This is a genomic window from Streptomyces sp. NPDC101237 (genome assembly GCF_044767465.1).
GTDB classification, from domain to species: domain Bacteria; phylum Actinomycetota; class Actinomycetes; order Streptomycetales; family Streptomycetaceae; genus Streptomyces; species Streptomyces gramineus.
In genome coordinates this window covers 57,672-171,035 of record NZ_JBIWNY010000016.1, presented here as the reverse complement: position 1 = coordinate 171,035, position 113,364 = coordinate 57,672, and the positions used below count along the sequence as shown (strand labels likewise).

Genomic DNA, 113,364 nt, shown 5'->3' with positions numbered 1-113,364 from the left:
GATTACCGCGCGGGGAGCTGGGCACAACGGATGCATACCGGCTGCGTGGGGGGTGCGGAGCAGGCGGACCGGGCGGCGTGCCCCGTTGCCGCGGGACCCAGGTCGATTTATCGTCCCAGCACGATTTGCGTGCGAAATCACCATATGTGAAGGGGGCGCGGCCATGGTGGCGAAGAAGACCGCCGTACAGCAGTCGGCGTCCGGCCGGTCCAGGCCCGCGGCCACCTCCGGCGGTGAGGCCCAGGAGAACGGCGGACAGCGGGGCACGCGCGCGGGAGAGACCACCATGGTGGACAGAACTGCAGGTGAGAAGGTTTCCGCCGGGAAAGGTGAGAAAGTTTCCGCCGGGAAATCGTCCGCACCGGTGACACCGGTGCGGAAGGCCGACGGCAAGAAGGCGGCCGACGGCAAGAAGGCGGCCGACGGCGGGAAGCCGGCCGACGGCAAGAAGCTCGACGGCAAGAAGCTCGACGGGAAGAGAGCCACCGCGTCGAGGGCGGCGGGGAAGAAGAAGACGGCCGCGGCTGCCGAGGGCCCCGCGGGGAAGTCGGAGAAGAGCGCGTCCGGGGCCGCGGCGACGAAGACCGCGGCGGCCCAGGGCACGGCCAGGAAGAGCACGGCCAAGAAGGCGGGCGCGGCGCGGGCCGCCAAGCAGACGGGAGCCACGACGGTGGTTGCGAAGAAGACCCCTGGCACGGCCGCCGAGGCGGCGGACACCGCCGTCCCCAAGGCGCGGGCGGCCGCGGTGGCTCCCGGCGAACTCGCGGTGCGCCCCGGCGAGGACCCGTGGACACCGGAGGAGGTCGAGGCTGCGCGCACCGAGCTGATGACCGAGGCCCTGCGGCTGCGCGCCGAGCTGGACGCCTCCGACAGCGCCCTGGCCGGTCTGATGCGGGACTCCGGGGACGGCGCCGGCGACGACGAGGCCGACACCGGCACCAAGAACATCACCCGCGAGCACGAGCTGGCGCTCGCCGCCAACGCGCGCGAGATGCTGGAGCAGACCGAGCGGGCCCTGGAGAAGCTCGACGCGGGCACCTACGGGCTCTGCGAGAACTGCGGAAACCCCATCGGCAAGGCCAGGATGCAGGCCTTCCCGCGGGCCACCCTGTGCGTCGAGTGCAAGCAGAAGCAGGAACGCCGCTCCTGAGCACCGGGGCCGCGTGGGCCGTGCCGTACTCTCGTCCCGAGGCAGGCACCTAGGTTGAGGGACTCACGTGGCAGAGGCGGAGCGCATCATCGGTACGCCGGACACTCCGGGCGACGGCGGTGAGGAAGCGGCGCAGGCGGCACCCGGCGCGTCCGGCGCGGAGCAGCGGCGGGCCGGACGCGGGCGCCGGATCGCGGTGCTGTTCGCGGTGGCCGCCTTCGCGTACGCCCTCGACCTGGTCAGCAAGATGATCGTGGTCGCCAAGCTGGAGCACCACGCCCCGATCGAGGTCGTCGGCGACTGGCTGGAGTTCCACGCGATCCGCAACCCGGGCGCGGCCTTCGGGTTCGGCGGCGCCTTCACGATCATCTTCACGGTGATCGCGGCAGCCGTGATCGTCGTGATCTTCCGGCTGGCCCGCAAGCTCTACAGCTTTCCCTGGGCGGTCGCCCTCGGCCTGCTCCTCGGTGGCGCGCTCGGCAACCTGACCGACCGGATCTTCCGCGCCCCCGGCATCTTCGAGGGCCAGGTCGTCGACTTCATCGCGCCCAAGGGGTTCGCGGTCTTCAACCTGGCCGACTCCGCGATCGTCTGCGGCGGCATCCTGATCGTCCTGCTCTCCTTCCGCGGCCTGGACCCCGACGGCACCGTCCACAAGGACTGACCGGGCCGCGGGGCGCGGGCCCGGCGGGCGCGCGTACGGCGGCGCCCGCGCGGTCCGGCATACTCGACGGGTGAGCACGATTCCCGAGATCCGAACCCTGCCCGTGCCCGACGGCCTGGAGGGCGAGCGCGTCGACGCCGCCATCTCCCGCATGTTCGGCTTCTCCCGCACCAAGGCGGCCGAGCTGGCCGCGGCGGGCAAGGTCCAGGTCGACGGCGCGGTGGTCGGCAAGTCCGAGCGGGTGAGCGGGGGGTCCTGGCTGGAGGTCGAGATGCCGGGGGCGCCCGCGCCCGTGCGGATCGTGGCCGAGCCCGTCGAGGGCATGGAGATCGTGCACGACGACGATGACGTGGTCGTCGTCGTCAAGCCGGTCGGTGTGGCCGCCCACCCGAGCCCCGGCTGGACCGGCACGACCGTCATCGGCGGTCTGGCGGCCGCCGGCTACCGGGTCTCCACCTCCGGCGCCGCCGAACGCCAGGGCATCGTGCACCGCCTCGACGTCGGCACCTCCGGCCTGATGGTGGTGGCCAAGTCCGAGCGCGCGTACACCTCGCTCAAGCGCCAGTTCAAGGAGCGCACGGTCGACAAGCGCTACCACACGCTCGTGCAGGGTCACCCGGACCCGACCAGCGGCACCATCGACGCCCCCATCGGCCGCCACCCCCAGCACGACTACAAGTGGGCCGTCACGGCCGACGGCAAGCCGTCCGTGACCCACTACGACCTCATCGAGGCGTTCCGCGCGGCCTCCCTGCTGGACGTGAAGCTGGAGACCGGCCGCACCCACCAGATCCGGGTCCACATGGCCGCCCACCGCCACCCCTGCGTCGGCGACCTCACCTACGGCGCCGACCCGACCCTGGCCAAGCGGCTGCACCTGACCCGGCAGTGGCTGCACGCGGTCCGCCTCGGTTTCGAGCACCCCGGCAGCGGCGACTGGGTCGAGTTCGAGAGCGAGTACCCCGAGGACCTGAGCCGGGCGCTGGACCAGGTCCGTGAGGAGACGTACGGGTGAGCACGCGCGCGTACGAGGTCCGGGTCGCGGAGGACCCCGCCGACCTGGAGGCGTGCTTCGCCGTCCGCAAGCAGGTCTTCGTCGTCGAACAGGGCGTCCCCGAGGACATCGAGTACGACGCCTACGACCCGGTCGCCCTGCACGTGCTGGCCGTCCGCGAGGACGGCGTGCCGCTCGGCACCGGCCGCCTGCTGTACGGCGAGAAGGCCGCGGAGAAGACCGGCGGCGACCCGTCCCTCGGCTCGCTCGGCCGGCTCGCGGTCTCCGAGGAGGCCCGCGGCCTCGGCATCGGAGTGGCCCTGGTCCGGGCCATCGAGGACGCGGCACGCGCGCGTGGCCTGAGCACGGTCGACCTGCACGCGCAGACGCACGCGCTGGGCTTCTACGAGCGCCTGGGCTACGAGCCCTACGGTCCGGAGTACGAGGAGGCGCGCATCCCGCACCGGGGGATGCGGCGCGCCCTGTAGCGCGGCCCCGGCCGGTGGACGGCATGGCAGGCTTGAGTCCCGCCGTGTGATCATCGACTCCCGGAGTGCTGGCCGTGGATCAGTTGGCCCTGTTGTTCGTGCTGCTGCTCGGGGCCCTGGTGAGCGTCCCGTTGGGCGACCGGCTGGGGCTGCCGGCTCCGATCCTGGTGACCCTGTTCGGGATCGTCCTGGCGATCACCGACTTCGTGCCGGACGTGAACATCCCGCCCGAGCTGATCCTGCCCGCCCTGCTGCCGCCGCTGCTCTACGCGGCCGTGCGGCGGACCTCCTGGCGGCAGTTCGCGGCCAACGTCCGGCCGATCTTCCTGCTGGCGGTGGCCCTGGTGTTCGTCACCACGCTGTGCGTGGCGGTCGTCGCCAACGCGATCGTGCCCGGGCTGCCGATCGCCGCCGCCGTGGCGCTGGGCGCGCTGGTCGCGCCGCCCGACCCGGTCGCCGCGACCGCCGTCGCCGGGCAGCTCGGGCTGCCGCGCCGGCTGGTGTCGATCCTGGAGGGCGAGGGCCTCTTCAACGACGTCACGGCCATCGTGCTCTACCACGTGGCGATCGCCGCCGTGGTCAGCGGCACCTTCTCGCCCTGGCGGGCCGGACTGGACTTCCTGCTCTCCGCCGTGGTCGCGGTCGCCGTCGGGCTGGTGCTCGGCTGGGGTGCGAACAAGCTGATGGACGTGCTCGGCGACGCGACCCTGCAGATCGGCCTGACCCTGCTCGTGCCGTACGCCTCCTACGTCCTCGCCGAGGAACTGCACGGCTCCGGGGTCCTCGCGGTGCTGACCACCGCGCTGTTCATCTCCGAGTACGCCACCGACGCCGACGACGTGATGACCCGGCTCGCCGGCTACACCTTCTGGGACATCGTCGACACGCTCGTCACCGGAGTCGCGTTCGGGCTGATCGGCCTGGAGCTGCACAACGCGATCCGTACGGCCTCCGGCCGCTGGGGCGAGCTGCTCGGCTGGGCGGCCGCGATCGTGGGTGTCGTGGTCGTGGTCCGGCTGGCCTGGCTGCTCCCCGCCACCTGGCTGACCAAGCGGCTGCACGCCCGCCGGGACTACGACGAGGAGATCCCGACCAGCTGGCGGGAGACCGTCGTGATGTGGTGGTCCGGGATGCGCGGAGTGGCGTCGGTGGCGCTGGCCCTGGCCGTTCCGCTGCGGACCGACGACGGGTCGCCGTTCCCGGACCGCGACGAGATCGTCTTCATCGCGTTCGGCGTGATCATGGCGACGCTGGTGCTCCAGGGACTGACCCTGCCGTGGCTGGTGAAGCGGCTGGGGGTGCGGGCCGACACCGAGCAGGAGAAGGAGTTCGAGAAGGAGCTGGCGGTACGGGCGGCCAAGGCGGCACGGCGCCGGCTCAAGGAGATCGAGCAGGTCGAGGACCTGCCGGAGGACCTGACGGAGCAGATGCTGCGGCGGGCCTTCGAGATCGGGTTCCGGATCAGCCCCGAGGTGGCCGAGGACGAGCGGCGCGAGGGCCACGACAAGCGGGCGAAGCGGCTGAAGCGGCTGCGGCGGATCCAGCAGGAGATGCTGAGCGCGGCACGCCACGAGGTGCTGGCGGCGCGCAGCGAGCCCGGTGCCGATCCGGAGATCGTGGACCGGGTGCTGCGCCACCTGGACGTGCGGAGCCTGCGCTGACCGCTCGCACGCCCGGCGCGGTCATACGAGATGACGGCAGTTGTGGATATCCGAAGGCGGGGGCGGCGGGGCGCTCGTAGTCTCGGATCATGGCTCGGAACATTGTGATCAGTGGTGGAGGAACAGGGATCGGACTCGCCGCGGCGCGGGTGTTCGCCGCGGACGGTGACCGCGTGCTGCTGCTCGGCCGGCGCGCAGAGGTGCTGGAGCGGGCCGGGGTGCCGGGGGCGGTGTGGCAGGCGGCCGACCTGACCGAGCCCGCCGACGTCCGGCGGGTGGCGCGCCGGGTCGCCGACGAGATCGGCACCGTGGACGTGCTCGTCCACAGCGCGGGGGGCAACGCGGCGCTGGCGCCGGACGCCGAGGCCGGGGACCCGCTGGACGCGGTCGCCCGTGCCTGGACCGGCAACTTCCGGCAGAACACGCTCAGCGCCGTCCTGCTCACGGAGGCGCTGAAGGACCGGCTCGCCGACCCCGGCGGACGGGTGCTGTTCCTCAGCTCCATCGCCGCCCAGCGGGGCTCGGGGACCGGCTCCTACGCCGCCGCCAAGGCGGCCCTGCATCCCTACGCGCACGATCTGGCCCGGCAGCTCGGCCCGCGCGGCGTCACCGTGAACGTGGTGGCGCCGGGTTACGTCGAGGACACCGAGTTCTTCGGCGGGCCGGTCGAGGAGGAGCGGCGGGCCCGGCTCGTCGCCGAGACGGCGACCGGGCGGGCCGGCACACCGGGTGACGTCGCCGCCACCCTGCACTGGCTGGCCTCGCCGGCCGCCGGACACATCACCTCTCAGCTCATCCAGGTCAACGGCGGCGCCGAACGCGGCCACTGACCGGGAGCGGGCCGGGAGCGGGCCCGGTCAGGCGCCGCGGCCGGTGCGCGGCGGCTCGTGCAGGCGCCGGGCGGCCACGCCGTCCTGGGAGGGGAGTGTCCCGCTCGGCGGCAGGACCGCGTCGGCCGTGTTCACCCGGGGCAGCGCGTAGGCGTGCTCGGCGGTCAGCCAGGTGATCATCTGCTCGCGCACGGTGACCCGCACCTTCCAGACGTCGTCCGAGTCCTTGGCGGTCATCAGCGCCCGCACCTGGATGGTGTTCGGCGTGGCGTCCGTGACTACCAGGCTGTAGTCCCGCCCGTCCCAGGCGGGGCACTCGCGCAGGATGTCCCGGAGCCGCTCGCGCATCGACTCGATCGGCGCGCAGTGGTCCAGGTGCCAGTAGACGACCCCGGTCATCTGCGGGGTGCCCCGCGACCAGTTCTCGAAGGGTTTGGAGGTGAAGTACGACACCGGCATGGTGATCCGGCGTTCGTCCCAGGTCCGTACCGTCAGAAAGGTCAGGGTGATCTCCTCGACCGTGCCCCATTCGCCGTCCACCACCACCGTGTCGCCGAGGCGCACCATGTCGCCGAAGGCGATCTGCAGGCCCGCGAACATGTTCGCCAGCGTGGACTGGGCGGCCACACCGGCGACGATGCCGAGGATTCCGGCGGAGGCCAGCAGGGAGGCGCCGGCCGCGCGCATCGCGGGGAAGGTCAGCAGCATCGCCGCCACGGCCACCACACCGACTATGGCCGTCACCACCCGCATGATCAGCGACACCTGGGTGCGCACCCGGCGTACCCGGGCCGCGTCGGTGTGGCCGCGGGCGTAGCGGTTGTACGAGGTGTCGACGATCGCCGCAGCTATCCGCACGACCAGCCAGGCGGCCGACCCGATCAGCACCAGGATCAGCATCTGGCCGACGGCGACCCGGTGGCCCGGCAGCAGCTCGGCCTTGTCGTAGGAGCCTCTGAGCAGGGCCGCGCACAGGACCAGCTGGTAGGGGATGCGGGCGCGGCGCAGCAGACCCCACAGCGGTGTCTCGGTGTGGCGTTCGTCGGCCTTGCGCAGCAGCAGGTCGGTCGCCCAGCCGATCAGCAGGGTGAGGACGACGGCGCCGCCGACGACGATCAGCGGGCGGAGTACGTTCTCCATGTCCATGGGTCGGAACGTAACCCGATCCGGGCCGTCCTGAACATGCGGACCCGTGCAGAGGGTGTCACAGGTGCCGCGGAGGCGGCTGGCACCATGGGCCCATGAACATCATGCTCTTTCACTCGACCTACGGTCTCAGGCCCGCGGTGCGCGAGGCCGCGGACCGGCTGCGTGCCGCCGGGCACGAGGTGTGGACGCCCGACCTCTTCGAGGGGCGCACGTTCGACACGGTCGAGGAGGGCATGGAGTTCAACGAGTCGATCGGCAAGGACGAGCTGCTGAAGCGGGCCGTGCTGGCCGCGGCGCCGTACTCGGAGCGGGGGCTGGTGTACGCGGGCTTCTCGCTGGGCGCCTCGATCGCGCAGACCCTGGCGCTGGGAGACGAGCGGGCGCGCGGGCTGCTGCTCCTGCACGGCACCTCGGACATCGCGCCGAACGCCGCGGTGGACGAGCTGCCCGTCCAGCTGCACGTGGCCGAGCCGGACGCCTTCGAGACGGACGACTGGCTGAGCGCCTGGTATCTGCAGATGGGCCGGGCCGGCGCCGACGTGGAGGTCTACCGGTACCCGGGCGCCGGGCATCTCTACACCGACCCCGGGCTTCCCGACTACGACGAGGAGGCCGCCGAGGCCACCTGGCGGGTGGCGCTCGGCTTCCTCGACACGCTGTAGGCGGCGGCTACACCGGGTCGTAGGTGCGCTCGACCTTCTGGGTGCCGCTGCGGGTGCGGTAGGAACGCGCCCAGGACGAGGTCGCGTCGGCCTTCGTCTTGTCGGAGAGGACGTAGTAGTCCATCTGCGCACGGGCGGCGGTGATGTCCAGGATGCCGTAGCCGTGCCGGTCGGTGTCGACCCAGTGCACATGGCGGTTGGCGAGCTGGATGACCGGCGCGGCCACGGTGGAGACGACCCCCGGGGAGACCTTGAGGATGTCGTCCAGGTTGTCGGAGGTCACCGAGGTGACCACGAACTCGGTGGCCGCGGAGGCGGAGAGCGGGTAGGTGCCGGCGTCCACCGGCACGTCGTTGGCCCATGCCATGTGGATGTCGCCGGTCAGGAACACCGTGTTGCCGATGGCGTTGGACCGCAGGTGGGCCAGCAGCTCGCGGCGGTCGTCGGTGTAGCCGTCCCACTGGTCGGTGTTCAGGGCGAGGCCGTCCTGCGGCAGGCCGAGCAGCTTGGCGAGCGGCTTGAGCAGGTCGGCGGAGAGCGCGCCGATGGCGAACGGCGAGATCATCACCGAGTTTCCGACCAGCCGCCAGGTGGTGTCGGAGGCCTTCAGACCGGCCTTCAGCCAGTCGAGCTGGGCGCGGCCGGTGATGGTGCGGTCCGGGTCGTCGACCGAACCGCTGCCCGTGGAGACCTGCTGGGAGCGGAAGGAGCGCAGGTCGAGCAGGGAGAGGTCGGCGAGCTTGCCGAAGCGCAGCCGGCGGTAGGTGGTGCCGGCGATGGCCGGGCGGACCGGCATCCACTCGAAGTAGGCCTGCTTGGCGGCGGCCTGACGGGCCGTCCAGGTGCCTTCCGCGCCCTCGGTGTGGTTCTCGGCGCCGCCGGACCAGGAGTCGTTGGCGAACTCGTGGTCGTCCCAGATCGCGATGACCGGCGCCTTGGCGTGCAGCGCCTGGAGGTCGGTGTCGGTCTTGTACTTGCCGTGCCGTATGCGGTAGTCGGCGAGCGTGATGATCTCGTGGGTGGGCGCGTGCCGGCGGACCACGGTGTCCCGGGTCCCGTACTCGCCGGTGCCGTACTCGTAGATGTAGTCGCCGAGGTGCAGCCACGCGTCCAGGTCGCCGCGCGCCGCCAGGTGCCGGTAGGAGGCGAAGTAGCCGGCCTCCCAGTTGGCGCAGGAGACGACTCCGAAGCGCAGGCCGGAGACGGCGGCGTCGGCGGCCGGTGCGGTGCGGGTGCGCGCGACGGCGGTGTCGGTGCCGCCTGCCGAGAAGCGGAACCAGTAGTCGGTGGCGGGGGCGAGGCCGCGGATGTCGGCCTTGACGGTGTGGTCGGAGGCGGCGGTCGCCGTGACGGAGCCACGGGAGACGACGTTCGTGAGCGCCTTGTCGGTGGCGACGATCCAGCTGACCTCGGTGTCGGCGCCGGCGCCGGAGCCCGGGGTGGCGTCGGCGCTCGGCGTCACCCGGGTCCACAGCAGGACGCCGTCGGGCAGCGGGTCGCCGGAGGCGATGCCGTGCAGGAAGGCGGGGGCGTCGGAGGCGGCCCGGGCCGGCAGCGCGGCGGCGAGCGGGGCGGCCAGGACGGCCGTCGCCGCCGCGGCCTTGACGACCGTACGGCGGCGGGGGGAGAGGGCGCCGGCGCCCTCGGAAGCCTGAGTTGATCTGTATCGACTGGTCACGGGCGATCAGGTTACTGACCAGTATGAACAAGAGCAGGCGAACCGGGGAAAGTTCGCCTGCTCTTCACCTGGAACCGGCGCCGTGCCTGCGCACAGCGCCCGGCTCACGCCTTGAGGGCCGCGTCCACCACGGAGTTGAAGGCCTCGACCGTCATCGGCGGGTTGCCGTTGGAGTCGGCCGTGAGCACCTTGCCGTTCATGACGAAGCTCGGAGTGCCCGTCACGCCGTCCTTGTTGGTGTCGAAGGTCTTGGACATGGCCAGCGCCCAGGCGTCGTACTTGCCGGACTTCACCGCGTCCTGGAAGGCCTTGTTGCCCTTCAGCGCCGGGACGGTGTCGGCGACCTGGATCAGGTAGCTGTCGTTCTTGAACTTGTCGGACGTCTCCTCGGGGTGCCACTTCGCCGAGTAGAGGGCGGTCTTGTACTCCAGGAACGCCTCGGTGCTGACGTTCAGCGCGGCGCCCATGGCGCTCATCGCGTTCTTGGAGCCCTCGCCGCGCGAGCCGATCTGGCCCTTGCCGAGCTGGTCCCCGTCGATGAACGTGCCGCCGATGTACTGGATCTTGAACTTGCCGTCGTCGATGTCCTTCTTCACCGTCGGGCCGACGGTCTGCTCGAACTGGGCGCAGATCGGGCAGCGCGGGTCCTCGTAGACCTTGAGGGTCTTCGCGGCGGTGGACTTGCCGATCACGACCGTGGTGCCGTTCGTGCCCGTGGTGTTGGCCGGGGCGACCACCGTGGCGGACTTCTCGTCCTCCCAGTAGCCCGGCTTGTTGGCCTGGACGACGGCGTAGCCTATGCCGCCCGCCGCGGCCAGCACGGCCACGACCGAGCAGGCCACGATGACCTGCCGCTTGACCTTGGCGCGCTTGGCCTGCTTCTCGCGCTCGATGCGCAGTCGCTCCCGGGCCGCGTTCTTGGCAGCCGCGCTGTTCCGCTTGCTCATGTCGGTGATCTCCATGTGGGACGCGCACGTGTCGTACGCGGATACGTGTGGGGGACTCGTCGTGCTCGAACGAGGGGTGTGCTCGCGCCGGAGGGCGCTCAGCCGAAGGACGGCGCGAGCGCCCGGGAGCACGGCGGTCCACGCCGTCCCAGGGAGTGCACGAGGACCAGCTCACGGGCGGCGGCGGTACGCGGCGCCGGGCGCGGCAGCCGTCGTACCGGGGCCAGCAGGACCGTGCCCGCGGCGGCGGCGACCAGCAGCAGCGGGCGGAAGGTGGTGGCGGAGACGGCGCGCAGCAGCTGGGTCAGGGCGCGCTCGCCGCGCCGCAGCCAGGCGGCGGCCAGCAGGCCGACGCCGACGTGCGCGGCGAGCAGCAGCCAGGCCGCCGTCGGGTCGCCGTGGGCGAGCGCCGCGGCGGCCCGGGAGCCGTCGGTCATCCGGGCCAGCGGGGTGCCGACGGCGCCGCCGTGGCACAGCACGTCGAAGCCGACCGCGCGCAGCGGGCCCGCGATGGGGCCGCCCGCCCGGCCGTAGCAGGCGTGCTGGCCGGTGGTGAAGACCGTGTCGGCGGCCAGCTCCAGCGGGATCAGCAGGGCCGCGATCCGGCCGAAGCCGCGCTCGCGGCCCGCCAGCGCGTACGCCGTGGCGAACACGCCGGCGGCGACCGCGGCCACCGTGGAGAGCGGCAGCGGGGCCCGGGACAGCAGCACGTGCGACGCGGTGCTGAGCGTCACGACGAAGGCCGTGAACAGCGCCGCGCGCACGGCTCTGAGCTGGGTCCCGGATATGTCCATAGCGGTGGAGAGTCTGTCACGTACTCATGTAGGGGACCCCTAAAAGGTCCCTGTGAATCCGCGAAGGTTACAGGCCTGGAATCCGGCCGTTGCGGAACAGGTCGACGAAGATCTGGTGGTCGGCCCGCGCGCGGGCGCCGTAGCTGTGCGCGAAGTCGGCCAGCAGGGGCGCGAAGCCCTCCTCGTCCGCCGCGATCGCCGCGTCGATGGCCCGCTCGGTGGAGAACGGCACCAGCGACTCGCCGGAGGTGTCGTCGGCCGCCGAGTGCATCGACGCCGTGGACCGGCCGAGGTCCGCGACCACCGCCGCGATCTCCTCCGGGTCGTCGATGTCGCTCCAGTCCAGGTCCACCGCGTACGGCGACACCTCGGCGACCAGCTGCCCGGAGCCGTCCAGCTCGGTCCAGCCCAGCCACGGGTCGGCGTGCGCCTGCAGGGCGCGCTGCGAGATCACCGTGCGGTGGCCCTCGTGCAGGAAGTAGTCCCGGATCGCCGGGTCCGTGATGTGCCGGGAGACGGCCGGGGTCTGGGCCTGCTTGATGTAGATCACGACGTCGTTCTCCAGGGCGTCCGTGGCGCCCTCCAGGAGGATGTTGTACGACGGCAGGCCGGCCGAGCCGATGCCGATGCCGCGGCGGCCGACGACGTCCTTGACGCGGTAGGAGTCCGGGCGGGACAGGGACGCCTCCGGAAGCGTCTCCAGGTAGCCGTCGAAGGCCGCGAGAACCTTGTAGCGGGTGGCGGCGTCCAGCTCGATGGAGCCGCCGCCGGAGGCGAAGCGGCGCTCCCAGTCACGGATCTCCGTCATCGAGTCCAGCAGCTCGAAACGGGTCAGCGAGCGGGCCGCGCGCAGCGCGCCGAGCAGCGGGCCCTCCGCGCTGTCCAGCGTGAACGGCGGCACCTCGTCGCTCTTGGCGCCGGTGGCCAGCGCGTGGATCCGCTCCCGGTACGCGCCCGCGTACACCTCGACCAGCTCGGTGATCTGCTCGTCGCTGAGCGCCTTGGCGTACCCGATCAGTGCGACGGAGGCGGCGAAGCGCTTCAGGTCCCAGGTGAAGGGGCCGACGTAGGCCTCGTCGAAGTCGTTGACGTTGAAGACCAGGCGGCCGTTGGAGTCCATGTACGTGCCGAAGTTCTCCGCGTGCAGGTCGCCGTGGATCCACACGCGCGAGGTGCGCTCGTCCAGGAACGGGCCGCCGCGCTTCTCGGCGTCCACGTCGTGGTAGAACAGCGCGGCCGTGCCCCGGTAGAAGGCGAAGGCGGAGGCCGCCATCTTCCGGAACTTCACGCGGAACGCGGCCGGGTCGGCGGCCAGGAGCTCGCCGAAGGCGGTGTCGAAGACGGCGAGGATCTCCTCGCCGCGCTGCTCGTCGTTGAGCTGGGGGACCGACATCGCTGGGTGCCTCCTGGTACGGGTGACGCGTGACATGTGGGACGGATCTCTCCTGTGGACCAACGCGCGAGGGCACGGGGGAGTGCCCGCTCTCCTCGCCCGAAGGTACGCGGGGCGGTGGGTGGATTGTCAGTGCCGAGGCATAGGATTTCGCCGTCCCACCAGACTGTCCGCAGTCGGTCGGGAGATCGTCGACGCCTGATTTCCTCTGGAGGCCGAAACCGTGTCGAAGCCGCCTTTCACGCACCTGCACGTCCACACCCAGTACTCGCTGCTGGACGGTGCCGCGCGGCTGAAGGACATGTTCGACGCCTGCAATGAGATGGGCATGACGCACATCGCCATGTCCGACCACGGCAACCTGCACGGGGCGTACGACTTCTTCCACACCGCCAAGAAGGCCGGAGTCACCCCGATCATCGGGATCGAGGCGTACGTCGCCCCCGAGTCCCGGCGCAACAAGCGCAAGATCCAGTGGGGCCAGCCGCACCAGAAGCGGGACGACGTCTCCGGTTCCGGCGGCTACACCCACAAGACGATGTGGGCGGTGAACAAGACCGGCCTGCACAACCTCTTCCGGCTCTCCTCCGACGCCTACGCCGAGGGCTGGCTGCAGAAGTGGCCCCGGATGGACAAGGAGACCATCTCCCAGTGGTCCGAGGGGATCGTCGCCTCCACCGGCTGCCCCTCCGGCGAGCTCCAGACCCGGCTCCGCCTCGGGCAGTACGACGAGGCCCTGAAGGCGGCCGCCGACTACCAGGACATCTTCGGCAAGGACCGCTACTTCCTGGAGCTGATGGACCACGGCATCGAGATCGAGCACCGGGTCCGCGACGGCCTCCTGGAGATCGGCAAGAAGCTCGGCATCCCGCCGCTGGTCACCAACGACTCGCACTACACGTACGCGCACGAGGCGACCGCCCACGACGCCCTGCTGTGCATCCAGACCGGCAAGAACCTCTCCGACCCGGACCGCTTCAAGTTCGACGGCACCGGCTACTACCTGAAGTCCACGGAGGAGATGTACGCCGTGGACTCCTCGGACGCCTGGCAGCAGGGCTGCGCCAACACCCTCCTGGTCGCCGAGATGGTCGACACGACCGGCATGTTCGAGGCCAAGAACCTCATGCCGAAGTTCGACATCCCCGACGGCTACACCGAGGTCACCTGGTTCAAGGAGGAGGTCCGCCGGGGCATGGAGCGCCGCTTCCCCGGCGGCATCCCGGACGACCGCCAGAAGCAGGTCGAGTACGAACTGGACGTCATCATCCAGATGGGGTTCCCCGGCTACTTCCTCGTGGTCGCCGACTTCATCATGTGGGCCAAGAACAACGGCATCGCGGTCGGCCCCGGCCGAGGCTCCGCGGCCGGTTCGATCGTCGCGTACGCCCTGGGCATCACCGACCTCGACCCGATCCCGCACGGTCTGATCTTCGAGCGGTTCCTCAACCCCGAGCGCGTCTCCATGCCCGATGTCGACATCGACTTCGACGAGCGCCGGCGCGTCGAGGTGATCAGGTACGTGACCGAGAAGTACGGCGCCGACAAGGTCGCCATGATCGGCACCTACGGCAAGATCAAGGCCAAGAACGCCATCAAGGACTCCGCGCGCGTGCTGGGCTACCCGTACGCGATGGGCGACCGCCTCACCAAGGCGATGCCCGCCGACGTCCTCGGCAAGGGCATCGACCTGGACGGCATCACCAACCCCTCGCACCCCCGGTACAACGAGGCGGGCGAGATCCGCGCGATGTACGAGAACGAACCGGACGTCAAGAAGGTCATCGACACCGCCAAGGGCGTCGAGGGCCTGGTCCGGCAGATGGGTGTGCACGCGGCCGGCGTGATCATGTCCAGCGAGCCGATCGTCGACCACGCCCCGATCTGGGTGCGGCACACCGACGGCGTGACCATCACGCAGTGGGACTACCCGCAGTGCGAGTCGCTCGGCCTGCTGAAGATGGACTTCCTCGGCCTGCGCAACCTGACGATCATGGACGACGCCGTCAAGATGGTGAAGTCCAACAAGGGCATCGACCTCGACCTGCTGGCCCTGCCGCTGGACGACCCGAAGACCTTCGAGCTCCTCCAGCGCGGCGACACCCTCGGCGTCTTCCAGTTCGACGGCGGCCCCATGCGCTCGCTGCTGCGCCTGATGAAGCCCGACAACTTCGAGGACATCTCCGCCGTCTCCGCGCTCTACCGTCCCGGCCCCATGGGCATGGACTCGCACACCAACTACGCGCTGCGCAAGAACAAGCTCCAGGAGATCACCCCGATCCACAAGGAGCTGGAGGAGCCCCTCGAAGAGGTCCTGGCCGTCACCTACGGCCTGATCGTCTACCAGGAGCAGGTGCAGAAGGCCGCGCAGATCATCGCCGGCTACTCGCTCGGCGAGGCCGACATCCTGCGCCGCGTGATGGGCAAGAAGAAGCCCGACGAACTGGCGAAGAACTTCGTCCTCTTCCAGAAGGGCGCCCGCGACAAGGGCTTCAGCGACGAGGCCATCCAGGCCCTGTGGGACGTGCTGGTCCCCTTCGCCGGATACGCGTTCAACAAGGCGCACTCCGCCGCGTACGGCCTGGTCTCGTACTGGACCGCCTACCTCAAGGCGAACCACCCCGCCGAGTACATGGCCGGACTGCTCACCTCGGTGAAGGACGACAAGGACAAGTCGGCCGTCTACCTCAACGAGTGCCGCCGCATGGGCATCAAGGTGCTCCCGCCGAGCGTCAACGAGTCGGTGCACAACTTCGCCGCCCAGGGCGACGACGTGATCCTCTTCGGCCTGGAGGCCGTGCGCAACGTCGGCACCGGTGTCGTCGAGTCGATCATCAAGGCCCGCAAGGCGAAGGGGAAGTTCGCCTCCTTCCCCGACTACCTGGACAAGGTCGACGCCACCGCCTGCAACAAGCGCACCACGGAATCCCTCATCAAGGCGGGCGCCTTCGACTCCCTCGGGCACACCCGCAAGGGCCTCACCGCCCAGTACGAGCCGATGATCGACAACGTGGTGCAGGTCAAGCGCAAGGAGGCCGAAGGACAGTTCGACCTCTTCGGCGGGATGGGCGAGGAGGACAGCAGCGAGCCCGGGTTCGGCCTCGACGTGGAGTTCACCACCGACGAGTGGGACAAGACCTATCTGCTCGCCCAGGAGCGGGAGATGCTCGGTCTCTACGTCTCCGACCACCCGCTCTTCGGCCTGGAGCACGTGCTCTCCGACAAGGCCGACGCCGGCATCGCGCAGCTGACCGGCGGTGAGCACGCCGACGGCGCGGTCGTCACCATCGGCGGCATCATCTCCGGCCTCCAGCGCAAGATGACCAAGCAGGGCAACGCCTGGGCGATCGCCACCGTCGAGGACCTCGCGGGCTCCATCGAGTGCATGTTCTTCCCGGCGACCTACCAGCTCATCTCGACCCAACTCGTCGAGGACGCCGTCGTGTTCGTCAAGGGCCGCCTCGACAAGCGCGAGGACGTGCCGCGTCTGGTGGCGATGGAGATGGCGATCCCGGACCTGTCCGCCGCGGGCGCCAACGCGCCTGTGGTGCTCACCATCCCCGCCACCCGGATCACCCCGCCGATGGTCAGCCGCCTCGGCGAGATCCTCAGCCACCACAAGGGCGACAGCGAGGTCCGGATCAAGCTCCAGGGGCCGACGAAGACGACCGTGCTGCGCCTGGACCGGCACCGGGTGAAGCCCGATCCGGCGCTCTTCGGCGACCTGAAGGTCCTGCTCGGACCCTCCTGCCTGGCCGGATAGGTCCGGCTTCGGGCCCAAGCGGCCCCGGGCACGAAGGAGGGGCGCACCCGCATCGGGTGCGCCCCTCCTTCGTACGGGGCTTCAACCGCCCTGACGGACCCGGGAGTCCGGTCAGTTGTGGCCGAAGCTCTTCTGCTTCTTGCGAGCAACATCCGCGGGGCTGCCCTGGATGTGCGACACCGGCGAGTCGTGGGACTCCGTCGGCGTACGCTGCGCGTGCTCGTGACCCTGCTCGGTCTGCGCCGCGCGGTTCTGGGAGCCACCCTGCTTGCGGTTCTTGTTCTTGGCCATGGTGATCTGCCTCCTGGGGGGGATCTAGGGGCCGAATTCAGATTCACATAGGCTGACAACGGACGCATTTCGGATAATTACCGTGTGTGACAGGGTTTGTCGGGGAGTGGAGCGCCGAAACGCCACGCCGAAGATCGAGTTCGGGCCGTTAACCCCCGTGCCGTCGGGCAGACTCGAAGGAAGCCCCGAAGGCAAACCTCCCGGAAAGAGGGTGAGTCGCGTGGACCGATGCATCGTCCTGGTGGACGCCGGGTATCTGCTGGGTGCCGCCGCCAGCCTCCTCGCCGGTGAGCCCTCCCGGTCCCGGATCACCGTCGACCACGCCGCGCTCATCCAGGCGCTGCGCGACCGCGCGGAATCCGACACCGAGCGTCCGCTGCTGCGCATCTACTGGTTCGACGGCGCCCCCGACCGCGTCCCGCAGCCCGAGCACCGGCGGCTGCGCGTGATGCCCCGGGTGACCGTCCGGCTCGGTGCGCTGACCCGCAGCGACGGCCGCTGGGCGCAGAAGGGCGTGGACGCCGCCATGCATGCCGAGCTGACCGAACTGGCCCGCAACCGCGCCTGCTCGGACGTGGTGCTGGTGACCGGCGACGGCGATCTGCTGCCCGGCATGATGGCCGCGAAGGAGCACGGGGTCGCCGTCCACCTGTGGGCCGTGCAGGCCGCCGACGGGGACTACAACCAGTCCGAGGACCTGGTCGCCGAGGCCGACGAGCGGCGGGTCCTGGACCGCGCGTGGATCACCCAGGCGGTCCGGGCGAAGGAGCTGACCGGGGTCTGCGCGCCGCCGCCCGCGCCCCGGCCCGAGATCGCCGCGATCCTCTCCGCGCCGCTGCCCGAGTCGGGACTGGCCGCCGCGGCCGAGCCGGGGACGGAGGAGGCCGAGCGGGAGCCGGTGGCGGGCGCGGCGGAGAACGGCTCGGTCGAGCGGCTGCCCGCGCCCAAGGGCGTGCCCACGCCGAAGGACCTCGCCGCGCTGCGGGCGCCCGGCGCCCAGCCGGCGCACCTTCCGGCCACCGCGACCCTGCGCTGGTCCTCCGACAAGGGCTGGGTGGACCGGCCGGGTGCCGTCCCGGAACCGGCCGAGGCCGCCTCCATGCCGACGCTGGCGCAGCTGACGACCGCGGAGCAGCGGTGGGCCGACCGGGAGGAGGACATCACGACCGTCGGCGGGGACCCCTTCGAGGTCGGACAGGTGTTCGCCCGGCGGTGGATCGCCCGGCTGGGCGACCGGCACCACGTGCAGAAGCTGTCCGGCATGTACCCGCGGATCCCGCACCGGATCGACGGCGAGCTGCTGCGGTACGCGGCCAGATTCGGGCTGCTCGCGCACAAGGACGACCAGATCGACGAGCACGACCGGTACGCCATCCGGGCGGGCTTCTGGCGGGAGATCGACGTGCCGGCGGGCGCGGCGGAGCACGCGCCGGCCGAATGAGCGGGCCCCGCTGCGGTGCGGCCGGCGGCCCCAAAGGCGAGTAAACGGGGCCGACCCCGTAGTCTCGTCCCTTGTGAGTACGGGCGTGGGTCGGGCACTTCGGCAGCAGAGCGACGTGGTGTGTGCCGTGCGTGGGCTGACCAAGACCTACGCCGCGGTCAAAGCGCGGCGCGGCACCCCGGCGGTGCCCGAGGTCCAAGCCACCGACCGGGTGGACCTGGACGTCCGGCGCGGGGAGATCTTCGGGCTGCTCGGGCCGAACGGCGCCGGCAAGTCCACCCTGGTGCGCCAGCTCACCGGACTGCTGCGGCCCGACGAGGGCACCGTCGAGATCCTCGGGCACGACATCGTGCGCCATCCGGAGCGGGCCGCGCGGATCCTCGCCTATCTCGGCCAGCAGTCCAGCGCCCTGGACGAGCTGACCGTCTCCCTGGCCGCCGAGACCACCGGGCGCCTGCGCGGCCTGGACGTACGGCAGGCCCGCGCCGAGCGGGACGCGGTCCTGGAGGAGCTGGGGCTCGGACCGCTGGCCGGGCGGGCGATCAAGAAGCTCTCGGGCGGGCAGCGGCGGCTGGCCTGCTTCGCCGCGGCGCTGGTGGGACGGCGGCCGCTGCTGGTGCTGGACGAGCCCACGACCGGGATGGACCCGGTGGCCCGCAGGGCCGTGTGGGCCGCCGTCGACCGGCGGCGGGCCGAGCACGGCGCGACCGTCGTCCTGGTCACCCACAACGTGATCGAGGCCGAGACGGTGCTCGACCGGGTCGCCGTCCTCGACCAAGGGCGGGTCATCGCCTGTGACACCCCGGCCGGGCTCAAGGAACGGGTCGCCGGCGAGGTGCGGGTGGAACTGGTGTGGCGGGAGCGGGCCCCGCTGGACGTGCCCGAGGTGGCCGTCCTGCGGGAGCGCGCCGTCGAGTCGGGCCGCCGCTGGACGCTGCGGCTCGCGCCCGAGGAGGCGCGCGCCGTCGTGGCCACGGTGACCGGCGGGGCCGCGTTCGCCGCCCTGGACGACTTCACCCTCGCCACGCCCAGCCTGGAGGACGTCTATCTGGCGCTGGGCGGCGCCGCACGGCAGGGGCTGGTCAAGGCGTGAGCGTGAACGCCGGGACGACCGGACCCGTACGGGAAGGCGCGGCGGCCGTACGTGCCGCGGATGCCGTTGGGAAGAGGAGCTGCGCGACGTGAGGGTCGTACCCGCGGAGGTTCTGCCGGGCGGTGCCCTGGCCCTGGAGGAGTCGGCGCCGCGGGCGCCGGCCGAGCTGGGCCCGCGTGCGCGCCTGTGGCCCTCGCTCGCGGCCGTCTACCGGGCGCAGCTCTCCCGTGCCCGGGTGGCGCGGATCCCGCTGCTGTTCGTCGCGACCTTCCAGTCCGTCGGCATCATGATCATGATGCGCGGGGTGGTGGACAGCCGCGGCGAGGCCCAGTCCGTCGTGGCGGGCTCGTCGGTCGTGGTGGTCGCCTTCGTGGCCCTGAACCTGCTCGCGCAGTACTTCGGGCAGCTGCGGGCGAGCGGCGGCCTCGACCACTACGCCACGCTGCCGGTGCCGCCGGCCTCCGTGGTGCTCGGCGCGGCCGCCGCCTACGCCTCCTTCACCGTGCCGGGGACGCTGGTGACGGCCGTCTTCGGCTGTGTGCTGTTCGGGCTGCCGCTGGGCAACCTGTGGATCCTGCTGGCCGTGATCCCGCTGGCCGGGGCCGCCCTGGCCGGGCTCGGCGCCGCCTGCGGACTGCTCGCGCCGCGACCCGAACTGGCGACGCTGCTCGGGCAGTTGGGCATGTCGGCGGCGCTGCTGCTGGGCGTGCTGCCGCCCGACCGGATGCCGGGGATCATTCGGTTCGCGCGCGATCTGCTGCCCTCCACGTACGGCGTGGAGGCCTACGCCCGGACCTTCGGCGCGCGGCCCGACTGGGCCGTCGTCCTCGCTGACCTGGGCGTGTGCGCCGGGGTGGGGGTCGTCTCGCTGGCCGTCGCCACCCGCGCGTACCGCCGGGCCGCCGTCCGGTGACGCGGCGCACAGGGCGACCTGGCACGATGGCAGGGTGACCGCACCGTTGACGCCGCCTCCGCAGCCGCACGACCAGTCCTCGCACCAGGCCTGGCAGGCGCCGCCGCCCGCCGGGACGTCCGCGGCGGAGTACGGACAGGACGGCCCCGGGATGAAGACCGAACTGCTTCGGGCCGCGGTGATCGTGCTCGCCCTGGTGGTGGGCGGCGTGCTGCTCGGGCTGCTGTGGCTGTGGCTGACACCGCACGTCCCGCTGGTCGGGGACCACTCCGACAAGGGCTGGGTGGTCTATCTCCAGGACACCGAGGGCGAGCAGGCGGTGGGCGTGGACGGAACGTTCACGCTGCTGGCGCTGGCGTTCGGTGCGGTGAGCGCGGTGGCGGCCTTCCTGTGGCAGCGGCGCGGCGGTGTGCCCCTGGTGGTGGCGCTGGGCGTAGGCGGTCTGCTCGGCTCGCTGCTGGCGTGGCGGCTGGGCATGTCGATGGGGCCGGAGTCGGACGTGATCGCGCACGCGAGGGCCGTGGGCCAGGGGGTCACCTTCCCGGCACCGCTGAAGCTGGGGGCGAAGGGCGCGCTGCTCGCATGGCCGCTGGCGGCCCTGCTGGTGCACCTGGGCCTCACGGCCCTGTTCGGGCCGCGGGACCCGGAGCCGCCGTACCAGGACGGCCCCTACGCCGGTCCGCCGGCCTAGGGCCGCCCTCGTCCCGTCGGGCCCGATCCCGCGCCCGGTGACGCCGGGCGCCGGACGTCAGGCGGTCACGCGCGGCCGATGGGGGCGAGGGTCGCGTTCGTCAGGCCGGCCAGGGAGGCGGGGGACAGCTCGACCTCCAGGCCGCGGCGGCCCGCCGAGACGCAGATCGTGGTGTGCGCCGACGCGGACGCGTCCAGGACCGTGGGGAGCCTCTTGCGCTGGCCCAGCGGGGAGATGCCGCCGCGGACGTAGCCCGTCGTGCGCTCGGCCAGCGCGGGGTCCGCCATCGCCGCGCGCTTGCCGCCCACCGCCGTCGCCAGGGCCTTGAGGTCCAGGGTGCCGGCCACCGGCACCACCGCGACGGTGAGCGCGCCGTCCACGTCCGCGACCAGGGTCTTGAAGACCCGGTCGGGGGAGACGCCCATGGCCTCGGCCGCCTCCTCGCCGTAGGACGGGTGGGAGGGGTCGTGGTCGTAGGAGTGGACGGTGAAGTCCACGCCCGCCGCGGTCAGGGCGACCGTCGCCGGCGTTCCTCCGGAGGGCTGCTTCTTGTTCGGCTTCTTCGGCATGGCGGGGATCCCGGCTCAGTTCAGGCTCGTGGGCGACCGGGTCAGCTCGGCCGCGGGCAGTGACGGCAGGTTGCGGATGATCGCCGTCTCGGAGCGCAGCAGTTTCAGCTCGTCGCGCAGCCGGGACGCGGTGTCCGGCGCCTGGAGCAGCCGCTGCTTGGTGGGGATGTCGTGCATCATCGCGGCGGCGACCAGGTACGACACCACGGACGGTTCGTCGGGCAGCTCGACCCCCGTCGACAGCGAACGCTCCCGGGCTCCCGCCAGCCGTTTCTGGTACTGCCGGAAGGCCCGCAGCACCCCCTCCGCCAGCGCGCCCGCCTCGTCGCCCTGCTCCTCCGGAAGCTCCTCCAGCTCCGCGGTCAGGAACGGTCCCGACGTGTCGACGGACAGCAGCCGCACCCGGGTGGTCCCGGTCGCCAGCACCTCGAACGTGCCGTTCTCCCGCTCCCGGATCGTCGCCGCGTCCGCCACGCAGCCCACCCGGTGGAAGGACTTGAGCGGGTCGGGCCCGAAGCCGGCGGCCGGGCCCAGGTCGGGCCGCGAGGTGGGATCCGGCATGCCCGGCGCGCTCGGTGCCACCTCGTGGCCGTCGCGGATCGCCACGACGGCGAACCGGCGGGATTCCTCCTCGGCGGTCTTCAGGAGGTCACGCATCATGGCGCGATAGCGCTCCTCGAACACGTTCAGCGGCAGCACGAGCCCCGGGAACAGCACCGAGTTCAGTGGGAAGAGGGGAAGACGGACGGTGGTCACGGCGCCACAGCCTAATGGTCGGCGGCGGGAACGTGTCCGCCGTGCTCGGCCCGTGGGCGTCCCGCGCTCCTCGGGGAGGGCAGCGGGACGCTCTCCGGAGGCGGTTCCGTACCGGCCAGCAGGTGCGCGCGCACCCCAGCGAAATGGCCCAGCGGGTCGTCGGACAGGCGGTCCCAGGGGAACGAGGTGACGCCCGGGCCGATCAGGTCCAGCTGGGCGCGGGCGGCCTCCCGGCGTTCCAGCCGGACCAGGAGGTACATCAGGTTGTTGCGGATCTCGGCGGGCCAGGGGTCGGCCGCCGGGAACCGGGCGGAGAGCGCGATTGCCCGGTCGGCCGCCGCGTCAAGGCGGGCACGCGGCACCTCCGGGCCGCAGCCGTCGGCGAGGTAGGCGAAGGCGGCCCGGGCCGGGAGCGCCTGGACCAGCGAGTCGGCCGGGGCGTCCTGGGCGGCCAGGTCGGCGAAGTCGAAGCACTCGCCGTGCGAGCCGTGCCAGTACGTGCCGAGGTAGCGCAGGGCCGCCACGTGGCAGCCGTAGTGGTGCGGGGCCCGGCGGACCGCCGCCTCCCACAGCTCCTCGAAGTACTTGTGGCCGGCGTCCGAGCCGCGGGCGTGGTCCAGCGCCACCCGCCACGGCACCGGATCGCGGGCGTCGCCGCGTGCGGCGGCGGTGATCAGGGGACTCACCGCGCGTAGCAGTTCGGATCTGGCCGGGGAGGGCCAGGCCCGGTCCACCGCGAGCTGGGCGCGGACCAGGAGCAGGTCGGGATCGTCGGGGGCGGCCTGCGCCCAGTCGCCGAGCCACTCGGCCCGGGAGCGCGCGAAGAGGGCGAGCCGGTGCACGTAGCGGTCCCGGGCCTCCCACTCGGCGGCGGCCCGGGTGCCGGCCAGCAGCCGTGCGGCGGGCCCGTACTCGCCCCGGCCGGCCGCGACCAGCGTGGGGGCCAGCCGTTCGTCGGGCGCGTCGAGGAACACCTCGTCGTCGGCGGGGAGCGAGCCGGGGACGGGGAGCGGGGAGGTTCTCGCCGTCCGTGCGGAGCGGAACAGCGCACGCAGTGAAGCCATGGTTCCGCCATTGAAAGTCGACAGGCCGAGTGCGCGCCAGACCACCAGGCCAACTCCGTGAAAGTTGTAGCGCTTCAGGTCAAGGACAGGTAAAAGGTGAGGCGCGCTCACCTGTCAGGCATCTGTCAGGCACCTGTCAGTGATATGGCCCGATCCCGCCGTGCCCGCCCTGACGACCGTGCCTACACGCGCCTCAGCAGCCGCGTGGCCCCTGCCGCCACCGTCGTCGCCAGGATCCAGCCCAGCAGGATCATCACGGCGGCCGCCCACTGCCAGCCGCCGCTCAGCCGCCACTGGCCGACCTGGCCCAGATCGATCACCGGCAGCAGCAGGTCGAGGACGAACAGGGCCGGATCCCAGACCGGATGCCCGCCCGCGTCCACCGGCGGGTGCGGCGCGTGCGCGAAGGCGAGCGTGCCCGCGGCCCACAGCACCGCCATCCACACCGCCGCCCGGCCCGGCCGGTAGCCGTACGCCACGGTCAGGTCCTGCGCGTAGCCCCAGAACTTCGCGGCGACCGGCAGCGTCTCGCGCCGCCTGCGCTGCTTGGCCAGCTGCACCTCGCGCGCGTCCTCGTCCTCGCCGGCGGCCCGCAGCACGGTCGCGAGCCGTTCGTACGGCTCCGGGTTGTACTCGGCGGTCGCCGCCGCCACCCAGTCCAGCCGCCGGGTCAGCGGGAACGGGCCCTGCGGCACCAGGTTCTCGTAGGCGAAGCCGCCCATGTGCAGCCGCCCGGGACCCGGCCAGCTGGTCGCCCGGTCGACCAGGTTCACCGTCCGGGCGCCCGACAGCACCACCCGCCCGCGCTCCGGCTCCTCCCCGAGGAAGCGCAGCTCGGGCGCCTGCACCCGGCGCAGCGACAGCTCGTGGTCGTCCCGGAAGGTCAGGCGCGCCCGCTCCAGGTCGACGGCGTCCCCGAACCGCCCGTCGTCCAGCCGCACCCCGCCCTGGCACTCGAACCGCTGGATCCGGGTCCCGCGCGCCGGAGTGGTGCCGCTCAGCCACGGGCCGCCCACCCCGGCAGGCGTCAGGTACAGCGTGCGGCCGACGGTCAGCTGCGGAGCGTTCAGCGCGAACCGCCCGTTGGGATTGCGCAGCCGGGCCCCGCGCAGGCTCAGCGAGACGCCCACCTTGGCGCTGCGCAGGCTCAGCTCCCCGTAGGACTCCAGGAGTTCCGCCTGCAGGTCCTGGCCGACGCTCAAGCCGTCCGCCGCGATCGACCGGCCGCTGCGGTCGCGGTAGACCACCGCCTGGTTCAGCAGCAGGTCGGTGCCGATGTGCGCGTCGGTCAGCCGGACCCCGGTGAGGAAGCGGCAGCGCGGCAGGTGCAGGTCGCCCTCCGTGCTCACCCGTGCCGCCTCCAGGCGCGGCACCGCGCAGTCGACCAGGCGCACGGTCGTGAAGTGCGCCTCCGGCAGCAGGACCTCGTCGTCGAACCGGCAGCCGCGCAGCTCCACGTACGGGGTGACCGTGCCGCCCGCCAGGTCCAGGGCGCCGGTGATCCGCAGGCCGGCCAGCTTCAGCGCGGACACCCGGCCCGCGAGCGCCGGCGGCCCGTCGAGCAGCAGCCAGCAGACGATCCGCGCCCGCACGGTCCGCTCGGGCCCCCAGGGGTGGCCGCCGTGCGGATCGTCGACCTGCGCGTCGCCGCTGCTCAGGTCGTACACGCTGCCGTTGCGGAAGGCCTGCCACATGCCGGCCTCGGCCGCGGTCAGATCGTCCGGCAGCTCCCCGTCCCGGACCCCCTCGGTCACGGTGTTTCCTTCTTCCTCGGCTACTCGTCGGTCAGGTCCTCGCCCAGCGGTGATGCCCGGTCCGTCACCCGTCGAACACAACACGTGAAGGTGATCTTCCGGGTTCCGGCCAGGCTAGGCAGCGGCCCACCGGTCCACGTTCTGTATCAGCCATTGATACGCGCGGACGGGCCCGGAGTGCCGTCTGAGAGAATTGAGCATGTGATCTCCCGAATCGACCTGCGCGGCGACGCCCTCCCCGAGGGCCCCGCCCTGCGCGACCTGCTGCCCCGAGCCGACTTCGACGTCTCGGCCGCCCTGGAGAAGGTGCGTCCGATCTGCGAGGCCGTGCATCATCGGGGCGACGCGGCGCTGATCGACTTCGCCGAGAAGTTCGACGGGGTCGCCCTGAAGCAGGTGCGGGTCCCGGCCGAGGCCCTGGCCAAGGCGCTGGAGGAGCTGGACCCGGCCGTGCGCGCGGCCCTGGAGGAGTCGATCCGCCGCGCCCGCCTCGTCCACCGCGAGCAGCGCCGGACCGCCAGCACCACGCAGGTCGTGCCCGGCGGCTCGGTCACCGAGAAGTGGGTGCCGGTGGACCGGGTCGGGCTCTACGCGCCCGGCGGCCGGTCGGTCTACCCGTCCTCCGTGATCATGAACGCGGTGCCCGCCCAGGAGGCCGGCGTCCCGTCCGTCGCGCTCGCCTCCCCGGCCCAGGCCGAGTTCGGCGGCCTGCCGCACCCGACGATCCTCGCCGCCTGCGCCCTGCTCGGCGTCGACGAGGTCTACGCGGCCGGCGGCGCCACCGCCGTCGCCATGTTCGCGTACGGCACCGAGTCCTGCCCGGCCGCCACCATGGTCACCGGCCCCGGCAACATCTGGGTCGCCGCCGCCAAGCGCTACTTCACCGGCCGGATCGGCATCGACGCCGAGGCCGGCCCCACCGAGATCGCGGTCCTCGCGGACGCGACGGCCGACCCGGTGCACGTCGCCGCCGACCTGATCAGCCAGGCCGAGCACGACCCGCTGGCCGCGGCCGTCCTGGTCACCGACTCCGCAGAGCTCGCGGACGCGGTGGCCAGGGAGCTGGAACCGCAGGTCGCGGCCACCAAGCACATCGAGGACCGCATCGTTCCCGCGCTGAAGGGACGGCAGTCCGCGATCGTCCTGGTCGACGGCGTCGAGGAGGGCCTGCGCGTCGTCGACGCGTACGGCGCCGAGCACCTGGAGATCCAGACCGCGGACGCCGCCGCGGTGGCCGACCGGGTCCGCAACGCCGGCGCGATCTTCGTGGGTCCCTGGGCGCCGGTCTCCCTCGGCGACTACGCGGCCGGGTCCAACCACGTGCTGCCCACCGGCGGCTGCGCCTGCCACTCCTCCGGGCTGTCCGTGCAGTCCTTCTTGCGCGGCATCCACATCGTGGACTACACCGAGGACGCGCTGGCCGACGTCGCGCACCACGTGGTCACGCTGGCGGAGGCGGAGGACCTGCCGGCGCACGGCGCGGCGGTCAAGGCGAGGTTCGGCTGGAAGGTACCCGAGGGCAAGTGACAGGCATCGACGATCTCCCCGTCCGGGACGAGCTGCGCGGCAAGTCCCCCTACGGCGCGCCCCAGCTGGACGTCGCCGTCCGGCTGAACACCAACGAGAACCCCTACCCGCTGCCCGAGCCGCTGGTCGAGCGGATCGCCGAGCGGGTGCGCGAGGCCGCCCGTGACCTGAACCGCTATCCCGACCGGGACGCGGTCCGGCTCCGCACCGAACTGGCCCGCTACCTGACCAGGACCGGGCACCACCCGCTCGGCGTCGAGAACGTCTGGGCGGCCAACGGCTCCAACGAGGTCATCCAGCAGCTGCTGCAGACCTTCGGCGGCCCCGGCCGCAGCGCGATCGGCTTCGAGCCGTCGTACTCGATGCACTCGCTGATCGCGCGCGGTACCGGCACCGGCTGGATCGCCGGTCCGCGCCGGGCCGACTTCACCCTCGACGCCGAGGCCGCGGGCCGCGCGATCGCCGAGCACCGGCCCGAGGTCGTGTTCATCACGACCCCCAACAACCCCACCGGCAACGCGGTGCCCGCCGAGACGGTCCTCGCGCTGTACGACGCGGCCCAGGCGGCCCGGCCGTCCATGGTCGTCGTGGACGAGGCCTACGTCGAGTTCAGCCACGGCGCCTCGCTGCTGCCGCTGCTCGAAGGTCGGCCGAATCTCGTCGTCTCCCGGACCATGTCGAAGGCCTTCGGCGCGGCCGGTCTGCGCCTCGGCTACCTGGCCGCCCACCCCGCGGTGGTCGACGCCGTACAGCTCGTACGGCTGCCGTACCACCTCTCGTCGGTCACCCAGGCCACCGCGCTGGCCGCCCTGGAGCACACCGACACGCTGCTCGGGTACGTCGAGCAGCTGAAGACCGAACGGGACCGGCTGGTCGCCGAGATGCGGGCGCTGGGCCTGGAGGTCACCGAGTCGGACGCCAACTTCGTGCAGTTCGGGCGGTTCGAGGACCCGCACGGAGTGTGGCGCAGGATCCTCGACCGGGGAGTCCTGGTCCGGGACAACGGCGTGCCCGGCTTCCTGCGGGTGTCCGCCGGAACCCCCGAGGAGAACGACGCGTTTCTCGACGCGGTACGTGAAGTCAAGAAGGAGCTGGACGCATGACCCGCGTAGGGCGCGTGGAGCGCACCACCAAGGAGACCTCGGTCCTGGTCGAGATCGACCTCGACGGCACCGGGAAGACCGACATCGCCACCGGCGTCGGCTTCTACGACCACATGCTCGACCAGCTCGGCCGGCACGGTCTGTTCGACCTCACCGTGAAGACCGACGGCGATCTGCACATCGACTCGCACCACACCATCGAGGACACCGCCCTCGCCCTCGGCGCCGCCTTCAAGCAGGCGCTCGGCGACAAGGTCGGCATCTACCGCTTCGGCAACTGCACGGTCCCGCTGGACGAGTCCCTCGCCCAGGTCACGGTGGACCTGTCCGGCCGCCCGTACCTCGTGCACACGGAGCCGGAGCGCATGGCGCCGATGATCGGCGAGTACGACACCACCATGACCCGGCACATCCTGGAGTCCTTCGTGGCCCAGGCCCAGGTCGCACTCCACGTGCACGTCCCCTACGGACGCAACGCGCACCACATCGTGGAATGCCAGTTCAAGGCGCTCGCCAGGGCGCTGCGTTACGCCTCCGAGCGCGACCCGCGCGCGGCCGGCATCCTCCCCTCCACGAAGGGCGCGCTGTAAAGCCATGACCGGCCTGTCCACCGTACTGATCGTCGTCGGCCTCTTCCTGGTCGGCGGAATCATCTCCTTCGTCAAGCAGAAGATGCCCACCAGCCTGATCGTGCTGCTCTCGATCGGCGCCGCGATGTGCCTGGTGGCGGGCGTCGTGAGGCTGGAGGTGTGGAATTGAGCGGATCCGCCAGGAAGGTCGTCGTCTTCGACTACGGCTTCGGCAACGTCCGGTCCGCCGAACGCGCCCTCGCCCGTGCCGGCGCCGACGTCGAGATCACCCGTGACTTCGACCGGGCGATGAACGCCGACGGGCTGCTGGTGCCCGGCGTCGGCGCCTTCGCCGCCTGCATGCGGGGCCTGCGCGACGCCCGCGGCGACTGGATCATCGACCGCCGGCTGTCCGGCGGACGCCCGGTCATGGGCATCTGCGTCGGCATGCAGATCCTGTTCGCGCGCGGCATCGAGCACGGCGTGGAGACCGAGGGCCTGGACGAGTGGCCCGGCTCGGTCGAGCCGCTGAAGGCCGAGGTCGTGCCCCACATGGGCTGGAACACCGTGGACGCGCCGGCCGGCTCCGAGCTGTTCGCGGGCCTGGACGCCGACGCCCGCTTCTACTTCGTGCACTCCTACGCCGTCCAGGACTGGTCGCTGGAGACGCACAACCCCTCGCTGCGGGCCCCGCTCGTGACCTGGTCGACGCACGGCGAGCCGTTCGTGGCCGCCGTGGAGAACGGCGCCCTGTGGGCCACCCAGTTCCACCCCGAGAAGTCCGGCGACGCCGGCGCCCAGCTCCTCACCAACTGGATCGGAACACTGTGAGCACGCTCGAACTCCTCCCCGCCGTCGACGTCCGCGACGGCCAGGCCGTCCGCCTCGTGCACGGCGAGTCGGGAACCGAGACCTCCTACGGCTCCCCGCTGGAGGCCGCCCTCGCCTGGCAGCGGTCGGGCGCCGCATGGCTGCACCTGGTCGACCTGGACGCCGCCTTCGGCACCGGCGACAACCGCGAGCTGATCGCCGAGGTCGCCCGTGCGATGGACATCAAGGTCGAGCTGTCCGGCGGGATCCGGGACGACGCCTCGCTGGCGGCCGCCCTGGCCACCGGCTGCCGCCGGGTGAACCTCGGCACGGCCGCCCTGGAGACCCCGGAGTGGGTCGCCAAGGTCATCGCCGAGCACGGCGACCGGATCGCGGTGGGTCTGGACGTCAAGGGCACGACGCTGCGCGGCCGCGGCTGGACCCGCGACGGCGGCGACCTCTACGAGACGCTGGCCCGCCTGGACCGGGAGGGCTGCGCGCGCTACGTCGTCACCGACATCGCCAAGGACGGCACCCTGCAGGGCCCGAACCTGGAACTCCTGAGGAACGTCTGCGCGGCGACCGACCGGCCGGTGGTGGCCTCCGGCGGCGTGTCGTCCCTGGACGACCTCAGGGAACTGGCCGCACTGGTCCCCCTCGGCGTCGAGGGCGCCATCGTCGGCAAGGCCCTGTACGCCGAGGCGTTCACCCTGGAAGAAGCACTGGAGGCTGTGGCCCCGTGAGTGAGCTGCGACGAGTCGTGACAGGCGCGCCCTGGGAGGAGGCCTTCGGGTACTCCCGCGCCGTGGAGCTGCCCAACGGCCTGGTGCTGGTCTCCGGCTGCACCTCGACAGTGGACGGCGAGATCGCCGGCGGCGGTCCCTACGAGCAGACGGTCAACGCCTTCAACGTCGCCTTCGAGGCGCTGGCCCGGCTGGGCCTCGGCCGTGACGACGTGGTGCGGACCCGGATGTACGTCACCCACGCACGGGACGTCGAGGACGTCGGGCGCGCCCACAAGGAGCTGTTCGACGCCGTCCGGCCCGCCGCGTCCATGATCATCGTGTCCGGCTTCGTCGACCCCAGCCTGGTCGTCGAGGTCGAGGTGGAGGCCTACCGGCGGGAGGCGACGCCGTGACCCTGGCGGTCCGAGTCATCCCCTGCCTGGACGTGGACGGCGGCCGGGTCGTCAAGGGCGTCAACTTCCGGAACCTGCGCGACGCGGGCGACCCCGTCGAGATGGCCAAGGTGTACGACGCCGAGGGCGCCGACGAGCTGACCTTCCTGGACATCACCGCGTCCTCCGGCGACCGGGAGACCACCTACGACGTGGTCCGCCGCACCGCCGAGCAGGTCTTCATCCCGCTGACCGTCGGCGGCGGCGTGCGCACCGCCGAGGACGTCGACAAGCTGCTGCGGGCGGGCGCCGACAAGGTCGGCGTCAACACGGCGGCCATCGCCCGCCCGGAGCTGATCCGGGAGATCGCCGAGCGCTTCGGCCGGCAGGTCCTGGTGCTGTCCGTGGACGCCCGCCGCACGCCCGGCGGCACCTTCGAGGTCACCACCCACGGCGGCCGTCGCGGCACCGGCATCGACGCGGTCGAGTGGGCGCACCGGGCCGCCGAACTGGGCGCCGGCGAGATCCTGCTGAACTCGATGGACGCCGACGGCACCAAGGACGGCTACGACCTGGAGATGATCACCGCGGTGCGCGCGCACGTCACCGTCCCGGTCATCGCCTCCGGCGGCGCCGGCCGGCTGGACGACTTCGCCCCGGCCGTGGGAGCGGGCGCGGACGCCGTCCTCGCCGCCTCCGTCTTCCACTTCGGCGACCTGCGCATCGGCGAGGTGAAGCAGGCCCTGCGCGGTGCCGGACACCCCGTCCGCTGACCCGCGCGGGGCGGTCCGGCCGGGGGAGCCGTCAGTCCTTCGGCTGGGCCAGCTGGATCAGGTTGCCGACCGTGTCGTCGAGGACCGCCGCGATCACCGGGCCCTGCTCCTGCGGCTCGTGCGCGAACCGGACGCCGAGGGCGCGCAGCCGGTCGTACTCCGCCAGGACGTCCTCGACCGAGAAGACGATGGCCGGCAGGCCCGCCTCGTACACGGCCTTGCGGTACGGCTCCGCGATGGGGCCCTGGCCGGGCTCCAGCAGCAGCTGCAGGTCCGGCTGGGCGCCGCCGGGCGCGCCGACCGTGATGAACAGGACGCCTCCGCCGAGGTCCAGCCGGGTGCGGGTCTCGAAACCGAGGACGTCGGTGTAGAAGGCGTGCGCCTTGACGACGTCCTCGACGTAGACGCTGGTCATCGCGACCTTGATCACCGCAGGCTCCTCAGATGCCCAGCTGCTTGGAGTCGTGGAGGGTGGCGATCGCGGTCTCGTCGCCGTCCACCGCCACCTTCGCCGCGTTCTGCCGGCCGAAGGCGAACATCAGCAGCTCGGAGGGGTCTCCGGTCACCGTCACCACCGGGGTGCCGCGGTGCGCGACGGCCGTCTGCCCGTCCGGACGGCGCAGCACCAGGCCCGTCGGCACGCCCCTGCCCAGCAGCCGGGCGGTGCGCTCCAGCCGGGACCACAGGGCGTCCTGGAAGACCGGGTCCAGCTCGCGCGGCGCCCAGTCCGGCTGGGCCCGGCGCACGTCCTCGGTGTGGACGTAGAACTCCACCGTGTTAGCCGCCTCGTCCACCTGCTTGAGCTGGAAGGGGGAGAACCGCGGCGGGCCGGTACGGATCAGCTGGATCAGCTCCTCGTACGGCTTCGCGGCGAACTCGGCCGTCACCCTCTCCAGGCGGGGCGCGAGCTGCTTGAGCAGCGCGCCGCCGGCCGCGTCGGGCCGGCGCTCGCGCACCACCACGTGCGCGGCCAGATCGCGGGTCGCCCAGCCCTCGCACAGGGTCGGGGCCTCGGGACCGGCGGTCTCCAAGAGGTCGGCGAGCAGGAGCCGTTCACGCTTGGCGAAGGTCGACATGACGCCAGCCTAAGGCCCCGCGCACGGTCCGGACAGTGGACACGGGCCCTGGCGGCCGGTGCCGCGCGGCACAATGGCACCCATGACCAGTACGACCGGTACGCCCCCGTCCAGCAACCTCGCGCCGGAGATCGCCGCCCGCCTCAAGCGCAGCGTCGACGGCCTCCTGCCCGCCATCGCCCAGCAGTACGACACGGGCGAGGTACTGATGCTCGGCTGGATGGACGACGAGGCTTTGCACCGCACCCTGACCACCGGCCGCTGCACCTACTGGTCGCGCAGCCGCCAGGAGTACTGGGTCAAGGGCGACACCTCCGGCCACGTCCAGCGGGTCAGGTCCGTCGCCCTGGACTGCGACGCCGACACCCTGCTGGTCAAGGTCGACCAGGCGGGCGCCGCCTGCCACACCGGCGACCGCACCTGCTTCGACGCCGACGTGCTCCTCGCCGACGGCGTCGATTCCGGCGTCCCGGCGTCCGGTCGGTAAGGTCTGCCGCCATGGAACTGGAGACCTTCCGCAAGCTGGCGACCGACCGGCGCGTCATCCCGGTCACCCGCAAGCTCCTCGCCGACGGTGACACCCCGGTCGCGCTCTACCGCAAGCTCGCCGCCGAGCGCCCCGGCACCTTCCTGCTGGAGTCGGCCGAGAACGGCCGCACGGCGTACCAGTGGTCTCGCTACTCCTTCGTGGGCGTCCGCTCCGCGGCCACCCTCACCGCCCGCGACGGGCAGGCCCACTGGCTCGGCACCCCGCCGGTCGGCGTGCCCGTCGACGGCGACCCGCTGGCCGCCCTGCGCGCCACCATCGAGGCCCTGCACACCCCGCACACCGAGGACCTGCCGCCGTTCACCGGCGGGATGGTCGGCTACCTGGGCTACGACATCGTGCGCCGCCTGGAGAAGATCGGCCCCGGGGAGCGGGACGACCTCGGGCTGCCCGAGCTGACCATGCTGCTCACCAGCGACCTCGCGGTGATGGACCACTGGGAGGGCTCGGTCCTGCTGATCGCCAACGCGATCAACCACAACGACCTCGACACCGGCGTCGACGAGGCCTACCACGACGCGATCGCCCGCCTGGACGCCATGGAGGCCGACCTCTCCCGCCCGGTCGCCCAGCCCCCGGCCGCGCTGCCGCCCTCCGAGCTCCCCGAGTACACCGCCCTGTGGGGCGGCCCCGACTTCCAGGCCGCCGTCGAGGACGTCAAGGAGCGCATCCGCGCCGGCGAGGCCTTCCAGGTGGTCCCCTCGCAGCGCTTCGAGACGCCGTGCACCGCCGCCGCGCTGGACGTCTACCGGGTCCTGCGGGCCACCAACCCCTCGCCGTACATGTACCTGTTCCGCTTCGAGGGCTTCGACGTCGTCGGGTCCAGCCCGGAGGCCCTGGTCAAGGTCGAGGACGGCCAGGCCATGGTCCACCCCATCGCCGGCACCCGGCCGCGCGGGGCCACCCCGCGCGAGGACCAGGACCTCGCCGACGAACTGCTGGCCGACCCCAAGGAGCGCGCCGAGCACCTGATGCTGGTCGACCTCGGCCGCAACGACCTGGGCCGGGTCTGCGAACCGGGCTCCGTCGAGGTCGTCGACTTCATGTCCGTCGAGCGGTACTCGCACGTCATGCACATCGTCTCGACGGTCACCGGCAAGGTCGCCGAGGGCCGCACCGCCTTCGACGTCCTCACCGCCTGTTTCCCGGCCGGCACCCTCTCCGGCGCCCCCAAGCCCCGGGCGATGCAGATCATCGACGAACTGGAGCCCTCCAGAAGGGGGTTGTACGGCGGCTGCGTCGGCTACCTCGACTTCGCGGGCGACTCCGACACCGCCATCGCCATCCGTACCGCGCTGCTGCGGGACGGCACCGCCTACGTCCAGGCGGGCGCCGGCATCGTCGCGGACTCCGACCCGGTCGCGGAGGACCAGGAGTGCCGCAACAAGGCCGCGGCGGTGCTGCGCGCGGTGCACACGGCCAACAGACTGGGCGACTAGGGCGCTTATCACCCAACCCCGGTTGACCGTTCGCCCTCGGTTCAAGCCATAGTGGAGTACGTGACTGCTGTTCCTCACCCCCGTTCCGAGGCCGCCGCGCACAGCGGGTCCGGCCGCCGCAGCCTCGCCGTGGCGCTGTTGTTCGGCGCGCTCGGCGCGGCCGTGGCCCTGTTGTCCAGCCGGCAGCGCTGGGCGGAGGGCACCGCGACGGTGGCCGGCGGCGCCTTCCCGCTGACCGCCAAGGGCAGCGACGTCACGGGCGTTCCCGCGGCCCTCGCCATAGTGGGCCTCGCCGCGCTCGTCGCCGTCTTCGCCGTCCGCAGGGCCGGCCGCTTCCTGGTCTCCGGGCTCCTCGCCCTGTCCGGCGCCGGCATCGTGGTCGCCGCCCTCGCGGGCGCCTCCGACGGCTCCGCCCTGGACGAGCGGGCCGCCGAGGCCAGCGGCGACACCTCCGCCACCGTCGCCGCCCTCAGCCACACCGGCTGGCCGTACGTCGCCGCGGCCGGCGGCGCGCTGATCCTGGTCGCCGGACTGCTGGCGCTGCGCTACGGCCGCCTGTGGCCCGCCATGTCCGGCCGCTACGAGCGCGGCACGGGCGCACAGCGGCCCCGCCGCGCGCCCAAGCCGGTGGACCCGGACCGTCCCGAGGACATCTGGAAGGCGCTCGACCGCGGCGAGGACCCGACCGGAGCCTGAGCCCGCGGGAGCCGCGGCCGATGTGGCGCATCAGACGCCACCCCCGCTCCCGGCACGCGTGCGCGTACGGGACAATGGAGCAAGAGAGTCCGCAACGGACCCGTACGAGCGCGGCCACGGACGGCACGTACGACACGCACCAGCTAACGAGGAGCAAGTCATGGCGGGCAGCAGCCACGGTCACACCCCGGCCGCGTGGACGGGCGTCACCATCGCCTTCATCGGTTTCTGCGTCTCGGGCGCCTTCATGGTGATGGCCCAGCCGGTGGGCTTCTGGGCCGGCATGGTGATCGTGGTCCTCGGCGGCGTGGTCGGCATGATCATGCGCGCCATGGGCCTCGGCATGCCGAAGCAGACCGCCCTCGTGACGCGCAGCGCCCCGACCGTCACCCGCGAGCCGGTCGCCGCCGAGAGCTGACCGGCGGAGTCTTCCTCCGAGGGGCGTCCCGATCCGTCGGGGCGCCCCTCGCGCGCGTGCGCCGACGGTAGGGGGCACAATGCGAGGCGTGAACGCCGACACCTCCAGCGCGGCCGCCCCGGCGCCGACCTCCCTGCGGGGACGCCTGGCCGTGCCCGCGGGGGTGATGGCCGCCGTCCTCGGGGCCTTCGCCTACGTCGGCACGGTCGACCCCAACCAGCCCGGCCACTACCCGGTCTGCCCCCTGTACCGGCTCACCGGTCTGTACTGCCCCGGCTGCGGCGGCCTGCGCGGCGCGCACGCGTTCGTCCACGGTGACCTCCTCGCCGCGCTGCGGGACAACGCCGCGGGCGTGGCCGCCTATCTGGCCTTCGCCGTGGTGTGGACCGTCTGGGTGGTGCGCGCGGCACGCGGCCGCTCCGTGCGGATCGAACTCCGGCCGGTGCCGATGTGGACGCTGGGCGCGCTGCTGCTGGTCTTCACCGTTGTCCGGAACCTGCCGTTCGCCGACTGGTTGCGTCCTTGATCGACCGGCGAACGTCCAGGTAGAGGGGGCCGCCGACGGCCGGATGCGAGGTCGGCGCCGTCCTGCGGATACCATCGGTATGACCATGGGTTTTGACCCGCAGGGGTTGCGACCCGCTCGGAAGAACCGCCCGGAACCGGAAGGGGACCGCTCGCGTGAGTGTGCTCGACGAGATCATCGACGGAGTCCGTGCCGACCTCGCGGAGCGGCAGGCGCGCGTCAGCCTCGACGAGCTCAAGGAACGCGCGGCGAAGGCGCCCGCCGCCAAGGACGGCGTGGCCGCGCTGCGCGGCGACGGCGTCAAGGTGATCTGCGAGGTCAAGCGCTCCAGCCCGTCCAAGGGCGCGCTGGCCGCGATCGCCGACCCGGCCGGGCTCGCCGCGGACTACGAGGCGGGCGGCGCGGCCGTCATCTCGGTCCTCACCGAGCAGCGCCGCTTCGGCGGCTCGCTGGCCGACCTGGAGGCGGTCCGGGCCCGCGTGGACATCCCGGTCCTGCGCAAGGACTTCATCGTCACGTCGTACCAGCTGTGGGAGGCCCGCGCGTACGGCGCCGACCTCGCGCTGCTGATCGTCGCGGCGCTCGACCAGCCGGCCCTGGAGTCGCTGATCGAGCGGGCGGTCTCCATCGGTCTCACCCCGATCGTCGAGGTGCACGACGAGGACGAGGTCGAGCGCGCGGTGGACGCGGGCGCCAAGGTGATCGGTGTCAACGCGCGCAACCTGAAGACCCTGGAGGTCGACCGCGGCACCTTCGAGCGGGTCGCCCCGGAGATCCCCGACACCGTCGTCAAGGTCGCCGAGTCCGGCGTCCGCGGCCCGCACGACCTGATCGCCTACGCCAACGCGGGCGCCGACGCGGTCCTGGTCGGCGAGTCCCTGGTGACCGGCCGCGACCCCAAGGCCGCGGTGGCCGACCTGGTGGCGGCGGGCGAGCACCCCGCGCTGCGCCACGGCAGGTCCTGACCACCCGCTAGGCTGACACCGATGACTCTCACCGTGACGACCGTGGACCGGTACGCCCGCCTCGCGCGCGGCTGCCGCCCCAGGGGCTGCCGAGCCCCGGCGAGGCGTGTCCACGGCCGCCGCGTGCGGTACGTCATCGGTGACGAACCGGGCCAGGTGAACGGCCGCCGATGGCAGCGCGCCCTTTAGGGGCGCGGGGCTGTACCCGATCCGCGGCTCGCGCCGCGCGTGCGCGATCAGCCGCCGACGGCCGTCCGTCGGCGGATCACCCCCCGCCCCACGGCGAACCGTGTCCTTCCACACACTCACCGTGAGGTCTCCGCATGCCCAGCGACTACTTCTTCCCTGACGCGGAAGGCCAGGTGCCCTCCCCGGAGGGCTACTTCGGCGCCTTCGGCGGCAAGTTCATCCCGGAGGCCCTCGTGGCCGCCGTGGACGAGGTCGCCGTCGAGTACGACAAGGCCAAGAGCGACCCCGAGTTCGCCCGTGAACTCGACGACCTGCTCGTCCACTACACCGGCCGCCCCAGCTCCCTGACCGAGGTCCCCCGCTTCGCGGAACACGCCGGCGGCGCCCGGATCTTCCTCAAGCGCGAGGACCTCAACCACACCGGCTCGCACAAGATCAACAACGTGCTCGGGCAGGCCCTGCTCACCCGGCGGATGGGCAAGACCCGGGTGATCGCCGAGACCGGCGCCGGCCAGCACGGCGTGGCGACGGCCACGGCCTGCGCCCTCTTCGGCCTCGACTGCACCATCTACATGGGCGAGGTCGACACCCGGCGCCAGGCCCTGAACGTGGCCCGCATGCGCATGCTCGGCGCCGAGGTCGTCGCCGTGCAGTCCGGCAGCCGCACCCTGAAGGACGCCATCAACGAGGCGTTCCGGGACTGGGTGGCCAACGTCGACCACACCCACTACCTGTTCGGCACGGTCGCCGGCCCGCACCCGTTCCCGGCCATGGTCCGCGACTTCCACCGGGTCATCGGCGTCGAGGCCCGCCGCCAGATCCTGGAGCGCGCCGGCCGCCTCCCCGACGCGGCGATCGCCTGCGTCGGCGGCGGCTCCAACGCCATCGGCCTCTTCCACGCGTTCATCCCCGACGCCGGTGTCCGCCTCGTCGGCTGCGAGCCCGCCGGCCACGGCATCGAGACCGGCGAGCACGCCGCCACCCTCACCGCGGGCGAGCCCGGCATCCTGCACGGCTCCCGGTCCTACGTCCTCCAGGACGACGAGGGCCAGATCACCGAGCCGTACTCGATCTCCGCGGGCCTGGACTACCCGGGCATCGGACCGGAGCACTCCTACCTCAAGGACTCCGGGCGCGGCGAGTACCGCGCGGTCACCGACGACGCGGCCATGCAGGCCCTGCGCCTGCTGTCCCGCACCGAGGGCATCATCCCGGCCATCGAGAGCGCCCACGCCCTGGCCGGCGCCCTGGAGGTCGGCAGGGAACTCGGCCCGGACGGGCTGATCGTCGTCAACCTGTCCGGCCGCGGCGACAAGGACATGGACACCGCCGCACGCTACTTCGGGCTGTACGACACGGACGCCGAGGTCGCGGCCGACGCCGCCGACACCGCCGAGATCGAGGGGGACGCCAAGTGAGCGGGAACATTCAGCTGCTGTCGGACACCCTCGCGGGCGCCAGGGCCGAGGGCCGGGCCGCGCTCATCGCCTACCTCCCGGCCGGGTTCCCGACCGTGGCCGGCGGCATCGAGGCGATCAAGGCCGTGCTCGACGGCGGCGCCGACGTCGTCGAGGTCGGGCTGCCGCACAGCGACCCGGTGCTGGACGGCCCGGTCATCCAGACCGCCGACGACGTCGCCCTGCGCGGCGGCGTCCGGATCGCGGACGTCATGCGCACGGTGCGAGAGGTCTCCGCGGCCACCGGCAAGCCGGTCCTCGTCATGACGTACTGGAATCCCGTCGACCGCTACGGCGTCGAACGGTTCACCGCCGAGCTGGCCGAGGCGGGCGGCGCGGGCTGCATCCTGCCCGACCTGCCCGTCCAGGAGTCCGCCCTGTGGCGGGAGCACGCCGAGAAGCACGGCCTGGCGACGGTCTTCGTCGTGGCGCCGAGCAGCAAGGACGAGCGGCTCGCGCAGATCACCGAGGCCGGCAGCGGCTTCGTCTACGCCGCGTCCCTGATGGGCGTCACCGGCACCCGCGCGTCGGTCGGCGCGCAGGCCCAGAACCTGGTGGAACGCACCCGCGCCACCGGCACCGGCCTGCCCGTCTGCGTCGGCCTCGGCGTCTCCGACGCGGCCCAGGCCGCCGAGGTCGCCGGCTTCGCCGACGGTGTGATCGTCGGCTCGGCCTTCGTGAAGCGGATGCTGGACGCGCCGGACGAGGCGGCCGGCATCTCGGCCGTGCGGGAACTCGCCGGTGACCTCGCGAAGGGCGTGCGCGGACAGGCGTAAACGCACACCACGCGCCATGCGGTCACCCGTACGGGTGGACCTGGGACCGGGGAGGCGCGGTGCGCCTCCCCGGTTCGTTCTGGTGGTGTGAGCGAGAAGAATCGAGACGGAAAGCGGACGGCCCGCGAGCGGCTGGCCGCCGACCGCGAGAAGCAGAAGGCCGCGGAGAAGCGGCGGCGCGCGCTGATCGTCGGCGCCAGCGTGGTCTGCGTGCTGGGCCTGGCCGCGGTGATCGGCGTGGTCGCGGCGAACGCGGGCAAGGACAAGGGCGGCGAGAGCTCGGGCCCGGTCGTGGCGCCCTCGGGCGCGCAGGGCAAGGACAGCCTCGCGGTCCCGGTCGGCAAGGACGGCGCCAAGGCCACGCTCACCGTCTGGGAGGACTTCCGCTGCCCCGCCTGCCAGGCCTTCGAGGCGGCGTACCGGCCGACGCTCCACGAGCTGACCGACGCCGGCAAGCTCCGGATCGAGTACCACCTGGTCACCCTCATCGACGGCAACCTCGGCGGCACCGGCTCCCGCAACGCCGCCAACGCCGCGGCCTGCGCCCAGGACGCGGGGAAGTTCCGCGACTTCCACGACGTGCTGTACGGGAACCAGCCGAAGGAGACCGACGACGCCTTCTCCAGCAACGACAAACTGATCGAGCTGGCCGGCAAGGTCGACGGGCTGGACACCCCGGCGTTCCGGAAATGCGTCAAGGACGGTACGCACAACGCCTGGGTCGTGAAGTCCAACGAGGCCTTCCAGGCGGCCAAGTTCGGCGGCACCCCGACCGTGCTGCTCGACGGCAGGAACATCTACCAGGACCAGACGATGACCCCGGCCAAGCTCACGCAGCTCGTGGAGGACGCCAACAAGGGGTGAGGGGCATTCTCACCTCCCTGTTATGGAGCCGTAGCCGGGCTGATTGCCGTCGGCCCGGTCCGGCACGGTAGCGTCGACCCTGCCATGGAATATCTTGCCTACATTCCCAGCCCTTCGCGCGGAGTGATCCACCTCGGTCCCATTCCGCTGCGCGGCTACGCCTTCTGCATCATCATCGGTGTCTTCGTAGCCGTCTGGCTCGGAAACAGGCGCTGGATCGCCCGGGGCGGGCGGGCCGGCACCGTGGCCGACATCGCGGTCTGGGCCGTCCCGTTCGGCCTGGTCGGCGGGCGTCTCTACCACGTGATCACGGACTACGAGCTGTACTTCAGCGAGGGCCGTGACTGGGTCGACGCCTTCAAGGTGTGGCAGGGCGGCCTCGGCATCTGGGGCGCGATCGCGCTCGGCGCGGTGGGCGCCTGGATCGGCTGCCGGCGCCGGGGCATCCCGCTGCCGGCCTACGCCGACGCCATCGCCCCCGGCATCGCCCTCGCGCAGGCGATCGGCCGCTGGGGCAACTGGTTCAACCAGGAGCTGTACGGCCGCGAGACCCATGTGCCGTGGGCCCTGCACATCACCTCGTCCGAGGGCGGCCGGGTGCCGGGCTACTACCACCCGACCTTCCTCTACGAGTCGCTGTGGTGCATCGGGGTCGCGTTCCTGGTCATCTGGGCCGACCGCCGCTTCAAGCTGGGGCACGGCCGGGCGTTCGCGCTGTACGTCGCCGCGTACTGCGTCGGCCGCGGCTGGATCGAGTACATGCGCGTCGACGACGCCCACCACTTCCTCGGTCTGCGGCTCAACGACTGGACCGCGATGCTGGTGTTCCTGCTCGCGGTGGTCTACTTCGTGGTGTCCACGAAGAAGCGGCCGGGCCGGGAAGCGGTGGTCGAGCCGGGCGCCGCCGAGGGGGCGGTCGAGGCGGACGCCGCCGCCGGCGAGTCCGGTGCGGGCGAGCCCGCCGAGGCCGGTGAGTCCGGTGAGTCCGATGACACCGCCGAGGCCGGGAAGGCCGAGAGGGCCGGGACGTCCGACCAGGCTGCGCAGGCCGAGTCCGCCGCGGCCGAGGGCGGGAAGCAGCCCGGAGCCGAGACCGAGGCCGAGGAAGACGCCGAGGAAGACGCCAAGGACGGGGCCGGGTCGGCGGCCAAGAAGAGCTGACCTGCCGCGACACGACGAAGAGGGCGCCCGGACCAACCGGGCGCCCTCTTCGCGTGCGAGCGGGCCGGGGTCAGCGGCGGTTCAGCAGGGACAGGGTCCTGCGCGCCGTCGCCACCACCGCGGCGTCGATGAAACTGCCGTCCGGGAGGGCCTGGGCGCCCGGCTCCGTGGTGGCCGCCTTGATGATCTTCTCGGCCTGTTCCAGTTCGGCATGGGTGGGGAGGTAGGCGCGTTCGATGATCGGGAGCTGACGGGGATGGATGGCGGCGCGTCCCAGGAACCCCATGGCGCGGCCACGGGCGCAGGAGGCGGCGAGGCCCTTGAGGTCGCGGGTGTCCGGGTGGACCGACTGGGGCGGCGGGGCGAGGCCCGCGGCCCGGGCGGCGACCACGATCCGCGACCGTGACCAGTCGAGGCCGGTGTCGTCGTACACCCCCAGGTCGGCCTGGAGATCGGCCTCCCCGAGCGAGACGCCCCGCAGGGCCGGGTGGGCGGTGGCGATGGCGTAGGCGTGCTCGATGCCGAGGGCCGACTCCAGGAGCGCGTAGAGCGGGAGCGCGGCGGTCCGGGCCGCGACCTGGTGGATGTCACCGGGTCCTGACACCTTGGGCAGGCGCAGACCGGCGAGGCCGGGCAGGCCCAGCAGGGACTGGAGGTCGGCCGCGGCCCAGGGGGTGTCCAGGCCGTTGATCCGGACGTGCACGGGGACCGGCTGGGGGTGGCCGAGGAGCTCCGCGGTGGCGGCGCGGCCCCAGTCCTTGCGGTCCGGGGCGACGGCGTCCTCCAGGTCGATCACCACCACGTCCGCCCCGCTGACCAGCGCCTTGGCGACCACGTGCGGCCGGTCGCCGGGAACGTACAGCCAGGTCAGCGGGAAGGCCGCGGGGGTCATACGGCGCCCTCGTCGCGCAGTGCGCGCAACTGGGCCGGGGTCAGTCCCAGCTCGGTCAGGACCTCGTCGGTGTCGGCACCGTGCGGACGGCCCGTCCAGCGGATCGCGCCGGGGGTCGCGGAGAGCCGGAAGAGGACGTTCTGCATGCGCAGCGGCCCCAGTTCGGGGTCGGGGACGGTGGTGACGGTGTCCAGCGCCAGGTACTGCGGGTCCTCCATCACGTCCCTGACGTCCTGGATGGGCGCCACCGCCGCCTCCGCCTTCTCGAACTCGGCCAGCACCTCGGCGCGCGAGCGGACGGCGATCCAGTCGCCGACGGCCGCGTCGAGGACGTCGGAGTGGGCCGCCCGGTCGGCGCCGGTCGCGAACCACGGCTGGTCGATCAGGTCCGGGCGTCCGACCAGCCGCATCACGCGTTCCGCGATCGACTGGGCCGAGGTGGAGACGGCGACCCAGGTGCCGTCCGCCGTGCGGTAGGTGTTGCGCGGGGCGTTGTTGGCCGAGCGGTTGCCGGTGCGCTCCTGGACGTAGCCGAGCTGGTCGTACCAGGTGGGCTGCGGCCCGAGGACGGTGAGGATCGGTTCGATGATCGCCATGTCGACGACCTGGCCCTCGCCGGTGCGGTCGCGGGCGGCCAGCGCGGTCAGCACCGCGTACGCGGTGGCCAGCGCCGCGATGGAGTCGGCCAGGCCGAACGGCGGGAGGGTGGGCGGGGCGTCCGGATCGCCGGTGATCGCCGCGAAGCCGCTCATCGCCTCGGCGAGGGTGCCGAATCCGGGGCGGTGGGCGTAGGGGCCGAACTGGCCGAAGGCGGTGACCCGGGTCAGGATCAGCCGGGGGTTCGCGGCGGAGAGCTCCTCCCAGCCGAGGTCCCATTTCTCCAGGGTGCCGGGCCGGAAGTTCTCCACGATCACGTCGGCGCCGGCGGCGAGCCGGAGCAGGGTGGCGCGGCCGCCCGGCTTGGACAGGTCCAGGGTGATGGTCCGCTTGTTGCGGCCGAGCAGCTTCCACCACAGGCCGACGCCCTGCTTGGCGGGGCCGTGCCCGCGCGAGGGGTCGGGTTTGGCGGGGTGCTCGACCTTGACGACCTCGGCGCCGAAGTCACCGAGCAGGGTCGCGGCGAGGGGACCGGCGAAGAGGGTGGCGAGGTCCAGGACGCGCAGGCCGGCGAGCGGCTGGGGCTGTGGTGTCGTAGTCATGCGGTGTACTGGGCCTCGATCTCCGGACGGTACGGCATGGATGTGGACGCCCCTTCCCGTTGCACGGCGAGCGCGGCCGCGGCCGCCGCCCAGGACAGGGCCTCCCGGATCGGTTTCTCCTCGGCCAGGGCGACCGCGAGGGCGCCGACGAAGGTGTCGCCCGCGCCCGTGGAGTCGACGGCGGTCACCCGGGGCGCCGGGATGACCAGGGGCGCGGCGTCACGGGTGAGGTAGAGGCTGCCGGCGGCGCCCAGGGTGACGACGACCCGGGGCACCAGGCCGAGCAGGGCCGCGGCCGCGTCGCGCGGGTCGGCACGGTCGGCGAGGGCCGAGGCCTCCCGTTCGTTGGCCACCAGCAGGTCGATGTTGTCGAGGAGTTCGGCGGGCAGCGTGCGGGTGGGGGAGGGGGTGAGGATGGTCCGGACGCCGTGTCTGCGGGCGGCCTCGGCACCGGCGACGACCGCGGGCAGCGGGATCTCCAGCTGGAGCAGGAGCGTGTCGGCGGAGGCGATCACCCCCTCGTCGCCGGGGGCGAGATGGTCGACGGTGCCGTTCGCGCCGGGGATCACCACGATCGCGTTGCCGCCCTCGTCGTCCACGACGATGTGCGCGGTGCCGGAGGGGCACTCGATCGTGCGCAGCGAGTCGGTGTCCACACCGGAGTGTTCGAGGGTCTCCCGCATCCGCACGCCGTAGGCGTCGTGGCCGACGGCGCCGATCATCGAGACGGTGGCGCCGGCCCGCGCGGCGGCGATCGCCTGGTTGGCGCCCTTGCCGCCGGGGACGGTGCGGAACTCCCGTCCGGTCACGGTCTCGCCGAGCTGCGGGGCCCTCTCGACGTACGCGACGAGGTCCATGTTCGTGCTGCCGAGTACGGCGATCTGGGTCATGGGCGGGTCGCCTCCAGGTGGGTGAGGTGGGCGAGGGTGTCGAAGTCGGTGCCGTCGAAGCCGCCGACGGAGGTGGCGAGCCGGTTCTTGAGCGGGGCCGTCCAGCGGTCGGGGAGGGCGCCGGGGTCGCCGGCGAGCAGTGCGGCGACGGAGCCGGCCGTCGCGCCGTTCGAGTCGGTGTCCCAGCCGCCGCTCACCGCACGGCAGACGGATCCGGTGAAGTCGCCGTCCGCGTGGGTGAGGGCGGCGGCGATCAGCGCGGTGTTGGGGACGGCGTGCACCCAGTGGTGGGTGGGGGAGTGGGTGCGGTGGAGTTCGTCCACGACCGTCTCGAAGTCCTCGTGGGTCCGGGCCAGCCGGATCGCCCGGTCGATCGCCCCGGCCAGGCGGGACCGGGGCGGGATCACCGCGCGGCCCGCGCGCAGGCAGGCGTGGACGTCGCGGGTGCCGCCGGCGGCGGCGATGACGGCCGCCGTGAACATCGCCGCGTAGACGCCGTTGGCCGTGTGGGTGAGGGCCGCGTCGCGATGGGCCTGTTCGGCCGCGGCGGCCGGGTCGCCGGGGTTGGTCCAGCCGTGCACGTCGGCCCGGATCAGGGCGCCGATCCACTCGCGGAAGGGGTTGCGGTGGCGGGCGGTGTGCGGGGGCTCGACGCCGGAGAGGAGGTTGCGGTAGGCGATGCGCTCGGCGGTGAAGGTGCGTCCTGCGGGGAGTTCGTCCAGCCACAGGGCGGCCACGTCGGAGGTGGTGAAGTCCCGGCCGTGGCGCCGGAGCAGGAGGAGGCCGAGGAGGGGGTAGTTGAGATCGTCGTCCTCGGGCATGCCGTCGATGTTCTCGGCGAGGGACGTGGCCGCCGAGCGGCGGTTCCAGGGATGCGCGGCGAGCAGGGCGGCGGGGACCCCGCGGGCGGTGAAGTAGTGGTTCAGGGGCCAGTTGCCGGTGGCGCGGGCGAGTTCGCGGATCGCGTGCAGCGGAAGCTTCTCGACGGGTTTGCCGAGCAGACACCCGACGGCCCGGCCGAGCCAGGCCGCCTGGTACGCGCGGGGGGTGGGGGCGCCTGCCCGCGCTCCGTCAGGGGCGCGGGGAACCGCGCGATCGGCCCCCGCCGGGGCACGGCCGTTCGACGGCCACTCCGGGCACAGCGCCCGGATCGCTTCGAGATCCGTCGGCTCGTCCAACCTGCTCGGCAGGTCCGCGAGTTCGTCGAGGAGGTCCTCCGCGAGGCGGCGAAGATAGCGGGACGCCCGGTCCGGCGAGGCTCCGGCCCGGTCCGGCGCGTCCGCCCCGCCCGCCGCCTTCCAGCGCGCCTCGACGGCGCCGGGCTCCCGGCCGTCCTGCCGGGCCTGGCGGATCTCGTGGCCCAGCAGGTCCTCCGGCTGGACCCAGGTCAGGCGGAGCAACTCGGGCCTCCGAGGCGGGCGAAGGACTCCTCGTGGGCGCGCCGGTGCGCCGTGTCGCGGGCGAAGATCTCCGCGGTCACGGCGGCGAGCGTGCGCGGCGGCCCCCACAGGTCCAGGCGGCTCGCCTCGGCGACCGGCTTCGACCACTCCTCGGGCACGGCGGAGCCCAGTGCTCCGGCGATCGCGCCCGCCATCGTCGCGATCGAGTCGCAGTCGCGGCCGTAGTTGACGGAACCGAGCACGGCGTGCCGGAAGTCGCCGCCGGCCACCAGCAACATGCCGAGGGCGACGGGGAGTTCCTCGATCGCGTGGAGGCGGGAGGGACGGCGGGCGCCGAGCGACGGGGAACGGTAGTCGGGGCCGACCGTGTCGTAGGGGGCGACCGCCTGCCGGAGGGGGGTGAGAGCGGACTCGAAGTCGCTGTGGCGCGCGGCCGCTTCGCAGACCGCCTCGATCGCCGCCCGCGTGCCGTCCTTCGCCAGCGACAGGCACGCGGTGACGACGGAGTCCGGTGTCGCCCCGGGCGTGGCGGCGGCCGCCACCGCCGCCGCGAAGACACCGGCCGCCTCCCTGCCGTACGAGGACTGGTGGGCGCCCGCGACGTCCAGCGCCTCGGCGTACGCGGCCCGCGGGTTCGCCGCGTTGACCAGGCCGACCGGGGCCATGTACATCGCCGCGCCGCAGTTGACGATGTTGCCGGTGCCGGCCTCGCGGGGATCGACGTGGCCGTAGTGCAGCCGGGCCGCCAGCCACTTCTCGGCGAGGAATACCCGGTGCAGCAGGATGGTCTCCGCCTCCAGCTCCGGGATCCAGCGGGGGCCGGTCATCAGGTCGGGGACCAGGTGGTCGGCGATCGCGTAGGCGTCTAGGTGGTCGCGGACGCGGTCGTACACCCGGACCAGGGCGTGGGTCATCAAGGTGTCGTCGGTGACGTGCCCGTCGCCCTTGTGGTACGGGGCGATGGGGCGGGCGGTGCGCCAGGCGTCGCCGTTCCAGGGGCCGACGATGCCGTGGACGCGGCCGCCGTGGCGCTCCAGGATCTGGTCCGGGGAGTAGCCCTCGACGGGACCGCCGAGGGCGTCGCCGACGGCCGCCCCGACGAGGGCTCCGGTGATCCGTTCGTCCAGCGAAGCTCCGGTGCTTTGTTGTGTTTTGGGCGTCATGTACCGAATCATCCCCCTGGATGGGCCGGTTGCGTGGCTTCCAGGAGTCCGGCGAGTTCCACGAGGTCGGTGCCGGTGAGGCGGGGGAGGGCGCAGCCGGAGAGGGTGCGGCAGGCGTCCCGCCAGGGCGCCGGGATCGAGTCGCCGCCGCCGAGGGCGCCGGTGAGCGCGCCGGCCAGGGCGGGGGCCGAGTCGGCGACCCGGGAGAGACAGGCGGCGGCGGGGACGGCCTCGGCGATCCGGCCGCGCGCGGCGGTGGCGAGGGCGAGGGCGACCGGGACGGTCTCGGCGGCGGCGATGCCGTAGCTGTAGACGTGGTCGACGATCTGGTGTTCGAGGAGGGGGACGAGCGCGAACGCGCTGTCGGCGGTGGCGGTGAGCGTCAGCGCGTGCCGGGCGTTGCGGCCGATCTCGGTGGCCTCGGGGAGTTCGCCGAGCGCGGCCGCCACACAGGTCTCCACCTCGGCGCCGGCGAGGGCGAGCGCGACGGCCGCCGCCATCGCGCGTGCGCCGTGCACGCCGTCGCCGTCCTGGGTGTAGCGGGCGTCGAACTCGGCGAGGTCGGCGGCGCGCCGGGGATCGCCGGGGTGGGCGACGGCGAGCGCGCAGGCCCGGACGCAGGCGGCGTCGTCGAAGTAGTGCGGGTTGTCGTGGCCGGTGGCGGGCGGGCGCAGACCGGTGGCGAGGTTGCCGAGGCCGGCGCGGACGGAGATCCGGGCCCGCAGCGGGAGCACCGCCGACTCGATCTCGGGGGCGCGTTCGGCCGCGGCGGCGACCTCCGAGGCGACCGCGGTCCAGGTGAGGTCGATGGCGGCGCGGGTGCGCAGTTCCCGGCTGAGGTCGCCGAGGGCGGTGTCGTCACCGGCGCGCAGGACGGCCTCCGCGGCGAAGGCCGCCCACTCCGCGTCGTCGGAGGGGCCGAGCCGGAGCGGCTCGGGCGGCTGGTTCAGGGCGATGGGGACGGGCAGGGTGGTGGTCGCGTTCTGTTCGGCGAAGGTGTCGAGTTCCCTGGTGAGGCGGCGGGTCCACTCCGGCATGCGGGCGGCGCGGTGCCGGGCGGCGGGCCAGCCGGCGGCGTCTCCCGCGGCGAGCCCCAGCAGCAGCCCCTCGATGCGGCGCCGCCTCACCGCTGTCCCTCGCGGCAGTCGCCCTCCAGGGGGCTCGGGCCCGTCACACCCCAGTCCTTCGCCCACCCGCCGGGCGACTCGCCGGCCGGACCGGTGGCCACGGCGGTCGCGGCGGGCCGGGGTTCGGCGAACGGGTCGGCCGGGGGCGGGGCGGTGCCGGGCGGTGACGCCGCCGCCGCGGGCGCCGTGGGGCGGGGCTCGGGTGCCAGGGCGACCGCTGCGGCGGGGCGCGGCTCGGCGCAGGGGCCGGCCGGCGGCGGGGCGGCGTCGGCGGGTGTCGCCGGGGCCGCGGGGCGGGGCTCGGCCGTGGGGAGCTGCGGTGTCGCGGGGCGGGTCCGCGCCGCGCCGGTCAGCAGGTCCGCGACCTCCAGGACGTGCTGTCCCGCCATCGACGGGAGGCAGCTGCCGCGGACCGGGCCGATGGCCGCCGCCCAGTCCCCGGGGATCGCCGCCGCTCCCTGGGTCGCCCCCGCCAGCGCGCCGGCCACCGCCGCGGTGGTGTCCGCGTCGCGGCCCATGTTGACGGCGGTCAGCACCGCGTCCCGGAAGTCGCCGTCCGCCGCCGCGTAGGCGCCGAAGGCCAGGGCCACCGCCTCCGGGGCCAGATCCGTCCACGGGTAGCCGCCGATGACGACCGCCGAGCGGACCGCCCGTTCACCCCGGTGGGCGACCGAGACCGCCCGGCGCAGGGAGCGGGCCGTCCACGAGTCGTCCGGCACCACCGCCAGCGCGGCCGCCACCACCGCGGTCGGCGGTGCGCCCGCCATGGCCGCCGCCACGCCCGCGGCCACCGCCTGGCCGCCGTAGATGCCCTCGCCCTCGTGGCTCACCGAACCGTCGATCGCGACCAGCCGGGCCGCCTCGACGGGCCGGCCCGCCGCGAAGACGCCGAACGGCGCCGCCCGCATGGCCAGGCCGTCGCTCCAGGCGTGCCGGTGCTGGGCGGAGATCGGGGCGGCCAGGCCGCGGCGGAGGTTCTCCAGGGTGCCGCGCTCGCTGAAGCCGGCGCCCTTGAAGGGACCCTCGGCGCGGTCGGCGATCCATTCGTGCCAGGCCGCCTCGACGTGCGCGGTGGTGAGGGCCGAGCCGTGGCGGGCGAGCAGCAGACCGGAGAAGATCGCGTACTCGGTGTCGTCGGTGCCGGCCGGGGTGTCGGTGACGTATCCCGTGATGCGGCCCCAGCGGGCGCGGATCTCGGAGGGCTTCATGTTCTCCGCCGGGGCCCCGAGCGCGTCGCCCACGGCCAGGCCCAGCAGGGCGCCCCGTCCCCGGTCGTGCAGGGGCGAGGGGCGCTCTTCGGGGGCGGGGACCGACGGGGTGCAGACGATCGATGACATGGGCGGACCTCTCCGAAAGGGGTTCCGTGCCGGGGCGCGGGACCGTTTGCGGATGTGTCCCACCAACGGCGGTTGACCGCAGCCTCGACCGCCTCACATCACCCGGTCGACATATGTGCGGCCTATCGCGCAAGTGAGCACGGAAAGGCGAAGCCGCAGGTTAGCCGAGCCTTTCCTTGCTGGCGGCGGGGAATGCCGAGGCGTACTGTCTATGTTGTCAAAAGATGGAATCAGTCCAGACTTAGCTTTGCCTCAGCTTATTCGAGGCCGTTCGAGACCAGTTCTCAGACCATTGGGGGAGCCGCATGGCCGTCATCGAGACCCAGGCGACGCTGCACGAGGCGCACCGCGACAACCACACGCACCGGGACGTGAACGGAGGCTGGCTGCGGCCCGCCGTCTTCGGCGCCATGGACGGACTGGTCTCCAACCTCGCCCTGATCACCGGTGTCGCCGGCGGAGCCGTCGGTCACCAGACCATCGTCATCACCGGGCTCGCGGGACTGGCCGCCGGGGCCTTCTCCATGGCCGCCGGCGAGTACACCTCCGTCGCCTCCCAGCGCGAGCTGGTCGAGGCCGAGCTGGAGGTGGAGCGCCGGGAGCTGCGCCGGCACCCGCAGGACGAGGAGGCCGAGCTGGCCGCGCTCTACGAGGCGAGGGGGGTCGAGGCGTCGCTCGCCCGGGAGGTCGCCCGGCAGCTGTCCGCCGACCCGGAGCAGGCGCTGGAGATACACGCCCGGGAGGAACTCGGCATCGACCCCGGCGACCTGCCCTCGCCCCTGGTGGCCGCGGTGTCCTCGTTCGGCTCGTTCGCGCTCGGCGCGCTGCTGCCGGTGCTTCCGTTCCTGCTCGGCGCCACAGTCCTGTGGCCCGCCCTGCTGCTCGCGTTCGCGGGGCTGTTCGGCTGCGGTGCCGTGGTGGCCAGGGTGACCGCGCGGACCTGGTGGTTCAGCGGCCTGCGGCAGCTGGCGCTCGGCGGCGCCGCGGCCGGTGTGACCTATGCCCTGGGCAGCCTGTTCGGGACCGCCGTAGGATAGATGGACCGCTACTTATGCGGTGGCTTGCATAAGTAGCCGTTACTCGCTGGTTTCGAACGCTTAACCACTGGGCATGAGCCGTACGCACCGCAGGCAAGGGAGCCTGACGTGTACCTGTGGGGTGTCGGCGACGCTCACCCCCGCCCCTGCGGACCTATGGACACGGATCTGTCCGGATCGGTCCCCCGCCACCCTCACCGCGTGAGCGGCACCTCGCCGTAAACCCCCACGGCGTCCGCATGTTGGAACGGTGTATCCAGTTCCCGAGAATCGCTCCATCATGTAACCTGCGTGAAATTTCGCTACAAAAACGCAGAGGGCCAGCGTCGTCCCTCGGCACCTGCTATATGCCACTGACGACGACGGGAGAGCCGATGCGTACGCCGCGCCAGCCGTCCCAGCACTCCACGAATGGCCTGAACTGGTCGTTCATGGATGCTCGCCCTGCTGCGCAGGGTATGTACGACCCCCGTAACGAGCACGACGCCTGCGGCGTCGGCTTCGTGGCCACCCTCACCGGCGAGGCGAGCCATGCGCTGGTCGAGCAGGCGCTCACGGTTCTGCGCAACCTGGAGCACCGCGGCGCGACCGGCTCGGAGCCGGACTCCGGTGACGGCGCCGGCCTGCTCTCCCAGGTGCCCGACGCCTTCTTCCGCGAGGTGGCCGGATTTGAACTGCCCGCGGCCGGTTCCTACGCCGTCGGCATCGCCTTCCTGCCCGAGGACGACACCGAGGACGCCGTCTCACGGATCGAGACGATCGCGGCCGAAGAGGGCCTGACCGTCCTCGGCTGGCGCGAGGTCCCGGTCGCCCCGGGCCTGCTCGGCGCCACCGCCCGCTCCACCATGCCGGTCTTCCGGCAGGTCTTCGTCACCGACCACGCCAGCGAGGGCATCGCGCTGGACCGCAGGTCGTTCGTGCTGCGCAAGCGCGCCGAGCGCGAGGCGGGCGTCTACTTCCCGTCGCTGTCCGCCCGGACGATCGTCTACAAGGGCATGCTGACCACCGGCCAGCTGGAGCCCTTCTTCCCGGACCTGTCCGACCGCCGCTTCGCATCCGCGATCGCGCTCGTGCACTCCCGGTTCTCCACGAACACCTTCCCGTCGTGGCCGCTCGCCCACCCCTACCGGTTCGTCGCCCACAACGGTGAGATCAACACCGTCAAGGGCAACCGCAACTGGATGCGGGCCCGCGAGTCGCAGCTCGTCTCCGACCTGTTCGGCCCGCAGGAGAAGCTGGACCGGGTCTTCCCGATCTGCACGCCCGACGCCTCCGACTCGGCCTCCTTCGACGAGGTGCTGGAACTCCTGCACCTCGGCGGGCGCTCGCTGCCGCACTCCGTGCTGATGATGATCCCGGAGGCGTGGGAGAACCACGTCTCCATGGACCCGGCCCGGCGCGCCTTCTACGGCTACCACGCCACGATGATGGAGCCGTGGGACGGCCCCGCCTGCGTCACCTTCACCGACGGCTCCCAGGTCGGCGCCGTTCTCGACCGCAACGGTCTGCGGCCCGGACGCTACTGGGTCACCGACGAGGGCCTGGTCGTCCTCGGCTCCGAGGTCGGCGTCCTCGACATCGACCCCGCCAAGGTGGTCCGCAAGGGCCGGCTGCAGCCCGGCCGGATGTTCCTCGTCGACACCGTCGAGCACCGCATCATCGAGGACGACGAGATCAAGGCCGGCCTCGCCGCCGCGCAGCCCTACGAGGAGTGGCTGGAAGCCGGCGAGATCGAGCTCGGCGACCTGCCCGAGCGCGAGCACATCGTGCACACCCACGCCTCGGTCGCCCGCCGCCAGCAGACCTTCGGCTACACCGAGGAGGAGCTGCGCGTCCTGCTGGCGCCCATGGCCAAGTCCGGCGCCGAGCCGATCGGCTCCATGGGCACCGACTCGCCCATCGCCGCGCTGAGCGAGCGCCCGCGCCTGCTCTTCGACTACTTCACCCAGCTGTTCGCGCAGGTCACCAACCCGCCGCTGGACGCGATCCGTGAAGAGCTGGTCACCTCGCTGCGCTCCTCCCTCGGCCCGGCCGGCAACCTGCTCGACCCGAACGCCGCCTCCTGCCGCTCGGTCGTGCTGCCCTTCCCGGTGATCGACAACGACGAGCTGGCCAAGCTCATCCACATCAACGCCGACGGCGACATGCCCGGCTTCAAGGCCGCGACCCTGTCCGGCCTGTACCGGGTCTCCGGCGGCGGCGACGCGCTCGCCGCGCGGATCGAGGAGATCTGCGCCGAGGCCGACGCGGCCATCGGCAACGGCGCCCGCCTGATCGTCCTGTCGGACCGGCACTCGGACGCCGAGCACGCCCCGATCCCCTCGCTGCTGCTCACCTCGGCCGTCCACCACCACCTCATCCGCACCAAGCAGCGCACCCGCGTGGGCCTGCTCGTCGAGGCCGGTGACGTCCGCGAGGTCCACCACGTGGCCCTGCTGATCGGGTTCGGCGCCGCCGCCGTCAACCCGTACCTGGCCATGGAGTCCGTCGAGGACCTGACCCGCGCCGGCACCTTCCTGCCGGGCATGGACCCCGAGCAGGCCATCCGCAACCTGATCTACGCCCTCGGCAAGGGCGTCCTGAAGGTCATGTCCAAGATGGGCATCTCCACGGTCGCCTCCTACCGGGGTGCCCAGGTCTTCGAGGCCGTCGGTCTCGACACCGCCTTCGTCGAGAAGTACTTCAACGGCACCGCCACCAAGATCGGCGGCGTCGGCATCGACGTCGTCGCCAAGGAGGTGGCCGCCCGCCACGCCAAGGCCTACCCGGCCTCCGGCATCGCGCCGGCCCACCGCACCCTGGACATAGGCGGCGAGTACCAGTGGCGCCGCGAGGGCGAGCCGCACCTGTTCGACCCGGAGACGGTCTTCCGCCTCCAGCACTCGACCCGCGCGAACCGCTACGACATCTTCAAGAAGTACACGGACCGCGTGAACGAGCAGTCCGAGCGGCTGATGACGCTCCGCGGCCTCTTCGGCTTCAAGAGCGACCGCCCGTCGATCCCCGTCGACGAGGTCGAGCCGGTCTCCGAGATCGTCAAGCGGTTCTCCACCGGCGCCATGTCCTACGGCTCCATCTCGCGCGAGGCCCACGAGACCCTCGCCATCGCCATGAACCAGCTGGGCGGCAAGTCCAACACCGGTGAGGGCGGCGAGGACCCGGAGCGCCTGTACGACCCGGCCCGGCGCAGCGCCATCAAGCAGGTCGCCTCCGGCCGCTTCGGCGTCACCTCCGAGTACCTGGTCAACGCCGACGACATCCAGATCAAGATGGCCCAGGGCGCCAAGCCCGGCGAGGGCGGCCAGCTGCCCGGCCACAAGGTCTACCCGTGGGTCGCCAAGACCCGGCACTCCACCCCGGGCGTCGGCCTCATCTCGCCGCCGCCGCACCACGACATCTACTCCATCGAGGACCTGGCCCAGCTGATCCACGACCTCAAGAACGCGAATCCGCAGGCGCGGATCCACGTCAAGCTGGTCTCGGAGGTCGGCGTCGGCACGGTCGCCGCGGGTGTCTCCAAGGCGCACGCGGACGTCGTGCTCATCTCCGGCCACGACGGCGGCACCGGCGCCTCGCCGCTGACGTCGCTGAAGCACGCCGGCGGTCCCTGGGAGCTGGGCCTCGCCGAGACCCAGCAGACCCTGCTCCTCAACGGCCTGCGGGACCGGATCGTGGTGCAGACCGACGGCCAGCTCAAGACCGGCCGTGACGTCGTGATCGCCGCGCTGCTCGGCGCCGAGGAGTTCGGTTTCGCCACCGCGCCGCTCGTCGTCTCCGGCTGCATCATGATGCGCGTCTGTCACCTCGACACCTGTCCGGTCGGCGTCGCCACCCAGAACCCGGTGCTGCGCGACCGCTTCTCCGGCAAGGCCGAGTACATCGTGAACTTCTTCCGGTTCATCGCCGAGGAGGTCCGCGAGATCCTCGCCGAGCTGGGTTTCCGTTCCATCGAGGAGGCCGTCGGCCACGCCGGGACCCTCGACGTCACCCGCGCCGTGAACCACTGGAAGGCGCAGGGCCTGGACCTGGCCCCGCTCTTCCACGTGCCCGAGCTGCCCGAGGGCGCCGCCCTGCACCGGACCGTCGCCCAGGACCACGGCCTGGAGAAGGCCCTGGACAACGAGCTGATCAAGCTCGCCTCGGACGCCCTGGCCGCCTCCACCGCCACCGACGCCCAGCCGGTGCGCGCCCAGATCAAGGTCCGCAACATCAACCGGACGGTCGGCACCATGCTCGGCCACGAGGTGACGAAGAAGTTCGGCGGCGCCGGTCTGCCCGACGACACCATCGACATCACCTTCACCGGCTCGGCCGGCCAGTCCTTCGGCGCGTTCCTGCCGCGCGGTGTCACCCTCCGCCTGGAGGGCGACGCCAACGACTACGTCGGCAAGGGCCTCTCCGGCGGCCGGATCATCGTGCGCCCCGACCGCGAGGCCGACCATCTCGCCGAGTACTCCACGATCGCCGGCAACACCATCGCCTACGGCGCGACCGGCGGCGAGCTGTTCCTGCGCGGCCGGACCGGCGAGCGGTGCTGCGTCCGCAACTCCGGTGCGCTGGTGGTCTCCGAGGGCGTCGGCGACCACGGCTGCGAGTACATGACCGGCGGCCACGCGGTGGTCCTCGGCGAGACGGGCCGCAACTTCGCGGCCGGCATGTCCGGTGGCATCGCCTACGTCATCGACCTCGACCGCGACAACGTCAACGTCGGCAACGTGGACGCCGTCGAGGCCCTGGACGACGCGGACCGGCAGTGGCTGCACGACGTGGTGCGCCGGCACGCCGAGGAGACCGGCTCCACCGTCGCCGAGAAGCTGCTCGCCGACTGGGACACGGCCGCCCGCCGGTTCAGCAAGATCATCCCCAGCACGTACAAGGCAGTGCTCGCCGCCAAGGACGCCGCCGAGCGAGCGGGTCTCTCCGAGACCGAGATCACCGAGAAGATGATGGAGGCGGCGACCAATGGCTGACCCGAAGGGCTTCCTGAACCACGGCCGCGAGGTCGCCCGGACCCGTCCCGTCAGCGAGCGCGTCAAGGACTGGAACGAGGTCTACGTCCCCGGCTCGCTGCTGCCGATCATCAGCAAGCAGGCCAGCCGGTGCATGGACTGCGGCATCCCGTTCTGCCACAACGGCTGTCCGCTCGGGAACCTGATCCCCGAGTGGAACGACTTCGCCTACCGCGAGGACTGGACGGCCGCCTCCGAGCGCCTGCACGCCACCAACAACTTCCCGGAGTTCACCGGCCGCCTGTGCCCGGCGCCGTGCGAGTCGGCGTGCGTGCTCGGCATCAACCAGCCGGCCGTCACCATCAAGAACGTCGAGGTCTCGATCATCGACAAGGCGTGGGACGCGGGCACCGTCGCCCCGCAGGCCCCCGAGCGCCTGTCCGGCAAGACCGTCGCCGTGATCGGCTCGGGCCCCGCGGGCCTCGCCGCCGCCCAGCAGCTGACCCGGGCCGGCCACACGGTCGCCGTCTACGAGCGCGCCGACCGCGTCGGCGGCCTGCTCCGCTACGGCATCCCCGAGTTCAAGATGGAGAAGCGGCACATCAACCGCCGTATCGAGCAGATGCGCGCGGAGGGCACCCGCTTCCGTACCGGTGTCGAGATCGGCGTCGACCTCAAGGCGACCGACCTCAGGAAGCGGTACGACGCGGTCGTGATCGCCGCCGGTGCGACGACCGCCCGTGACCTGCCGGTCCCCGGACGCGAACTGCGCGGCGTCCACCAGGCGATGGAGTACCTGCCGCTGTCCAACAAGGTCCAGGAGGGCGACTACGTGGTGTCGCCCATCTCGGCGGAGGGCAAGCACGTCGTCGTCATCGGCGGCGGAGACACCGGCGCCGACTGCGTGGGCACCGCCCACCGCCAGGGCGCGGCCTCGGTCACCCAGCTGGAGATCATGCCCCGGCCGGGCGAGGACCGCGCGCCGCACCAGCCGTGGCCGACCTTCCCGATGCTCTACAAGGTCACCTCCGCGCACGAGGAGGGCGGCGAGCGGATCTACGCCGTCTCCACCACCCACTTCGAGGGCGACGAGGACGGCAACGTCCAGTGGCTGCACCTGACCGAGGTGGAGTTCGTCGACGGCAAGCTGACCCCGCAGCCGGGCACCGAGCGCCGGATCCCGGCCCAGCTGGTCACCCTCGCCATGGGCTTCACCGGCACCGACCGGGCCAACGGCCTGGTCGAGCAGTTCGGTCTCGACCTCGACGAGCGCGGCAACGTCGCCCGCGACGCCGACTTCCAGACCAACGTGCCCGGCGTCTTCGTCGCCGGTGACGCCGGCCGCGGCCAGTCCCTGATCGTCTGGGCGATCGCGGAGGGCCGCTCGGCCGCCAAGGGCGTCGACCGCTTCCTGACCGGAGCGAGCGACCTCCCGGCCCCGATCCGCCCGACGGACCGTTCCCTGATGGTCTGACCCACCCCCGAGAACGTCCCGTACAAAGGCGTACGGAACACCATGCGGCGCCTGCCCGCCAGTCCCCGACCGGACGACTGGGCAGGTGCCGCAGCGTTTCCGCGATCAAGTAACCTCGGCCCGAGGACGGTGGATTCGGGGGGTGCGGGGATGGCCGCGATCGGGCACATGGGGAAGACCAGTTACCACCTGGCCATGGACGCCGTCATCGACCACTACCTGGACAGCGGAGCCACCGCGCCCGCCCTGGTCGTCTTCCAGACCGACGGCGGCCCGGTCAGCAGGCCCGCCGCCGAACGCCATCTGTGCAAGGCGGCCAGGTTGCCGCTGTTCTGGCAGTTCGTCGGCTTCGGCGACCCGCACGGCAGACAGTTCGACTTCCTGCGCAGGCTCGACGACCTCGCGGTGCCGGGCAGGCGCGTGGTGGACAACGCGGGCTTCTTCCACGCCGGTGAGGATCCGGGGAAGATGCCGGACGGCGAACTGTACGACCGTCTCGTCGGCGAGTTCCCGCGGTGGCTGACGGCGGCGCGGGCGGCGGGCATCACCGGGACGGCCTGAGTTCACGTCGCCCCGTTGGCGGCAGCGTTCCGGCGTGCCACCCTGAGGGATGATCCGGCGGGGAGGCGACGCGACGTATGGACGACGCGGCACGAACGGTGAACGGCTCGGTACGGGTGGGAAGTTCGGCCGAGAGGGCGAACCCGCCGGGCAACGGTGAGCGGCTCGCGGACTGGGCCGACGGACGGCTCGGGATATACGGCCTGGCCAAGGCCAACATGCGCAAGGTGTTCCCGGACCACTGGTCCTTCATGCTGGGTGAGGTCTGCCTCTACAGCTTCCTCATCCTGATCCTCACGGGCATCTACCTCACCCTGTTCTTCGAGCCCAGCGGCGCCGAGGTGGTCTACCACGGCTCCTACGAGCCGATGAACGGCATCATCATGACCAAGGCGTACGAGTCGACGCTGCACATCAGCTTCGACGTGCGCGGCGGGCTGCTGATCCGGCAGATCCACCACTGGGCGGCGCTGGTCTTCGTCGCCGGCATGCTCGTCCACATGATGCGGGTGTTCTTCACCGGCGCCTTCCGCAAGCCGCGCGAGATCAACTGGCTGTTCGGCTGGACGCTGCTGTTCCTCGCCATCCTCACCGGCCTGACCGGCTACTCCCTCCCGGACGACCTGCTCTCCGGCACCGGCGTCCGGTTCGCCGACGGCGCGATCCTGTCGATCCCGATCGTCGGCTCGTACATCTCGTTCTTCCTGTTCGGCGGCGAGTTCCCGGGCCACGACATCATCTCGCGGTTCTTCCCGATCCACGTCCTGCTGCTGCCCGGGATCATGCTGGGCCTGGTGGTGGCCCATCTGATCCTGGTCTTCTACCACAAGCACACCCAGTACCCCGGGCCCGGACGCGACCAGAAGAGCGTCGTCGGCATGCCGTTCCTGCCGGTCTACATGGCCAAGGCCGGCGGCTTCTTCTTCCTCACCTTCGGCATCCTCGCGATCATCGGCGCCGTCGCCACCGTCAACCCGGTGTGGGCGTTCGGGCCCTACCGGCCGGACCTGGTGACCACCGGCGCGCAGCCCGACTGGTACCTCGGCTTCTCCGAGGGGCTGATCCGCGTCATGCCCGGCTGGGAGATCAACGCCTGGGGCCACACGCTGGAACTGGGCGTCCTCATCCCCTTCTCGGTCTTCCCGCTGTTCCTGCTGGCCATCGGCGTCTACCCGTTCATCGAGGCGTGGATCACCGGCGACCGGCGCGAGCACCACATCCTCGACCGGCCGCGCAACACCCCCGTCCGCACCGGCCTCGGCGTGGCCTGGCTCAGCGTGTACTTCGTGCTGCTCGTCGGCGGCGGCAACGACATCGTCGCCACCCATCTCCATCTCTCCATCAACGCGATCACCTGGTTCGTCCGGATCTCCGTCTTCGTGGTGCCCGTCCTCGCCTTCGTCACCACCAAACGGATCTGTCTCGGCCTGCAGCGCCGGGACCGCGACAAGGTGCTGCACGGCAGGGAGACCGGCCTCATCAAGCTGCTGCCGCACGGCGAGTACATCGAGGTCCACGAACCCCTCAGCCAGAGCAGCCTGTTCACGCTCACCCAGCACGAACAGAACCCGCCGTACGAGATCGGCCCGCAGGAGGACGCCAACGGGGTGCGCCGCAAGGTCACCCTCGTCCAGCGGATGCGCGCGAGCCTCGCGAAGGGCATGTACGGCCCGGACACCCACGTCCCGAAGCCGACGCGGGAGGAGTACAAGGAGCTCACCAGCGGGGACCACCACTAGAACGGCCCGAGGCCGGGCGCCCCGGAAAGGTGCGGGGGGGGGAAGCGGCGCGACCGGTCCGGGCCGGTCCGCGATCAGGTGCCGCCCGCGAGGACGTCTCTCCGGCACTCCTGCGGTGTCCCCCAGACCCCCCGCAGCGCCCGCGCCTTGGTCAGCCACAACGACAGGCCGTACTCCTCGGTGTAGCCGATCGCCCCGTGCAGTTGCAGCGCGGCCCGCGCACTCGCGCAGGCCGCCTCGCACGCGGTCAGCTTCGCCGCGGCCACGTCCCTCGCGGTCATCGTGACCGCCGCTCCGAAGACCATCGGCCGGGCGAACTCCAGCGCGATCTTCACGTCGGCCAGCCGGTGCTTCACCGCCTGGAACGACCCGACGGGCACGCCGAACTGCATGCGCTGCCCGACGTACGCGACCGTCCTGTCGAGCAGCGCCGACCCGACCCCCAGCGCCTGCGCGGCCGTGGCCAGCCGGGCCCAGGTCCCCGCCCGCGCCCACGGCGGGTCCGCGCGCAGCAGTTCGCCGACCGGAAGCAGCGGGGCGAGCCGGCGGGCCGGGTCCAGGGACCTGCGTACCGCCCCGGCTCCGGAGGACAGCCGCATGCCCTCCGGAGCCGCCGCGAGCCGCACGTCGGCCGCGTCCCCGTCCAGCGCCGGCCCGTACCCGTGCTGCTCGAACGCCACCGTCGCCACCGTGCCGCCGGACGCGATCCCCGGCAGGAACCGCCGGGCGAGGCCCGCGCCGTCGTCGAGCAGCACCGCGGCCGCGACCGTCTCCGCCAGCGGCCCCGGCACCGCGAACCGCCCCAGCTCGACGAAGGCCAGGGCGAGTTCGACGGGCCGCCGGCCCGCACCGCCGTACTCCTCCGGCACCGCGAGCCCGAACACCCCGGCCGCGCCGAGCCGGCTCCACAGCGCTCGCCCGCTCGCCCGCTCGCCCCGGCTCCAGTCGCGTGCCACCGCCGGGGTGTCCGCCGCCGTCAGCAGCCCGCGCAGGGCGCCGGCGAAGTCCCGCTGCTCGGTGTCGAGACGAAAGCGCATGTCAGCGGCGTCCCTTCGGCAGGCCGAGCAGCCGCTCGGCGATGATGTCCCGCTGGATCTCGTTGGTGCCCGCGTAGACGGGCCCGGCGAGGGAGAAGACGTATCCCTCGGACCACGGGGTGTCCGCCGACTCGCCCTCCGCGCCGAGCAGATCCAGCGCCGTCTCGTGCAGCGCCAGGTCCAGTTCGGACCAGAACACCTTGTTCAGGCTGGACTCCGGACCGAGCGCCTCGCCGTCCAGGACGCGGGCGGCGGCCGCGTAGGTGAAGAGCTGGTACGCGCGGGCGCCGACGACGGCGTCGGCCACCCCGGCCGCGGCCGACTCCGGCTCGCCGCGCGCCCGCCAGAGGTCCCGCAGCCGGTCGGCGGCGGCCAGGAACCGGCCGGGCGACCGCAGCGTCAGCCCCCGCTCGTTGGCCGCCGTCGACATCGCGATCCGCCAGCCCTCGCCCGGCCGGCCGAGCACGTCCTCGTCGGGGACGAACACCTCGTCCAGGGAGAGCTCGGCGAACGCCGGCTTCCCGTCGAGGCGGCCGATCGGACGGACCGTCACCCCCGGGGCGCGCAGGTCGAACATCAGATAGGTGAGCCCCTGGTGCGGCCTCGGCGCGTCGGGATCGCTGCGGAACAGGCCGAACGCGCGGTCCGCGAACGCGGCCCGCGACGACCAGGTCTTGAGGCCGCTCAGCAGCCAGCCGCCGTCCGTACGGACCGCCCTGGAGGTGAGGGAGGCCAGGTCGGAACCGGCCCCTGGCTCGGACCAGGCCTGCGCCCAGACCACCTCGCCGGTGGCCATCGGCGGCAGCACCCGGGCCCGCTGCTCCTCGGTGCCGTGGGCGAGGAGGACCGGCGCGAGCAGGCTGACGCCGTTCTGGCCGACCCGGCCCGGCGCGCCCGCCGCGTGGTACTCCTCCTCGAAGACCAGCCAGCGGACCAGCCCCGCGTCCCGGCCGCCGTACCGCTCCGGCCAGTTCACCACCGACCAGCGGTCCGCGGCCAGTTCGGCCTCCCACGCGCGGTGCGCCGCGAAGCCCTCCGCGGTCTCCAGGGAGGGCGGCGCGGGGTCGGGCACGTGCCGGGCGAGCCAGGCGCGGGCCTCGGCGCGGAACTCCTCGTCGGCCGGGGTGTGGGTGAGGTCCACGGTCGCCGTCACCATCCTTCCCTAACAAGTGTTTGGTAGGTTAGCGTGGGCCCATGACAGGCGTCGAGAGTCCGGAGTACGTGCCCGGGCACGGGCTGCTGGCGGGGCGCACCGCGGTGGTGACCGCGGCGGCCGGGACCGGGATCGGCGGTGCCACCGCGCGCCGCTTCCTGGAGGAGGGCGCCCGCGTGCTGATCAGCGACGCGCACGCGCGCCGGCTGAAGGAGTACGAGGCCGAACTGGCCGGCACGCACCCGGGCGCGGTGACCGCCGTGCCCTGCGACGTGACGGACGAACGGCAGGTGCGAGCCCTGTTCGAGGCCGCCGTACGGGACCACGGCCGGCTCGACATCGTCGTCAACAACGCCGGTCTGGGCGGCACTTCGGCCCTGGTCGACATGGACGACGCGCAGTGGTCGGCAGTCCTGGACGTCACCCTCAACGGCACCTTCCGCTGCCTGCGCGCCGCCCTGCGGCACTTCCGCGAGAGCGGCCGGGGCGGCGTCGTCGTCAACAACTCCTCCGTCGTCGGCTGGCGCGCCCAGGCCGGGCAGGCCCACTACGCCGCCGCCAAGGCCGGGGTGATGGCGCTGACCCGGTGCGCGGCGGTCGAGGCGGCCGAGTACGGCGTGCGGGTCAACGCGGTGGCGCCCAGCCTCGCCATGCATCCGCACCTGGTGAAGGTGACCTCCGCCGAACTGCTCGCGGAGCTGACCGCGCGCGAGGCCCTCGGGCGGTACGCCGAGCCCTGGGAGGTGGCCAACACGATCGTCTTCCTGGCGTCCGGCTACTCCTCCTACCTCACCGGAGAGGTCGTCTCCGTCAGCAGCCAGCACCCGTAGGACCAGAATGGACCCGTGCCGACCAAGAAGAAGCCCCAGGTGACCGCCGCCCCCGCCCGGCGCCGCGAACTCCTCGAGACCGCCGCCGAGGTCTTCGCCGAACAGGGCTACAACGCCACCACCGTGCGGAAGATCGCGGACCACGCGGGCATGCTCGCGGGCAGCCTCTACTACCACTTCGACTCCAAGGAATCGATGCTGGAGGAGATCCTGCGGACCTTCCTCGACGAGCTCTGGGACGGCTACGACACCGTCCTGGACGCCGGGCTCGGTCCCCGCGAGACCCTCGAAGCCCTGGTCACCGAGTCCTTCCGGGAGATCGACCGGCACCGCGCCGCCGTGGCGATCTATCAGAAGGAGAGCAGACAGCTGGTCACGCAGGAGAGGTTCACCTTTCTCGCCGAGTCCCAGCGCAAGTTCGAGAAGGCGTGGCTGGCCACGCTGGAGCGCGGGGTCGCCGCGCGCGTCTTCCGCGCCGACCTCGACGTCCGCCTCACGTACCGGTTCGTGCGCGACACCGTGTGGGTCGCCGCCTCCTGGTACCGGCCCGGCGGACAGCACAGCCCGGAGGAGATCGCCCGGCAGTACCTGTCCATGGTCCTGGACGGGATCGCCGTGCGCGCCTAGCCCACCCATTCGCTGAAAGCCCCTTTCTGCCGAGGGAGTCGCCGATATGGCCGAGGCCTACATAGTCGAAGCGGTCCGCACACCGGTCGGGCGCCGCCGGGGCGCACTGAGCGCGGTCCACCCGGCCGACCTCGGCGCCCATGTGCTGACCGCGCTGGTCCAGCGGTCGGGCATCGACCCGGCCGCCGTCGAGGACGTCGTCTTCGGCTGCCTCGACGCGGTCGGACCGCAGGCCGGTGACATCGCCCGCACCTGCTGGCTGGCGGCCGGGCTGCCCGAGGAGGTGCCCGGCGTCACCGTCGACCGGCAGTGCGGTTCCTCGCAGCAGGCCGTGCACTTCGCCGCGCAGGCCGTGCTCTCCGGCACCCAGGACCTGGTGGTCGCGGGCGGTGTCCAGAACATGTCCCAGATCCCGATCGCCTTCGCCTCCCGGCGGGCCGCCGAACCGCTCGGGCTGACCGAGGGCCCCTTCCTCGGCAGCGAGGGCTGGCGCGCCCGGTACGGCAGGCAGCCCGTCAACCAGTTCGCCGGCGCCGAGACGATCGCCGCCACGTGGGGCATCAGCCGCCGCGACCAGGAGGAGTTCGCCCTGAACTCCCACCGCAGGGCGCTGCGCGCCATCGACGAGGGCCGCTTTGAACGCGAGATCGCGCCCTACCGCTCGGTCGCCGTGGACGAGGGCCCGCGCCGTGACACCTCCCTGGAGAAGATGGCCGCCCTGAAGCCGGTCATGGACGGCGGCACCATCACCGCCGCCTGCTCCTCCCAGGTCTCCGACGGCGCCGCCGCGATGCTGCTCGCCTCCGAACGGGCCGTGCGTGCCCACGGGCTGCGCCCCCGGGCACGCGTCCACCACCTCTCCGTCCGCGGCGAGGACCCCATCCGGATGCTCTCCGCGCCGATCCCGGCCACCGCGCACGCCCTGAAGAAGACCGGCCTCACCATCGACGCCCTCGACCTCGTCGAGATCAACGAGGCCTTCGCCCCGGTCGTCCTCGCCTGGCTCAAGGAGACCGGTGCCGACCCCGCCAGGGTCAACGTCAACGGCGGCGCGATCGCCCTCGGCCACCCGCTCGGCGCCACCGGTGTCCGGCTGATGACCACCCTCCTGCACGAACTGGAACGCACCGGCGGCCGTTTCGGACTCCAGACGATGTGCGAGGGCGGCGGCCAGGCGAACGTGACGATCATCGAACGGCTCTGAGGCCCGCCAGTTCCCGCACCACCTCGTCCGCCTCCTCCATGACGCGCGCCACCAGCTCCGCGCACGACGGCAGGTCGTCGATCACCCCGGCGACCTGTCCGGCCGCCATCACCCCGAGGTCCGCGCGGCCGTCCACCATCGCCGACTTGAGCAGCATCGGGGTGTTGGCGGCCAGCAGCAGCCGGCTCCAGGAGAGGTCCTTGCCGTGCCGCAGGGCGAGTCCGTCGCGGACCAGCTGACGCCAGGTCAGGCCGGTCAGGCGGCGGAAGACGGCCGCGTGGCGGACCGCCCGCAGCAGCCGCAGCGTCCGGCCGGTGTTCTCCAGGGAGTCCACCAGCGGAGTGCGCAGCATCCGGTGCGGCAGGCCGTCCACCGCCCTGGTCACCGTGACGTCCTTGACCGTCGCCGCCAGATACCTCGCCTTCACCGCGTCGGGCACCGTCGAGTCGGAGGTGAGCAGGAATCGCGTGCCCATCGCCACCCCCGCCGCCCCGTAGGCCAGCGCCGCCACCAGCCCCCGCCCGTCGAAGAACCCGCCGGCCGCCACCACCGGTATCCGCACCGCGTCCACCACCTGCGGCAGCAGCACGCTCGTGGCCACCTCGCCGGTGTGCCCGCCGCCCTCACCGCCCTGCACGATCACCGCGTCCGCCCCCCAGGCCGCGACCTTCTCGGCATGCCGCCGCGCCCCCACGGAGGGGATCACCAGCACGCCCGCCGCCTTCAGTTCGGCGATCAGCTCGGGGGAGGGGGCCAGCGCGAACGACGCCACCCGCACACCCCCGTCGACGATCAGCCGCACCCGCTCCCCGGCGTCGGCCGCGTCCGCCCGCAGGTTGACCCCGAACGGCGCGTCCGTGCGGCACCGCACCTCGGCGATCGCGGCCCGCAGCTGATCGAGGGTCATGGTGGCGGAGGCCAGGATGCCGAGGGCGCCGGCGTTGGCCGCCGCGGAGACCAGGCGGGGGCCCGCCACCCAGCCCATCCCCGTCTGCACGACCGGATGCCGGACCCCGACCAGCCGGGTGAGCGCTGTCTCCATCAGCCCGCGACCTCCTTCGCCCGCGCACCGGCCGGATCCAGCACCTCGCGGAGCAGCCGCAGCTCCTCCGCGGCCGGTTCCCGGGTGCGGGGCACCTCGGCCGGGACCGTGAGGGCGAAGCCGGTCGCCTCCCGCACCTGTTCGACGGTCACGCCCGGATGGAGCGCGGCCAGCCGCATCGAGCGGTCCGGCGTCTCGAAGTCGAAGACACCCAGGTCGGTGACGACCCGCGGGATGCGGTGGAAGCGTTCGGTGCCCGGGTTGTGGGCCACCCGGTCGTACCCCACCCCGCACACCACGTCGACCTTCGCCACGAACACCCGCCGGGAGTGCTTCGGCACCCAGTAACTGGTCGGGTTGTTCAGCGTGTTCAGGGGCGCTCCGCGCACCCCCAGCAGCTGGCGGCGGGGCCGCGACCAGTCGCCGATGGCCGAGATGTTCTGGTTGCCGAACCGGTCGAGCTGGCTGGCGCCCATCATCACGTGCCGGCGGCCGCCGGCGACCAGCGCGAGGTGCTGCCGGTAGGGCAGCCAGCCCTCGGGGGTGCCGTCCGGGCGGACCAGCAGCGCCTCGCCGTCGGTCAGCAGCAGGTCGGGGGCGAAGGTGAGCCGGGCCAGCCGCGCCCCCAGGGAGGGGATCAGCCCCATCGGGCTGGCCAGGATCTCGCCGGAGCCGCGCCAGGCCTCGGCGCAGGCGACGACGCAGTGGTCGGCACGCAGCACGTCCATCAGCCCCGCCCCTTTCGCCAGTCACGCACCGCGGACCGGTAGGCCTGCTCGTCCCCGGACAGGAACCGCTCGGCGAACTCCGCCCACGGCGTCGTCGCGTACAGCCGCTGGAACTCCTCGTCCCGCCCGTGGTCGGGCGCGCAGGAGGTGAAGTGCGCACCGCCCGGCGCCTCCACCACCCCCGTCACATGCAGCCGCTTCAGCAGCAGCGTCTGGACGGCCGCGGCCTTCGTCAGCTCGGCCGTGTCCACGATCTGCTCGCAGGAGACGTAGGCGGTGTCCGCCGCCGCGCAGAACAGGTCGTCGAAGTACGGGTCCGGGCCCAGGTACTGCCCGTTGCCCAGCCGGTCGGCGCGGTTGACGTGGACCAGGGCCGCGTCCAGGCGCAGGGCCGGCATCGCCACGAACGTCTCCCCGTCGTCGTACGGCGACGTCACCGTCCGCAGGCCGGGGCCGGTCCGCATGACGTCCGAGCCGAGCCCGGCGCGCACCGGCAGGAACGGCAGGCGGTCGGCGGCCGCGCGCAGGCCCCACATGAACATGCCCTCGTCCACCTCCGTCAGCTCGAAGGCCCCGCGCTCGCGCGCCGCCCGGTAGTGCGGTTCCAGCGGGACGGAGTCGAGGGTCACGAAGGCCGTCACCAGCTTGCGGATCCGGCCGGCCGCCGCCAGCATCCCGACGTCCGGGCCGCCGTAGGCGACCACGGTGAGGTCGTCGACGCCGCTCCGGAGCAACGCCCTGACCAGGGCCATCGGCTTGCGCCGTGAGCCCCAGCCGCCGATGCCCAGGGTCATGCCGCTGGCCAGCCGGGAGACGGCCTCGTCGGCGGTCATCGTCTTGTCAGTCACTGCCCGCACCCTCCTTCCCGAAGGTGTCACGGACCCGGTCGGCCACCCCGCTGAGGGCGGCCTCGAAGGTGAAGCCCTGCTCCAGCCGGTAGCTGCGCCGCACGTCGACGGGGTCGATGCCGTTGATGGCGGCCTTGGCCAGGCGCAGCAGCCGGCCGTCCTTCGCGGCGATCTCGCGCGCCAGGTCCAGCGCCGCCTCCGGCAGTGCGTCGCGCGGCACCACCCGCCACACCGAGCCGTGCGCGTGCAACTGCGCCGCGGTCGCCGTGCGCGCGGTGTAGTACAGCGTCCGCATCAGGTGCGGCGGGACCAGCCGCGCCAGGTGGGTGGCCGCGCCTAGGGCGCCCCGGTCCAGCTCGGGCAGCCCGAACACGGCGTCCTCGCTCGCGACGATCGCGTCCGCGTTGCCCACCAGGCCTATCCCGCCGCCCAGACAGAAGCCGTGCACGGCCGCCACCACCGGGGTCTCGCACTCGTACACCGCCGCGAAGGCCTCCGCGCAGCCCCGGTTGGCGCCGAGCAGCGCCTCGTGCCCGTCCGTCTGTATCTCCTTGATGTCCACGCCCGCGTTGAACCCGCGGCCGCGCGCGGCCAGCACCACGCACCGGGTCCCCGGGTCGCGGCCCGCCGCGCGCACCGCCTGCGCCAGCTCGAACCAGCCGCGCACCGGCAGCGCGTTCACCGGCGGGTGGTCGACGGTGACCTGCGCGACGCCTTTTTCCGGAAACGAGGTGGAGACACCCATGGACGCATCAGCTACCTTCGCACTCAACAACCTTTCCACCAAACATTTGTTAGGTGTGGCTTCGAAGCTAGCAGCCGGTGCGAGCAAGCGGGAGGCCCTGTGGAAAACCTGGCGCCAGGCACGGCGGACGGCTCACTGCGCGGCCGGACCGTCGTGGTCACCGGCGGCACCCGGGGCGTGGGAGCGGGGATCGCCCGCGCCTTCGCCGACGCGGGCGCGCAGGTCACGGCCTGTGCCCGCCGGCCGCCCGAGCAGCCTTTGGACGGCGTCGATTTCACGCCGCTCGACCTGCGCGACCCGCCCGCCGTCCGCGCCTTCTTCGACGCCCTGCCCCGCCTCGACGTGCTCGTCAACAACGCCGGCGGCACCCCCCACCGGCGGCTTGCCGAAGCGGACGCCGAGCGGCACGCACGGGTCGTCGAGCTGAACCTGATCACCCCGCTGACCGCGTCCCTCGCCGCCTACGCGCACCTGCGCCGGGCCCGGGGCGCCGTGGTGATGATCGGCAGCGTCAGCGGCGGCCGCCCCTCACCGGGCTCGGCCGCCTACGGAGCGGCCAAGGCGGGACTGGAGAGCCTGGCCCGGTCCATGGCGGCCGAGTGGGCCCCGGAGGTCCGGGTCAACACGCTGGTCGTCGGCATGGTCCGCACCGAACTGGCCCACCTGCACTACGGCGGCCCGGACGGCATCGACGCCGTCTCCCGCACCGTCCCGCTCGGCCGCCTGGCCGCACCGTCCGACGTCGGCGCCGCGGCCCTCTTCCTCGCCTCCGACGCGGCCGCGTACATCAGCGGGGCGAGCCTGCTCGTGCACGGCGGCGGAGAACGGCCCGCCTTTCTCGACGCCGCGACGGCCGGCAGGCCGTCGGACCAAGGGGACCGAGAGGACCGAGAGGACCGAGAGGACCAAGAGGACCAAGAGGACCAAGAGGACCGAGAGGACCGAGAGGACCGAGATGACAGAAGGACCGAGATGACAGAAGGACCGAGATGACAGGAGGACCGGGATGAGCGGAATCTGCGCGGACCGGGTCGTGGCCGTCACCGGCGCCGGGCGCGGGCTCGGACGGGCGCACGCGCTGGCCTTCGCCGCCGAGGGCGCCCGGGTCGTCGTCAACGACCTCGGGGTCGGCCTCGACGGCGCGCCGGGCCCCGGCAGCCCCGCCGCGGGCGTCGTGGCGGAGATCCGCGCGGCCGGCGGCGAGGCGGTCGCGCACGGCGCGGACATCGCGACCTCCGCCGGGGCCGCCTCGCTGATCGAGACGGCCGTGGAGACCTACGGCCGGCTCGACACCCTCGTGAACAACGCCGGGTTCCTGCGCGACCGCATGCTCGTCAACCTCGGCGAGGACGACTGGGACGCGGTCGTGCGGGTGCACCTCAAGGGGCACTTCCTGCCCCTGCGGTACGCGGCCGCGCACTGGCGGGCCGAGGCCAAGGCGGGCCGCGCCCCGGTGGCCCGGATCGTCAACACCAGCAGCGGAGCCGGACTGCTGGGCTCGGTCGGACAGGGCAACTACAGCGCGGCCAAGGCCGGCATCGTCGGCCTCACCCTGGTCGCCGCCGCCGAACTCGCCCGCTACGGCGTCCAGGTCAACGCCGTCGCCCCGGCCGCCCGCACCCGGATGACGGAGCACGCGTTCGCCGCGGCCATGGCCGCCCCGGGCTCCGGGTTCGACGCGATGGCGCCGGCGAACGTCTCCCCGCTCGTGGTCTGGCTGGGCTCCGCCGCGAGCGCCGGCGTCACCGGCCGGGTGTTCGAGACCGAGGGCGGCCGGATCACCGTCATGGAGGGCTGGCGGGCGGGGCCCACCGCCGACGGGGGCGCCCGCCGGACCCCCGCCGAGGCGGGGGAGACGGCGCTGGACCTGCTGGCCCGGGCCGCCGTGCCGGGCGCGGTGTACGGGACCTGACCGGCGGCCCGGCCCGGTGCCGTCCTCGCCGGTCCGGGGCCTGCCCGGCGGATCACGCCGCGGACGCGGGGTCCGCCACGCCCGTCCGCGGCGCTGTCGTCGGTCGCCGACGCGCTCCCGCCTCCGGCCGGCGGGTGCCCGCGCCGCGTCACCGCCCTCCCGCGCCGTGCGGCCGGACGCGTCGGACCCCGCTCACCGGCGCTGACGAGGCGCCGCCGGAGCCGCGACCCGGTCCGCCGGACAGACCCTAGGTGTCGCACTCCAGCACCGTCCGGCACAGCGAGCACCGGGCCCTGACCCGGCCCCGCACCGGCACCCTGATCCGCTGGTGGCAGGTGGGGCACGGGAACGAGACCCGCAGCCGGCCGCCGTCGTCGGGCGTGAAGGCGTAGAGGGCGCCGGACTGCGGGGCCGTGCCCGCCGGGGCGTGCCGGCGGTCCCGGGCGTACCGGCGGCGGCCCGCCCAGCCCGCCGCGGTCAGCGGCGGCTGCTCCGCGTCCCGGCGGGCGCGGGCCACGCCCTTCTCGTACGCCGTGTACGCCTGCGGGCTGGTGAACCAGACCGACGGGTCCTCGTGGAAGACCGACGCCCGCTTCGCCAGGACGTAGCCGAACTCCTCCGGGGTGAGGTAGCCGAGCTTCTGGGACGCCTCGCCGTGCTCCCGGTAGGCGTCCAGCAGCAGCCAGCCCGCGCCCAGGTAGGCGGTCGCGGTGTCGGTGAGGATCTCGTTCTCCGGGATGCTCGGGAAGGACAGGTCGAGGCGGTGCAGGTAGACGTGCATGACCTCGTGGGCGAGGGCCGCGCCGATGTCCCTGCGGTGCGTGCGGAACCGGTCGTTCAGCTCGATGAAGTACTCGGGTCCCGCGGTCAGTTCGACGTTCGCCGCATGGGTCATCTCCCGGAAGCCGACGATCATCCGCGCGTCCGGCAGCCGGAAGTGCCGGACCAGTTCGCGGGCGACCCGCTGGGCTCCGAGATGGAGGTCGTCGGTGTCGCAGAACGCCACGTCGGCGGGGAGCACGCTGGTGGCGAAGGTCTGGACGGTGTCGTACGACAGGCGCCGGTACAGCGCCGTGACGGCGGCCCGCACGGTGTCCAGGTGCGGGTAGCCGTGTTCCACCGGGCCGCCGTTCGCCACTGCGTTACCCCCACCGACGCCGCCGGATTTTCCTCCACTGTAGGCGGGACGGCGCGGTGCGGCACCCGTGCGCGCGGGCCCGGCGACGCGGGCCGTGCCGAGGCCCTTAGTGATCACGCCGCCGTCCCCTTAGGGTGGACGCCCATGACCTCCAGCAACACCGGTAACGGTGACGTCGACCCCGCCGTCCGCGCCGAGCTCGGCCGGCTGCGCGACAGCATCGACAACATCGACGCGGCCGTCGTCCACATGCTCGCCGAACGCTTCAAGGCCACCCAGCAGGTCGGCCGCCTCAAGGCGGTCCACCGGCTGCCCCCGGCCGACCCGGCACGCGAGGCCCGCCAGATCGCCCGGCTGCGCGCCCTCGCCGAGAACGCCAAGCTCGACCCGGCCTTTGCGGAGAAATTCCTGAACTTCATCATCGCCGAGGTGATCAGGCACCACGAGTCCATCGCCGAGGACACCACGGGCGACGGAGCGGCGCAGGCGCACTGACCGGGGCGCGCGCCCCGCGGGGCGCCCCGGCGGCTCTTCCGTCGGCAGCACCGCGCCGCACCGCGCCCCACCAGCGCCGACCTCGCCGCCACCCGCCCAGAGACCGGACATAAGCCGCGTACCACCCCCGCCTCTGTGCGTCGCCGGTGTCATCGGGCAGCATGGCCCGCATGTCCGTACTGACTCGCGACGAAGCGCAGAGCCGCGCCGAGCTCCTCGACGTCCACCGCTACACGATCGACCTCGACCTGACCACCGGGGACGAGACCTTCGACTCCCGCACGGTGATCCGGTTCACGGCCCGGTCCGACGGCGACACCTTCGTCGAGATGAAGCCCGCCGAACTGCGGTCCGTCAGCCTCGACGGACAGCCGCTCGACCCCGGCACGCTGGACCAGGACCGGCTGCCCCTGAAGAACCTCACCGTCGGCGAGCACGAGCTGCGCGTCGACGCCTCGATGCGCTACTCGCGCACCGGCGAGGGCATGCACCGCTTCACGGACCCCACGGACGACGAGACCTACGTCTACACGCAGCTCTTCCTGGACGACATCCAGCGCGTCTTCGCCGCCTTCGACCAGCCCGACCTCAAGGCCGTCTTCGAGCTGACCGTGAAGGCCCCCGAGGACTGGACCGTCCTCGCCAACGGCGTCACCGAGGACCTCGGCGAGGGCCGCTGGCGGGCCGCCGCCACCCCGCCGGTCTCCACCTACCTGGTCGCCGTCGCCGCCGGCCCCTGGCACTCGGTGCGCACCGAGCACCGCGGCCTGCCCTTCGGCATCCACTGCCGCCGCTCGCTCGCCCCGCACCTGGACGCCGACGCCGAGGAGATCCTCGACATCACGCGCGCCTGCTACGACCGCTACCACGAGAAGTTCGAGGAGCCCTACCCCTTCGACTCCTACGACCAGGCGTTCGTCCCCGAGTTCAACGCCGGCGCCATGGAGAACCCCGGCCTGGTCACCTTCCGCGACGAGTTCGTCTACCGCTCCGCGGTCACCGACACCGAGCGGCAGACCCGCGCCATGGTCATCGCCCACGAGATGGCCCACATGTGGTTCGGCGACCTCGTCACCCTCAGGTGGTGGGACGACATCTGGCTGAACGAGTCGTTCGCCGAGTACATGGGCTACCAGACCCTCACCGAGGCCACCCGCTTCACCGACACCTGGGTCGACTTCGGCGTGGCCCGCAAGGCCTGGGGCTACGACGCCGACCAGCGCCCCTCCACCCACCCGGTCGCCCCCGAGGCCGTCGACGACACCGCCGCCGCCCTCCTCAACTTCGACGGCATCTCCTACGCCAAGGGTGCCTCCGCACTGCGCCAGCTGGTCGCCTGGATGGGCGAGAAGGACTTCCTCGCCGGCATCAACATCCACTTCCGGCGCCACCGGTTCGGCAACGCCACCCTGGCCGACTTCATCGACTCCCTCGCCGCCGCCACCGAACGCGACGTGCACGCCTGGGCCGACGCCTGGCTGCGCACCACCGGCGTCGACACCCTCACCCCGGCCCTCGCCACCGCTCCCGACGGCACCCGCACCCTCACCGTCGAACGCGCCGGCAGCCGCCCGCACCGCATCCGCGTCGGCGTCTACGACCGCGACCTCACCGACGCGGGCGGCCTCACCCTGCGCGAACGCGTCGACCTCGACCTCCCGCAGAGCGCCCCGCAGCCCCTCGGCAAGCGCCCCGCGCTGCTCCTGCTCAACGACGGCGACCTGACCTACGCCAAGGTCCGCTTCGACGCCGACTCCGCCAGGGCCGTCCGCACCGACCTGTCCGGCCTGCCCGACCCGCTCACCCGCGCCGTGGTGTGGAACGCCCTGCGGGACGCGGTCCGCGACGGCGGAATCCCGGCCGCCGAGTACCTGGAGACCGCCCGCGTCCACCTCCCGCGCGAGACCGACCTCGCCCTCGTCCAGGGCGTGCTCGCCTTCACCACGGTCCACGTCGTCGACCGCTACCTCAGGCCCGAGGACCGCCCGGCCGCCCTCGCCACCGTCTCCGCCCTGTGCCGCGACCTCATCCGCCGCACCGAGGACGGCGACAACCCCGGCCTGCGGCTCATCGCCGTACGGCACTGCATCCGGGCCGCCGCCCAGCCCGACACCATCGCCGCCTGGCTCGCCGACGGCACCGTGCCCGGCGGCCCCGAACTCGACCCCGAACTGCGCTGGCGGATCCTGGCCCGGCTCGCCGTCCTCGGCGCCACCGACGAGGCGCAGATCGCCGCCGAGCTGGCCCGCGACCCCAGCGCCAGCGGCCAGGAGGGCGCCGCCCGCTGCCGGGCGGCACTGCCCGACCCCGCGGCCAAGGCCAGGGCCTGGGAGGCGATGTTCGGCGGCGACGACCTGTCCAACTACCTGTTCACCGCCACCGCGCAGGGCTTCTGGCACCCCGAACAGGCCGACCTGGTCCGGGAGTACGTGCCGCGCTACTACCAGGACGCGGTCGCCGTCGCCGCCCGGCGCGGCCCCGCCATCGCGGTCGCCGCGGGCCGGGAGGCCTTCCCGGCCCACTTCGTCGACGCCGAGAACCTCGCGCTGGGCCGCGACTGCCTGCGCGACGCCGGCCCGGTCACGGCCCTGCGCCGCCGCCTGACCGACGAACTCGACGACCTGGAGCGGGCGCTGCGGGTCCGCGAGGCGTAGGACCTCCGACGGAGCACGACACGACCACGGCCGGTCCCCGACGACGATGCGGGGACCGGCCGGCTCTTCTACGCTCGGTCCCCGACGACGACCACAGCCCGAGGAGACAACCGTGATCGCAGTGACCGGTGCCACCGGCAACGTCGGCCGAGCGCTCGTCGGCCGTCTGGTCGCCGCCGGACAGCCCGTACGGGCCCTCACCCGCGCCCCGGAGCGGGCCGCACTGCCCGAGGGGGCCGAGGTGGTGCGATTCCGGCCGGACGGCCTGGACACCCTGTTCGACGGCGTGGACAAGGTCTTCCTGTACGTCCAGGGCGCCGGCGGCCGGATGCCCGAGCTGCTGGCCGCGGCCCGCGCGGCCGGGGTCCGGCAGGCCGTCCTGCTCTCCTCCGGGATCATCCAGGACGGCGCCGACGAGACCCATCCGATCCACGCCATGCACGCCCGCGCCGAACGGCAGATCCGCGACAGCGGCCTCGCCTGGACGTTCCTGCGCCCCAACGCCTTCGCCGCCAACGCCCTCCAGTGGGCGCCGCAGATCCGGTCGGGCGACACCGTCCGCGGTGTCTTCGCCGACATGCTGACGGCACCCGTCCACGAGGACGACATCGCCGCCGTCGCCGAACGCGCCCTCCTCGACGACGGCCACGAGGGCGCCGTGCACCGCCTCACCGGCCCCGCCGCCACCACCAACACCGAGCAGATCGCCGCCATCGGACGGGCCGTCGGCCGGGACCTGGCCTTCGTCGAGGTGGGGCCCGAGGAGGCCGGTCCGCTGCTCTGGCCGGGGACGCCGCCGGACGTGGTCAGGGGCCTGCTGCGAACCTTCGCGGACACCGTCGGCGTCGCCCCCGAGATCACCGCCGCGGTCGAGGAGATCACCGGCCGCCCGGCCCGCGCCTTCCCGCGGTGGGCCGCCGACCACGCGGCCGACTTCCGGTCCTGACGCGGATCCTCAGCCCGCCGCCGGCCGCAGCTCCGCCCGCCGCACGCCGCCTTCCCTCGGCCCCGCGCGGCGGTTGCCCACCTCGGCCGCCGCGGGCACCTCCGCGCCCAGCGTGAAGCCGAGGCGCTCCAGGAAGCACTCGCCGGGCCGCCACCCCGGCGGCACGCTCGCCGTCACCAGCGACACCCCCTCGGCGTGCGCGAGCAGCGACTCGGCCAGCGCCCGCCCCAGGCCCCGGCCGCGCGCCCACGGCGCGAGCAGGAACAGGCCCACCGCGACCGCCCCGGGCCCCGGATGGTCGCGCACCGCGTCGACCAGGCCCGTGACGACCCCGTCCCGCTCCAGCACGAGCAGCACCTTGGCGTCCGGGTCGGCGCCCTCGGGCAGCCCGTAGAACAGGCTCTGCACGTCGCCCGGCCCCGACGGCAGTCCCGTCGCGGCCACGAACCAGTCCTCGCACGCCTCGAACAGGTCGAGCAGCGGCGCCTCGTCCGAGGGCAGCGGCTCCCGTACCAGCACCCGTTCACCGGGCACGTCGATCATCCACGCGTCCACCACCCGACCGACGTTAACCCCGGTCCCCCTCCGTCTCAACGCCCCGTCGCGGCCCGCCCCGACACGTTTTCCCCGTACGGCAGTACCCACTTTCGGGTTCGGATCGTTGAGCTTCGAGGACGCGCAGACCCACTTCCGTACAAGCTGGAACTCCCCCCGCGGACAACCCCTTTCGGCCGGCGCCCCGAGGAGACCCATGAGTACGCCGCCCCTCGCCTCCGGACCCCAGGGCCCCGACGCCCTGCGGCCGCTGCTCGACACCGTGCTCGACGCGCTGCGCGACGGCAACCTGGCCCGCGGCGGACCGCTGCCCGCCGGCGGCCCCGAGGCGGTCGCCGAACGGGTCGCGGACGCCGTCGGGGACGTGCTTCCCGACCACGGCGACCCCGAGGCCCTGCGCACCCTGGTGACCGTCCTCGCGGAGGGCGCGGCCGACCCCGCCGACCCGCTGTGCGCGGCCCACCTGCACTGCCCGCCGCTCGCCGTCGCCACCGCCGCCGACCTCGCCGCGAGCGCCCTCAACCCCTCGCTCGACTCCTGGGACCAGGCCCCGGCCGCCTCCGCCCTGGAAGCCATGGTCACCCGCACCCTCGCCCACACCATCGGCCTCGCCGACGCCGTGGTCACCAGTGGCGGCACCGAGTCCAACCAGGTCGCCCTGCTTCTCGCCCGCGAGGCCCTGGGCGGCGGAGTCCGGCTGATCTGCGGGGCCAACGCCCACCACTCGCTGCCCAGGGCCGCGTGGCTGCTCGGCCTGCCCGACCCCGTCGTCGTCCCGGCACCCGGCGGCGTCCTCGACCCGGGCGCCCTGCACGCCGTCCTCACCCGGCTGCCGAAACCGTTCGTCGTGGCCGCCACCGCCGGCACCACCGACGCCGGACTCATCGACCCGCTCCCCGAGATCGCCGGCCTGTGCGCGGCCCACGGAGCCCGCCTGCACGTCGACGCCGCCTACGGAGGCGGCCTCGTCCTCAGCGACCGCCACCGGGACAAGCTGGCCGGTCTGGAACGCGCCCACACCGTCACCCTCGACCTGCACAAACTCGGCTGGCAGCCGGTCGCCGCCGGCCTCCTCGCGGTCGCCCGCCCGGCCGAACTCGGCGTGCTCCACCACCGCGCCGACTACCTCAACGCCGACGACGACACCGAGGCCGGCTACCCCGACCTGCTCGGCCGCTCACTGCGCACCACCCGGCGCCCCGACGTCCTCAAGATCGCGGTCACCCTCAGGACCCTGGGCCGCTCCGGACTCGGCGCCCTGGTCGACCAGGTGTGCGCACGGGCACGGGAGTTCGCCGCCCAGGTCCGGGACCACCCCGGATTCGAGCTCTACGGGCCGCCGGTGATCAGCACGGTGCTCTTCCGCCCCGCCGGAGCCACCGACGACGACGTCGCCGGCATACGGCGCAGCCTGCTGCACGACGGCCGCGCCGTCCTCGGCCGGGCCCGGCCCGACGGCCGGCTCTGGCTCAAGACCACCCTCCTCAACCCCCACACCCGGCCGGACGAACTGGCCGTCCTCCTCAAACTCGTGGAAGGAACGACGCCCCAATGAGCTCGCTGCCCAACCCCCCACACCAGGAACCGGACGCACCCCGCGACCTGGTCGGCATCGGCGTCGGACCGTTCAACCTCTCCCTCGCCGCCCTCGCCCACCCGCTGGCCGAACTCGACGCCGTCTTCTACGAGCAGCGCCCCGGCTTCGACTGGCACCCCGGACTGCTGATCGACGACGCCACCATCCAGGTCCCGTTCCTCGCCGACCTGGTGACCCTCGCCGACCCCGCCAGCCCGTGGTCCTTCCTGAACTACCTCAAGTCCCGCGACCGGCTCTTCCCGTTCTACTTCGCCGAGCGCTTCCACATCCGGCGCGCCGAGTACGACGCGTACTGCCGCTGGGTCGCCGGGAGCCTGCCGGGACTGCGCTTCTCCCACCAGGTCGACGCGGTCCGCTGGAACTCCGAACGCGACCTGTTCGAGGTCGACTTCACCCGGCTCGACACCGACGGGGAAGCCGAGTCCCAGGGCCGCACCTACACCAGGAACGTCGTGCTCGGGGTCGGCACGGTGCCCCACGTGCCGGACCCGCTCAGGCCCCTGGTGGAGGCATCCGGCGTGCCCGTCGTCCACGCCGCCGACTACCTCGACCACCGCGACGCCTTCCTGGCCGCCGAACACGTCACCGTCGTCGGCTCCGGACAGTCCGGCGCCGAGGTCTTCCTCGACCTGCTGCGGCACCGCCCCGCCGGCCGCGAGAAGCTGCACTGGATCGGACGCAGCGAGGCCTTCACCCCCATGGAGTACTCCAAGCTCGGCCTGGAGCACTTCACCCCCGACCACACCCGCTACTTCCACGCGCTGACCGAACCCGTCCGCGACCGGCTGATCGCCTCCCAGGGACGGCTGCACCGGGGCATCGACAGCGACACCATCGCCGCCATCCACGACGAGCTCTACCGCCGCACCCTGCACGGCGGCTGGCCCGACGCCGTCCTCACCCCCGGCGTCCAGGTCCGCACGGCAGGACGCATCGCCACCACCAAGATCGAACTCCACCTGGAACACCTCCAGCAGGGCACCCGCTCCCGGCTCGCCACCGACGCCGTGGTGCTCGCCACCGGCTACCGCGAACGCCCGCTGGGCCGCCTGCTCGCCGGGCTCGACCCCTACCTGCGCCGGGACAACAGCGAACGCCCGCGCGTGGACGAGCGGTTCCGGCTCGTCCTCGACCCGTCGGTCACCGGATCGGCGTACGTGCAGAACGCCGAGCTGCACACCCACGGCGTCGGCGCCCCCGACCTCGGGCTGGCCGCCTGGCGCAGCGCCGCCATCCTCAACTCCCTGACCGGCAAGGAGCCCTACCCGCTGCCCGCCCGCACGGCCTTCACCACCTTCGGGCTGGAACGCTCCGAGGAGAGGGTCCCCTCGCAGCCCGGACAGCGGCCCCGCCAGCTCACCCCGCTGACCGACTGAACGGCGCGGGCGCCGGTCCCCGGACCGGCGCCCGTCGGCCCGTCAGAACACCGGCGTACCCTCGCGGGTCAGCTTCCAGTCCGCCGACGCGAAGTCCCGCGGGTCGAGGACGCCCTTGGCGGTCACCCACTCCGCGATCCGGGTGCGGATCTCCGTGGACTCCGACCACACCTCCTTCGCGGAGGCCACGTGCGGGAACGCGCCGCCGCCGTTGGCACGGTAGTTGTTCACCGCGAGCACGAACCGCGCGGCGTCGTCGAGGGCCGCCCCCTCCCACGTCAGGTTCCTGATCCGGGACCCGGCCGGCTGCGCGATGTCGATCTCGTACCGCAGACCGGAGACATAGTCGTAGTTGTAGTCCGGCCGGTCGCCCGCGTTGGTCAGCCTCGCCACGTCGACGGGCGCACCCGCGGCCGTCTGCACGAAGTACTCCGCCGAGTACTCCAGGTAGGCGCGGATCTGAGCGCCCGTCATCACCTTGGCGACCAGGGTGTTGTCGTACACGTACAGGCTGGACAGGTCCCGGACGGTGACCTGTCCAGCCGGGATCTGCGAGGTCCGGGAGAACGGCGAGGCCTGCGCGAGCACCGGGAGCGCCGCGTACTCGGTGCCCGCCAGCGCCGACTTGACCACGTCCTCCTGGACCTTCGTGATCAGGTCGATGATCGGCGCGTCCCGGTAGCGGGCCTCGACCGTGGTGAGGGTCTCGGTGGCGGAACCGACGACCTGGTTGACGTACGCCACCACCTTGGCGTGCTCGTCCCGCAGCAGCCGCGTGATCTTCGGGTCGTCGGCGACGGTGTTGGAGTTGCGCAGCGAGGCCGCCACCGACTCCACCTCCCACCGGCCCCTGGCGAACACCAGCTCGATGTCGAAGACGGTGAGACGCTCGGCCCAGCACAGCGGCTCGGAGAGCACCACGGTCCGCCCGGTCGCCTCGTTGACGACCTTCAGCTCCGGGATCTCCACGTGCGCGTGACCGACCAGGATCGCGTCGATGCCCGGCACCCGCCTGGCCACGTTCGCGGCAGCGTTCTCGACGTAGGGCACCTGGTCGCCGTAGGACGAGGTGCCCGAGGTGCCGGAGTGGGCCGAGACCACGACCACGTCCGCCCCCAGCGCCTTCAGCCTGGGCACCCACTTCGCGGCCTGCTCCTCGAGCCCCGGGAACGCCAGCCTGCCCTGCACGTAGGCCTTGTCCCAGATCGCGATGCCCGGGTTGGTCAGGCCGAGCACGGCGACCTTCACCGGCGGCGCGCCCGGCACGGGGAACTTCTTCACGAAGTACGGCGGGAAGGCCGGCTTCAGGGTCTTCGCGTCGACGGCGTTGGCGCCCAGCAGCGGAAAGCGCAGCTGCTCCTCGAACCTGCGCAGTGTCTCGATGCCGTAGTTGAACTCGTGGTTGCCGAGCGCCGCGGCGTCGTACCCGATCGCGTTCATGGCCTGCGCCATCGGGTGCACCGGGCCGCCCTTGGCGGTGATCGGGTCGACCTTGGCGTAGTAGTACGTCAGCGGGGTGCCCTGGATGGTGTCACCGGCGTCCAGCAGGAGCGTGTTGCGGCGGCCCTTTTCCGCGCGCACCTGGTTCACCAGGGTCGACACGCGCGCCAGACCCATGGCGTTGCCCTTGGCGTCGGTGTACTCCGCGTTCTTGAAGTAGTCCCAGTTGAAGACGTTGCCGTGCAGGTCGGTGGTGCCCATGACGGTCAGCGAGTACCGCCTCGGGTGACCGGCGGGCTTCCGGGAGGCCCCGGCGGCCTGTGCCGGAGCCGCCGCCGCTCCGGCGACCGCGACCCCCGCCCCGGTGGCGGCGGACTTCGTCAGGAACTTCCGGCGGTTCAAGGGCATGTCTCGATCTCCTCGGGAAATGGTCAACGACGCGCGTAGATTCTGGCCCGGCCAGGGCCGACGGCAACAGATCCGGGAGGTTGCGATCGGGTGACCCGGAGGGTGAACTGCGGTGCGCACACGCGGGGATGACGTGACAGAGTGGGACGTATGACAACGGCACCCGAGGACCGCCGGCCGGCCGGCACGCCCGACGCCCCGCTCCTCGCCGTCCGCGGCGAAGCCGAACTCCAGGTCGAGCCCGAGCTGGTCCGGATCGGCATCACCGTGAACGCCCGCGGCCGCGACCGCCGCTCCACCCTGGACGACCTCACCCGCCGCAACACCGCCGCCCTCGACCTCGTCAAGTCCTACGGCGACGCGGTCGCCCGGCTCTCGACCGGCGCCTTCTCCATCGCCCCCGAATTCGCCGACCGCGGCCGGAGCGACCGCGTCCGCAGCTACCGGGGCCGGGTCCAGCTCACCGCCGAACTCACCGACTTCACCGTCCTCGGCGAACTCACCACCAGGATCGCCGACTTGGAACTCACCCAGGTCGACGGCCCCTGGTGGTCGCTGCGCCCCGACTCACCCGTGCACGGCGAGGCCAGGCGGCAGGCGGTCGCCGAGGCCGTCCAGCGCGCCCGCGAGTACGCCGACGCCCTCGGCACCTCCCTGGCCGCCCTCGTCGAACTCGCCGACACCGGCACCCAGGGTCCCCAGCCGCGCCGGCCCGGCTTCGGCGGCGGGGTCCGCCGCATGGCGGCGGCCGCCGAGATCGCCGACCCCGCCGAACCCCTCGATCTCGAACCCCCGCAACTGCGCGTGACCGCCGAGGTCAGCGCCCATTTCACGATGGCACCGCCCCGGCTGTGAAACGGAAGCGGCCGCTCGGCAGGTCGCACACCCTGGCCCCCGCATGTCCGCGTTCACAACATGCGCGATGCTCATCGGAGCGGCCCGCCGCACAATTCAACACTTGTCAATAGGCCTTCACGCAAAGGTTGTTGGGTCGTCATGTGCGACCGATTCTCTACCCGCCGGTAAGGCCTAGGCTCGAAGCATGCGCCGAGCAAAGATCGTCTGCACTCTGGGGCCCGCCACGGACTCGTACGACCAGATCAAGGCACTGGTCGAGGCCGGAATGGACGTCGCCCGATTCAACCTCAGCCACGGCGGCTACGCCGAGCACGAGGAGCGCTACCACCGCGTCCGCAAGGCCTCCGACGAGACCGGCCGCAGCGTCGGGATGCTCGCCGACCTTCAAGGCCCGAAGATCCGCCTCGGCCACTTCACCGAAGGCCCGGTACTCCTCGAACGCGGCGACACCTTCGTCATCACCGTCGAGGAAGGCGCCCAGGGCGACCGCGGGCAGTGCGGCACCACCTACGCCGGCCTCGCCGACGACGTCACCCCCGGTGAGCGCGTCCTCGTCGACGACGGCAAGGTCTGCCTCGAAGTCACCCACGTCGACGGCCCCCGCGTGCACACCACCGTCGTCGAGGGCGGCGTGATCTCCGACCACAAGGGCCTCAACCTCCCCGGCGTCGCCGTCTCCGTCCCGGCCCTGTCCGACAAGGACGAGGCCGACCTGCGATGGGCCCTGCGCACCGGCTTCGACGTGATCGCGCTGTCCTTCGTCCGCACCGGCAGCGACGTCGAGGACGTGCACCGCATCATGGCCGAGGAGGGCCGCCGCCTCCCGGTGATCGCCAAGGTGGAGAAGCCGCAGGCCGTGGAGAACATCGACTCCATCGTGGCCGCCTTCGACGGCATCATGGTCGCCCGCGGCGACCTGGGCGTCGAGATGCCGCTGGAGCAGGTGCCGATCGTCCAGAAGCGCGCCGTGAACCTGGCCAGGCGCAACGCCAAGCCGGTCATCGTCGCCACCCAGATGCTCGACTCGATGATCGAGAACTCCCGGCCCACCCGCGCCGAGGCCTCCGACGTCGCCAACGCGGTCATCGACGGCACCGACGCGGTGATGCTCTCCGGCGAGACCAGCGTCGGCAAGTACCCGGTCGAGACCGTCAGGACCATGGCGAAGATCGTCGAAGCCGCCGAGGAGGACATCCTCGCCAAGGGGCTGCCGCCGCTGACCGAGAGCAACAAGCCGCGCACCCAGGGCGGTGCCGTCGCCCGTGCCGCCGCCGAGATGGGCGACTTCCTCGGCGCGAAGTTCCTGGTCGCCTTCACCCAGTCGGGGGACACCGTCCGCCGACTCTCCCGCTACCGCTCGCCGATCCCGCTGCTCGCCTTCACCCCGGAACCGGCCACCCGCTCCCAGCTCAACCTGACCTGGGGCGTCGAGACCTTCCTCGGGCCGCACGTCGACTCGACGGACAAGATGGTCGACCAGGTGGACGAACTGCTGCTGAAGTACGGCCGCTGCCGGCAGGGCGACGTCGTCGTCATCACGGCGGGCTCCCCGCCCGGCGTCTCCGGCTCGACCAACATGGTCCGCGTCCACCACATCGGCGAGGACGACAGCCCCAAGTAGGACCGGGTGGGCCGCGTGAATGTCTCCCCGCGCGCCCGACGGTCGTCGCCGCGCCACCAGCCGACGGTCCCTCGCGGAACGTCGAGTGGCTCCGCCACGGTGCGATTCGGCACGCCTGGGCGCATGAGCGCGACCGCGCGGGCTCGAATCGAGGAGTTGCGCCGCCCCATGGTCACTCTGTGTCACCGGCGAATGGCTGAGTGCGACAAAAGTGGAGGACCACGCGAACGTGATCCTCCACTGTCAGGTGCCGGGTATGGGATTCGAACCCACACGTCCTCGCGGACAGAGGTGTTTGAGACCTCCGCGTCAACCAGTTGCGCCAACCCGGCTCGTCAACCCTGCAGGAGTGTACCGGTTCACCTGCGGCGAGCGCAGCTAGGTAGGCTGCTGGCAAGCAGTACCCCTGCCCTGAACGAGGAGCCCCCGTGACCGCCGCCGAGTCGCCCCAGCCAGTCGACGCACCCGACGACGACAAGTCGCACGTGCCTCCGATGACGACACGTGTCGTCATCGCCGAGGACGAGGCCCTGATCCGGCTCGATCTCAAGGAGATGCTGGAGGAGGAGGGGTACTCCGTCGTCGGCGAGGCCGGTGACGGCGAGGAAGCCGTCGAGCTCGCCCGCGAGCACCGCCCCGACCTGGTCATCCTCGACGTCAAGATGCCCAAGCTGGACGGCATCTCGGCGGCCGAGAAGATCGCCGAGGAATCCATCGCGCCGGTCCTGATGCTCACCGCGTTCTCACAGCGCGACCTGGTCGAGCGGGCCCGGGACGCCGGTGCGATGGCGTACCTCGTCAAGCCGTTCAGCAAGAGCGACGTGGTCCCGGCGATCGAGATGGCCGTCTCCCGCTTCACCGAGCTGAAGCAGCTGGAGAAGGAGGTCGCCGACCTCACGCTGCGCCTGGAGACCCGCAAGCTGGTCGACCGCGCGAAGTCCGTGCTGCAGACCGAGTACGGCCTGAGCGAGCCGGCCGCGTTCCGCTGGATCCAGAAGACGTCGATGGACCGCCGGATGTCGATGCAGCAGGTCGCGGAGGCGGTCATCGCGGACAACGACGAGAAGAAGTCCGGCAAGGGCTGACCCCCCGCCGTGGGGACACCGAGGCCCGCGCTCCACGACAGGGAGCGCGGGCCTCCGCGTGTCGAACCCCGGTGTCAGTCCTCGCCCAGGTAGGCCTTGCGGACCGACTCGTCGTGCAGCAGGTCCTGGCCGGAGCCCGACAGGACGATGTTGCCGACCTCCATGACATGGCCCTGGTCGGCCAGCGACAGAGCCGCCTGCGCGTTCTGTTCGACCAGCAGGATCGTCGTCCCCTGGGCCTTCAGCTCGGCGATGGTCGCCATGATCTTCTGCATCATGATCGGCGACAGACCCATGGACGGTTCGTCGAGCATCAGCAGCTTGGGCTGGGACATCAGCGCCCGGCCCATCGCGAGCATCTGCTGCTCACCGCCGGAGAGGGTGCCGGCGGCCTGCCTGCGCCGTTCCCCGAGGATCGGGAACAGCTCGTACGCCCGCTGGATGTCCTTCTCGATGCCCGGCTTGTCGTTGCGCAGGAACGCGCCGAGGCGCAGGTTGTCCTCGATGGCCATGCGCGGGAAGATGTGCCGGCCCTCGGGGGAGTGGGCCAGGCCCAGCGAGACGATCTGGTGTGCCGGGATCTTCTTCAGGGACCTGCCGTTGAACCGGATCTGGCCGCCGACCGGCTTGAGGAGCCCGGACAGCGTGCGCAGGGTCGTCGTCTTGCCGGCGCCGTTGGTGCCGATCAGGGTGACGACCTGGCCGGCCTCGACCGTGAACGAGATGCCCTTGACGGCCTCGATCTTGCCGTAGGCGACCCGCAGGTCCTCTACTTCGAGCAGTGCGGTCATCGGTCGTTCTCCTTGCCGGGCGCGGAGTCGGTCGGGGACTCGGCGTTCGCCTCGGCCGCCTCGACCTCGGCGGCCTCCGCGTCTCCGGGCGCGTTCTCGAACGGCTCGCCGAGGTAGGCGGCGATGACGCGGTCGTCGCCCTGCACGGTGGCGCTGTCGCCCTCGACGAGCTTCTGGCCCTGGACCAGGACGGCGACGCGGTCGCAGAGGTTGAAGATGAAGCGCATGTCGTGCTCGATGACGAGGACGGCGATGCCCTGGTCGCGGATCTTGAAGACCAGTTCCTCGGTGGTCCGGGTCTCCTGCGGGTTCATGCCGGCCGTCGGCTCGTCGAGCAGGAGCAGTCCCGGCTCGCTGGCGAGGGCGCGCGCGATCTCCAGCTTGCGCTGCTCGCCGTAGGGCAGGTTCCGGGCCAGGTGCTCGGCCTTGTTCTCCAGGCCGACGAAGGCGAGGAGTTCCATGGCGCGGGCCCGGGAGGCGGCTTCGGCGCGGTGGAAGCCGGGGCCGCGCAGCAGCGCGGACCACAGGCCTTCCTTGGTGCGCGTGTGCCGGCCGACGAGCACGTTCTCCAGGACCGTCATGTTCGCGAACAGGCGGATGTTCTGGAAGGTACGGGCGATGCCGGCGGCGGTGACCTTGAAGGACTTCGGCGGCAGGACCTGACCGCGGTAGCGGACCTCGCCCTCGGTGGGGATGTAGAGGCCGGTCAGGCAGTTGAAGAAGGTGGTCTTGCCGGCTCCGTTGGGGCCGATCAGTCCCACGATCTCGCCGCTGTTGACGGTGAGGTTCACGTCGCGTACGGCGGTGAGGCCGCCGAAGCGCATGGTGACGCCGCGTGCGTCGAGGACGGTCTCGCCCGGGTCGGTGGCGCCGGATGCGGCGTCCTGGACGGTGGTGTCGGTGGTCATCGTGGTCAGGCCCCTGCCTTGGTGAGGACGGCGGGCGCTTCGGCCTCTTCGTGGAATTCGAGCTGGCGGCGCCGGTTGGGGATGAGGCCCTCCGGGCGGAAGCGCATCAGCAGGATGAGCGCCACGCCGAAGGCGAAGAGCTGGTAGTCGCCGAGGAACTGGAGCTTGGCCGGGATCAGGTAGAGCAGGGAGGCGCCGACCAGGGGGCCGGAGATGGTGCCCATGCCGCCGAGGACGACCGCGGCCAGCAGGAAGGCCGAGTTGGGCGGTACGACGTAGGCGAACTGGTACTGCTCCGGCGTGACCGTGTAGGTGACGTGTGCCTGGACCGAGCCGGAGAGGCCGGCGAGGCAGGCGCCGAGGGCGAACGCGATGAGCTTGACCCGGAAGCCGTTGATGCCCATGGCGAGCGCGGCGGTCTCGTCCTCGCGGATGGCGACCCAGGCGCGGCCGATGCGGGAGTCGCTGCTGCGCCGGAAGACGATGACCACGATGAGCGTGATGATCAGCATCAGGAGCAGGTAGTTGGCGAAGCGGCCGATCGTGGAGCCGAGGATCTGGTGTTCGGCGCCGAAGTCGAAGCCGAGGATGTCGAGGTTGGGGATCGACGAGATGCCGTTGGAGCCGTTGGTGACGTCCGGGCCCGAGGTGCCGTCCAGGTTGAGGACGGTGATGCGGAAGATCTCACCGAAGCCGAGGGTCACGATGGCCAGGTAGTCGCCGCGCAGTCGGAGGGTCGGTGCGCCGATGATCACGCCGAAGACCATCGCGACGGCGGCGCCGAGCAGGGCGGAGGCCCAGAACGGCCACTGCACGTGCAGGGGCGAGGAGGGCGAGCCGGAGACCAGGGCGGCGGTGTAGGCGCCGACGCCGAGGAAGGCGACGTAGCCGAGGTCGAGCAGGCCGGCGAGGCCGACGACGATGTTCAGGCCCAGGGCGACGGTCGCGAAGATCAGGATGTAGACGCCGATGGTCGCGTACTGGTCGTTGGACTGGGTGAACGGGAAGGCGGCGGCGGCCAGGAAGGCGCCGGTCATGGTGATGTTGCGGTGCTTCGCGGTGATCGCCGAGACCCGGGCCACGATCCCGGCCTTGGAGAGGGCGGCGAAACCGAAGCCGGCCATGATGAGGAAGCCGACGAACAGTTCGTCGTAGGAGGTGCCGACGCCGTAGCTGAAGACGAACAGGCCGACGGCCATGGCGGCGACGATCACGAGGATCTCGGCCCACGCGGCCATCGGGCGGCCCGGTGCCGGGGCCTTGGCGGCGAAGGACGCGCGGAAGGTGCTCCACCGCTGGCGGTTGTGGTGCTTGAACAGCTCCCAGCCGGTGTCGTCCGGGTCGACCGGGTCGGGCTCGGGCCGTTCGAAGGGCAGCGACATCGCGCCGACGAGGGCGGCGAGGGTGGCGACGGCGACCACGAAGCCGCCGGGGTCGAGGTTGACCACGCCGCCGAGTTCGTCGCTGATGGCGATGACGGTGTACCAGGCGGTGCCGAAGGTGCCGAGCGCGGCCATCTTGAGCGCGCTGTCGGCGCTGCCGGGCGTCAGCGCGGCGAGGCCTCGGACGCCGTAGGAGGCGAGTCCGAAGAGCGTGGTGAGGACGCCGCCGATGAGGACGAGGACCTGAAGGCCGCCCGGGTAGCCGTAGACGGTGAGGTCACCGGGGAACGCGGAGGTCCAGGTCCAGGACATGAAGGTGGAGACGACGGCGAGTGCGCCGCCGCCGGTCGCCAGGGCCCGGCCGAGCGGGGTGGGCAGGCCGATGAGGCCGGTCGCGGCGGGTGCGGCGGAACTCCCGGTCTCGGGGGACTGCGGCGTCTCGGGGGTCTCGGATGCGGTGGTCTCTGTGGTCATCGGTGTCACGCCCTGTCCGCGACGCGTTCGCCGAGCAGGCCCTGTGGCCTGAACAGCAGTACGAGGATGAGGAGTACGAACGCCCAGACGTCGGCCCAGGACTGGCTGCCGAACTGGCTCATGCCGGGGATGTCGGAGATGTAGGCGGTCGACAGGGCCTCGGCGACGCCGAGGACGAGGCCGCCGAGCATGGCGCCGTAGATGTTGCCGATGCCGCCGAGGACGGCCGCGGTGAAGGCCTTCAGACCGAGCAGGAAGCCCATCTTGAAGTCGATCTGACCGTACTTGAGGCCGTAGGCGACGCCGCCGACGGCGGCGAAGGTGGCACCGAGGGCGAACGCGATGACGATGATGCGGTCGGTGTTGACGCCCATCAGCTTCGCCGTGTCCGGATCCTGGGCGGTGGCCTGCATGCCGCGGCCGGTGCGGGTGCGCATCACGAAGTAGGCGAGGAACGCCATGCTCAGCGGCGCGACGACGACGAGGAAGATGTCACCGGTCTGGATCGTGACGTTGCCGATGTTGAAGGGGCCGCCCGGGATGGTGGGGAAGGTCCGGGCGGACTTCGCCTCCGGGTACCAGGCCCACACCGCCTGCTGGAGGGCCAGCGAGAGGCCGATGGCGGTGATGAGGGGCGCGAGGCGCGGGGCGGTGCGCAGGGGGCGGTAGGCGAACCGTTCCGCTCCCACGGCGACGAGGGTGGCGACGATGATGGCGCCGAGCAGCATCAGCGGCAGCGCTATCCACATCGAGGTGCCGCCGGGCAGTACGTACGCGTAGACCGTGAGCGCGCCGAAGGCGCCGGTCATGAAGATCTCGCCGTGGGCGAAGTTGATGAGCTGGACGATGCCATAGACCATCGTGTAGCCGATGGCGACCAGCCCGTACATGGATCCCAGTAGCAGGCCGTTGACCAGCTGCTGCGGCAGTTCGTTCACCGCATGTCCTCCGAGACGTTCGGAATGTTCGACGGATGAGGCCGGATGCGAGTCCGCGCGGGGCGCCAGTGGAACAGCGCCCCGCGCGGCTCGGTGCTGCGTGCGGGTGTGGGTCAGCTGCTCGGCGTGTACGTGCCCGAGGTAGCGGCCTTCCAGGCCCCGCCGTCGACCTTGTAGACGGTGAGCTGCTTGTTGGTCGCGTCACCGTACTCGTCGAAGGAGACCTTGCCGGTCACACCGTCGAAGGAGACGTTCTGCACCGCGGCGGTGATCTTCGCGCGGGCGTCGGACGGCAGCTTGCCGCCGTTGTCGGCGACGACCTTCTTGACGGCCTCGATGATCGACCAGGCGGAGTCGTAGGAGTAGCCGCCGTAGGCGCCGTACGCCTCCTTGTAGCCGCCGGCCTTGTAGTTGGCGACGAACTCCTTGGCGGAGTCGAGGGTCTCGACGGGCGCGCCGACGGAGGTGGCCATGTCGCCGGTGGCGGCGGAGCCGGCCAGCTTCAGGTAGTCGTCGGCGTAGATGCCGTCGCCGCCGACCAGCGGGACCTTGGCGCCCGCGGCCTTGATCTGCTTGCTCAGCGGACCGGCCTGCGGGTACTCGCCGCCGTAGTAGACCACGGTGGCGCCCGAGTTCTTCACCTTGGTGGCGACCGCGGAGTAGTCCTTGGAGTCCGGGTTGATGTGTTCGGTGCCGACCACCTTGCCGCCGAGCTTCTTGAACTCCTCGGTGAAGGTGGCGGCGAGGCCGGCGCCGTAGGTCTTCTTGTCGTCGATGATGAAGGCCTTGGTCAGCTTCGCCGTGTTGTACACGTACTGGGCGGCGTAGGGGCCCTGGATGGCGTCCGTGGTCGCGGTACGGAAGTACGACTTGAACGGGCGCGTCTTCGTGGTCTGCCAGTTGTCGCCCTGGGTCAGCGCGGGGTTGGTGTTGGCCGGGGAGACCTCCACCAGCTTGGCGTCGTCGAAGACCTTCTGCATCGACTGGGCGACCGAGGAGTTCAGCGGGCCGACCACGCCGTAGACGCTGTTGTCGCTGACGAAGGCGGTGGCGTTGGCCTGGCCGGAGGAGGGCTGGGCCTGGTCGTCCTTGGCCTCGACCTTGAAGGTGACGCCGTCGACGTACTTCTTCTTGTTGGCCTGCTTGACCGCCAGGTCCACCGAGTTCTTGATGCCCAGGCCGAGGGCCGACAGGTCGCCGGTCAGCGGGGCGTCGACGCCGATGGTGACCGTGGTCCCACCGCTGCCCGAGTCGGAGCCCTTGTCGCCGCTGTCGCGCGAACCGCAGGCCGTGAGGGTGAGTGCTCCCGCTGCCAGAGCTGCGGTGATGGCGATGAGCGAACGTTGACGCACGATCAGTCCTTTCCCCTGAACAACCGCATCCCCGTGGAAACGGTCGAGTCGCGCGACCTGTCGAACTAGAGGATTCCGACGGCGCCGTGACTGGCCGTGACTCTAGGCGGGCTTGGGGAAGGTGGAGGAGAGTCTGACCGATGCTGTGACGCTCTTGTTATGACACGAGGTAATGCAGAGCGGTACATGGTGTCGAGAAGAGAGGAATTCGGGCCGATTCGCTCCGTCCGCATGCTGAGAACCCGCAGGACCCGTCGAAATCCGATCAGGTGTCTCGGCCTTTTTGGTGATGACGTGAAACGCTTACGAGCCGTTGCTGCAGGCTACTTTCAGGGCGCGTGACAGGTGTTGTGCGTAGCGGGACCCCAGGATGAAACTCTGGACTTGTATTGCGCGCGTATTACGCAGAGTTACGTCCAGGAAAGGAAGTCCGGCGTCTTTCGGAACCGTCGCACAGTCGGTCACATGCATGGTTATGGTGATGTCGCGCGGTGTGCCCGGCTTCGTCCGGAAGGGCGCGCCGGGCGTCTCGTTCAGCGTGAGGCCGGCGTAGGGCTGGGTGACGCGGTCCACCGTGACCGGCGGTCCGTCCAGCACGCTCATGCGCACCGCGAAGCTGAAGCTGCGGGTCGGCGCGCCGGGCGCGGTGAGCCGGTCGCCCAGGAAGGCGAACGCCACCGTCTGTGCGGGATAAGGGACTTCGGGCGGCGGCGGGTCGTGCGGACGGGTCGCCCAGAGGTAGCCGCCGCCGGCCAGTACGGCGGCGGTGCTGGCCAGGGCGAGCGCGGCGCGGCGGCGGCCGGGGCGCGGGGGAGGGGCGGGTGCCGGGTCCGGGAGGCCGAGGCCGTGGGTGCCCTCGCCGGGTTCGACGGGGCCGATGCCGGTCGTTCCGCTCACTGCCAGGGCCCTCCCGTCGGTGCGCCGCCGCGGTAGCGCTCGATGCAGGCCGCGCGCGCCCGGCGGTCGATCAACCGGCCCGCCGCGGCGGCTCCCTGACGGTGTTTCACGGCGCGGGCGGCGTCCACGACGTCCCGGAGGATCTCGTACTGGCCGTTGGACAGCCCCATCGACTGATAATCGCCGTAGGTGCCGCGGTCGAGCACCTCGCGGGACCAGTGCGTGACGATCGCGGCGCACAGTCGCGCGTCGGAGGTCGCCGAGGGTGACGCCGGGAGGGTCGCGGGAGGCGTGGCGTGAGGCGTGGCGGTGCCGGTGGTGGCGCAGCCGGTCAGCAGGGCGAGTCCGAGCGTCAGTGCGGTCGCTCCACCCGGCAGGGTGCCTCCTCGCCGTCCCATGCGCCGACGGTAAGGGCGGGGACGGCGGGGGGCAACGGTGGCGTCGCCGACGGGCCACGGCCTCGGCGGGACGCCGGGCGGGTCAGGGCCGGCCGGCGGCGGGGCGCGCGTCGCCCGGCAGGTCGCGCAGCAGGCAGGTCAGGCGGGCGGTGCACACCCGGTGGCCCTCCTCGTCACTGATCACGATCTCGTACGTCGCGGTGGAGCGTCCCCGGTGGACGGGGGTGGCCACGCCGGTGACCAGGCCGGAACGGACCCCGCGGTGGTGCGTGCAGTTCAGGTCCACGCCGACCGCGATCTTCGAGCTGCCGCCGTGCAGCATCGACCCGACCGACCCGAGGGTCTCCGCCAGCACCGCGCTGGCGCCGCCGTGCAGCAGGCCGTACGGCTGGGTGTTGCCCTCCACCGGCATGGTGCCGACCACGCGGTCCGCCGAGGCCTCGACGATCTGCACGCCCATCCGGTTGCCGAGGTGGCCCGCCGAGAACAGGGCGGGCAGGTCGACACCGAGCGCGGCGTACTCGTCGATGACCTCCTGCGGGAACTTCACACGCTGCTGCTCGCCCATGGGCCGGCTCCGATCTCGTACGGCTGACTCTCGCCTGAGCAAACGCTCAGTAGGCGGCCGATTGTTCCAGACCGGACCGGTGTCCGCTCAGACGGCGGCCGCCGGCCCCGGCACCCCGGCGACCAGCCGGATCACGACGGACTTGCTGGCCGGGGTGTTGCTGGTGTCGGCGGTCGCGTCGAGCGGCACCAGCACGTTGGTCTCCGGGTAGTAGGCGGCCGCGCAGCCCCTGGCCGTCGGGTAGTGCACCACCCGGAAGCCCGGCGCCCGCCGCTCCACGCCGTCCTTCCACTCGCTGACCAGGTCGACGTACGACCCGTCGGCGACCCCCAGCGCCCGCGCGTCCTCCGGGTTCACCAGGACCACCCGGCGGCCGTTCCTGATGCCCCGGTAGCGGTCGTCGAGACCGTAGATCGTGGTGTTGTACTGGTCGTGCGAGCGCAGCGTCTGCAGCAGCAGCCGGCCCTCGGGCAGCGCCGGGTACTCGACGGGCGCGGCCGTGAAGTTCGCCTTGCCGGTCGCGGTCGGGAAGCGGCGCTCGTCGCGCGGGGCGTGCGGCAGCGCGAAGCCGCCCGGCTCGGCCACGCGCGCGTTGAAGTCCTCGAAGCCGGGGATCACGCGCGCTATGCGGTCGCGGATCGTCGCGTAGTCCTTCTCGAACTCCTCCCAGGGCGTGGCGCTCCCGTCGCCCAGCACCCGGCGGGCGAGCCGGCACACGATCGCCGGCTCCGACAGCAGGTGCGGACCGGCGGGCGCCAGACGGCCGCGCGAGGCGTGCACCATGCCCATCGAGTCCTCGACGGTCACGAACTGCTCGCCGCTGACCTGCAGGTCACGCTCGGTGCGGCCGAGCGTCGGCAGGATCAGCGCCCGCGCTCCCGTCACCACGTGCGAGCGGTTGAGTTTCGTCGACACGTGCACGGTCAGCCGCGCCCGCCGCATCGCCGCCTCGGTGACCTCCGTGTCCGGGGTCGCCGAGACGAAGTTGCCGCCCATCGCGAAGAAGACCTTCGCCTCGCCGTCGCGCAGCGCGCGGATGGCCCGGACGACGTCGAAGCCGTGCTCGCGCGGCGGCGCGAACCCGAACTCCTTCTCCAAGGCGTCCAGGAAGGCGGGGGCCGGGCGCTCGAAGATGCCCATCGTGCGGTCGCCCTGCACGTTCGAGTGGCCGCGGACCGGGCAGACGCCCGCGCCCGGCCGGCCGATGTTGCCGCGCAGCAGGAGGAAGTTGACGACCTCGCGGATCGTCGGCACCGAGTGCTTGTGCTGGGTCAGGCCCATGGCCCAGCAGACGATCGTGCGCTCGGAGGCGAGCACCATGCGCAGCGCCTCCTCTATCTCCGCGCGGGAGAGTCCGGTGGCGGCGAGCGTCTCGTCCCAGTCGGCGGCGCGGGCGGCCGCGGCGAACTCCTCGTACCCGTGGGTGTGCTCGCGGACGAACTCCTCGTCGACCGCGCCCGCGGTCTCCAGGACCAGCCTGTTGAGGAGGCGGAACAGGGCCTGGTCGCCCCCGAGGCGGATCTGCAGGAACAGATCGGTGAGCGCGGCGCCCTTGAGCATGCCCTGCGGGGTCTGCGGGTTCTTGAACCGCTCCAGGCCGGCCTCCGGGAGCGGATTGACGCTGATGATCTTCGCGCCGTTGGCCTTGGCCTTCTCCAGCGCCGACAGCATCCGGGGGTGGTTGGTGCCCGGGTTCTGCCCGGCCACGATGATCAGGTCGGCCTTGTAGAGGTCTTCGAGCAGGACGCTGCCCTTGCCGATGCCGATGGTCTCGCCGAGCGCCGAGCCCGACGACTCGTGGCACATGTTGGAGCAGTCCGGCAGGTTGTTGGTGCCCAGCTCGCGTGCGAAGAGCTGGTAGAGGAACGCGGCCTCGTTGCTGGTGCGGCCCGAGGTGTAGAAGACGGCCTCGTCGGGCGAGGAGAGGGCGGCTATCTCCTCGCCGATGATGTCGAAGGCCCGCTCCCAGCCGACCGGCTCGTAGTGGTCCGCGCCCTCGGCCAGGTACATGGGGTGGGTGAGCCGCCCCTGCTGGCCGAGCCAGTAGCCGCTGCGGTGGTGCAGGTCGGCGACGGAGTGCTCGGCGAAGAAGGCGGGCGTCACCCGCCGCAGGGTGGCCTCCTCGGCCACCGCCTTGGCGCCGTTCTCGCAGAACTCGGCCGTGTGCCGGTGATCGGGCTCCGGCCAGGCGCAGCCGGGGCAGTCGAAGCCGTCCTTCTGGTTGACCCGCAGCAGCGTCAGCGCGGTGCGCCTGACACCCATCTGCTGCTGGGCGATGCGCAGGGTGTGCCCGATGGCCGGCAGTCCCGCGGCCGCGTGCTGGGGCTCCGCGACCCGTGGCGCGTCCTGGACCGGATCCTCCTTGGGCGACTTCGCAGCCATTGCACGCTCTCCCTCTGCACCGGCACCACTGCCCTGTCCGTCCGATCCTCGCACGCGCGGCCGGTACCGATCGAGGGCGGGCCGCCGGAGAGGCCGCCGCCCTCTCCGGCGGCCCGCGCTGTCGGTGCGGCGTGGCAGGATCGGGGGCGTGGCAGAGACAGCAGCGAAGAAGACCGACCAGACCCCCGGCGGGCCCCGTCCCCGGCTGATGCTCATGGACGGGCACTCACTGGCGTACCGCGCGTTCTTCGCGCTGCCCGCGGAGAACTTCACCACCGCGACGGGCCAGCCGACGAACGCGATCTACGGCTTCGCGTCGATGCTGGCCAACACCCTGCGTGACGAGGCGCCCACGCACTTCGCGGTGGCCTTCGACGTCTCCCGCAAGACCTGGCGCTCGGCGGAGTTCACCGAGTACAAGGCGAACCGCTCCAAGACCCCGGACGAGTTCAGGGGCCAGGTCGAGCTGATCGGCGAGCTGCTCGACGCCATGCACGCGCAGCGCTTCGCCGTCGAGGGCTTCGAGGCCGACGACATCATCGCCACCCTCGCCACCCAGGCCGAGGAAGCGGGCTTCGACGTGCTGATCGTCACCGGCGACCGCGACTCCTTCCAGCTGGTGACCGAGCACACCACGGTGCTCTACCCGACGAAGGGCGTCTCCGAGCTGACCCGGTTCACCCCGGAGAAGGTTTTCGAGAAGTACGGCTTGACGCCCGCCCAGTACCCCGACTTCGCGGCCCTGCGCGGCGACCCGTCCGACAACCTCCCCGGCATCCCGGGCGTCGGCGAGAAGACGGCCGCGAAGTGGATCAACCAGTTCGGCTCCTTCGCCGAGCTGGTGGAGCGCGTCGACGAGGTGAAGGGCAAGGCCGGCCAGAACCTCCGCGACCACCTGGAGGCGGTCAAGCTCAACCGCCGGCTCACCGAGCTGGAGCGGCGGGTCGAGCTGCCGAGGACGGTCGCCGACCTGGAGCGCGCGCCGTACGACCGCAAGGACGTCGCGATGATCCTGGACACCCTGGAGATCCGCAATCCGTCGCTGCGCGAGCGGCTGTACGCCGTCGACCCCGGCGCCGAGGAGGCCGAGGCCGCGCCCGCCCCCGAGGCGGGTGTGGCGGTGGACGGCACCGTCCTCGGCACCGGGGAGCTGTCCGGATGGCTGGCCGAGCACGGCACCGGCCCGCTCGGCGTCGCCACCGTCGGCACCTGGGCGCTGGGCACCGGCTCGGTCGCCGAGGTCGCGCTGGCCGCGGCCGGCGGGGCGGCCGCCTCCTTCGACCCCGCCGAGCTGGACGAGGCCGACGAGAACGCGTGGACGGCCTGGCTGGCCGACGCCGCGCGGCCCAAGGTCTTCCACAACGCCAAGGGCGCCATGCGGGTCTTCGCCGAGCACGGCTGGAGCATCGACGGCGTCACCATGGACACCGCGCTCGCCGCCTACCTGGTCAAGCCCGGCCGCCGCTCCTTCGACCTGGACGCGCTGTCCCTGGAGTACCTGCACCGCGAGCTGGCCCCGGCCGCCACGGCCGACGGCCAGCTGGCGTTCGGCGCGGACGACGGTGCCGAGGCCGAGGCCCTGATGATCCAGGCCCGGGCCATCCTCGACCTCGGCGAGGCCTTCGAGGACCGGCTCCAGGAGGTCGGCGCCGCCGACCTGCTGCGGGACATGGAGCTGCCCACCTCCATCCTGCTCGCCCGCATGGAGCGGCACGGCATCGCGGCCGACCGCGCGCACCTGGAGGCGATGGAGCAGATGTTCGCGGGCGCGGTCCAGCAGGCCGTGAAGGAGGCGCACGCGGCGGCCGGCCACGAGTTCAACCTCGGCTCGCCCAAGCAGCTCCAGGAGGTCCTGTTCGGCGAGCTGGCCCTGCCCAAGACCAAGAAGACCAAGACCGGATACACCACCGACGCCGACGCGCTCGCCTGGCTGGCCGGCCAGACGGAGAACGAGCTGCCGGTGATCATGCTCCGCCACCGCGAGCAGGCCAAGCTGCGGGTGACGGTCGAGGGCCTGATCAAGACGGTGGCCGCGGACGGCCGGATCCACACCACGTTCAACCAGACGGTGGCCGCGACGGGCCGCCTGTCCTCCACGGACCCGAACCTGCAGAACATCCCGGTCCGTACCGACGAGGGCCGGGCGATCCGCCGGGGCTTCGTGGTCGGCGAGGGCTTCGAGACGCTGATGACGGCGGACTACAGCCAGATCGAACTGCGGGTGATGGCCCATCTCTCCGAGGACGCCGGCCTGATCGAGGCGTTCACCTCCGGCGAGGACCTGCACACCACGGTCGCCTCGCAGGTGTTCTCCGTCGACCGTACGGCCGTCGACGCGGAGATGCGCCGCAAGATCAAGGCGATGTCGTACGGCCTCGCCTACGGCCTGTCGGCGTTCGGCCTCTCCCAGCAGCTGAACATCGACGCGGGCGAGGCCCGGGCCCTGATGGACACCTACTTCGAGCGGTTCGGCGGCGTCCGCGACTACCTGCGCCGGGCCGTGGAGGAGGCACGGGCGACCGGCTACACGGCGACGCTCTTCGGGCGCCGCCGCTACCTGCCCGACCTCAACAGCGACAACCGCCAGCGCCGCGAGGCCGCCGAGCGGATGGCGCTCAACGCGCCCATCCAGGGCACCGCGGCGGACATCGTCAAGATGGCCATGCTCAAGGTGGACGGCGCGCTGCGCGCCGCGGACCTGAAGTCCCGGATGCTCCTCCAGGTGCACGACGAGATCGTCCTGGAGATCGCCCCCGGCGAGAGCACCGAGGTGGAGGCGATCCTGCGCCGCGAGATGGCCGGCGCGGTCCAGCTCCGGGCACCTCTGGACGTCTCCGTGGGCGTCGGCCGCGACTGGGAGTCGGCGGCGCACTAGCGTGCACGGGCGCGTCCTCCCGGCTGCCCGGACCGGCCGCCGGGAGGACGGCGTCGTCACTCAGCTGGACCCCGCCGGAACGCCCCCGCCCCTGGCAGCGGCAAGGATGCGGGCATGGGTATACGCATGCTTCACGGCCGGACCTCGCAGACCGGGCCGCCGGCCAAGGCCCGCTCCGCCGCGGCGCAGGCCGCGGCCGCCCCGACGGCCCCGGCGATGGCACCCGACGCCGGCTCCGCCCGCATCCCCACCGATCTCGCCGTCACCGTGGGCGCGGCGGTCACCCGCCTCAGGCGAAGGCTCCGCACCCGCCCCTCGGCACGGCAGTGGCTCGATCTCGCCCATGGCCGTCTCGTCCAGCTCCGCGGCGCCCTCCCCGGCCCCCGCCGGCACCGCGCCATGACCGTGTTCGTGGCGACCCTCAGCGAACGGCCGAAGGGTCCCGGCGCATCTCACCGGCCACCGGAACCGGACGCCACACCCTGACCAGCACGGCATACCCCACCACCCCGAGCAGCAGCCCCGCGCCCGCTCCGAAGAGCACGACGGGCAGCAGCTCCCAGGGCTTCGCCGTCGAACCCCAGTAGGCCCACCAGCGCGTGGCCCGCTGCACCGCGGCGACCAGCGCGCAGCCGGCGATCCCGGCCCCGGCCCACCACCGGTCCCGCGCGGACAGCCACGGCACCCCCGCCGGCTCCCCGTCCGGGGCCCGCCGCAGCGCACGGAGCACGAACACGGCGAGCACACCCGCGGCCACCGCCGAAGTGCCGTACTGGAGCAGGGTGTAGAGAGGTACGCCCGCGACGTCCCGGCCGATCGCCGGGACCAGCCGGGTCCCCCACCGGTCGTGGTGCGTGAACGCGTCCCACACGACATGGCTGAGCGCGCCGAGCACGGCGCAGCCGTACCAGCGGGCCGCGGCCGGCACACCAGGACGCGCGCGGGGCCTCCCGCAGCCCAGCAGCGCCGCCGGCCCGCCCTGCCGGTCCCTCGGCACCAGGGCCACGAGCGGCTCCCGCACCAGCACCCACAGCGCCACCAGCGCCCAGGAGAAGAGCACGTCCACGGTGAGGACACCGGTGAGGGAGTGCGTGAACGTGCCGAACTCCATCGCGTCCGGCACCGCGCTCGCCGCGTAGTAGGTGAGGTCGGGCGAGAAGGAGCCCGCGACGAGCACCGCGGGCACCAGCCCCGCGCGCCCGGTCCCGTCCCGGCGCACGGCGGGCAGGACGGCAGCGGCGTGGCTGAGAGTGAACGGCACCCGGGCTCCCTGGAGCAGTCGTCGGCCGAAGCGCCGACCAAGTGATCGCGTACGACAAGTATCCGCGACACCACCATCGTTCGACGGAGAATGGCCAACCGGTGAAAATCGGGCACCGCCGGGTGTCCGCGGCATGGAAGTTGTCGTAGTGTCGCCTGGGTCGCCGCCCCGGCGTGCACCGCCGATGCGCCACCTCATCACGCGAAAGAGGCACCGGGGGGGCAACCACGGCACCAGGTCGACCGTCACACCAGGGGCGAGCAGACAGACGGAGACGGGCGCTCGGAAGGCGCCCACGGGAGGGGTTCACCTTATGGCGGCGCAATTCGGCAGGCGGCTGCGCAAGGGAGCGGCGACGACCGCCGCGGCCGCGTTGGCGGTGGCGGCTCTGTCCGCGTCCCAGGCACCCGGCGCGACGGCCGGTGACACGGGCCGGCAGACGAACGCCGGCGCCAGCACCTCGGCGTCCGACGAAGTCGGCACGACCGACGGCGCCACCGGCGACTCGCCGTACTACACGGACCTGCCGCCGCTCAACAGCCCGAACCCCAGCCCCAGTTCCAGCCCCACCACCCCCTCGTCGAGCATCGGCACCGCCGTCTCCCGCGGCGCGGCCGAAGCCGGCATACCGGCCACCGTCCTGGACGCCTACAAGAGGGCCGAGGCCGAGCTGCGCGACGCCAAGCCGGGCTGCAACCTGCCCTGGCAGCTGCTCGCCGCCATCGGCAAGGTCGAGTCCGGACAGGCCCGCGGCGGCGACGTCGACGCCGCGGGCAACACCCTGCACCGGATCCTGGGCCCGCAGCTCGACGGCAACGGCTTCGCGCTCATCAAGGACACCGACGGCGGTCAGTACGACGGCAACAGCCAGTACGACCAGGCCGTCGGCCCGATGCAGTTCATCCCGTCGACCTGGGCGTGGGCGGGCCGCGACGGCAACGGCGACGGCGTCAAGGACCCCAACAACGTCTACGACGCGGCGCTCGCCGCCGGCCACTACCTGTGCCGCTACGACTGGAACCTGTCCGTCCAGGCCGACATGAACCGCGCGATCCTCAGCTACAACGGGTCGCAGGAGTACCTGAACCTGGTGCTGTCCTGGTACGAGTTCTACCGCAGGGGCACCCACTCGATCCCGAACGGCACCGGTTCCGTGCCCGGCCACCGAAGCGACGGCAAGCCCGCCTCGGCCGGCTCCGGCGGCTCCCCGAAGCCCGATGCGCCCGGCACCCCGAAGCCCGGCGGTCCGAAGCCCGGAAATCCCAAGCCCGGCGGCCCCACCACGACCCCGACCCCGCCGCCCACGGCCACCGACACCGTGGACCACCTGGAGGACGCGGGCACCGCCAAGCTCACCGCCATGGCGGGCGACGCGTTCGGCAAGCGGATCAGCACGCGCGCGGAGACCAAGGCGGGCCGCACCGTCGCCAAGGTCCGGGTCCGGTTCACCATCGTCGGGGACACGGACACGACCTTCACCGGCGGCGAGAAGGTCGCGACGGTCACCACCGACAGCAAGGGCGTCGCCGTCGCACCCGTCCTGAGGGCCGGCGAGAAGACCGGTGACCTCACGGTCCGTTCCAGCGTGGTCGGCCGCACGGTGAAGGGCGTCGACTACGCGGCGACCGTCACCGCGCGGGCCGCCGACACCCTCGCGCTCGTCAACGCCACCGCCCCGGCCGGCGCGCCCGGCGCCGAGTTCGCCGACCAGGTGCAGGTCAAGGCCACCTACCAGGGCGCGGCCGCCGGCCGGGTCGCCGCGACCGCCTCGCTCGTCAAGTCGGCCGACGACACCGCCGAGAACGACAAGGGACCGTACTTCAAGGACGCGAACGGCAACCCCGTCCGCACCCTCACCGGTCTCACGACGGACGCCAACGGCCTGCTGACGCTGCCCAAGCTGTACGCGGACGACATCTCCGGCACGTTCCTGCTCCGGATCACCACCACCGGCGGCGCGACCCTCACCGTCGAACTGACGGTCGCCGCGGCCGGCCCCTCGTCGAGCCCGTCGCCGAGCCCGTCCCCCTCGGGGTCCGCGTCGGCCTCCGCCTCGCCGAGTGCCTCCGCCACCCCCTGATCCACGCCTCCGCACCGCCGAAGGGCGCCCTCCCGCCGACGCGGGACGGCGCCCTTCGGCGTCGTACGACCTGTTCTCATCTCACCCTCCCGTTGCTACCGTGCCCGGACCTGACGCTCCATCAGGACAACCGTCCGCAAGCAGCCGTCCGCCGGGAGGTCCGCATGCGTGCCCTGATCGCCGCCGCGACCGGTCTCGCCCTCGCGATCGCCCTGGTCGTCACGGTCGGCGCCGTGGGCTCGCCGGCCGGCCGCACGTCCCCCGAACCGCTGCTCACGACGGTGCCCTCACATCCGTGACCGCCGCCCCCGGGAGGCCGAGATGCGCCGCACGGCCAGTCTGGTCCTGCTCGCCTGCGCCGTGTTCTTCGCGGCGCTGTCCCCGCTGCTGCGCTGGTACGCCTTCCCGCGCCTGGCCAAGATCCCCGCCAACCAGTACCAGGACATGGTTCTGGTGGCGAAGGACGCCACCCTCCTCGACTACGGCACCATGAAGGCGAAGAAGGTCCCCCGCGTCACCGTCGTGCAGACCCTCAAGGGCGACGTGGCCGCAGCGAAGAGGATCGAGAGGACGGCGGGACGGGACGTCGTCGTCTGGGACGGCCTGTCCTACGTGCAGGGCCCGGACGGCAAGATGGTCTCCGAGATCCCCGAGCGCTACATCTTCGACGCCCACAGCCAGGAACCCGTCCACGCCACCGGCGAGATGGTCGACGGGGACCCGGTGCGACGCGAGGGCATCGAGTTCAAGTGGCCGTTCCTCACCGAGAGACGGGACTACGAGTACTTCGACGCGCAGACCCGCACCACCAACCCCATCCACTACAAGGGGACGCAGACGTTCCGCGGCGTGAAGGTCTACTACTTCGAGCAGACCGTCCCCTGGACCAAGGTCCCCCTGCCCAAGAAGATGCCGGTCCAGGGCATCACCCCCGAGAGCGTCGCCAGGACCGGCACCACCCGCTGGTACACCACGGTCCGCAGGTTCTGGGTCGAACCCGTCACCGGCGCACCCGTCTACGGCGAGGAGATCCACAAGGAGGAACTGCGCGGCGGCACCCTGCTGGGCGGCCGCGCCAAGGTCACCGCCTTCGCCGGCGACGTGAAGATGCGCGAGGACTACATCGAGCACACGGTCGCGCTGGTCAAGCAGAACCGCACCCTCGTCCTGATGCTCACCTCCTACCTCCCCCGGGGCTTCCTGGCCCTCGGCATCGCGCTGCTCGCCCTCGCCCTCTGGCTGGAGGCCCTCGGACGCCGCCCGCCCGACCCGCGCCCCGCACCGGCCCGCGCGGCGGAACCGGTCAGCGCCTGAGCCGCGCGTTGGTGTGCCGGGTCGGCTCGGCGGTCGCCGGATCCTCGGGCCAGGGATGCTTCGGATAGCGGCCGCGCAGTTCGGCCCGCACACCGCGGTACCCGTCCCGCCAGAACGAGGCGAGGTCGGCGGTGACCGCGGCGGGCCGGCCGGCCGGCGACAGCAGATGCACCAGCACCGGCACCCCGGCCACGCTCGGCGACTTGTGCGCCCCGAACATCTCCTGCAGCTTCACGGCGAGCACCGGCTGCTCGGGGTTCGCGTAGTCGACCCGGATCCGAGACCCGCTGGGCACGGTGATCCGCTCGGGCGCCAGCTCGTCCAGCCGCCCCGCCTCCCCGCCGGCCCACGGCAGCAGCCGCCGCAGCCCCTGCCCGGCATCGATCCGCCCGAGATCGGCCCGGCGCCCGGCCCGGCCCAGCTCCGGCTCCAGCCACTCGTCCACGCGCGCGTACAGCGCCTCGTCGCCGACGTCGGGCCACGGCTCCCCGAGACGCAGCCGCAGGAACGCCAGCCGCTGCCGCAGCACGGCCGCGTCGGACGTCCACCGCAGCAGGCCGAGGCCCTCCTGCCGCAGCCCGTCCAGGAGCGCCGCGCGCACCAGGGCCGGATCGGCGTCCCGCAGCGGCCGCACCACCAGCTCGATCGCGCCGAGCCGCTCCACACGCCGTGCCACCACGTCCCCGTCGGCCCAGCGGACCTCCTGCTCGCGCGCGTGCAGCGCCGCCGCCGCCGACCTCGCCGTGGCCTCGTCCACCGCCGCGGCCAGCCGCACGCGCGCGTGTCCCGCGCCCACCGGACGGTCCGCGACCGCCACGGCGAGCCACGGGGCACCGCGCAGCGGGCTGCCCGCGGCGAGTTCGGCACGCGTGCCGGAGGCCATCAGATACGAGCCGCCGTCCGCCTTCGCCACCCGCTCGGGGAAGGCGAGCGCGGCGACCACTCCCACCGTGCGGTCGTCCGCCGGCCCGTCCGGCGCGCCCTGGCCGCCCGCCCGCAGCCTGCGCACCTCCGCGGGCCACCGGCCGGCGTAGGCGTCGCCGCCGCGCCGGGCCGCCCGCAACGCGCCCGCCAGGTCGTCCCCGTACTCCCGCGGCGGCTCCTCGCTCAGCAGCGCGACCACCTCGGCGCTTCCGCCGGGGCCGTCCAGCAGCGCCCGCCCGAGCCGCGGATGCACCCCCAGCCGGGCCAGCCGCTGCCCCCGCTCCGTGGCCCGCCCGGCCGCGTCGACCGCCCCGATCGCGGTCAGCACCTCCCGCGCCGCCGCCATCGCCCCGCCCGGCGGCCGGTCCAGCAGCGCCAGCCCGGCCGCGCCGGGATCGCCCCAGCACGCCGCCTGCAGGGCGAACGCGGTCAGGTCGGCGACCTTGATCTCCGGTGCCGGAAAGGCCGTCAGGCGGGCGTCCTCGGGTTCGGACCAGCAGCGGTACACCGCCCCCGGCGCCTCCCGCCCGGCACGGCCCGCCCGCTGCCGGCCGGCCGCCCGGGACGCCCGGACCGTCGCCAGCGCGCTCAGCCCGCGCGCGTGGTCGACCCGGGGCTCCCGCGCCAGCCCGGAGTCGACGACCACCCGGACCCCCGGGACGGTCAGCGAGGACTCGGCGACCGCCGTGGCCAGCACCACCCGGCGCCGTCGCGCGGGCGTCAGCACCGCGTCCTGGACGGCCGCCGGCGCCCGGCCGTGGACCTGGACCACCGCCACCTCGCCGAGGTCGCCGAGCAGGCCCGCCACCCGCGCGATCTCGCCCACACCCGGCAGGAAACACAGCACGTCCCCCGGCCGCTCGGCCAGGGCCCGCCGCACCACCGACGCCACGTGCGCCAGCAGCGCCGGGTCCACCCGCATCCCGTGCGGCGGCCGCACCGGCCGCGCCGGCGGCGCCCAGACCACCTCCACCGGGTACGACACGCCGTCCGCCTCGACCACCGGCGCACCGCCCAGCACCTGCGCCCACCCCTCGGCGTCCGTCGTCGCCGACGCGGCCACCAGCCGCAGCTCCGGGCGGAGCGTCTCGCGGACGTCCCACAGGAAGGCCGCCGCGGTGTCCGCGTCCAGATGCCGCTCGTGGCACTCGTCGAGCACGACGACGTCCACGCCCGACAGCTCCGGGTCGCGCTGCAGCCGCTGCAGCAGCACACCGGTCGTCACGACCTCCACGCGCGCGCGTGGGCCCACCACCCGTTCCCCGCGCACCGTGTAGCCGACGCTCCGGCCCACCTGCTCGCCGAGCAGCCAGGCCATCCTTCGGGCCGCCGCGCGGGCCGCGATCCGGCGGGGCTCGGCCACCACCACCCGCCGCTCCGGCCGCCCGTCGTCCAGCAGCCCGGCCAGCGCCAGCGGCACCAGCGTCGTCTTGCCGGTGCCGGGCGGCGCCACCAGGACGGCGGTGCCGTGCCCGGCGAGGGCGTCGTCCAGTCCGGGCAGGGCCTGTCGTACGGGCAGCGCGCCCAGGGCGTCGTCACGGATCACGTCACCCAGTGTCTTACGGGCGCCGTACCCCTCCTCCCGCGGGCGCGGGGACGCTCGCGGGCGCGTGCCCGCGGGCGAGCCGCCGGTAGGTCAGTCCCGCTCGCACACGAAGATCGCCGTCCCCGGGAGGAGGCCGCCCCGCAGCGGGGACCAGCCGCCCCACTCGGAGGTGTTCCAGGCCGGCCACTCCGGCTCCACCAGATCGGTCAGCCGCAGGCCCGCGGAGACGATGTCCCGCACCCGGTCGCCGATCGTGCGGTGATGCTCGACGTACACCGCGTCGCCGTCCTCGTCCTGCTCGACGTAGGGCGTGCGGTCGAAGTAGGACGCGGAGACCGTCAGGCCCTCCGGGCCCGGCTCGTCGGGGAAGGCCCAGCGGACCGGGTGCGTCACGGAGAAGACGAGACGGCCTCCCGGACGCAGCACCCGCCGCACCTCGCGCAGCACCAGGCGCGGGTCGGCGACGAAGGGCAGCGCGCCGTACGCCGAGCAGACCAGGTCGAAGGAGCCGTCGGTGAAGGGCAGCGCGCCGGCGTCGGCACAGACCAGCGGGAACGATCCGCCGATGCGCAGCGCGTGCTGGAGCTGGCGGTGCGAGAGATCCAGGGCGACCGGACGGGCGCCCTGGGCGGCCAGCCAGCGCGAGCACTGGGCCGCGCCGGCGCCGATCTCCAGGACGTCCTTGCCCTTGAGCTCCTCCGATGGGCCGAGCAGCTCAGCCTCCACCTCGTCCAGGCCCTCGGGGCCCCACACGAAACGGTCGTCGCCGAGGAAGGTGCCGTGCTCGACCTGGTACTCGTCGGCGTTCCGGTCCCACCAGCCCCGGTTGGCCCGGCTGCTCTCCGTGACCCCGGCGGCACGCCGGGTGGCTTCGGGTTCGGTCTCGGTTCCGGTGGCTGATCCGGCCTCTTCGAGGTCGAACGAATCGGGCTCTTGGATGATCGGCTCCCTCGTCGTACTCTTCCGTGCAACCCGTTCGGAGGGGTGGCGCGGAGGAGGTCTGTCAGGCCTGCGTGGCCTCGTGGGACGGCTTTTGTGCCGGGTATGCGGCGATCCGCCCCGGGTGTGCGCCTTCGCGCATTGACCCTGTCCGGCTGCCCCCGTATGCTACAAGTTGCGCTGCGGGCCTGCGCACCTCAGACGTAGTAGGTCGCGCTCGCATCTGTTGTATGTCCCCTCGGTTGTCGAGGCGCCGCTGGCATTTTTGTGTGGCGCTTCCTTGGCTGTCCGGCTTCATCAGAGCGAAACGGGCTCCCGGCGTAAGCAGTACCTACGACTTCAATGTCCGTACCGGAGCCCTTTCCCACATGACGAGCAGCACCGAGACCACCGCCACCACCCCGCAGGTAGCGGTCAACGACATCGGTAACGAGGAAGCCTTCCTCGCCGCGATCGACGAGACGATCAAGTACTTCAACGACGGCGACATCGTCGACGGCGTCATCGTGAAGGTCGACCGGGACGAGGTCCTGCTCGACATCGGTTACAAGACCGAAGGCGTCATCCCGAGCCGCGAGCTCTCCATCAAGCACGACGTCGACCCCAACGAGGTCGTCGCCGTCGGTGACGAGATCGAGGCCCTTGTTCTCCAGAAGGAGGACAAGGAAGGCCGCCTGATCCTCTCGAAGAAGCGCGCCCAGTACGAGCGTGCCTGGGGCACCATCGAGAAGATCAAGGAAGAGGACGGGATCGTCACCGGTACCGTCATCGAGGTCGTCAAGGGTGGTCTCATCCTCGACATCGGCCTCCGTGGCTTCCTCCCGGCCTCCCTGGTCGAGATGCGCCGCGTCCGCGACCTCCAGCCCTACGTGGGCAAGGAGCTCGAGGCCAAGATCATCGAGCTGGACAAGAACCGCAACAACGTGGTCCTGTCCCGCCGTGCCTGGCTGGAGCAGACCCAGTCCGAGGTCCGCCAGACGTTCCTCACGACCCTCCAGAAGGGTCAGGTCCGCTCCGGTGTGGTCTCCTCGATCGTCAACTTCGGTGCCTTCGTGGACCTGGGTGGCGTCGACGGCCTGGTCCACGTCTCCGAGCTGTCCTGGAAGCACATCGACCACCCGTCCGAGGTCGTCGAGGTCGGTCAGGAAGTCACCGTCGAGGTTCTCGACGTCGACATGGACCGCGAGCGTGTCTCCCTGTCGCTGAAGGCGACCCAGGAAGACCCGTGGCAGCAGTTCGCCCGGACCCACCAGATCGGCCAGGTCGTCCCGGGTAAGGTCACCAAGCTGGTTCCGTTCGGTGCGTTCGTCCGCGTGGACGAGGGCATCGAGGGTCTGGTCCACATCTCCGAGCTGGCCGAGCGCCACGTGGAGATCCCGGAGCAGGTCGTCCAGGTCAACGACGAGATCTTCGTCAAGGTCATCGACATCGACCTGGAGCGTCGCCGGATCTCGCTGTCCCTCAAGCAGGCCAACGAGTCCTTCGGTACCGACCCGGCCTCGGTCGAGTTCGACCCGACGCTGTACGGCATGGCCGCGTCGTACGACGACCAGGGCAACTACATCTACCCCGAGGGCTTCGACCCCGAGACCAACGACTGGCTCGAGGGCTACGAGACCCAGCGCGAGGCGTGGGAGCACCAGTACGCCGAGGCGCAGCAGCGCTTCGAGCAGCACCAGCAGCAGGTCATCAAGAGCCGCGAGGCCGACGCTGCCGCTGCCGCCGAGGGTGGCGAGGCTGCCGCTCCGGCCGCTTCGGGTGGCGGTTCGTACTCCTCCGAGGGTGCGGACACCTCCGGTGCGCTGGCCTCCGACGAGGCGCTGGCCGCGCTCCGCGAGAAGCTCGCGGGTGGCCAGAGCTGAACAGCTAGCCACCGGGCATAGCCGGTGACCGAGGGGCCGTACCTTCCGAGGTGCGGCCCTTCGGCGTTCCCGGAGGCCTCGGTGTCTCCCGCTCGGGTGCGTACGGCACAACGCGTCGCCCACGGCCGTCGCCCACGGCCCGATGCGCGTCCCTTCCCCGGACCGGCCGCTCCCGGCCGTCCGTCGGCTCCACCGTGAACTAGGTCCGCCCGCCGCGCCGTTCGCGGCGGCGGCGCCCGCGCGCACGGGCACGGACCACCGCCACCGTCCGCCGGCATCGGAAGCCGGTGCCTGATCGCCGGATCGAGCCGGGCGGGAATGCCCGCCGTCCACGCTCTGTTGTCCCGTACGAACACGAGGAGGAGCGGTCACAGTGCTTGATCCGCAGGGTTTGTACGCATGGGAGCCGAAGGGCCTCGCCGTGGTGGACATGGCGCTGGCCCAGGAGTCGGCCGGTCTTGTCATGCTCTACCACTTCGACGGATACATCGACGCGGGTGAGACCGGCGACCAGATCGTCGACCGGCTCCTCGACTCGCTGCCCCACCAGGTCGTCGCCCGCTTCGACCACGACCGGCTCGTGGACTACCGGGCGCGCCGCCCGCTGCTGACCTTCAAGCGGGACCGCTGGACGGAGTACGAGGAGCCCGGCATCGAGGTCCGCCTGGTCCAGGACGCCACGGGCGCGCCGTTCCTGCTGCTGTCCGGGCCCGAGCCGGACGTCGAGTGGGAGCGCTTCGCCGCCGCCGTACGCCAGATCGTGGAACGGCTCGGCGTCCGGCTCTCCGTGAACTTCCACGGCATCCCCATGGGCGTCCCGCACACCCGCCCCGTCGGCCTCACGCCGCACGGCAACCGCACCGATCTCGTCCCGGGCCACAGCAGCCCCTTCGACGAGGCCCAGGTGCCCGGCAGCGCGGAGGCGCTCGTCGAGTACCGCCTCATGGAGGCCGGGCACGACGTCCTCGGCGTCGCCGCGCACGTCCCGCACTACATCGCCCGCTCCGCCTATCCCGACGCGGCCCTGACCGTGCTGGAGTCCGTCACGGGCGCGACCGGACTGGTGCTGCCGAGCATCGCGCACGCCCTGCGCACCGACGCGCACCGCACGCAGACGGAGATCGACCGCCAGGTCCAGGAGGGCGACGAGGAACTCACCGCCCTCGTGCAGGGCCTCGAGCACCAGTACGACGCCGCGGCGGGCGCCGAGACCCGCGGCAACATGCTCGCCGAACCGGTCGAGATCCCCTCGGCCGACGAGATCGGCCTGGAGTTCGAACGCTTCCTCGCCGAGCGTGAGGGCGAGAACTAGGCCCGTCCGAGGCGGCCCCGGCGGCAGGCTCTAAGCTTCGGGGCATGCTGAAAGTAGGCCTCACCGGCGGGATCGGCGCCGGCAAGAGCGAGGTGTCGCGGCTGCTCGTCGGGCACGGCGCGGTGCTGGTCGACGCGGACCGCATCGCGCGTGAGGTCGTCGCGCCGGGCACCGACGGCCTGGCGGCCGTCGTGGAGGCCTTCGGGCCGGACGTGCTCGGTGCCGACGGCGCCCTGGACCGGCCGAAGCTGGGCTCGATCGTCTTCGCCGACCCCGCGAAGCTCGCCGTGCTGAACTCGATCGTGCACCCCCTGGTCGGTGCCCGGTCCCGCGAGCTGGAGGACGCGGCCGCGCCCGACGCGGTCGTGGTCAACGACGTCCCGCTCCTCACCGAGAACGGCCTCGCCCCGTTCTACGACGTCGTGGTCGTCGTGGACGTCGCCCCCGAGACCCAGCTCGACCGGCTGACCAGGCTCCGCGGCATGACCGAGGAGGACGCGCGGGCGCGCATGGCCGCCCAGGCGACGCGCGAGCAGCGCCTTGAGATCGCCGACATCGTGATCGACAACGACGTACCCCTGGACGTCCTCGAACGGCGCGTCGCGCAGGTGTGGGCGGACCTCGCGCGCAGGGCCGGGGACGGCGGCCCGCAGTAGCCGCCACGCGTCGCCGAAATAGCGGACACCCGTCCGGGCGTTGAACCGCTTCAGCGAGGGAAGGACTCTGCCGTGCCCGAGACCAGCGGTTCGACCGGACGTACTCCGGAGACGCACGTCATCGACTTCCGTGCCGCCGAGCAACTGCTCAACGCGCGGGACCCGCGGGGTGCGGTGAAACTGCTCGACAAAGTGATCGCCGCCCACCCCGAGAACACCGCCGCCCGGCTGCTGCGCGCGCGTGCCTTCTTCGCCGCCGCGCAACTGCGTCCCGCCGAGCTGGAGTTCACCATCGTCCTGGAGCGTGAGCCGGACAACGCGTTCGCGCACTTCGCGCTCGCCCGCACCTACCAGCGCCAGGGCCGCGCCGACCTCGCGATACGCCACTTCCGGCTGGCCGCCGCCCTCGACCCGAACCCGGAGTACCTCAGGGCGGCGCGCTTCGACGACGCCGGGTGAGCGGACGGCCGCTCACGGATGACCGTGCTGCGGCGGGCGCCGCACGCGCCGCGGGCCGCCGCCGTCCGCGGGCGGGTACGGCGGCACGTCCCGGCCCGGCTGATAGTGCGGGCCCTGCCGGATGTGCCGGAGGATCATGACCAGGTCGGCGGTGGCCACCAGCCACAGCACTCCGCAGGCGGCCGCCCAGCCGGGCCGGCCGACCAGCGCGAACGCCGCCGTACCGAAGATCGCCCAGGCCACGCCCCACACACTCAGCCACAACCGGGCCCGCAGCGCACTGCGCGCGGTCGCCGGTTCACTGCCCGTACGCGCCATGGATCACCACTCCTCCTTGCAACGTACTCTTCGACCAGGACGTTCACCAAGGGGGACACCGCCGTGCTGCCGGACGCCGACGACCTGCCCGACCTGCTCATCGACCTCGCCGTGCCGCACGAGGACATCAACACGGTCGTGGGCCTGCGGCGGGCCGTGACCGCCGATCCCGGAGTGCTCCGGCTGCTCGCCGCGTGCACCGAGGAGATCACCGGCGCCACGGGCGCCGGGGAGCGCCCGGACGGGGCGTCCAGGTTCGGTGAACTCCTCGCCGCCGCTCCGGCCGCACTGGAAGGACACCTCCTCGTCCACGCCTTCGTCGCCGCGCTGCCCCACGCCCGTGCCTGCCACCGGGCCCGGGGCGTCCCCGCCGACGTGTCCCGGCACACCCTCGCCGACCTGGGACGCACCATGGCGCTGCACCGCAGGCGGCACGGCACGGGAGGGCTGTCGCCGGTCCAGGCGGCCTGGCTCGTCCGGCACTTCCGCGGCGACCTCTACCAGCTGGGCCGGCTCCAGTACGAGCGGGCCCGGCTCGGCGAGCGCACCGCCCGGGCGATCAGCGCCACCGCGACGGGCCCGGCCCGAACCGCAGCCCCCGGCCGGCCCTGCCTGAACCTGCACATCCCCGACCACCACGGTCCGCTGAGCCCCGCCGCCTGCGACCGCTCACTGGCCCTGGCGCGGGAGTTCTTCGCCCGCCACTTCCCCGAGGAGCGGTACGAGGCCGCGACCTGTCACTCCTGGCTGCTCGACCCGCAGCTGAGGCGCTACCTGCGCGCGGACTCGAACATCGTCCGCTTCCAGGACCGCTTCCGGCCCGGCCACGAGGACACGGAACCGGTGGACACCACCGCCGTGCAGTTCGTCTTCGGCGCCCCGGACCTGCCGGTACCGGACCTGCCCCGGCGCACCTCGGTGGAGCGGGCGGTCGGCGACCACCTGCGGGCCGGCGGCCACTGGTACCTCGGACACGGCTGGTTTCCCTGGGAAGGGTGACACCGCGTCGGGAACGTCCCCGCCGGGGCGCGTCGTTGGACGGGCATGACGGTCGAGATGCGTGACGGGTACGAGGGGACGGGGCCGGGCGCGATCACCCCGGACGGCTGCGCGGTCGAGCTCTACGCGCGGCTGTCCGCCGGGGCAGAACCGGGCATCGTGGCGGCGGCGGTCCCGGCCAGCGCCTCCGTCCTGGAACTGGGCAGCGGCGTCGGCCGGATGACCCACCCGCTGCTGGAACGCGGCTTCACGGTCACCGCGGTGGACGAGTCGGCGCAGATGCTGGAGCGCGTCCGGGGCGCGCGCACGGTGCACGCCACCATCGAAGGGCTCGACCTCGCCGAGAGGTTCGACGTGGTGCTGCTTGCCTCCTTCCTGGTGCACACCGGGGACGCGGAGGTACGCCGGGGGATGCTGCGCACCTGCGCGGCGCACGTGGCGGACGGCGGCTGCGTCCTCGTCCAGCGGGAGGGCGCCGACTACCACGCGGACGTCCCGAGGGAACGGCGCGACCCCGCCGGGTACACCGTGCGGGTGGTGTCCGCGGAACCGGTCGGGGACGGGGTGAACTCGGTGCGGGTGGAGTACGAGTTCCCGGACGCGGCCTGGACGCAGACGTTCCTGGCCCGGCCGCTCACCCGGGAGCAGTTCGAGGAGGCGCTCGCGGAGGCGGGCCTGCGCGTCGCCGAGTACCTGACCGAGGACGGCATGTGGGTGAAGGCGGTACCGGCCGTATAGCGGGAAGCGGCGGCCGGCCGGCAACCGCCCGCCGCGGCCGATGAGTTCTCCGCGGCCCGTGGGTCTACCCCGGTGACAGCATCAGGGACCGCTTCCCCAGGAGAACCCCATGACCGAGTCCGCCGCTTCCGCCGCCCTCACCGCTCCCGCCCCGGTCGTCGCCGGCCCTGCGACCGCCCGTGGCCGCAGGGCGGCCCGGCTCGCCCTGCGCACGGTGCAGGTGCTGCTCGCCCTCTTCTACGCCGGTGCGAGCGCGCTGCCCAAACTGATCGCGCACCCGACGGCCGTCGAGTCCTTCGACCGGATCGGCTGGGGCAGCGCCGGCATGTACACCATCGGAGTGCTCGAACTGGCCGGTGCGGCCGCCCTGCTGGTCCCGGTGCTGCAGTCGGTGGCGGCGACGGCGCTGAGCGCGCTCATGGTGGGCGCGTTCATCGTCCAGCTCACCGTCTTCGACGGCCAGAACGCGGCGACCCCGCTCGTCCTGATCGTGCCGCTGGCGCTGATCGCCTGGGCCCGGCGCGGCCAGAACGCCCGCCTGTGGGGGCTCCTCCGGGCCCGGGCCTGACGCCTGCGCGGGCCGGGCGGGCAACGGCGCGGAGGGCTGGGCCGGGGACCGCCGGATCACCGTCCGCCGCCCGGCCGGCCCGGTCCACCCGGTCCACCCGGTCCACCCGCGCCGCCGGTCCCGCCGAAGCCGCGCAGCCGTTCCAGATCGCGCCGGTCGCGCTTGGTGGGGCGGCCGGTGCCGCGGTCGCGCAGGCCGATGGGGACGAAGGCCTCGCGGGGCGGGGGCGGCGGGGAGTTGTCGACGTAGCACTGCGCCGCCACCGGGGCACCGACCCGCTTGCGGATCAGACGCTTCACGACGACGATCCGCTCCCGCCCCTCCTGACGCACCCGTACCTCGTCGCCGACGCGCACGGAGTGGGCGGGCTTGACCCGCTCGCCGTTCACCTGGACATGCCCGCCCCGGCAGGCGGTGGCGCCCGCCGAACGCGTCTTGACCAGGCGTACGGCCCAGATCCAGCTGTCGATCCGCACGTTCTCGCCGGGAGCGGGACCCGCGGCCTCGGCGGCGGCCACGGCCGCGGCGACAGCGGCCGGATCGGGGGCCGGGGCGGCGGCAGCCGCCGTGTCGCCGGCGGACTCGGCCGGGGCGGGACGCGCCGTCCCACCGCTGTCGTGCCCGGTGCCCGAGCCCGCGTCCTCAGAAGCCATGCCCCGACCTTAGCCCGCCGGGCCGGGAGACACGGAGCCGATGTCGTGGACGCCGGGGCGGTGCGCCCGCCGATCGGGCACCGCCCGCACGCCCGGGACCCCGTGGCCTACCGTTGACCACGTGCCCCGCCCGCCTGACTCCTCGCCCGACCCTCTCGCCCTCCTCGACCAGCGGATCAGCGAGTGCCGGGCCTGCCCGCGCCTGGTCGCCTGGCGAGAGGAGGTGGCCCGCACCAAGCGTGCCGCGTTCGCCGACTGGACGTACTGGGGGCGGCCGGTCCCCGGCTTCGGACCGGCCGACGCGCCGCTGCTGATCATCGGGCTCGCACCGGCCGCGCACGGCGCCAACCGCACCGGCCGGATGTTCACCGGCGACCGCTCCGGCGACGTGCTGTACCAGGCGCTGTACGACGTCGGGCTCGCCTCGCAGCCGACGGCGGAGCGCATCGGCGACGGCCTGGAACTGTACGGCGTGCGCATCACGGCGCCCGTGCACTGCGCTCCGCCCGACAACAAGCCGACTCCCGCGGAGCGCGACACCTGCCGGTCCTGGCTGGTCGAGGAGCTGACGCTGCTGCGGCCGACCGCACGCGCCGCCGTCGTGCTCGGCGCCTTCGGCTGGCAGGCGGCACTGCCCGCGCTGGCCGCGGCCGGCTGGGACGTGCCCCGGCCACGCCCTGCCTTCGCGCACGGCGCCCGGGTCGATCTCGGCGGCCTCGACCTCTTCGGCTGCTTCCACGTGAGCCAGCGCAACACCTTCACCGGCCGCCTCACCCCCGAGATGCTCCGCGACGTCCTGCGGACGGCGGCCGAGGCGGCCGGGCTCTGACCCGGACGGCACGCCCGGACAGCGCGTGCCCACCGCCGCCGGCGCCACCGGTGACGGGAGCCGCCGTATCGGGCGCCGGGCCTCAGGGCCGCCAGACGTAGCGCACGTCCGGCTCCCGCTCCTCGTTCCCGCTGCCGTCCGTGCGCTCGACGGCGACGAAGCCGTGCCGCTCGTAGAACCGGTGGGCGGGCCTGTTGACCTGGAACGTCCAGAGCGTGAGCCCCCGTGGCGAGCGCTCCTTGGCCAGTGCGACGAACCGGTCGCCGAGGCCGCGTCCCCGCCACTCGGGGTCCAGGTACAACTGGGACAGCAGCTCCCCGTTGAGCACCATCACGCCCACCACCCGGCCGTCCGCCTCCGCGAGCCAGGTCTCCCGCTCCGGCACCACCACGTCCCGGAAGTACGCCCGTACCTCGTCGTCGGAACGGGGGCGGACGACGGTGGGCAGCGCGGCGGAGAACGACCGCAGCCAGACGTCGGCGACGGCACCGGCGTCCGCTCCCGCCGCCCGGCGCAGCACCGCCTCCTCACCCGCCGCCGCGGGCACGACGGCCGTGGCCGTGATCTCCACCAGCTGCCCGGTGTACCCGAGGCAGGCCACCCCGAGCAGGGTCGAGGAATGCGGTCCCGCACCGATCCCGGAGGCCCTGACCACCTGCCAGACGGCGGACAGTTCGGCCGGATCACCACTCACGACGTACACGTCGGTGGCCACCACGTGCGCCAGATCGCTGCCCACGGACCGCAGTTGCTCGCGGAGATTGGCGACGGCCTGCCGGGCCTGCCGCACCGGATCGCCCGGAGCCAGCTGCCCGTCGGCGTCGAGCGGCACGGCCCCGGCGAGGAACGCGAGCCGCGTCCCGGCCTCGACCACGGAGGCGTGTGCGTAGCCGGGCGGCGGGAAGAGAGCGTGGGCGATGGCACGACGGATCACGGCGGTTCCTCGGGCAGACGACGGGCAGTGTCCCGATCATCCGGACACCGGGCCGTGAGCGCACCCCCATATCCGTTGGACAGAGCGGCTTCCGGCCGTCAGTCCTGCGCCCGCGGGCGCAGGGCGCACCCGCGGACACGGCGCTTTCGGGCACACCGCCGGAGTCCGGACCGCCGGCGGCC

105 protein-coding genes, 1 tRNA gene and 1 pseudogene are annotated in these 113,364 nt (G+C 72.6%); 62 read left to right on the top strand and 45 right to left on the bottom strand.

Annotation, left to right across the window (positions count from 1 at the left end):
- Nucleotides 1-163: 163 nt before the first annotated feature.
- From ACIRQ9_RS24740 to ACIRQ9_RS24715, 6 genes are all read left to right on the top strand, one after another.
- The gene (locus ACIRQ9_RS24740; protein ID WP_404177355.1) at nt 164-1,150 is read left to right on the top strand and encodes a TraR/DksA family transcriptional regulator; all 987 of its coding nucleotides are present in this window, start codon (nt 164-166) and stop codon (nt 1,148-1,150) included.
- 67 nt (nt 1,151-1,217) lie between these two features.
- A complete protein-coding gene (gene lspA / locus ACIRQ9_RS24735) occupies nt 1,218-1,814 on the top strand; it encodes a signal peptidase II (protein WP_404177352.1) in 597 nt (198 codons plus the stop codon).
- Between the two features lie 70 nt (nt 1,815-1,884).
- On the top strand, nt 1,885-2,829 hold the full coding sequence (locus ACIRQ9_RS24730) for an RluA family pseudouridine synthase (RefSeq protein ID WP_404177349.1): 945 nt from the start codon (nt 1,885-1,887) through the stop codon (nt 2,827-2,829).
- Entirely contained in the window at nt 2,826-3,296 is a 471-nt protein-coding gene (locus ACIRQ9_RS24725) for a GNAT family N-acetyltransferase (protein WP_404177346.1), read from the top strand. The genes ACIRQ9_RS24730 and ACIRQ9_RS24725 overlap by 4 nt, the downstream gene beginning before the upstream one ends.
- A 74-nt stretch (nt 3,297-3,370) precedes the next feature.
- Entirely contained in the window at nt 3,371-4,957 is a 1,587-nt protein-coding gene (locus ACIRQ9_RS24720) for a Na+/H+ antiporter (RefSeq protein WP_404177343.1), read from the top strand.
- An 89-nt stretch (nt 4,958-5,046) separates the two neighbouring features.
- Entirely contained in the window at nt 5,047-5,787 is a 741-nt protein-coding gene (locus ACIRQ9_RS24715; protein ID WP_404177341.1) for an SDR family NAD(P)-dependent oxidoreductase, read from the top strand.
- 27 nt (nt 5,788-5,814) lie between these two features.
- Here ACIRQ9_RS24715 and ACIRQ9_RS24710 read toward each other — a convergent pair whose 3' ends face one another.
- On the bottom strand, nt 5,815-6,927 hold the full coding sequence (locus ACIRQ9_RS24710; protein WP_404177481.1) for a mechanosensitive ion channel family protein: 1,113 nt from the start codon (nt 6,925-6,927) through the stop codon (nt 5,815-5,817).
- A gap of 101 nt (nt 6,928-7,028) precedes the next feature.
- On the opposite strand from ACIRQ9_RS24710, the gene ACIRQ9_RS24705 reads away from it, so the two are divergent.
- On the top strand, nt 7,029-7,598 hold the full coding sequence (locus tag ACIRQ9_RS24705; protein WP_351325141.1) for a dienelactone hydrolase family protein: 570 nt from the start codon (nt 7,029-7,031) through the stop codon (nt 7,596-7,598).
- A gap of 7 nt (nt 7,599-7,605) precedes the next feature.
- Here ACIRQ9_RS24705 and ACIRQ9_RS24700 read toward each other — a convergent pair whose 3' ends face one another.
- The 4 genes from ACIRQ9_RS24700 to ACIRQ9_RS24685 form a co-directional block, all read right to left on the bottom strand.
- Nucleotides 7,606-9,276 (bottom strand): alkaline phosphatase D family protein, encoded by a 1,671-nt coding sequence (locus ACIRQ9_RS24700; protein ID WP_404177338.1) that lies wholly within the window; start codon nt 9,274-9,276, stop codon nt 7,606-7,608.
- Between the two features lie 104 nt (nt 9,277-9,380).
- Nucleotides 9,381-10,223, bottom strand: coding sequence for a thioredoxin domain-containing protein (locus ACIRQ9_RS24695; protein ID WP_404177336.1), 843 nt, complete (start codon nt 10,221-10,223; stop codon nt 9,381-9,383).
- A 98-nt stretch (nt 10,224-10,321) separates the two neighbouring features.
- The gene (locus ACIRQ9_RS24690; protein WP_404177333.1) at nt 10,322-11,017 is read right to left on the bottom strand and encodes a hypothetical protein; all 696 of its coding nucleotides are present in this window, start codon (nt 11,015-11,017) and stop codon (nt 10,322-10,324) included.
- Between the two features lie 67 nt (nt 11,018-11,084).
- Complete coding sequence (locus tag ACIRQ9_RS24685; protein WP_404177330.1) at nt 11,085-12,410, bottom strand: DUF2252 domain-containing protein; 1,326 nt, start codon at nt 12,408-12,410, stop codon at nt 11,085-11,087.
- A 223-nt stretch (nt 12,411-12,633) separates the two neighbouring features.
- Between ACIRQ9_RS24685 and dnaE the strand changes: the two genes are divergently transcribed.
- A complete protein-coding gene (gene dnaE, locus ACIRQ9_RS24680; protein WP_404177327.1) occupies nt 12,634-16,173 on the top strand; it encodes a DNA polymerase III subunit alpha in 3,540 nt (1,179 codons plus the stop codon).
- A gap of 111 nt (nt 16,174-16,284) precedes the next feature.
- On the opposite strand, the gene ACIRQ9_RS24675 is transcribed toward dnaE, so the two are convergent.
- A complete protein-coding gene (locus ACIRQ9_RS24675; RefSeq protein WP_404177324.1) occupies nt 16,285-16,464 on the bottom strand; it encodes a hypothetical protein in 180 nt (59 codons plus the stop codon).
- Between the two features lie 220 nt (nt 16,465-16,684).
- Between ACIRQ9_RS24675 and ACIRQ9_RS24670 the strand changes: the two genes are divergently transcribed.
- From ACIRQ9_RS24670 to ACIRQ9_RS24655, 4 genes are all read left to right on the top strand, one after another.
- Complete coding sequence (locus tag ACIRQ9_RS24670; protein ID WP_404177322.1) at nt 16,685-17,905, top strand: NYN domain-containing protein; 1,221 nt, start codon at nt 16,685-16,687, stop codon at nt 17,903-17,905.
- A 118-nt stretch (nt 17,906-18,023) separates the two neighbouring features.
- Entirely contained in the window at nt 18,024-18,998 is a 975-nt protein-coding gene (locus ACIRQ9_RS24665; RefSeq protein ID WP_404177478.1) for an ABC transporter ATP-binding protein, read from the top strand.
- A gap of 88 nt (nt 18,999-19,086) precedes the next feature.
- Nucleotides 19,087-19,911, top strand: coding sequence for an ABC transporter permease (locus tag ACIRQ9_RS24660; protein WP_404177319.1), 825 nt, complete (start codon nt 19,087-19,089; stop codon nt 19,909-19,911).
- Nucleotides 19,912-19,945: 34 nt separating this feature from the next.
- Entirely contained in the window at nt 19,946-20,602 is a 657-nt protein-coding gene (locus tag ACIRQ9_RS24655) for an AAA family ATPase (protein WP_404177316.1), read from the top strand.
- 65 nt (nt 20,603-20,667) lie between these two features.
- Here the strand turns inward: ACIRQ9_RS24655 and ybaK are convergent, their stop codons facing one another.
- The 4 genes from ybaK to ACIRQ9_RS24635 form a co-directional block, all read right to left on the bottom strand.
- Nucleotides 20,668-21,171 (bottom strand): Cys-tRNA(Pro) deacylase, encoded by a 504-nt coding sequence (gene ybaK / locus ACIRQ9_RS24650; RefSeq protein WP_404177313.1) that lies wholly within the window; start codon nt 21,169-21,171, stop codon nt 20,668-20,670.
- A gap of 15 nt (nt 21,172-21,186) precedes the next feature.
- Nucleotides 21,187-21,927: an LON peptidase substrate-binding domain-containing protein gene (locus ACIRQ9_RS24645; protein ID WP_404177310.1), complete on the bottom strand. Its 741-nt coding sequence runs from the start codon at nt 21,925-21,927 to the stop codon at nt 21,187-21,189.
- 11 nt (nt 21,928-21,938) lie between these two features.
- Nucleotides 21,939-22,991 (bottom strand): hypothetical protein, encoded by a 1,053-nt coding sequence (locus tag ACIRQ9_RS24640; protein WP_404177307.1) that lies wholly within the window; start codon nt 22,989-22,991, stop codon nt 21,939-21,941.
- Nucleotides 22,992-23,173: 182 nt separating this feature from the next.
- Complete coding sequence (locus ACIRQ9_RS24635) at nt 23,174-24,685, bottom strand: oxidoreductase (RefSeq protein WP_404177475.1); 1,512 nt, start codon at nt 24,683-24,685, stop codon at nt 23,174-23,176.
- A gap of 261 nt (nt 24,686-24,946) precedes the next feature.
- Between ACIRQ9_RS24635 and hisD the strand changes: the two genes are divergently transcribed.
- Genes hisD through hisF form a run of 8 tightly spaced genes read left to right on the top strand, consistent with a single transcriptional unit; the run spans nt 24,947 to nt 30,644 of the window.
- Entirely contained in the window at nt 24,947-26,272 is a 1,326-nt protein-coding gene (hisD, locus tag ACIRQ9_RS24630; protein ID WP_404177305.1) for a histidinol dehydrogenase, read from the top strand.
- Nucleotides 26,269-27,375, top strand: coding sequence for a histidinol-phosphate transaminase (locus ACIRQ9_RS24625; protein WP_404177302.1), 1,107 nt, complete (start codon nt 26,269-26,271; stop codon nt 27,373-27,375). Before hisD ends, ACIRQ9_RS24625 begins: the two co-directional genes overlap by 4 nt.
- Nucleotides 27,372-27,965: an imidazoleglycerol-phosphate dehydratase HisB gene (gene hisB / locus ACIRQ9_RS24620; protein ID WP_351325112.1), complete on the top strand. Its 594-nt coding sequence runs from the start codon at nt 27,372-27,374 to the stop codon at nt 27,963-27,965. Before ACIRQ9_RS24625 ends, hisB begins: the two co-directional genes overlap by 4 nt.
- Nucleotides 27,966-27,969: 4 nt before the next feature.
- A complete protein-coding gene (locus tag ACIRQ9_RS24615; protein WP_351325110.1) occupies nt 27,970-28,134 on the top strand; it encodes a hypothetical protein in 165 nt (54 codons plus the stop codon).
- Nucleotides 28,125-28,775, top strand: coding sequence for an imidazole glycerol phosphate synthase subunit HisH (gene hisH, locus ACIRQ9_RS24610; RefSeq protein WP_404177297.1), 651 nt, complete (start codon nt 28,125-28,127; stop codon nt 28,773-28,775). The genes ACIRQ9_RS24615 and hisH overlap by 10 nt, the downstream gene beginning before the upstream one ends.
- Entirely contained in the window at nt 28,772-29,497 is a 726-nt protein-coding gene (gene priA / locus ACIRQ9_RS24605) for a bifunctional 1-(5-phosphoribosyl)-5-((5-phosphoribosylamino)methylideneamino)imidazole-4-carboxamide isomerase/phosphoribosylanthranilate isomerase PriA (protein WP_404177294.1), read from the top strand. The genes hisH and priA overlap by 4 nt, the downstream gene beginning before the upstream one ends.
- Nucleotides 29,494-29,892: a RidA family protein gene (locus ACIRQ9_RS24600; protein ID WP_404177291.1), complete on the top strand. Its 399-nt coding sequence runs from the start codon at nt 29,494-29,496 to the stop codon at nt 29,890-29,892. Before priA ends, ACIRQ9_RS24600 begins: the two co-directional genes overlap by 4 nt.
- A complete protein-coding gene (gene hisF, locus ACIRQ9_RS24595) occupies nt 29,889-30,644 on the top strand; it encodes an imidazole glycerol phosphate synthase subunit HisF (RefSeq protein WP_404177288.1) in 756 nt (251 codons plus the stop codon). Before ACIRQ9_RS24600 ends, hisF begins: the two co-directional genes overlap by 4 nt.
- Nucleotides 30,645-30,675: 31 nt before the next feature.
- Here hisF and ACIRQ9_RS24590 read toward each other — a convergent pair whose 3' ends face one another.
- Nucleotides 30,676-31,074 carry a VOC family protein gene (locus ACIRQ9_RS24590; RefSeq protein ID WP_404177285.1) on the bottom strand — a complete coding sequence of 133 codons (399 nt, stop codon included), beginning with the start codon at nt 31,072-31,074 and terminating at the stop codon, nt 30,676-30,678.
- Nucleotides 31,075-31,084: 10 nt separating this feature from the next.
- Complete coding sequence (locus ACIRQ9_RS24585) at nt 31,085-31,720, bottom strand: TIGR03085 family metal-binding protein (protein WP_404177282.1); 636 nt, start codon at nt 31,718-31,720, stop codon at nt 31,085-31,087.
- Between the two features lie 82 nt (nt 31,721-31,802).
- On the opposite strand from ACIRQ9_RS24585, the gene hisI reads away from it, so the two are divergent.
- The 11 genes from hisI (at nt 31,803) to lgt (ending at nt 40,758) form a co-directional block, all read left to right on the top strand.
- Nucleotides 31,803-32,207 carry a phosphoribosyl-AMP cyclohydrolase gene (gene hisI / locus ACIRQ9_RS24580; protein WP_404177279.1) on the top strand — a complete coding sequence of 135 codons (405 nt, stop codon included), beginning with the start codon at nt 31,803-31,805 and terminating at the stop codon, nt 32,205-32,207.
- Nucleotides 32,208-32,218: 11 nt separating this feature from the next.
- Entirely contained in the window at nt 32,219-33,706 is a 1,488-nt protein-coding gene (locus ACIRQ9_RS24575; RefSeq protein WP_404177276.1) for an anthranilate synthase component I, read from the top strand.
- A 51-nt stretch (nt 33,707-33,757) separates the two neighbouring features.
- Nucleotides 33,758-34,402, top strand: a complete 645-nt coding sequence (locus ACIRQ9_RS24570; RefSeq protein WP_404177273.1) for a TIGR02234 family membrane protein — start codon at nt 33,758-33,760, stop codon at nt 34,400-34,402.
- Between the two features lie 160 nt (nt 34,403-34,562).
- Nucleotides 34,563-34,820 carry an HGxxPAAW family protein gene (locus ACIRQ9_RS24565; protein WP_404177270.1) on the top strand — a complete coding sequence of 86 codons (258 nt, stop codon included), beginning with the start codon at nt 34,563-34,565 and terminating at the stop codon, nt 34,818-34,820.
- Between the two features lie 79 nt (nt 34,821-34,899).
- Nucleotides 34,900-35,346, top strand: a complete 447-nt coding sequence (locus ACIRQ9_RS24560) for a DUF2752 domain-containing protein (protein ID WP_404177267.1) — start codon at nt 34,900-34,902, stop codon at nt 35,344-35,346.
- 155 nt (nt 35,347-35,501) lie between these two features.
- Nucleotides 35,502-36,311 carry an indole-3-glycerol phosphate synthase TrpC gene (trpC, locus tag ACIRQ9_RS24555; protein WP_404177264.1) on the top strand — a complete coding sequence of 270 codons (810 nt, stop codon included), beginning with the start codon at nt 35,502-35,504 and terminating at the stop codon, nt 36,309-36,311.
- Between the two features lie 21 nt (nt 36,312-36,332).
- Nucleotides 36,333-36,500: a tryptophan biosynthesis modulator TrpM gene (gene trpM, locus ACIRQ9_RS24550; protein ID WP_189947481.1), complete on the top strand. Its 168-nt coding sequence runs from the start codon at nt 36,333-36,335 to the stop codon at nt 36,498-36,500.
- Between the two features lie 134 nt (nt 36,501-36,634).
- On the top strand, nt 36,635-37,918 hold the full coding sequence (gene trpB, locus ACIRQ9_RS24545; protein ID WP_404177260.1) for a tryptophan synthase subunit beta: 1,284 nt from the start codon (nt 36,635-36,637) through the stop codon (nt 37,916-37,918).
- Complete coding sequence (gene trpA / locus ACIRQ9_RS24540) at nt 37,915-38,733, top strand: tryptophan synthase subunit alpha (RefSeq protein WP_404177257.1); 819 nt, start codon at nt 37,915-37,917, stop codon at nt 38,731-38,733. The genes trpB and trpA overlap by 4 nt, the downstream gene beginning before the upstream one ends.
- 87 nt (nt 38,734-38,820) lie before the next feature.
- Nucleotides 38,821-39,597: a DsbA family protein gene (locus ACIRQ9_RS24535; RefSeq protein WP_404177254.1), complete on the top strand. Its 777-nt coding sequence runs from the start codon at nt 38,821-38,823 to the stop codon at nt 39,595-39,597.
- 84 nt (nt 39,598-39,681) lie between these two features.
- Complete coding sequence (gene lgt, locus ACIRQ9_RS24530) at nt 39,682-40,758, top strand: prolipoprotein diacylglyceryl transferase (RefSeq protein ID WP_404177251.1); 1,077 nt, start codon at nt 39,682-39,684, stop codon at nt 40,756-40,758.
- Between the two features lie 70 nt (nt 40,759-40,828).
- Here lgt and ACIRQ9_RS24525 read toward each other — a convergent pair whose 3' ends face one another.
- The 7 genes from ACIRQ9_RS24525 to ACIRQ9_RS24495 are packed head-to-tail and all read right to left on the bottom strand — an operon-like array spanning nt 40,829 to nt 48,766.
- The gene (locus ACIRQ9_RS24525; protein ID WP_404177248.1) at nt 40,829-41,650 is read right to left on the bottom strand and encodes an HpcH/HpaI aldolase/citrate lyase family protein; all 822 of its coding nucleotides are present in this window, start codon (nt 41,648-41,650) and stop codon (nt 40,829-40,831) included.
- Nucleotides 41,647-42,849: a CaiB/BaiF CoA transferase family protein gene (locus ACIRQ9_RS24520; RefSeq protein ID WP_404177245.1), complete on the bottom strand. Its 1,203-nt coding sequence runs from the start codon at nt 42,847-42,849 to the stop codon at nt 41,647-41,649. The genes ACIRQ9_RS24525 and ACIRQ9_RS24520 overlap by 4 nt, the downstream gene beginning before the upstream one ends.
- Complete coding sequence (gene rbsK, locus ACIRQ9_RS24515; protein WP_404177242.1) at nt 42,846-43,739, bottom strand: ribokinase; 894 nt, start codon at nt 43,737-43,739, stop codon at nt 42,846-42,848. The genes ACIRQ9_RS24520 and rbsK overlap by 4 nt, the downstream gene beginning before the upstream one ends.
- Complete coding sequence (locus ACIRQ9_RS24510; RefSeq protein WP_404177239.1) at nt 43,736-45,139, bottom strand: ADP-ribosylglycohydrolase family protein; 1,404 nt, start codon at nt 45,137-45,139, stop codon at nt 43,736-43,738. The genes rbsK and ACIRQ9_RS24510 overlap by 4 nt, the downstream gene beginning before the upstream one ends.
- Complete coding sequence (locus tag ACIRQ9_RS24505; protein WP_404177237.1) at nt 45,127-46,302, bottom strand: ADP-ribosylglycohydrolase family protein; 1,176 nt, start codon at nt 46,300-46,302, stop codon at nt 45,127-45,129. The genes ACIRQ9_RS24510 and ACIRQ9_RS24505 overlap by 13 nt, the downstream gene beginning before the upstream one ends.
- Before the next feature lie 8 nt (nt 46,303-46,310).
- Nucleotides 46,311-47,429: an ADP-ribosylglycohydrolase family protein gene (locus ACIRQ9_RS24500; RefSeq protein WP_404177234.1), complete on the bottom strand. Its 1,119-nt coding sequence runs from the start codon at nt 47,427-47,429 to the stop codon at nt 46,311-46,313.
- Nucleotides 47,426-48,766 (bottom strand): ADP-ribosylglycohydrolase family protein, encoded by a 1,341-nt coding sequence (locus tag ACIRQ9_RS24495; protein ID WP_404177231.1) that lies wholly within the window; start codon nt 48,764-48,766, stop codon nt 47,426-47,428. Before ACIRQ9_RS24495 ends, ACIRQ9_RS24500 begins: the two co-directional genes overlap by 4 nt.
- A 305-nt stretch (nt 48,767-49,071) precedes the next feature.
- On the opposite strand from ACIRQ9_RS24495, the gene ACIRQ9_RS24490 reads away from it, so the two are divergent.
- From ACIRQ9_RS24490 to ACIRQ9_RS24470, 5 genes are all read left to right on the top strand, one after another.
- The gene (locus ACIRQ9_RS24490) at nt 49,072-49,803 is read left to right on the top strand and encodes a VIT1/CCC1 transporter family protein (protein ID WP_404177228.1); all 732 of its coding nucleotides are present in this window, start codon (nt 49,072-49,074) and stop codon (nt 49,801-49,803) included.
- 374 nt (nt 49,804-50,177) lie between these two features.
- Nucleotides 50,178-54,773, top strand: coding sequence for a glutamate synthase large subunit (gene gltB, locus ACIRQ9_RS24485; protein ID WP_404177225.1), 4,596 nt, complete (start codon nt 50,178-50,180; stop codon nt 54,771-54,773).
- Entirely contained in the window at nt 54,766-56,226 is a 1,461-nt protein-coding gene (locus ACIRQ9_RS24480; protein WP_404177222.1) for a glutamate synthase subunit beta, read from the top strand. Before gltB ends, ACIRQ9_RS24480 begins: the two co-directional genes overlap by 8 nt.
- A 42-nt stretch (nt 56,227-56,268) precedes the next feature.
- Nucleotides 56,269-56,787: a VWA domain-containing protein gene (locus tag ACIRQ9_RS24475; RefSeq protein ID WP_404177219.1), complete on the top strand. Its 519-nt coding sequence runs from the start codon at nt 56,269-56,271 to the stop codon at nt 56,785-56,787.
- Between the two features lie 77 nt (nt 56,788-56,864).
- Complete coding sequence (locus ACIRQ9_RS24470) at nt 56,865-58,526, top strand: cytochrome bc complex cytochrome b subunit (RefSeq protein ID WP_404177216.1); 1,662 nt, start codon at nt 56,865-56,867, stop codon at nt 58,524-58,526.
- Nucleotides 58,527-58,600: 74 nt separating this feature from the next.
- Here ACIRQ9_RS24470 and ACIRQ9_RS24465 read toward each other — a convergent pair whose 3' ends face one another.
- A complete protein-coding gene (locus ACIRQ9_RS24465; RefSeq protein WP_404177213.1) occupies nt 58,601-59,563 on the bottom strand; it encodes an acyl-CoA dehydrogenase family protein in 963 nt (320 codons plus the stop codon).
- A 1-nt stretch (nt 59,564) separates the two neighbouring features.
- Nucleotides 59,565-60,704 carry an acyl-CoA dehydrogenase family protein gene (locus ACIRQ9_RS24460; RefSeq protein WP_404177472.1) on the bottom strand — a complete coding sequence of 380 codons (1,140 nt, stop codon included), beginning with the start codon at nt 60,702-60,704 and terminating at the stop codon, nt 59,565-59,567.
- 53 nt (nt 60,705-60,757) lie between these two features.
- Between ACIRQ9_RS24460 and ACIRQ9_RS24455 the strand changes: the two genes are divergently transcribed.
- From ACIRQ9_RS24455 to ACIRQ9_RS24445, 3 genes are read left to right on the top strand one after another with little or no spacing between them, the layout of a single operon-like run.
- The gene (locus tag ACIRQ9_RS24455; RefSeq protein WP_404177210.1) at nt 60,758-61,546 is read left to right on the top strand and encodes an SDR family oxidoreductase; all 789 of its coding nucleotides are present in this window, start codon (nt 60,758-60,760) and stop codon (nt 61,544-61,546) included.
- Between the two features lie 15 nt (nt 61,547-61,561).
- Nucleotides 61,562-62,173 (top strand): TetR/AcrR family transcriptional regulator, encoded by a 612-nt coding sequence (locus ACIRQ9_RS24450; RefSeq protein ID WP_404177207.1) that lies wholly within the window; start codon nt 61,562-61,564, stop codon nt 62,171-62,173.
- 46 nt (nt 62,174-62,219) lie between these two features.
- Nucleotides 62,220-63,377, top strand: a complete 1,158-nt coding sequence (locus ACIRQ9_RS24445) for an acetyl-CoA C-acetyltransferase (protein WP_404177204.1) — start codon at nt 62,220-62,222, stop codon at nt 63,375-63,377.
- Here the strand turns inward: ACIRQ9_RS24445 and ACIRQ9_RS24440 are convergent.
- Genes ACIRQ9_RS24440 through ACIRQ9_RS24425 form a run of 4 tightly spaced genes read right to left on the bottom strand, consistent with a single transcriptional unit; the run spans nt 63,361 to nt 66,740 of the window.
- The gene (locus ACIRQ9_RS24440; protein ID WP_404177201.1) at nt 63,361-64,419 is read right to left on the bottom strand and encodes an NAD(P)H-dependent flavin oxidoreductase; all 1,059 of its coding nucleotides are present in this window, start codon (nt 64,417-64,419) and stop codon (nt 63,361-63,363) included. The genes ACIRQ9_RS24445 and ACIRQ9_RS24440 overlap by 17 nt on opposite strands.
- Nucleotides 64,419-65,147: a CoA-transferase subunit beta gene (locus ACIRQ9_RS24435; protein WP_404177198.1), complete on the bottom strand. Its 729-nt coding sequence runs from the start codon at nt 65,145-65,147 to the stop codon at nt 64,419-64,421. Before ACIRQ9_RS24435 ends, ACIRQ9_RS24440 begins: the two co-directional genes overlap by 1 nt.
- Entirely contained in the window at nt 65,147-65,995 is an 849-nt protein-coding gene (locus ACIRQ9_RS24430) for a CoA transferase subunit A (protein WP_404177196.1), read from the bottom strand. The genes ACIRQ9_RS24435 and ACIRQ9_RS24430 overlap by 1 nt, the downstream gene beginning before the upstream one ends.
- The gene (locus ACIRQ9_RS24425; RefSeq protein WP_404177193.1) at nt 65,988-66,740 is read right to left on the bottom strand and encodes an enoyl-CoA hydratase family protein; all 753 of its coding nucleotides are present in this window, start codon (nt 66,738-66,740) and stop codon (nt 65,988-65,990) included. Before ACIRQ9_RS24425 ends, ACIRQ9_RS24430 begins: the two co-directional genes overlap by 8 nt.
- A 135-nt stretch (nt 66,741-66,875) precedes the next feature.
- Here ACIRQ9_RS24425 and ACIRQ9_RS24420 point away from each other — a divergent pair, with 135 nt between their 5' ends.
- Nucleotides 66,876-67,733 (top strand): SDR family oxidoreductase, encoded by an 858-nt coding sequence (locus tag ACIRQ9_RS24420; protein ID WP_404177469.1) that lies wholly within the window; start codon nt 66,876-66,878, stop codon nt 67,731-67,733.
- A gap of 13 nt (nt 67,734-67,746) precedes the next feature.
- Nucleotides 67,747-68,652 carry an SDR family oxidoreductase gene (locus ACIRQ9_RS24415; protein WP_404177190.1) on the top strand — a complete coding sequence of 302 codons (906 nt, stop codon included), beginning with the start codon at nt 67,747-67,749 and terminating at the stop codon, nt 68,650-68,652.
- A gap of 247 nt (nt 68,653-68,899) precedes the next feature.
- Here the strand turns inward: ACIRQ9_RS24415 and ACIRQ9_RS24410 are convergent, their stop codons facing one another.
- Entirely contained in the window at nt 68,900-69,790 is an 891-nt protein-coding gene (locus ACIRQ9_RS24410) for a hypothetical protein (RefSeq protein ID WP_404177187.1), read from the bottom strand.
- A gap of 144 nt (nt 69,791-69,934) precedes the next feature.
- Between ACIRQ9_RS24410 and ACIRQ9_RS24405 the strand changes: the two genes are divergently transcribed.
- The 3 genes from ACIRQ9_RS24405 (at nt 69,935) to ACIRQ9_RS24395 (ending at nt 73,885) form a co-directional block, all read left to right on the top strand.
- Complete coding sequence (locus ACIRQ9_RS24405) at nt 69,935-70,285, top strand: chorismate mutase (RefSeq protein ID WP_404177184.1); 351 nt, start codon at nt 69,935-69,937, stop codon at nt 70,283-70,285.
- Between the two features lie 170 nt (nt 70,286-70,455).
- Nucleotides 70,456-72,939, top strand: coding sequence for an aminopeptidase N (gene pepN / locus ACIRQ9_RS24400; RefSeq protein ID WP_404177181.1), 2,484 nt, complete (start codon nt 70,456-70,458; stop codon nt 72,937-72,939).
- A 112-nt stretch (nt 72,940-73,051) separates the two neighbouring features.
- Entirely contained in the window at nt 73,052-73,885 is an 834-nt protein-coding gene (locus tag ACIRQ9_RS24395) for an NAD(P)H-binding protein (protein ID WP_404177178.1), read from the top strand.
- A gap of 9 nt (nt 73,886-73,894) precedes the next feature.
- On the opposite strand, the gene ACIRQ9_RS24390 is transcribed toward ACIRQ9_RS24395, so the two are convergent.
- The gene (locus ACIRQ9_RS24390) at nt 73,895-74,443 is read right to left on the bottom strand and encodes a GNAT family N-acetyltransferase (protein ID WP_404177175.1); all 549 of its coding nucleotides are present in this window, start codon (nt 74,441-74,443) and stop codon (nt 73,895-73,897) included.
- Nucleotides 74,444-74,636: 193 nt separating this feature from the next.
- Between ACIRQ9_RS24390 and ACIRQ9_RS24385 the strand changes: the two genes are divergently transcribed.
- Nucleotides 74,637-75,995 carry a pyridoxal phosphate-dependent decarboxylase family protein gene (locus ACIRQ9_RS24385; protein ID WP_404177172.1) on the top strand — a complete coding sequence of 453 codons (1,359 nt, stop codon included), beginning with the start codon at nt 74,637-74,639 and terminating at the stop codon, nt 75,993-75,995.
- Nucleotides 75,992-77,413, top strand: a complete 1,422-nt coding sequence (locus ACIRQ9_RS24380) for a lysine N(6)-hydroxylase/L-ornithine N(5)-oxygenase family protein (RefSeq protein ID WP_404177169.1) — start codon at nt 75,992-75,994, stop codon at nt 77,411-77,413. The genes ACIRQ9_RS24385 and ACIRQ9_RS24380 overlap by 4 nt, the downstream gene beginning before the upstream one ends.
- Before the next feature lie 42 nt (nt 77,414-77,455).
- Here ACIRQ9_RS24380 and ACIRQ9_RS24375 read toward each other — a convergent pair whose 3' ends face one another.
- Nucleotides 77,456-79,261 carry a bifunctional metallophosphatase/5'-nucleotidase gene (locus tag ACIRQ9_RS24375; protein ID WP_404177166.1) on the bottom strand — a complete coding sequence of 602 codons (1,806 nt, stop codon included), beginning with the start codon at nt 79,259-79,261 and terminating at the stop codon, nt 77,456-77,458.
- A 150-nt stretch (nt 79,262-79,411) separates the two neighbouring features.
- On the opposite strand from ACIRQ9_RS24375, the gene ACIRQ9_RS24370 reads away from it, so the two are divergent.
- Both ACIRQ9_RS24370 and pyk read left to right on the top strand, forming a co-directional pair.
- Complete coding sequence (locus ACIRQ9_RS24370; RefSeq protein WP_404177163.1) at nt 79,412-80,116, top strand: SIMPL domain-containing protein; 705 nt, start codon at nt 79,412-79,414, stop codon at nt 80,114-80,116.
- Nucleotides 80,117-80,303: 187 nt separating this feature from the next.
- Nucleotides 80,304-81,740 (top strand): pyruvate kinase, encoded by a 1,437-nt coding sequence (gene pyk, locus ACIRQ9_RS24365; RefSeq protein WP_404177160.1) that lies wholly within the window; start codon nt 80,304-80,306, stop codon nt 81,738-81,740.
- A gap of 248 nt (nt 81,741-81,988) precedes the next feature.
- Here pyk and ACIRQ9_RS24360 read toward each other — a convergent pair.
- Nucleotides 81,989-82,072: transfer RNA gene (locus ACIRQ9_RS24360), tRNA-Leu, on the bottom strand.
- A gap of 96 nt (nt 82,073-82,168) precedes the next feature.
- Between ACIRQ9_RS24360 and ACIRQ9_RS24355 the strand changes: the two genes are divergently transcribed.
- Nucleotides 82,169-82,825, top strand: coding sequence for an ANTAR domain-containing response regulator (locus ACIRQ9_RS24355; RefSeq protein WP_404177157.1), 657 nt, complete (start codon nt 82,169-82,171; stop codon nt 82,823-82,825).
- A 74-nt stretch (nt 82,826-82,899) separates the two neighbouring features.
- On the opposite strand, the gene ACIRQ9_RS24350 is transcribed toward ACIRQ9_RS24355, so the two are convergent.
- From ACIRQ9_RS24350 to ACIRQ9_RS24310, 9 genes are all read right to left on the bottom strand, one after another.
- On the bottom strand, nt 82,900-83,616 hold the full coding sequence (locus ACIRQ9_RS24350) for an ABC transporter ATP-binding protein (protein WP_404177154.1): 717 nt from the start codon (nt 83,614-83,616) through the stop codon (nt 82,900-82,902).
- The gene (locus tag ACIRQ9_RS24345; protein ID WP_404177151.1) at nt 83,613-84,524 is read right to left on the bottom strand and encodes an ABC transporter ATP-binding protein; all 912 of its coding nucleotides are present in this window, start codon (nt 84,522-84,524) and stop codon (nt 83,613-83,615) included. The genes ACIRQ9_RS24350 and ACIRQ9_RS24345 overlap by 4 nt, the downstream gene beginning before the upstream one ends.
- 5 nt (nt 84,525-84,529) lie before the next feature.
- The gene (locus tag ACIRQ9_RS24340) at nt 84,530-86,380 is read right to left on the bottom strand and encodes a branched-chain amino acid ABC transporter permease (protein ID WP_404177148.1); all 1,851 of its coding nucleotides are present in this window, start codon (nt 86,378-86,380) and stop codon (nt 84,530-84,532) included.
- Nucleotides 86,381-86,385: 5 nt separating this feature from the next.
- On the bottom strand, nt 86,386-87,318 hold the full coding sequence (locus ACIRQ9_RS24335) for a branched-chain amino acid ABC transporter permease (RefSeq protein WP_404177145.1): 933 nt from the start codon (nt 87,316-87,318) through the stop codon (nt 86,386-86,388).
- 113 nt (nt 87,319-87,431) lie between these two features.
- Complete coding sequence (locus ACIRQ9_RS24330) at nt 87,432-88,670, bottom strand: branched-chain amino acid ABC transporter substrate-binding protein (protein WP_404177142.1); 1,239 nt, start codon at nt 88,668-88,670, stop codon at nt 87,432-87,434.
- Nucleotides 88,671-88,973: 303 nt separating this feature from the next.
- The gene (locus ACIRQ9_RS24325) at nt 88,974-89,567 is read right to left on the bottom strand and encodes a Tat pathway signal sequence domain protein (protein WP_404177139.1); all 594 of its coding nucleotides are present in this window, start codon (nt 89,565-89,567) and stop codon (nt 88,974-88,976) included.
- Nucleotides 89,564-89,965 carry a hypothetical protein gene (locus ACIRQ9_RS24320; protein ID WP_404177137.1) on the bottom strand — a complete coding sequence of 134 codons (402 nt, stop codon included), beginning with the start codon at nt 89,963-89,965 and terminating at the stop codon, nt 89,564-89,566. Before ACIRQ9_RS24320 ends, ACIRQ9_RS24325 begins: the two co-directional genes overlap by 4 nt.
- An 82-nt stretch (nt 89,966-90,047) precedes the next feature.
- Nucleotides 90,048-90,533 carry a PaaI family thioesterase gene (locus ACIRQ9_RS24315; protein ID WP_404177134.1) on the bottom strand — a complete coding sequence of 162 codons (486 nt, stop codon included), beginning with the start codon at nt 90,531-90,533 and terminating at the stop codon, nt 90,048-90,050.
- 87 nt (nt 90,534-90,620) lie between these two features.
- Nucleotides 90,621-92,915 carry an FdhF/YdeP family oxidoreductase gene (locus ACIRQ9_RS24310; RefSeq protein ID WP_404177131.1) on the bottom strand — a complete coding sequence of 765 codons (2,295 nt, stop codon included), beginning with the start codon at nt 92,913-92,915 and terminating at the stop codon, nt 90,621-90,623.
- A 148-nt stretch (nt 92,916-93,063) separates the two neighbouring features.
- Here ACIRQ9_RS24310 and polA point away from each other — a divergent pair, with 148 nt between their 5' ends.
- Nucleotides 93,064-95,790, top strand: coding sequence for a DNA polymerase I (gene polA / locus ACIRQ9_RS24305; RefSeq protein WP_404177128.1), 2,727 nt, complete (start codon nt 93,064-93,066; stop codon nt 95,788-95,790).
- A 114-nt stretch (nt 95,791-95,904) separates the two neighbouring features.
- The gene (locus ACIRQ9_RS24300) at nt 95,905-96,276 is read left to right on the top strand and encodes a hypothetical protein (RefSeq protein WP_404177125.1); all 372 of its coding nucleotides are present in this window, start codon (nt 95,905-95,907) and stop codon (nt 96,274-96,276) included.
- On the opposite strand, the gene ACIRQ9_RS24295 is transcribed toward ACIRQ9_RS24300, so the two are convergent.
- On the bottom strand, nt 96,212-97,051 hold the full coding sequence (locus ACIRQ9_RS24295; RefSeq protein WP_404177122.1) for a DUF4184 family protein: 840 nt from the start codon (nt 97,049-97,051) through the stop codon (nt 96,212-96,214). The genes ACIRQ9_RS24300 and ACIRQ9_RS24295 overlap by 65 nt on opposite strands.
- Nucleotides 97,052-97,364: 313 nt before the next feature.
- Here ACIRQ9_RS24295 and ACIRQ9_RS24290 point away from each other — a divergent pair, with 313 nt between their 5' ends.
- From ACIRQ9_RS24290 to ACIRQ9_RS24280, 3 genes are all read left to right on the top strand, one after another.
- Complete coding sequence (locus ACIRQ9_RS24290; RefSeq protein ID WP_404177120.1) at nt 97,365-99,131, top strand: lytic transglycosylase domain-containing protein; 1,767 nt, start codon at nt 97,365-97,367, stop codon at nt 99,129-99,131.
- A gap of 164 nt (nt 99,132-99,295) precedes the next feature.
- Nucleotides 99,296-99,430, top strand: a complete 135-nt coding sequence (locus tag ACIRQ9_RS24285) for an SPW_0924 family protein (protein WP_362169390.1) — start codon at nt 99,296-99,298, stop codon at nt 99,428-99,430.
- Nucleotides 99,431-99,452: 22 nt separating this feature from the next.
- Nucleotides 99,453-100,445, top strand: a complete 993-nt coding sequence (locus tag ACIRQ9_RS24280; protein WP_404177116.1) for a DUF3068 domain-containing protein — start codon at nt 99,453-99,455, stop codon at nt 100,443-100,445.
- Here ACIRQ9_RS24280 and hrpB read toward each other — a convergent pair.
- Entirely contained in the window at nt 100,435-102,915 is a 2,481-nt protein-coding gene (hrpB, locus tag ACIRQ9_RS24275; RefSeq protein WP_404177113.1) for an ATP-dependent helicase HrpB, read from the bottom strand. The genes ACIRQ9_RS24280 and hrpB overlap by 11 nt on opposite strands.
- Before the next feature lie 90 nt (nt 102,916-103,005).
- Nucleotides 103,006-103,857 carry a class I SAM-dependent methyltransferase gene (locus ACIRQ9_RS24270; protein WP_404177466.1) on the bottom strand — a complete coding sequence of 284 codons (852 nt, stop codon included), beginning with the start codon at nt 103,855-103,857 and terminating at the stop codon, nt 103,006-103,008.
- A 365-nt stretch (nt 103,858-104,222) separates the two neighbouring features.
- On the opposite strand from ACIRQ9_RS24270, the gene rpsA reads away from it, so the two are divergent.
- The 4 genes from rpsA (at nt 104,223) to ACIRQ9_RS24250 (ending at nt 108,143) form a co-directional block, all read left to right on the top strand.
- Complete coding sequence (gene rpsA / locus ACIRQ9_RS24265; protein ID WP_404177110.1) at nt 104,223-105,716, top strand: 30S ribosomal protein S1; 1,494 nt, start codon at nt 104,223-104,225, stop codon at nt 105,714-105,716.
- Between the two features lie 373 nt (nt 105,717-106,089).
- Entirely contained in the window at nt 106,090-107,028 is a 939-nt protein-coding gene (locus ACIRQ9_RS24260; protein WP_404177107.1) for a PAC2 family protein, read from the top strand.
- A 44-nt stretch (nt 107,029-107,072) separates the two neighbouring features.
- Entirely contained in the window at nt 107,073-107,684 is a 612-nt protein-coding gene (gene coaE, locus ACIRQ9_RS24255; protein WP_404177104.1) for a dephospho-CoA kinase, read from the top strand.
- Between the two features lie 72 nt (nt 107,685-107,756).
- On the top strand, nt 107,757-108,143 hold the full coding sequence (locus ACIRQ9_RS24250) for a tetratricopeptide repeat protein (RefSeq protein WP_404177101.1): 387 nt from the start codon (nt 107,757-107,759) through the stop codon (nt 108,141-108,143).
- Nucleotides 108,144-108,155: 12 nt separating this feature from the next.
- Here ACIRQ9_RS24250 and ACIRQ9_RS24245 read toward each other — a convergent pair whose 3' ends face one another.
- Nucleotides 108,156-108,461, bottom strand: a complete 306-nt coding sequence (locus ACIRQ9_RS24245) for a DUF6343 family protein (RefSeq protein ID WP_404177098.1) — start codon at nt 108,459-108,461, stop codon at nt 108,156-108,158.
- 63 nt (nt 108,462-108,524) lie between these two features.
- Between ACIRQ9_RS24245 and ACIRQ9_RS24240 the strand changes: the two genes are divergently transcribed.
- From ACIRQ9_RS24240 to ACIRQ9_RS24230, 3 genes are all read left to right on the top strand, one after another.
- Nucleotides 108,525-109,460 (top strand): acyltransferase domain-containing protein, encoded by a 936-nt coding sequence (locus tag ACIRQ9_RS24240; protein ID WP_404177095.1) that lies wholly within the window; start codon nt 108,525-108,527, stop codon nt 109,458-109,460.
- Nucleotides 109,461-109,517: 57 nt separating this feature from the next.
- Nucleotides 109,518-110,198, top strand: coding sequence for a class I SAM-dependent methyltransferase (locus tag ACIRQ9_RS24235; RefSeq protein ID WP_404177463.1), 681 nt, complete (start codon nt 109,518-109,520; stop codon nt 110,196-110,198).
- 109 nt (nt 110,199-110,307) lie between these two features.
- A complete protein-coding gene (locus ACIRQ9_RS24230; protein WP_404177092.1) occupies nt 110,308-110,766 on the top strand; it encodes a DoxX family protein in 459 nt (152 codons plus the stop codon).
- Nucleotides 110,767-110,822: 56 nt separating this feature from the next.
- Here ACIRQ9_RS24230 and ACIRQ9_RS24225 read toward each other — a convergent pair whose 3' ends face one another.
- The gene (locus ACIRQ9_RS24225) at nt 110,823-111,419 is read right to left on the bottom strand and encodes an RNA-binding S4 domain-containing protein (RefSeq protein ID WP_404177089.1); all 597 of its coding nucleotides are present in this window, start codon (nt 111,417-111,419) and stop codon (nt 110,823-110,825) included.
- A gap of 121 nt (nt 111,420-111,540) precedes the next feature.
- Between ACIRQ9_RS24225 and ACIRQ9_RS24220 the strand changes: the two genes are divergently transcribed.
- A complete protein-coding gene (locus ACIRQ9_RS24220; protein ID WP_404177086.1) occupies nt 111,541-112,248 on the top strand; it encodes a uracil-DNA glycosylase in 708 nt (235 codons plus the stop codon).
- Between the two features lie 82 nt (nt 112,249-112,330).
- Here ACIRQ9_RS24220 and ACIRQ9_RS24215 read toward each other — a convergent pair whose 3' ends face one another.
- Both ACIRQ9_RS24215 and ACIRQ9_RS24210 read right to left on the bottom strand, forming a co-directional pair.
- A complete protein-coding gene (locus ACIRQ9_RS24215; RefSeq protein ID WP_404177460.1) occupies nt 112,331-112,795 on the bottom strand; it encodes a GNAT family N-acetyltransferase in 465 nt (154 codons plus the stop codon).
- A gap of 57 nt (nt 112,796-112,852) precedes the next feature.
- A pseudogene (locus tag ACIRQ9_RS24210) lies at nt 112,853-113,080 on the bottom strand (RidA family protein); the annotation flags it as partial.
- Nucleotides 113,081-113,364: the final 284 nt, after the last annotated feature.

Excerpts from the sequence above, each read along its gene's own strand:
- ACIRQ9_RS24740 (WP_404177355.1), top strand. The coding sequence starts at position 164 with ATGGTGGCGAAGAAGACCGCCGTACAGCAGTCGGCGTCCGGCCGGTCC.
- ACIRQ9_RS24715 (WP_404177341.1), top strand. The coding sequence starts at position 5,047 with ATGGCTCGGAACATTGTGATCAGTGGTGGAGGAACAGGGATCGGACTC.
- ACIRQ9_RS24710 (WP_404177481.1), bottom strand. The coding sequence starts at position 6,927 with ATGGAGAACGTACTCCGCCCGCTGATCGTCGTCGGCGGCGCCGTCGTC.
- ACIRQ9_RS24705 (WP_351325141.1), top strand. The coding sequence starts at position 7,029 with ATGAACATCATGCTCTTTCACTCGACCTACGGTCTCAGGCCCGCGGTG.
- ACIRQ9_RS24695 (WP_404177336.1), bottom strand. The coding sequence starts at position 10,223 with ATGAGCAAGCGGAACAGCGCGGCTGCCAAGAACGCGGCCCGGGAGCGA.
- ACIRQ9_RS24690 (WP_404177333.1), bottom strand. The coding sequence starts at position 11,017 with ATGGACATATCCGGGACCCAGCTCAGAGCCGTGCGCGCGGCGCTGTTC.
- ACIRQ9_RS24685 (WP_404177330.1), bottom strand. The coding sequence starts at position 12,410 with ATGTCGGTCCCCCAGCTCAACGACGAGCAGCGCGGCGAGGAGATCCTC.
- ACIRQ9_RS24675 (WP_404177324.1), bottom strand. The coding sequence starts at position 16,464 with ATGGCCAAGAACAAGAACCGCAAGCAGGGTGGCTCCCAGAACCGCGCG.
- ybaK (WP_404177313.1), bottom strand. The coding sequence starts at position 21,171 with ATGCCGAAGAAGCCGAACAAGAAGCAGCCCTCCGGAGGAACGCCGGCG.
- ACIRQ9_RS24640 (WP_404177307.1), bottom strand. The coding sequence starts at position 22,991 with ATGGCTTCACTGCGTGCGCTGTTCCGCTCCGCACGGACGGCGAGAACC.
- ACIRQ9_RS24635 (WP_404177475.1), bottom strand. The coding sequence starts at position 24,685 with ATGTGGCAGGCCTTCCGCAACGGCAGCGTGTACGACCTGAGCAGCGGC.
- hisB (WP_351325112.1), top strand. The coding sequence starts at position 27,372 with ATGACCCGCGTAGGGCGCGTGGAGCGCACCACCAAGGAGACCTCGGTC.
- ACIRQ9_RS24615 (WP_351325110.1), top strand. The coding sequence starts at position 27,970 with ATGACCGGCCTGTCCACCGTACTGATCGTCGTCGGCCTCTTCCTGGTC.
- ACIRQ9_RS24585 (WP_404177282.1), bottom strand. The coding sequence starts at position 31,720 with ATGTCGACCTTCGCCAAGCGTGAACGGCTCCTGCTCGCCGACCTCTTG.
- hisI (WP_404177279.1), top strand. The coding sequence starts at position 31,803 with ATGACCAGTACGACCGGTACGCCCCCGTCCAGCAACCTCGCGCCGGAG.
- ACIRQ9_RS24575 (WP_404177276.1), top strand. The coding sequence starts at position 32,219 with ATGGAACTGGAGACCTTCCGCAAGCTGGCGACCGACCGGCGCGTCATC.
- ACIRQ9_RS24565 (WP_404177270.1), top strand. The coding sequence starts at position 34,563 with ATGGCGGGCAGCAGCCACGGTCACACCCCGGCCGCGTGGACGGGCGTC.
- ACIRQ9_RS24560 (WP_404177267.1), top strand. The coding sequence starts at position 34,900 with ATGCGAGGCGTGAACGCCGACACCTCCAGCGCGGCCGCCCCGGCGCCG.
- trpM (WP_189947481.1), top strand. The coding sequence starts at position 36,333 with ATGACTCTCACCGTGACGACCGTGGACCGGTACGCCCGCCTCGCGCGC.
- trpB (WP_404177260.1), top strand. The coding sequence starts at position 36,635 with ATGCCCAGCGACTACTTCTTCCCTGACGCGGAAGGCCAGGTGCCCTCC.
- lgt (WP_404177251.1), top strand. The coding sequence starts at position 39,682 with ATGGAATATCTTGCCTACATTCCCAGCCCTTCGCGCGGAGTGATCCAC.
- ACIRQ9_RS24525 (WP_404177248.1), bottom strand. The coding sequence starts at position 41,650 with ATGACCCCCGCGGCCTTCCCGCTGACCTGGCTGTACGTTCCCGGCGAC.
- ACIRQ9_RS24520 (WP_404177245.1), bottom strand. The coding sequence starts at position 42,849 with ATGACTACGACACCACAGCCCCAGCCGCTCGCCGGCCTGCGCGTCCTG.
- rbsK (WP_404177242.1), bottom strand. The coding sequence starts at position 43,739 with ATGACCCAGATCGCCGTACTCGGCAGCACGAACATGGACCTCGTCGCG.
- ACIRQ9_RS24505 (WP_404177237.1), bottom strand. The coding sequence starts at position 46,302 with ATGACGCCCAAAACACAACAAAGCACCGGAGCTTCGCTGGACGAACGG.
- ACIRQ9_RS24495 (WP_404177231.1), bottom strand. The coding sequence starts at position 48,766 with ATGTCATCGATCGTCTGCACCCCGTCGGTCCCCGCCCCCGAAGAGCGC.
- ACIRQ9_RS24490 (WP_404177228.1), top strand. The coding sequence starts at position 49,072 with ATGGCCGTCATCGAGACCCAGGCGACGCTGCACGAGGCGCACCGCGAC.
- gltB (WP_404177225.1), top strand. The coding sequence starts at position 50,178 with ATGCGTACGCCGCGCCAGCCGTCCCAGCACTCCACGAATGGCCTGAAC.
- ACIRQ9_RS24480 (WP_404177222.1), top strand. The coding sequence starts at position 54,766 with ATGGCTGACCCGAAGGGCTTCCTGAACCACGGCCGCGAGGTCGCCCGG.
- ACIRQ9_RS24475 (WP_404177219.1), top strand. The coding sequence starts at position 56,269 with ATGCGGCGCCTGCCCGCCAGTCCCCGACCGGACGACTGGGCAGGTGCC.
- ACIRQ9_RS24470 (WP_404177216.1), top strand. The coding sequence starts at position 56,865 with ATGGACGACGCGGCACGAACGGTGAACGGCTCGGTACGGGTGGGAAGT.
- ACIRQ9_RS24465 (WP_404177213.1), bottom strand. The coding sequence starts at position 59,563 with ATGCGCTTTCGTCTCGACACCGAGCAGCGGGACTTCGCCGGCGCCCTG.
- ACIRQ9_RS24455 (WP_404177210.1), top strand. The coding sequence starts at position 60,758 with ATGACAGGCGTCGAGAGTCCGGAGTACGTGCCCGGGCACGGGCTGCTG.
- ACIRQ9_RS24445 (WP_404177204.1), top strand. The coding sequence starts at position 62,220 with ATGGCCGAGGCCTACATAGTCGAAGCGGTCCGCACACCGGTCGGGCGC.
- ACIRQ9_RS24440 (WP_404177201.1), bottom strand. The coding sequence starts at position 64,419 with ATGGAGACAGCGCTCACCCGGCTGGTCGGGGTCCGGCATCCGGTCGTG.
- ACIRQ9_RS24435 (WP_404177198.1), bottom strand. The coding sequence starts at position 65,147 with ATGGACGTGCTGCGTGCCGACCACTGCGTCGTCGCCTGCGCCGAGGCC.
- ACIRQ9_RS24425 (WP_404177193.1), bottom strand. The coding sequence starts at position 66,740 with ATGGGTGTCTCCACCTCGTTTCCGGAAAAAGGCGTCGCGCAGGTCACC.
- ACIRQ9_RS24415 (WP_404177190.1), top strand. The coding sequence starts at position 67,747 with ATGAGCGGAATCTGCGCGGACCGGGTCGTGGCCGTCACCGGCGCCGGG.
- ACIRQ9_RS24405 (WP_404177184.1), top strand. The coding sequence starts at position 69,935 with ATGACCTCCAGCAACACCGGTAACGGTGACGTCGACCCCGCCGTCCGC.
- pepN (WP_404177181.1), top strand. The coding sequence starts at position 70,456 with ATGTCCGTACTGACTCGCGACGAAGCGCAGAGCCGCGCCGAGCTCCTC.
- ACIRQ9_RS24385 (WP_404177172.1), top strand. The coding sequence starts at position 74,637 with ATGAGTACGCCGCCCCTCGCCTCCGGACCCCAGGGCCCCGACGCCCTG.
- ACIRQ9_RS24380 (WP_404177169.1), top strand. The coding sequence starts at position 75,992 with ATGAGCTCGCTGCCCAACCCCCCACACCAGGAACCGGACGCACCCCGC.
- ACIRQ9_RS24375 (WP_404177166.1), bottom strand. The coding sequence starts at position 79,261 with ATGCCCTTGAACCGCCGGAAGTTCCTGACGAAGTCCGCCGCCACCGGG.
- ACIRQ9_RS24370 (WP_404177163.1), top strand. The coding sequence starts at position 79,412 with ATGACAACGGCACCCGAGGACCGCCGGCCGGCCGGCACGCCCGACGCC.
- pyk (WP_404177160.1), top strand. The coding sequence starts at position 80,304 with ATGCGCCGAGCAAAGATCGTCTGCACTCTGGGGCCCGCCACGGACTCG.
- ACIRQ9_RS24350 (WP_404177154.1), bottom strand. The coding sequence starts at position 83,616 with ATGACCGCACTGCTCGAAGTAGAGGACCTGCGGGTCGCCTACGGCAAG.
- ACIRQ9_RS24345 (WP_404177151.1), bottom strand. The coding sequence starts at position 84,524 with ATGACCACCGACACCACCGTCCAGGACGCCGCATCCGGCGCCACCGAC.
- ACIRQ9_RS24340 (WP_404177148.1), bottom strand. The coding sequence starts at position 86,380 with ATGACCACAGAGACCACCGCATCCGAGACCCCCGAGACGCCGCAGTCC.
- ACIRQ9_RS24320 (WP_404177137.1), bottom strand. The coding sequence starts at position 89,965 with ATGGGACGGCGAGGAGGCACCCTGCCGGGTGGAGCGACCGCACTGACG.
- ACIRQ9_RS24315 (WP_404177134.1), bottom strand. The coding sequence starts at position 90,533 with ATGGGCGAGCAGCAGCGTGTGAAGTTCCCGCAGGAGGTCATCGACGAG.
- ACIRQ9_RS24310 (WP_404177131.1), bottom strand. The coding sequence starts at position 92,915 with ATGGCTGCGAAGTCGCCCAAGGAGGATCCGGTCCAGGACGCGCCACGG.
- ACIRQ9_RS24300 (WP_404177125.1), top strand. The coding sequence starts at position 95,905 with ATGGGTATACGCATGCTTCACGGCCGGACCTCGCAGACCGGGCCGCCG.
- ACIRQ9_RS24290 (WP_404177120.1), top strand. The coding sequence starts at position 97,365 with ATGGCGGCGCAATTCGGCAGGCGGCTGCGCAAGGGAGCGGCGACGACC.
- ACIRQ9_RS24285 (WP_362169390.1), top strand. The coding sequence starts at position 99,296 with ATGCGTGCCCTGATCGCCGCCGCGACCGGTCTCGCCCTCGCGATCGCC.
- ACIRQ9_RS24280 (WP_404177116.1), top strand. The coding sequence starts at position 99,453 with ATGCGCCGCACGGCCAGTCTGGTCCTGCTCGCCTGCGCCGTGTTCTTC.
- rpsA (WP_404177110.1), top strand. The coding sequence starts at position 104,223 with ATGACGAGCAGCACCGAGACCACCGCCACCACCCCGCAGGTAGCGGTC.
- coaE (WP_404177104.1), top strand. The coding sequence starts at position 107,073 with ATGCTGAAAGTAGGCCTCACCGGCGGGATCGGCGCCGGCAAGAGCGAG.
- ACIRQ9_RS24245 (WP_404177098.1), bottom strand. The coding sequence starts at position 108,461 with ATGGCGCGTACGGGCAGTGAACCGGCGACCGCGCGCAGTGCGCTGCGG.
- ACIRQ9_RS24235 (WP_404177463.1), top strand. The coding sequence starts at position 109,518 with ATGCGTGACGGGTACGAGGGGACGGGGCCGGGCGCGATCACCCCGGAC.
- ACIRQ9_RS24230 (WP_404177092.1), top strand. The coding sequence starts at position 110,308 with ATGACCGAGTCCGCCGCTTCCGCCGCCCTCACCGCTCCCGCCCCGGTC.
- ACIRQ9_RS24225 (WP_404177089.1), bottom strand. The coding sequence starts at position 111,419 with ATGGCTTCTGAGGACGCGGGCTCGGGCACCGGGCACGACAGCGGTGGG.